The following is a 115343-nucleotide window of genomic DNA, read 5'->3' as shown; positions in this document are numbered from 1 at the left end:
CTTACGGTAAGTTTCAGAAACTTGACTCAAGATATCCATAGAGATACGCACGTCGTTACTTGAGTCTACACTGGTTACCCAGAGACGCAAGATTTCCGCACCAAATTGTTTTTCGACATCGCTTGGAGCAATGGTGTTTCCAAGAGATTTAGACATCTTCTCACCTTTACCGTCCAAAGCAAAACCTTGCGACAAGATTTGTTTGTATGGTGCAACACCATGATTAGCCACAGATGTGATGAGAGATGAGTTGAACCAACCACGATATTGGTCAGAACCTTCTAGGTAGAGGTCTGCTGGATATTTAAGTTCGGGGCGATTAACTACGACACCATTCCACGATGAACCAGAGTCGAACCATACATCCATGATGTCTGTTTCTTTCTTGAACTCACCTTTTGGTGAACCTGGATGGGTAAATCCTTCTGGCAAGAGGTCTTTGGCATCACGTTCCCACCAGATGATGGAACCATGTTCTTCAAAGAGTTGAGCTACATGCTCGATGGTTTCAGCTGTCATGATTGGTGTTCCGTCTTCTGCATAGAAGATTGGAAGTGGCACACCCCAAGCACGTTGACGAGAAATCACCCAGTCACCACGGTCACGGATCATGTTGTAAAGACGAACTTTACCCCACTCTGAGTGGAACTTCACTTTTTCAATTTCGTCCAAGATTTCTTGGCGGAATTTTGAGACAGAGGCAAACCATTGAGGCACTGCACGCCAGATGATTGGTTTTTTCGTACGCCAGTCAAATGGGTAGGAGTGAGAGATTTCTTCTTGAGCAAGAAGTAAATCACCAAGTTTTTCAATAACCGTTGGCACTACCTTGTCGTAGAATTGACCTTCGAACTCTGCACCTGCATTGGCCATCATGATTCCGCGTTCGTTAACAGTCACAGCAACTTCAAGACCATTGGCAACACCGACATTGTAGTCATCCTCACCAAAACCAGGGGCTGTATGGACGATACCAGTACCGGAATCTGTTGTAACGTGGTCGCCAAGGATAACGAGTTCATCTACTGCTGTATCCCATGGGTGCTCTGTCACAATTTGGTTCAATTCTGAACCACGGTAAGTAGCCAAAACTTGAACATCCGCCCAACCAAATTTCTCAGACAAGCTGTTCAACAATTCTGAAGCAACCACAAACTTACGAGATTCGCCAGCTGGTTGCACCAAGACGTAATCAATATCCGCACCAACAGTCAAACCACGAGAAGCCGTGATGGTGAATGGAGTTGTTGTCCAAACGACGATGTAAGTATCTGTATCAAGGACACCTTTTCCGTCCTTAACCTTATTGGCATAGTAAAGGGACGTAGAAACCAAGTCATGGTATTCAATTTCCGCTTCAGCTAGAGCTGACTCAGATGACCAAGACCAGTAAACAGGCTTAGCTCCACGGTAGATATAACCTTTATTAGCCATTTCACCGAAGACACGGATTTGCGCTGCTTCATAGTCAGGCGTCAAGGTTACATATGGATTTTCCCAGTCACCTGAAACACCCAAGCGCTTAAAATCTTCGCGTTGTTTATCTACTTGAGAAAGGGCATAGTCACGGCAAAGTTTCAAGTATTCAACCAAGTCCATTTCTTTGCGTTTAACACCTTGTTTTGCCAAAACTTGCTCAATTGGCAAACCATGAGTATCCCAACCTGGGATGTAAGGTGCATAAAAGCCTGACATAGACTTAGAACGAACAATGATATCTTTTGAGATCTTGTTCATAGCATGTCCTACGTGGATGTTCCCGTTGGCATACGGAGGGCCATCATGCAAGGTGAAATGTGGTTTTCCTTGGTTCAATTCTTGACGACGTTGGTAAAGTTTTGCTTCTTCCCATTCTTTTTGCCAAACTGGCTCTTTTGTAGGTAGACCAGCCCGCATCGGGAACTCTGTCTTACCTAAATTCAGTGTTTCTTTGAGTTTCATGGTGTCTCCTCTAAAAAATAATCATACAAAATAAAAGACCACGACCTCGCCAAAAAGGACGACAAATCGTGGTACCACCTTCATTCAAGAAAGAGAGTACTCTCTTTCTCCTCTTTTGTCGCTAACGCTGACCAGCGTTAGTGGTTACTTATTTCACCACTAAGATTTGTAAAAGGATCAATCTTATCAAAGGAAGTACAGGTCTTCCACCATCACCTGCTCGCTAAAACTATTTGATAAGATCACTGTTTTTACAGATTATAAAATTGAAACAGATTCCCGTTGTTCTTCCCCTTCAGGAGCATCAATATCAGCAACTTCTGGCGCATCGATATCCGCAACTTGAGGAGTATCTAGAACAATTTCATCAATAGAATCTTGATCTACCTGATTTTTTTCTACTTCTTCCAAAGCTTCTTGAACTTTTTCATTCAATCCTTCAAAAGCTTGAGTCGCAGACAATTCACGATTTACAGCTTCAATATGTTTTTGCAATTCTTCAATTTCAGCGCGTGAGAATTGACGAGTCAAATCAATTGATTCATCATCGTAGTTATGATGAACCGTTTCTTCCAAAGCTTTTTCAACTACTTCACGGAAAGCTTCATCACTGGTTTGAATATACATAGCAGTTGGGCGAAGAATTTCATCCCATTCTGGTGTATCAATGATGCTCAATTGGCTTTCGATAGTTGATTTCAAACGTTGGTGGAAGACACGCGTCTTATTCTTCAATTCTTCCGTTTCTACAGCAACTTTCTTAGCATTGTCTGTAGCATGACGGAGAATTTCATTTGCTTTCGCTTTTGCTTCTTCAACTAAATGATGAGCATCTTGCTCCGCTTGACGAACGATTGTTTCTGAGCGTTCATTTGCTGCATGTTTCACACGTTCTGCTGTATCTTGAGCGATTAATACTGATTGACTCAAAGAGTCTTTCATTTCGTCAAAGTAGTTCAAGCGTTCTTCCAACGCACTAATTTTTGTTTCTAATTCATGATTTTCACGAACTAATTTTTCATAGTCTCTGTAGACCATGTCTTGAAACTCTTCAACTTCTTTAGCATCGTAGCCTCTAAATTTTACATAAAAGCGTTTATCTTTGATTTCTAAAGCTGTAAGTGCCATAGTTCCTCCTTATTTTCTACTGGAAAATACTTCAACCGTTAATTTGTATTTTCCACTTTTTGATAGGCCATTTTCTGATAGTATTTTAAATCGGCCATACTTTCGAACACTAATTAAATCTGCTACTTGGATCATCCGACTAGGATTATCAATAGTGGCATAGTTCACCTTTACCTGGCCAGACTGAACTAATTGAACAGCTACAGACCGAGCAAGTTTAAAGGTAGAAGCTACTAGTTTATCAAGTCGAACACTAGTAACCAATAGGTCTTTGAGTTTGGATGGTTCGTCTACGGTGATTCGTTCTCGACAGTCAATCTCACGAATCTTCACAGATGCTTTTGCGATCTTCTTAAGATTCTCTTTGAAATAGGAGGAGAAACGTTCATCCACATAGATATGAATCTTCCCTTGTCCAACTAGAATATCTCCAAAAGACTTTCTTTCTATGCCTAATTGATGGAGAAGCGAGCCCAAAACTTGAGAGTGACTTAACCGATAAAACTTATCCGGATAAAGAACTTCTAACAAGCTAATTTCAAAATCAGATGCCTCTAACTGATAGTAGCTAGGAGCAAGAATCACTCGTGCATATTCTGTAGGATAGATTTCTGCACTTGAAAACACCTGCAAACCGTGGTGGGCACCAATTTGTCGTAAAATATCAACCTGATGTGGATTTAAAAAGGAAGTCAGTTCAAAACTATACTGTTGCTCCACCCGAGCCACTAATTCTAGAACTCGATCGATAAAGACGTGGTCTTCTGGACTATAGTGTTGATAAAATCCCTTGGTCATATAAATTGCACCAAAAATTGAAGGACAAACCGTTCCACTACGGATAGAGCAAGTAAGGCAAACATGACTGTAAAGTCTAACCCACCAAATTGCAAAGGAATCTTTCTAAATAGGCTCAAAAATGGTTCGACGATCCGTTGAACCATTTTAGCTAAATCCGATTCTGATGCATTTGGAAACCAACTAAGCAAAGCATAGATGATTAGTACTAGCTCAAAAACCTGAAAGAAATTTCTAACTAATTGTAGGACAAACATATTAACGATTTCGTTTCATATCAAAGTCATACTCAGCAACTTCGACATCATTTGGAAGGCGAATATCTTCGATATTCACAACCACATTGATTGGTGTTAGTAAGTACATAGTACTTGCAACACGACGTAGATTCCCAGCTAATACATAGCGAGCACCATCCAAATAATCCAAACATCTTCTCGCTTGAACTTCAGTCATATATTGGAAGTCAATGAGAATACTTTCGTTTGCCAACAACAAGTCAACAATTTCAGTTGCTTCTTCGTATTTACGAGGGTAGCGGACATCAATCGTAATCTTCTCATCTGCAGCAGAACGATTTCTTGCCAATTCTTGTTGACGTTGATGAAGTCGAGTAATATTTTCAGAAGATGATTTTTGAGATGAAGCTGATTCAACCACTGCTGTAGAAGCTACTTGTGGACGACTTGCTGCAACAGGAGTAGGTTTCTGCTCCTTGGCAGCTACTACAGCTTTTTGACGTGGTTTTGATGATGGTTGTACTGGTTTAGGGGATGATACAGGTTGGCTAGCACCGACTGCTTGAGCAGGCGCTTCTTGCACATCGTACTCATCTCCATCTTCAGTAAAATAATCAATCAATCGATCAAATCTATCTTTAAATGACATAATTCTTTCCTATTTGAAAAATGAGGTCCCAATTCGCACAAAAGTCGCACCGTTAGCAATTGCTACATCATAATCACGACTCATTCCCATGCTTAACTCTGTAAAGGGCATATTTTTCAACTGTTTCTTTTGTAATTCTTTTTGAAGTTGGTGAGTTGCTGCAAATATGTCTTGCAACTCGTCCTGACTTGCCTCAAAAGGAGCCATCGTCATTAAGCCAACAATTTGTAGGTTATCCAAGGCTTCTATTTCTGGAAGAAGAGCATCGAGCTCTTCAGGAGCAAAGCCATGCTTACTTTCTTCTCCAGAGATATTGACTTGTATAAAACATTTAATTGGGTGACTCGCCCTTTTTTGAATTTCTTGGGCAAGCTTCATAGAATCTAAAGCATGGAAGTAATCTACAAAATTGATAACTTCTTTTACTTTACGACGTTGGAGACTACCGATCAAATGCCAGGTGAGTCCCTCATCTTTTAGAGCTTGGTATTTTTCTAGAAATTTATCAACACGATTTTCACCGATATGACGGACTCCTGTATCAACCAGAGCCTTAGCTTGGTCGATACCAACATACTTAGTAACAGCAATTACATTCACCTGATCAGTGCGGTTTGCTGTTTCCATTGCTTGTGCAACCTGCGAGAATATACGCTCTTTATTTTCAATCAGATTCATTCTTAACGATTACGGAAAAATGGTGGTGTTTCCAACTCATCATCTTCTGAAGAAGAATCCACATAGCGTTCTACTTGACGACCAGTGCTAGCATCAGACTGGCGTACAATGTTTTCACGACGAATGTCCCAATCTCCAAACGCAGATCCACGAGGTGTTTCTTGTTTAGCACGTGATTGAGGAGTAGGCATGTCGATTTCTTCCTTCAAATCGAATTCGCGATCGAATTGTGGAGTTTGTGGACGATGTTCACGTGGTCCAGTTTGATAATAACGTGCTGAACTTGGTGTATGAGATGCAATTCCACTAACTTTTTCAACCTTGTCCTGACGAACACCCGTTGCAACAACCGTTACGCGGATTTCATCTTTCATAGATTCATCAATAGATGTACCGAGCCAAATGTTTACGCCATGGCCAGCTGCTTGGTTAACAATTTCAGAAGCTTCTTCTGCTTCAATCAAGGTCATATCCAAACCACCAGTAACGTTGACGATCACGTCTTCAGCACCGTCAATGGTTGTTTCAAGGAGTGGTGAGTAGATAGCTTTACGAGCTGCTTCAATGACACGCTCTTCACCATTACCAACACCAATACCCATCAAGGCATTTCCTTTGTTTTCCATAACAGTCTTCACGTCAGCGAAGTCAAGGTTAATCAATCCTGGGCTTGTAATCAAGTCAGTGATTCCTTGAACCCCTTGGCGAAGAACATTATCTGCTTCACTCAATGCTTCTAGAAGTGGTGTTTTCTTATCTACAATTTCTAACAAGTTGTTGTTAGAAATAATCAACAAAGTATCCACATGTTCGCGAAGTTCATTGATTCCTTCGATTGCAAAGTTTCCGCGTTTTGTTCCTTCAAATCCGAAAGGACGCGTCACAACGGCTACTGTTAAAGCACCAACAGCTTTAGCAATACGAGCGATGACTGGTGCAGCACCTGTACCAGATCCTCCACCCATCCCTGCAGTGATGAAGACCATGTCTGCACCTTGCAAAGCTTCTGTCAATACTTCTTCACTTTCTTCTGCGGCTTTACGACCAACCTCAGGTTGACCTCCAGCACCCAAACCACGAGTCAACTTAGGACCCAATTGGATAACTGTTTCTGCTTTTGCACTTGAAAGTGCTTGTACGTCTGTGTTTGCTGCGATGAATTCTACACCAGCAACTCCTTCGTCAATCATGCGGTTGATGGCATTGCCGCCACCGCCACCGACACCGATTACTTTAATAACTGCACCTTGTGCCGCTGCTGTGTCAAATGAAAATGTCATAAATACTTACACTCCTTAATCAAACATATTACCGATTAAATTCTTCATTCGGTCTGTAAAGGTAGTTTTTTCTTCTTGTTTTTGTTCTTCAACTGGATGTTGTTGCTCGACGTTAACTACAGGCTCAATTTCTTCCGGTACATATGCTGGAACAACTGGTTGCTGTACGGGACGCTCGAATTGAATTGGTTGCTGACGAAGACGTTGGTCTCCATGTACAGCAGCCTGAGCAAGAATATCTACATCTGTTAGATTTCCTGCATATTCGGACAAACTAATCACGTGGGCAAAAGCTGGATTGCGGATACCAATTTGATTTGGAACATACAATTTCACATTTACACCAAAGACTTCTTGCGCCAATTCTTCAATACCAGGGAGAATAGCGCCACCACCGATGATGACAATTCCTCCAGGCAAATCAAGCAAATGTCTTCTTTCAAGATCTTGTTTGATTTGGTCGAAGATGTGTTTGATTCGTGCTGAAATAATTTCTGCCAAATATTTTTCAGATACTTGAACAGGTTCTACTTCACCGATTACTTCAACATGGAAGACCTCATCTCCCACAGATGGAACATAAGCTTCTCCATAGTTGAATTTCAAACCTTCTGCTAATTTTTGAGAGGTTTTCAATACTTTAGAAATATCTTTTGTAACGTAGTCGCCACCTTCTTGGTAGATATTTGTAAATTGAAGTTCTTGATTACGAACAGAAGCTACTGTCGTTTGTCCTCCACCTAAATCAATGACGGTCGCACCAAACTCTCGTTCTCCTTCGTTCAATACAGACTTAATCATTGCAAGTGGTGAAATAATGATGTTCTCAACTTGCAATCCAGCACGTTCAACTGTTTTCCGTAAATTATGGAGGACAGTTCTAGGACCGGTATACAAGAGTCCACGCATTTCCAAACGGATCCCCATCATTCCACGTGGATCGCGAATTCCTTGGAAACCATCGACTGTAAATTCTTCTGGAATAAAGGTAATGACTTCACGGTCTGGAGTCATACTCTTTGTTAATGCAGATCTGACAACATTTTCAACATCTGCATCCGTAATTTCTTTTGAATCACTGGTTACAGGAATCATTCCTTGAGTTGCTTCAATTTGAAGAAGGTTCGCTGGCAACCCAACGTTAACAAGATTGATTGAAATTCCTGCTTTTTCTTCTGCTTGGCTTACTGCATTTTTAATCGCATTCGAAGCAGCCTCAATATCAACAATAATTCCATCTTTGACGCCAGCACTTTTCGCATTGCTGACTCCAATTACATTCATTTCTCCATTGACATGTTCTGCCACCAATACTTTTATTGAACTAGTACCGATATCTAAACCTGTAAAAAAGCCGTTTCTAGCCATTACACCAGTCCTCTCTCTTTTGTTTTCCTATACGTCAATTAATAGCTCCATTTTAGTTAGAACTATCCAAATTTCATTATAACACAAAAATGCCCATAGTGGGCATATTTTCTTTATTTATTTCAGATAATTTATGAGGGTTTACTCAGCGGGAATTTCTTCGTGTTGCTCGGTTACGACTGCACTTTCTTCAGAATCTGTCGAGTTGGCGTCAGCTTCCTCTGTTTTGTTCCCTTCCCCTTCTTCTTTTTCTTTCTTCTCCTGAGCTAAAGTAGCCATTGTTTCCGCATTATAGCTATATATCCCCGCTTCCATGTCGATGACACTGTCTTCTTCAATCAGCTTGCGAATTTGATTATAATAAGGCAATTTACGCTTGATTTGAGAAACCGGCACTAGAACCTTGGTTCTATCCTTCATGGTTAGCGTTACCAAGTCCTTAGTCACCTTGCTCGGAGTCAAGTCCACTGCCTCAATTTGATTACGAACAGAAGACGGTATTTTCTCCAGCTGTTTGACAAATTGTCGGACCAATTCTCGATCAGAAAAACGAACAGCCAGGTAAGCCTTAGGAAGCTGACCAGTAGCAACTGGTGTCTCTACTACTTCCCCATTTTCTAAAATGGGATAGTGATCTTCCTCCGTCACATAGTAACCAAAGACCTGGTATTCCTCAACCTGAACCTTAAAAGTCGTAGGAAAGGTATAGTTCATCGAAATATCTTTGACCCACGGACTCGCCGCCTTCATATTGGCAAGATAGCGATCCCGATTCAAAAAAGTTGTCAAGGTATAATCCCGATCTTGGATCTGACTCTTTTCAAACAACAAAGTCTGATCCGCATTTTTATTCCCTGAGAATTCGATGATTTTTTGCTTAGCTAAAGGGGTTAAAAGATAGGCAGAAAAGAGAGCAATCAGAGTACTGATCGCCAAAATAGGAATAGCCCGATAGATATGACGTCTCGCAATTTGACCTTCCTTTTTAGCCTTCTTCGCCAGTTCCTCTTCTTCGAGCATAGCTTCTGAAGGTTCTGTTAGGTAGATGATTTTTTCTTCCTCAGCATCTTCTTCTGTTTCTTCAGGAAGAGTTTCTTGCACTTCTTCCTCAGGTAGATCAGCTTCCTTCTCATTTTCATCTGCAGTCTCGGTATCTTGCTCTTCTGCATCTAGATCTTCAGAGGGAGTTTTTTGATTCAGAAGTTCCTGTCTTTCCTTCTCTTCTTGTGCCTTCTTTTCTTTTTCTTCTTGCTCTTCTAATTGTTTTTTCTTTTGATACTCCTGGTTTCGTCTCTGCCATTCAGAGAGCTTAGTGACTTCCTTAGGAGTTTTTTGGTTCTTCTTATCCGTCATTTTTTCCTTTTATTAATTTCTTGATGGACTAGACTGTAAAATTCATCCAAGGAAAGCAATTCATTTGAAGACTTCATCGCTTGATGATAGCTTTCTGCCCCTTGGAACATTTTATCCATCGTTTCTTGCAACCGATCCATACTCAATTCTGGCTCAGCGATGCTTTCTGCATAGCCTTTTTCTACAAAATATTGAGCATTTTCAATCTGATCTCCCCGACTAGCTTCTTTTCCCAGAGGAACGATGATATGGAGCTTATTCATGGCCAAGAGTTCAAAAATCGTATTGGCACCTCCACGAGTCACCACTAAATCTGCCTGGTGAAGCAAAGGAAGATAGTGATCCGTCACGTAATCTACTCGATAAAGATGAGGAGCTTGCTCATTCAAGGAGGAGTCCCCTGTCAAATTAATGACATTGTAGCTTGCCAGCAAGGCTTCTCGATTATTTGTGACAAACTCATTGAACACTCGTGCACCAGCAGAGCCACCCACAAAGAGGAGGGTTGGCAACTGTGGATCAAATTGAGCAAAAACGGCTTCCAATTCAACTGGGATTGGAACTTGTTCCTGATTGACCTTGGTGACAGCTCCTACATGTTGGGCTTTCACTAGGCCTTTCGCTTGCTCAAAGGTTGTGAACATTTTCGTTGCAAACTTATAAGCAATTTTATTGGCCAAGCCCATGGAACGGTCGGATTCATGGACCAATACAGGAACAAAACAAAGTCGCGCAGCCACTACCGGAGGAACTGAAACGAAGCCTCCTTTAGAAAACAAAACCTGTGGCCGTACACGAAGCATGATCCAAATCGATTGGAGGATCCCCCAGAAGACCTTGAAGATATCCAACATGTTTTGCCAAGAGAAATAACGGCGGAGCTTGCCTGTCGCAATCGAATGGAAATGGATATCCAAACCAGACTTCAAAATCTCTTGGTGCTCAATCCCCTTCTTGTCCCCAATATAATGAACTTCCCAACCATCCTCGATAAAGCGAGGGATGAGGAGAAGGTTCAAGGTCACGTGACCAACTGTACCTCCCCCTGTGAATACTATTTTTTTCATATTATTTTTTCAACTCTTCTACTGTTTTTAGGAACTCATCGCCCCGCACTTCAAAATTCGCGTACATGTCCCAACTAGCATTGGCTGGACTAAGCAAGACGATATCGCCCGGCTCGGCTAATTCATAAGCTTTGCGTGTTGCATCTGCCACATCTGTTGCGTCTAGATAGGTCACACCCGCTTGATTCGCCGCCCGTTTCACACGTTCTGCAGACTCCCCAAGGATGACCATCTTTTTAAGACCGGTAATGTCTGGCACCAATTCATCAAATTCATTGCCTCGGTCCAAGCCACCAGCGATTAAGATGACATGAGCGTTATCAAAGCCAGATAAGGCTTTTTGAGTAGCTAAAATGTTGGTGGACTTACTATCATTGTAGAACTTCACCCCTTCAATCTCGGCTACATACTGCAAGCGGTGCTTCACCCCGCCGAAGGCTGATAAGGTTTCCTGGATAGTTTGATTGTCAATGCCACGAAGTTTAGCCACTGCAATAGTAGCTAAAGCATTTTCTACATTGTGACTACCTGGTACTCCGATTTGGTCTGCTCGCATAACGGCTTCACCTCGGAAGTAAAGGACCCCATCCTCTAAATAAGCTCCGTCTACCTTTTCTTGGGTTGAAAATGGTACCACAGTAGCCTGTGTTTGCTGAAACAAGTCTTTGGCTAGATCCTGATTAAAGTTTAGTACCACAAAATCCTTGGCCGTCATATTCTTTTGAATCGCCCATTTTGCAGCTACATAACCTTCGAACGATCCGTGGTAATCCAAATGTGTCGGCATGAGATTGGTGATGACTGCGATTTCTGGATGGAAGGCTTCAATCCCCATTAATTGGAAAGAAGATAATTCCATCACCAATGTGTCTTTAGCTGTCGCTGTTTGAGCGACTTGACTAGCTGGAAACCCAATATTCCCAGACAAGAGACCATTTTGTCCAGCAGCAGTCAATACTTCTCCAATCATGGTAGTGGTAGTTGTTTTCCCATTTGAACCAGTGATTCCGATGATGGGCGCTTCTGAAATGAGGTAGGCCAATTCAACTTCCGTCAAAACAGGGATGCCTTTTTCAAGAGCCCGTTCAACCATAGGATTCGTGTAAGGAATTCCAGGGTTCTTCACCATCACCGCAAAGTCTTCATCCAAGAGTTCTAGAGGGTGTCCTCCTGTTACGACTTTGATCCCTTCTTCCAGCAAGCTTTGAGCTGCAGGATTTTCTTCAAATGTTTTGCCATCATTCACTGTTACGATAGCTCCTAGGCGATCGAGTAGTCGAGCTGCAGATTCTCCAGACTTAGCCAATCCTAAAACAAGGACTTTTTTATTTTTAAATGTTTCAATGACGTTCATAGCTTTTTTCTCTCCAATTTGTTCACCTTCTATTTTACCCTTTTTTAGACAATTTAAAAAGCCTTAAGACAGCAAAAGAAGCAACACATACAAAAATGACCGCTTCATCATCTTTCATAAAAAAAGAGTCGCCATGATTTTATATCACAACAACTCTATTTTTGAAGATACGCTCTCCTGTTTAATCTGATTTATCCAAGCGTTTAGAAGTCTTGGTCGGCAATCGCGAAATATCAATTAGGGCTAGGTACCCCACAAAAGCAAGGAAGGCGCCAACAAAAAATTCTGAAGGCAATTGGAAAATTTGGAAAATCGCTAAGCAAAGCAGGATGACCAAAGAGACCAATAATACGACCAGAGTTACTACATTCAGAGTTCCTCTAATGCTCTTTGGAGCTGCAAAAAGGTAAAAAAGGAGGATCAAAATACCTATAATTAAATAAACCATTTTGTCACTCCTTTCTTATTTCTTATTCAGCTGCAGCTGATTTTTTCTTTTTGTTTGCTTTTTCGCGCTCTGCCTTGTTGAGGATTTGCTTACGCAAACGGATAGATTCAGGCGTTACTTCCATATACTCATCGTCATTCAAGAACTCAAGTGATTCTTCAAGTGTCAAGATACGAGGAGTCTTGATAACCGCTGTTTGGTCTTTAGTAGCGGAACGAACGTTGGTCATTTGTTTTGCTTTCGTAATATTAACAGTCAAGTCATTTTCACGAGAGTTTTCACCGATGATCATTCCTTCGTAAACCTCAGTACCTGGGTTAACAAAGATAGTACCACGTTCTTCGATAGACATGATAGAGTAGGTTGTAGCCTTACCAGCATCGATCGAAACAAGGGCACCACGGTGACGTCCACCAATTTCCCCTGGAATCAATGGCAAGTATTGATCGAAGGTATGGTTCATAATCCCGTAACCACGAGTCATTGACAAGAACTCAGTTGAGTATCCAATCAAACCACGCGCAGGAACTAGGAAGACCAAACGAGTTTGACCATTACCTGTTGCAATCATATCCAACATTTCACCCTTACGTTCAGAAAGGCTTTGGATAACAGATCCTTGGTATTCTTCTGGAGTATCGATTTGCACGCGCTCAAATGGTTCACACTTCACACCATCGATTTCTTTGACGATAACTTCTGGACGAGATACTTGAAGCTCGTAACCTTCACGACGCATAGTCTCGATGAGGATTGACAAGTGCAATTCCCCACGTCCTGAAACTGTCCATTTATCTGGTGAGTCTGTTGGATCTACACGAAGAGATACGTCTGTTTGCAATTCTGCTTGAAGACGCTCTTCAACCTTACGAGAAGTGACCCATTTACCTTCACGACCAGCAAATGGTGAGTTGTTAACCAAGAAGGTCATTTGAAGAGTAGGTTCGTCGATGTGAAGAACTGGAAGAGCTTCGACTGCATCTGTTGGAGTGATTGTTTCCCCAACGAAGATGTCTTCCATACCTGATACGGCAATCAAGTCACCAGCCTTAGCTTCTTGGATTTCACGACGTTCCAAACCAAAGAAACCAAAGAGTTTTGTAACACGGAAGTTCTTGGTTGTACCATCAAGTTTAGAAAGAGTAACTTGGTCTCCGACCTTAACAGTACCACGGAAGACACGTCCGATACCGATACGACCAACGAAATCATTGTAGTCCAAGAGTGACACTTGGAATTGAAGTGGCTCATCTGAGTTATCGATTGGAGCTGGAATGTGGTCAATAATGGTATCAAAGATTGGCGCCATAGTCTTTTCTTGGTCAGCTGGATCATCTGACAATGAAGATGTTCCGTTGATTGCTGAAGCATAGACTACTGGGAAGTCAAGCTGGTCATCATCTGCACCAAGCTCGATGAAGAGTTCCAAAACTTCATCCACTACTTCTGCTGGACGAGCTGATGGTTTGTCAATTTTATTGATAACGACGATTGGGACAAGGTCTTGTTCCAAAGCTTTTTTCAATACGAAACGAGTTTGAGGCATAGTACCTTCGTAAGAATCCACTACCAAGACTACACCGTCAACCATTTTCATGATACGTTCAACTTCTCCACCGAAGTCCGCGTGTCCTGGTGTGTCCATGATATTGATACGAGTTCCGTTGTAGGCAACTGCTGTATTCTTCGCAAGGATAGTGATTCCACGCTCTTTTTCGATATCGTTTGAGTCCATAGCACGCTCTGCCAACTCTGTACGTGCATCAAGAGTTTCAGATTGTTTCAATAATTCGTCAACGAGGGTTGTTTTACCGTGGTCGACGTGGGCGATAATCGCGATATTACGGATATCTTCTCTTAATTTTGTCATGATTTCCTCTGTTATATTCAAAAATTTATTTTCTAACTGAGCAATTATACCACAATTTTAAGCAAATGACTTAACTCAAGTAAGTGTAAATGTTTTCATGCTTTCTTTCGAAAATCTTCTTTCTCATTCCCACTCCTAACCACTCTATTCATGAAAATCTTTCACCTCTTTATCCCTTTTCTTCATCCTTTTTCCGAATACTTGTGAATCTCTCCATTTCATGCTATCCTGTCTTTTATGAGATTAGATCAATTACTGGCCCACTACCAAATTCCCCGCAAGGAAATCAAACAGAGCCTGGCTAAAAGGCAGATTCTGGTCGACGGACTTGCTGCAACAAAATTATCCCAAAATGTCGATACAGGTCTCCAAGAAGTTCGCTGGAAGGATCAGGTCCTTACCGACTGTTCCCATCACTATTTTCTTCTTCATAAACCTCAAGGGCTAGTGACAGCTACCAAGGATGCCCAACATTCTACAGTGTTGGACCTCCTCCGAACAGAAGACCGGCCCCCCAAGATCTATCCTATCGGTCGACTGGATCGGGATACAACTGGCCTCCTCCTACTCACAGACAATGGCCCTCTAGGTTTCCAACTCCTTCATCCCCAATACCATATCGAAAAAGAATACGCGGCAACAGTCAACGGCCCTCTCGAACCCGCTCATATAGAGGAATTTCAAGAAGGAATCACCTTCTTAGATGGGAGAAAATGCAAGCCCGCTAAACTCGAAATCCTTAGCTCCAGCCTTACCGAAAGCCAGGCCCTTGTCACCCTATCTGAAGGGAAATTTCATCAGGTAAAAAAGATGTTTTTAGCTATTGGGGTCAAAGTTACTGCCTTAAAACGAGTTCAGTTCGGGGATTTTACATTAGATTCAGACCTAGCAGAAGGTCAATACCGGCCCTTGAATCAAGAAGAATTGAAAATCATTAAAAACTACTTAGAGAAAAGTGGATAAAACAAAAAAAAGCTTTAGTTTTAAAGCTTTTTTTGTTTTAATTAATTCCCGAAAGTTGTGAGATAAACATGAGACAGAAAATTACAGAAAGCACAATCCCTACAATAGAGAGAATTTTTTCTGTCGTATAGTCTAGTCCAGACTCGTTTTGATTTAAAATAGCCAAGGCCAAACCTAAAATACCAAAAATAATACTTAACAATGGAAATATAAAGGCAACAATAATAGATATGATACCCATAACAAATGAGGAATTGTTCTTTTCTTGCAATTTCTAGATCCCCCTTAACATTAATATCATTATATTATGACACATCAACGTCTTTATCAAAATGTTCCTTAATCTTAGTTCGTCTTGACTTTTCCATCCCATGAATCCAAACCATAGGACAAGATATAGATATCTTTGTAACCCTGTTTTTTCAAGAAGAGGGCCGCATTGGTCACACGGGACCCACGACTGTTCTCATAGAGCAAGACTGGCTTATCTTTGCGAAGGGCAGCCAAACTCACTTTTAATTGGTTAGATGGAATATTTCGAGCTCCCAAAATATGCTTAGCGTGGAATTCATTCGGATCACGCAAGTCCACTAATTGGCCTTTGCGGATCAATTCTTCAAACTCTACATTGTCCACAATTTTTGCAGCCCGACGGATACGGAAGTAATTGTAGCCCATCCAGCCAAACATCCCTAAAACAATCAACCATACTAAAACACTTGTTACATTCACTTTTCTTTTTCCTCTTCTAAATAACGTAATTCCTGTGCGTGTTCTCTACGTAAGACGGCTTCTGCTTCTAGATAATCCAATCTTTCCATCAGCCCAGCGTCATAGATCCTTTTCAATTCAATCTTCATCAATTCGATGTCGTAAAGTCGTTTTCCGACATAAATGATGATTCCAAATTTTTTCAGAAATTGTTGAACATCGTACAGGGTTTTCATGTGCTTATTCTATCAAATCTTTCAAGTATTTTCAAGATGGCCCCTGTTTTTATTTACAGGAAAAATCACTTCCAAACAAAAATGAGCCTCCCAATTAAGGAAGGCTCGTTTGTTTAGTTTCAGATTACAAACCTGGTGCTTGGCCCAATTCAGCAGCAATCATCCAGATATGTTTTTCCAATTCAGCTTTTGCACCAACAAAGATATCGTTGGTCACGTCATCTCCTTCAGCATCTGTGATATCCAAGGCTTTTTGATAAAGACTTACCAAGTAGCGGAAGATAGAAAGGACACGTCCCAAATTTTCTTCCATAGAGCGTTCGAATGAACCTTTTTCTTCTTGGATGTTGCTATGTTCCAAGAACTCAACCATGCTAGCGTATGGGGCACCACCCAAGGTAATCAAGCGTTCACTCACTTCATCAAGAGTCGCATCCAAGCTTTCCATGTACTCATCCATTTTTGGATGCCATACGAGGAAGCCACGACCACGCATATACCAGTGTACTTGGTGCAAGGCAATATGAGCGACATAAAGGTCTGCCACCACTTGATTCAAAACCGCTTTTGTATCGGTTAAGCTCTTGCTTACTTCGCTAATAGTTGCAAATGTTGCTACGTCTTTTGCTGCTTCTTTTTTGATTGTTGTCATAAATGAATTCTCCTTTTTTAGAATTATTCTAATTTAGTTATATTATAATCCTTATAATTAAGAAATGCAAGAGAAAATGCTCAAATAAGAAAAGTTAGAAAATTTTTTCATTTCTAATCCTCATTAGTCATCCTTTTTACGAATACTATAAGTATGATCAACTTCTATTTTTTTACAGTCGGCGCCTGTATGGCCTCCTTTTTAGGTCTCGTCATCGACCGTTTTCCAGAAAGCTCCATCATTCATCCAAGAAGCCATTGCGACCAATGTCAACAGACCTTGGGAGTTCTAGACTTGATTCCTATTCTTTCGCAAGTTCTTTTTCGATTCCGTTGTCGCTACTGCCAGAGTCCTCTGCCTTATTGGTATACCCTTTTTGAAGCCTGGAGTGGTCTCCTCTTTTTGCTGTGCTATCAGGGTCTTCTTCCCATTCCTCATCTCCTGGTTCTTCTTGGCAGTTGCGTTTTAGCCATCTATGATTTGCGATCCATGGAGTACCCGCTCCTCCTCTGGCTAGTGCTCCACGCTCTTTGCCTGTTTTTCACCAGTCCTACCCTCTTGATGGGAGTCTTTCTCTTCTTAGGAGTCCTGTCAGCTGTTTACTCCATCGGCATTGGAGCAGGGGATTTTCTCTTACTGGCTACTTTTTCTTTGACCCTCTCGGCCGTCCAAGTCCTCCTAGTCATGCAAGGGGCTTCCCTCATCGGTCTCCTTACCTTTCTCTTTAAAAAAGAAAAAGACCGGATTCCTTTTGTTCCCTGTCTTTTTCTGAGTTATCATGCTTTACTGTTTTTTACAATTTTAAGCAGATAAGATTTCTTATTTTGTAGCTTTCGCTTCTAGATAATCTGCAATGGCAGCCACGTCCTTATCCCCACGTCCAGAGACATTGATAATAATAATCTTGTCCTTGTCCAATTGTGGAGCACGTTTGACAGCTTCTGCAATCGCGTGTGAGCTTTCAATGGCTGGAAGGATCCCTTCTGTCTTACTGAGAAGAAGAAGAGCTTGAACCGCTTCATCATCTGTCGCCGCCACATATTCGACACGACCAGTATCTTTAAAGAAGGCATGCTCTGGACCAACCCCTGGGTAGTCCAAACCAGCAGAAATCGAGTAAACTGGCGCTACTTTTCCATCTTCGCCAAAGACAGCGTAGGTCTTCATCCCATCGACAATTCCTACAGTCCCCTTGGTCATGGTCGCTGCGTGCTGGTCTGTGTCCAAGCCATGACCAGCTGCTTCAACACCGACCAATTTGACTTCCTCATCGCCTACATATTGGGAGAAGGCACCGATGGCATTGGATCCACCACCGACACAGGCAATCACATAGTCTGGCAAACGGCCTTCTTTTTCCAAGATTTGACGTTTAGACTCTTCACTGATCACTTTTTGGAATTCATGCACAATGGTTGGGTAAGGGTGAGGTCCAACAGCAGAACCCAAGACATAAAAAGCATCGAGGTCTGCCATCCATGCTCCAAAAGCAGCATCAACGGCGTCTTTCAAGGTCTTTGTTCCTGTTTCAACCGCATGAACGGTTGCCCCCATCATTTCCATGCGGAAGACATTGAGACGTTGACGTTCGACGTCTTCTGCTCCCATGTAGACATCACAGGCCATACCAAACTTAGCTGCCGCAGCTGCTGTAGCCACACCATGTTGACCAGCTCCTGTTTCAGCAATCACGCGTGTTTTGCCCATGCGTTTAGCCAAGAGAATTTGCCCCAAGACGTTATTCAATTTATGAGAACCTAGGTGGTTCAAGTCTTCGCGCTTCAAATAAATTTTCGCCCCACCTAAATGATCTGTCAAACTTTCCGCAAAGTAGAGCGGTGTTTCCCGTCCAGAATAGTCTTTCAAATAATGTTTGTATTCTGCAATAAATTCTGGGTCATTTTTATACTGTTCAAAGGTTGCCTCTAATTGATCGAGCAAGTTTTGAATAGGTTCTGGTACGAAAGATCCACCAAATTGTCCGAAATAGCCTTTTGTTTCTGTCATGATTGTATCCTCTTTTCTATATCTTCAATCCTGTTTATGATCTTTTTTCTCTCTCGCTGGTCCTTTGAGCTGCAGTCTCACAGGGTCCTTTTGAGATACAAAAAAACTCACACAGAAAAATCTGTGTGAGGACGATTCGATACCGCGGTGCCACCTCTATTGTAGGAAAATAGTCTTTCTCCTACATCTCTGACCTGTCTAACAACAGGGTGCACGATAAGGTGTGCTCACCGAATTTTTATTGTTTCAAATTCATCATCATAAACGCATCAGCCCATTTCAAGATTCACCACTGCTTGTTCACAATCACCACAAGCTCCCTGGAAGTGAGAAAAATCCCTACTTTTCTGATGTCTTGAAGCTATTATAGCTTCCTGCCTACAGTTTGTCAACCCAAAATTTGAAATCGTCTTCAATCGTTCGGATTTTGTACCAAACTAAGATAGGTTGTCCTTACTTATAGAAGCTTGCAGCCATTTAAAACACAGATAGGCTAAGTAGCCTCCCAGGGTATTGGTCCACAGATCATCTATCTCAAACACCCGATTGAAATCAAATAAAAGGTCTAGGACAATCTGACTGAGCTCAATCCACAAACTCATCCCTAGACTAAAGCAAAGGACGCGTTTCCGAGTGCCTAGCCAAGGCCAGAGCCAAAGCAGTTGAAAGACCAAAGGGGATAAAAGAAAGATGTTGGCTATATTCTGTACAAGCACCTTGATCAGCTGGACCAGACTGGTCACTTGACCTAGATTGATGAGGGAATTAAAGGGGACCAATAAGACGACTACTCGCCCAAAATGTTGGATCCCAGGTATTTCCATCCCTGGTTCAGGCTGTTGAGGGAGAAAACACATTAGGCAGAGCAGGACAAAATAGAAGAAACTGCCACCTAGTAGCAGTTGCCTTCCTTTATTTGTTAATTGTCCTTCTTCTATCAGCCAGTTGTTACGGTTGAGCTTCTTCAACAATGGCTTTCTCCCGATCTCTCTTCATCGTATTGGAACGCAATTGTCCACAAGCGGCATCGATATCCGTACCATGCTCTTGACGAACCACGCAGTTAACTCCGTTTTTCTTCAAGGTGTCATAAAAGGCCATCACGCGCTCTCTTGGACTCCGGCTATATTGGTCATGCTCACTAACTGGGTTGTAAGGAATCAAGTTGACATAAGATAGCTTCTTGATCTTTTTAAGAAGTTCTGCCAATTCCAAGGCTTGTTCGACACCATCATTGACTTCATTGAGCATGATGTACTCGAAGGTTACCCGGCGGTTGGTCGTTTCGATATAGTACTCAATCGCCGCAAACAGTTTCTCGATTGGGAAGGCGCGGTTGATTTTCATGATGCTAGAACGCAAGTCATTGTTTGGAGCATGCAGGGATACTGCCAAATTGACCTGAACCCCTTCATTAGCAAAATCACGAATCTTATGGGCTAAGCCAGACGTTGAAACGGTAATGTGGCGCGCACCGATAGCCAGTCCCTTGTCATCATTGACTGTACGGACAAAGCTCAAGACATTCTTGTAGTTATCAAACGGCTCACCAATTCCCATCACAACGATGTGGCTGACGCGTTCATCTTGTCCACGTTCGTCAAAGTATTTTTGAACCAACATGATTTGGGCAACGATTTCCCCACTGTTCAAATCGCGTTGTTTCTTGATCAAACCAGATGCACAGAAGGTACAGCCGATGTTGCACCCTACCTGAGTGGTGACACAGACTGACAAGCCGTAGTGTTGACGCATCAATACTGTCTCAATCAACATGCCATCTGGCAATTCAAAAAGGTATTTGACGGTTCCATCTGCCGACTCTTGCACGATTCGTTGTTTCAAAGGATTGATCACGAACTGGTCGTTCAAGGTTTCAATCAAGTCCTTCGATAGGTTGGTCATTTCTTCAAATGACTGAACGCGTTTGCGATAGAGCCATTCCCAGATTTGGGTTGCTCGGAACTTCTTTTCACCATTTTCTTCTACCCACTCGATCAGTTCTTGTCGAGTCAGGCCATAAATTGAAGGTTTCATCTTATCTCTTTTCTCTCTTTACTTTTGACGGATGACAAAGTGGCGTTCTTGCTCACCCTGTGCATCTTTTTTTCTAGACCGCTGACGGTTCTTTTTCTTTGGTTGAGAAGTCTTTTGTTTTTGCTCTTGTTCACGTTCTCGTGGCTGATTCTTAGAACGATTTCGGCGATTTTGACGACCGCCACGCTTAGCAGAACGGTTGCCCTCTTCCTGTTGTTTTGGAGAAGATTTTTTGTCAAAGGATGCTCGACGGGGTTCTGCATTTTCTAGGACAAAATAAGCACAACCATAGCTACAGTATTCTAGTAAATAATCTTCCAGACGGCTGATTTTCTCTGCATCTGTGACTGGACGTTCCTCTTTATAGAAGCCACGTAGACGCAACTGTTCATTGCTCCAATCACCGACAATATAATCAAATTTGGTCAAAACCTCTGAAAAACGCTGACCAAAGACCGTCGCATCAAAGGCATCATTTTGGTTCTCAACCAGTTCAAATGTCAATTGTTCTGCTAGCACTTGATTGCCAACCAGACGAAATTCCGGTCCAGGATATTTATTGTAATTAAATAATTCAGGGGATATTTCTTTGCGCATAGCTTTCCTTTATTCATACCTTTAGTTGTAACACTTTATTTTATCATAAATCCCTATCTTTAGATAGAATTTCAACGGAAAAGAGATAATCTGTAAAAAGTCTGACGATTTAATTTACTTCTTCTTCCTGTCACATTATAAAAAGCAGGCTTTTTCAAAGCCTGCTCAGATGGAAGATAAAGTCTTCTGAAAAACTTTCCTTAGGTGAGTACGGACGCCAGCGAACTTCGTAGAAGTTCCATGACTAATTATTGAGCCTAAGGTCTCAATAATTCTGAGTGCCTGAAACAATTACATTTCAGGCACTTTTCTCACAGCGGAAAGTTTTAGACCTGCTTCAATGACTCAAAAAATAACTTTTATTTTTTGAAAATCATCTAGCTATTTTATGTAAAAAATAGTTTATCTATATTTCAACCTTTGATATTTGATAGGAATAACAGCAAGACGCAGTGGTTGATACCTCAAAGCACTGCTTTGAGGTATCAGATTGAACTTGCGAGCAAGTTTCCTAAGTCTTTGTTCGCTTATTAAGTCCCAAAGATAACCTAAAATAAAGGAGACAACGTTTCCGTTGTTTTCAACCTCCAACACGCTCCAGACTATTGGAGCTGTGCGGAGGTGGGAAAATTGAAAAGATTTGGGTAACCTTTTCAACTTTTTTATTTTATGAAGTTCTTTTTCACTCCCATGAATGTTCATCACGTGATGTGAGAGGTAGATGAAGAGTGATTTTCGTATAGCTATTAGGCTTAGAATCAATCTCCATATGATAGCTAGCCCCAAACTGTAACCGCAAGCGTTGATCCACATTTTGCAAACCAACTCCTCCTAGCTGAAGAAGGGTTTGGTCTGTCGACTCAGACAAGGCAAAGCCTCGTCCATTATCGTAAATCGTCAGAACCACTTGTTCTTCTCTGATTTCCGAAGTGACTCGTATCATGCCCGGCCGATCCATCTCCTTGATACCGTGATAGATGGCATTTTCCACTAAGGGTTGTAGAACCAGTTTTGGAAGCTGATAATCTCCCAACGTCCCCTCTTCAAAAATTTCATAATTCAACTTATCTCCATAGCGTTGTTTCTGAATGAAGAGATACTGGCGCACATGGTCTATTTCGTCTTGAAGCCTAATTTGTTCTTGTCCTTGATTGAGAGCAAGGCGGAAATATTTGGCTAGGGACTTAGTCAAGTCAACCACGCGCTGACCATCATTAAACTCAGCCATCCAGACAATGGTATCCAAGGTGTTATAGAGGAAATGAGGGTTGATTTGGGCTGAAAGAGCTCGCAGTTCATAACGTCGTGCGTTTTGTTCCTCTTCTTTAACCAATTGCATAAGGTTTTCAATTTGATCCAACATACGGTTAAAGGCTTGAGCAAGATCTACCAATTCGGGCGATCCCTTGGTAGTTGCCCGCAAGTGGGAATCACCAGCTCCTATTTTCAGAATGACAACCTGTAAGTCTTGTAGGGGTTTAATCCACAAGCGCAGAATGAACCAGATTCCCATCCAACACATGATGAGGACGAGAACTCCTAAACCTATAAAGGAATAGAGCATTTGCGACTGAAGCATCTGGAGACCTTTCAGAGAAGCCACTCCAATTAAGGTCCAATCACTCTCTGGTATAGCAATTTGGTAGACAAAGTTCTGCCCCTTTTGGGCATAGCCATCCTTGACAGCAATATAGGGTTGCATGGCCTGCATTTCCCGACTGGAAGAATAGACTGTCTTTTTAGGATGGTAGACAAATTCATGCTTCTGATTGACGATGAAACTAAAGCCTTTTTTGCCTAGTTGGAGATGATCCAGATAAGCCTCTAGACTCTGATAACCAATATCTAGGCGCAAAACTCCTAGATTTTGACCAGAAGCATCCACCACTTCCTGGGTGATAGAAATCACCCACTTGTCCTTCTCTGAAGACAAGGATTCCTTCCGGGCCGGCGTCAAGACTGGCATGGCCCTCTCCTTGATAGCTTCCTGATACCATCTTTCGTTCATCATATCCGATGAGGTTTGCATGCTAATTTGAGAATCCGTAGCAACGAGGCGTCCATCCTTAGTCACCAAGACAGCCGAAACCAGATCTGGGTCTGTCTCAATAATGGTTCGCATCAGACTTTGAACGGCTTCTGGGCTCACCTCCTTGTCTTGAGCAAACTGACGAACGGTCTCTTCTTTACTAAGGACCGAGGTGGTCTGCTTCAATTTTTTCAGATAGGAGGTGATAAACTGACTACTCTGGTCGATACTATTGCGGGTTGTCCGCTCTGTCAGTTGGCCAATGGTTGCTGAGCTAGTTTGATAGTATAGACTACCGACCAAACCCAAGAGTAAGAGAATGAAGACAAATACATAGACAATCAGCTGAATCAGCAAAGGGTATCGTTTCATTCATGCTCTCCTTTTTTGTATTGTCTTGGGGTTACACCGACTACTTGTTTAAAGCGTTGAGAAAAATAGTTCATATCCTCAAAACCAACCTGATCTGCAATCTCATAAATCTTGAGATCGGTCGTCAAGAGTAAAAGTTTGGCCTTTTTCATCCGTTCTTGGATCAAGTATTCTTGAAAAGGGAGGCCCAATTTTTTCTTGATTAGAACACTCAGATAAGAGGGACTAAAACCCAGTTGAAAAGCCAAGTCCTTGAGGGTCAATTGGGAATCCGCTAAGCGGGAATGAATAGCCTCTTCCAACTCTGTCGAATGACCCTGATCCACCAAGGTTTCAACCTGGGCTTTCTTTCGTTCCTCGTCTAGCTTATTCTTGACTTTCCCCAACATCTCTTCAATATCTACTTTTGAAAAGGGCTTGAGGAGATAGTCATCTGCTCCGAGTCGAATGGCTTTCCGAGCAAACTCAAAATCATCATAGCCTGTTAGAAAGATGATATGGCAGGAAGGAGCCTTCTCTCGGACCAGTTGGGCCAAATCTAAGCCATTCATCTGTGGCATATTGATATCAGTCAATAGAAGATCAGCTGGTTGTGCTTGAAATTTTTCCCAAGCTATTCTCCCATTCTCCGCTTGGTCAATGACCTTCATCCCAAACTGTTCATAATTCACTAAAGAAGTAAGTCCCTGCCGAACTAGCTCTTCGTCTTCTACAATCATGATTGAATACATGTGTTTCACCTACTTACCCTTATTATACTCATTATATCAAAGTAGGTCGCCAAAAGTCTCAGACATAGTCCAACAAATAGCCGTAGCCCTTTTCCACCATCTCTGCTTTAGGGATGAATTTGATTGACAAGCTATTGATGCAGTAACGAAGACCACCTTTTTCCTTAGGTCCATCAGTAAAGACGTGGCCTAGATGGGAATTTCCTACTCGACTCCGAACCTCTGTCCGAGTCATATTGAAACTCTTGTCTTCCTTGTAGGTTGCCACATCCGGACTGATCGGTCGGCTAAAGCTTGGCCAACCACAACCAGAATCAAATTTATCTTTTGAGGAGAAGAGAGGCTCTCCTGTTACGACATCCACATAGATGCCCGCTTCAAACTTATCCCAATAGCGGTTAGAAAAAGCACGCTCTGTATCATTCTCTTGCGTCACTGCATATTCTTCGGGCGATAACTTCTTCTTGATCTCTTCATCGCTCGGTTTTGGATAGCGACTAGCGTCAATAACCGGATAAGAAGCTTGATTCACATCAATGTGACAATAGCCATTCGGATGTTTCTGTAGATAGTCCTGATGATAGTCTTCCGCCTTGATATAATTAGCAAGTTCTTCTTTTTCTACAGCCAAAGGTTTATCATACTTCTTCGCCACCTCTTCAAACACTTGGTTTATGGTTGGCAAATCTGCTTCATCAGTGTAATAAACTCCTGTCCGATATTGACTGCCCTCATCATTTCCCTGACGGTTTTTTGATGTTGGATCAATAATCCGGAAATAGTGTAGAAGCAGTTCTTTCAAGGAAACCTTCTTGACATTATAGGTGATATGTACCGTTTCAGCATGCCCTGTTTGCTTGACCAGTTCATACTTGGTGGTATCGCCTTTTCCATTGGCATAACCCGATTCGGCATCAATGACACCCGGAACACGGGAAAAATACTCTTCCACACCCCAGAAGCAACCACCAGCTAGATAGATTTCTCGTTGGTCTTCTGGATTGACTTTTTCTTCCTTCTTTTTGTTTGCTACTGGTGTCTGACTCATGGACGCTTTTTTGATCTGCTCAGTCGTCGCATCTGATGTATCCAAGGCCATGGATCCTTTGATAAGGAAAAAGATTCCAAAACAAAATAGGCCCACTAAAAGAACGGAAATGAGTTTCCATTTTGTTTCCATTTTATGTCCTCCTTACTTCATTTCCTTTAGAGTCTGGACAATATCTTCCTTGCTCATATAACCGATATGGGTCTTAGCGAGAGTTCCATCGCTCGCAATAAAGAGAGCAGATGGATAAGAGCGAATCCCATACTCTTTGAGCAAGTCGCCCTTACTGTCCATCAAGACTGGGAAATCCTTGTAATCCAAAGACTGGTACCAGTTTTTGAAATCTGCTTCCGATTTTTCACCATTAAAGGTTGGAGCTACAACGGATAAGACCACATAATCCTTACCCTCCTCTGTCTTTGCTAAATCATTTGTGTCGCCTAATGTTGAAAGACAGATTGAGCACCAGGAAGCCCAAAATTTGAGGTAAACTTTCTTTCCCTTGTAATCTGATAAGCGGTATGTCTTACCGTCTACTCCTTGCAGGTTAAACTCTTGAACCTTCTTTCCATCTTGCTCTGAATTTCCCGTTTTGGCTGTCTGCTTAGTCTCACTTTTGTTGGATGATTCCATTCCTTGTCCGGAGCAGGCCCCTAACAATCCTACACACAAAAGTCCTGTCGCTACTAAGGCTATTTTTTTCATGTCTTCCTCCTTTTTAATAAATAGGGAGAAAGTCGCCCAAGCAGACGACTTCCTCTTCCTACTGTCCTTTATTGGTCTGATTTCATGTCAGATGAGTCACTCATGTCGTCTTTCATCTCTGAATCGCTAGATTTCATCTCATCTTCTTTCATATCGTCCTTCATTTCAGAACTGCTGTCAGACATCATAGATGAATCTTTCATGTCTTCTTTTTTCATTTTATCATCGGACATGGATGAATCCTTCATGTCATCCTTCTTCATATCGTCCTTCTTCATCATACTACTATCGTCCGTTTTTTTCATGTCTGAATCTGATTTTTGTCCAGAACAAGCTGCTAAAGTGACGATGCTAAGTGTAGCAATAGAAAGTGCAAGAATTTTTTTCATGATTTTTCTCCTTTAATCATTTAAGATTAGTGAAACAGGGATGCTAGGCTATTAAGATTTCCTAGCATCAGCAAGATGCCCATCAAGATGATGAGGGCACCACCAATTTTTTTCAAGGCTTCCATATGGGGCTTGAGTTTAGCAAAATGTTGTAAAACCCAGCTAGAAGCTAGAGCCAAGACTAAGAAGGGTAGCGCCAAGCCTAATGTATAGACCAGCATCAGGAGAGCGCCTTGTAAAGCCCCATCTCCTCCAGAAGCGGCAATGGCTAAAACAGAGCTCAAAACTGGTCCGACACAAGGGGTCCAACCAAAACTAAAGGTTACCCCTATCAGAAAAGCATTGAAGAATTCATTGCGTTTTTCGTCCTTCTTCAGTTGGATACTCTTTTGTTTTTGGAGTTGCTGAAGATTGATGAGGCCCATCTGATGGATTCCCAATAAGATGACAATCCCTCCTAGTAGGTAACGAAACCAGGGAGCATAGAGTACCTGACCAAGGGCCCCTGCACCATAACCTAGGATGAGAAATACGGTTGATAGACCAGCAATAAAACAGAGGGTCTTGACCAAACCATACCAAGAAATATCTCTTCCAAAAATACGCACCGTTTTTTCATGCTCAGAATCCAATAGAATCCCTACATAGACTGGCATCAGTGGCAAAATACACGGGGAGAAAAAGGATAGAACTCCCGCTAAGAATACTGAAATGGAAAACAAACTGGTTTGAATCATTTCACTACCTCCCTTTCTTTCTGACACTAGTATAAAGAAAAAATCTCTCTAAAAATAGAGAGATTGATATGCAAAAACTTGAATTTGATTGGAAGATGAATATTCCGATCTACCAACATCAGCTCATACTTTCAAGTACAAACTATATCGAGCAAGCTACTTTAATTCTTTTTCAAATAGTCGATGGCATCCTGCAAGGTTTTGACAGGAACAATTTTCATCTTGGTCTTAATTTTCTTAGCTGTTTCTACCGCTTCGTCGTAGTTGCTCTTGGCATTCGGATTGTTCTTTTTAACTTCCTCTGTCACCGGATTATCAGGGGCAAAGAAGATTTCAGCACCAGCGCGATCTGCTGCTACAACTTTTTTATCCACTCCACCGATATCTCCGACAGTCCCATCATGGTTAATGGTCCCTGTCCCCGCGATGTGGCGTCCCTGACGAAGGTCTGGATCCGCTACTTGGGTATAGATGGACAAACTAAACATCATCCCGGCACTTGGACCACCGATGCCAGCTGTCGCAAACTCAATTGGCACGTCACTCTTCACTTCTGTCCGGTCAATCAAGCTAATCCCAATCCCATTCTTGCCATTGACCAACTTAATAATCTTTCCTTCAGCTATCTTGGTCTGACCATCTTCTGTGTAGGTCACTGAGACCTTGTCCCCAATTTTTTGGGAACCAACATACTCGATGAGCTCTTTTGAGCTCTTGAATGTTTTGTCATTCACGGCCGTAACCGTGTCCGCAATATTTAGAACGCCTTTGAAGGTAGAGTCTTCTGCTACTTGCATGACATAAACACCTAAGAATTCCATCTCTGTCTCTTTTCCAGCCGTTTTTAATCCTTGGTATTTGGCAGTATTTTGAGAGGTCTCCATATAAAATTGATTGATCCGGAAAAATTCCTCACTGGAACTGCCACCTGTCATTTCTTGTTCAGAGTGGATATCTGTAAAAGGAGTCACCCAGGCATAGACTATATCCGAGAAGGTCGCTTGCTTGACGGCAACAGTGACAAAATCATACGAACCGGATGCTTCATCATTTTTATGGTTGACGCGCATCACTTGGCGAATATCCTCGGAACTTCCTGGCATTTCCAGATAGTAGGGCAGGGGAACAAAGAAAGCTAGCAAGGCCAAAATCAGAAGCAGGGTCCCAATCATCGGCCAACGATAGGTTCTCCACACACTATCTTTTTTGCGCACAGGTTCAAATGGGCTTTCTGGTAGCTGAGCCCTTGGTTTCTCAAATTCTTTCATTCCTTTTATTTCATCTCCTTTATAACACTCTCTGGGACATAGGCACTGACATCCTGCTGGAAGGTCAGCAACTCGCGGATTCTCGTCGAGCTCAAGGCCTGGTACTGGGGCTGGGCACAGAGATAGATAGTCTCAAGCTCTGGAGCCAGCTGGTGATTGAAGTAGTCCATATTGCTTTCATAGAGGAAGTCCTGGCTATTGCGTAACCCTCGGACCAAACTGGTCACCCCATACCGTCTAGCCACCTCTACTGCCAACTCCGCCTCTGAGGTGATGACTCTTACATTGGGCAAATGAGCCACTGCCTCTGTCACCATGGCTTCCCTTTGCTCAATGGTAAAATAGCCCTTCTTCTCATGATTAAAGAAGATGCCGACATACAAGCGATCAAACAAGCGACTAGCCCGCTCTATCAAATCCAAGTGTCCCAAGGTCATTGGGTCAAATGAACCTGTAAATAATCCGATTTTATCTGACATAAACCGTCACCTTACTAATTCCGTAGATTTTTTCTTTCCAGATTCCTAGACAAGCAATTTCCTCAGGCAAGTCCACTGCCTTGTCTGTCTCACAGACGACCATGACCTCTTCTCCAAGTAAACCACGTTCAGCCAGGGCCTCAATATCGGCTACGATCTGCTCTTTTGCATAGGGAGGATCCAGGAAAATAAGATCAAAGGTCCCCTGCAATTGATTGAGAGCTTGGTGAGCCTCCATCTTCAGCAATTGAAACTTGTGGCTTTCCTTGGTCATTTGGATATTGCTAGCAATAATCCCTTGGGCTCTGCGATCTTTCTCGACCAATACAGCCTGCTCCATCCCCCGAGACACCGCCTCGATAGACAGACCACCTGAGCCAGCATATAAATCCAAGACCCGCCCCCCATCAAAATAAGGACCAATCATATTAAACATGGCCCCTCTCACCTTATCTGAAGTAGGCCTCGTTGTCTTTCCTTCGAGCGTCTTAAGAGGACGCCCTCCATAGGTACCTGATACAATCTTCATAGAGATTATTATATCAAAATTTGGATAAAAGATACAAAAACACCCACCTCTCCCATCTGATATCCGCTGAAGTTAAATCCCTTTCGCTCCTAAAGAAAAATCCTCTCACTTTTCTCTTGAAGTCCGCATTTATTTTTGTTATACTATACGTAACTTTTAAAACGTTACATAGGAGAATGCAGATGTTTGATGCAAAAAAATTAAAAGACCGGCGACTTGACCTGGGCCTGACCCAAGCCCAGGTCTACGAATCCTTAGAGATTAGTCGCAAGACCTACTCTAGTTGGGAGAATGGCTTAGCAGAGCCACACGATAAAAATCTCAGGAGGTTGGCCAAGCGCCTCTCCGTTAAAGAGGACTACTTTGTCGACAAGAGCTCAGCGCTTTTCACCTACCCTTTACTAACTCCACCCCATCAGAAGAAGGTCGATCTCTTGGCTAGCCAACTCTTAGCAGAGCAAGAAAAGGTCGTCTCTTTGGTCCCTTACCGTGTCCTCTCTATCGACTTGGCAGCTGGACATGGTCATACCTTCTATGACAATGAGACCGACTACGAGACCGTCTATTTCGACCAAGAGATCCAACACGACTTTGCCTCTTGGGTGTCTGGAGATTCTATGGAACCAAGCTATCCAAACGGTTCTGTTGCCTTGATGAAACAGACCGGATTTGACTATGATGGAGCAGTCTACGCCCTCATGTGGAATGGGAAGACCTATATCAAAAAAGTATATCGAGAAGACGATGGCCTCCGCCTAGAATCCATCAACCCAGCCTATGATGACCTCTTTGCTCCTTATGAAGATGAACCCAAAATCGTCGGTATCGTGGTCGGCCACTTCCTCCCTCTGGAGGTCTAGAAATGCTTTTTGATTATTCACGTGAGCCTAGGTCTGATATTGCTTTTGTGGATATGAAAAGTTTCTATGCCAGTTGTGAATGCGTCCGCCTTGGCCTCAATCCCTTGACTACTTCTCTTTGTGTCATGAGTCGGAGCGACAATTCTGCTGGCCTCATCTTAGCCAGTTCCCCCGTTTTCAAGCAGGTTTTTGGAAAGAAAAATGTCGGGCGGAGCTATGATCTGCCCTTCGATCTCAAGACGAGGAAATTCAATTACTACCTGGCCCGTAAGCAAGGCCTGCCTACGGATCCAGCCTTTGTCCACTATATCGAAAGTTGGGCCAAGCGCACCTTTATCGTGCCCCCTCGCATGAATGCCTATATCCAGGTCAACATGGAAATCCAGCAAGTCTTTCAAGAATTTGCTGCTCCAGATGACATCTACCCCTATTCCATCGATGAGGGTTTTATCGATTTGACCAGCTCTCTCAACTACTTTATTCCTGATCCTCAGCTAGACCGACGTTCCAAGCTGGATCTTCTTTCTGCTCGGATCCAAAAGCGCATTTGGCAGCAAACTGGGATCTATGCTACTGTCGGGATGAGCAATGCCAATCCGCTCCTGGCCAAACTGGCTCTGGACAACGAAGCCAAGCACCAGAAAACCATGCGGGCTAACTGGTCTTACGAAGACGTCTCCAGTCGTGTCTGGCAGATAAAAAAACTAACTGATTTCTGGGGGATTGGCCATCGAACAGAAAAACGTCTGAACAAGCTAGGCATTCACTCCATCTATGAACTGGCCCAGGCCAATCCAGACCAGCTCAAAAAAGAATTTGGAGTCATGGGCGTCCAACTCTGGTTTCATGCCCATGGGATCGATGAAAGCAATGTCCATCGCCCCTATCGTCCAAAGTCTCACGGTCTAGGAAATTCGCAAATCCTTCCCCGTGACTACGACCGCCAAAGCGATATTGAATTGGTCTTTCGGGAGATGGCTGAGCAGGTCGCTATCCGCTTGCGTCGGGAAAAGAAAAAGACCCAACTGGTCTCCATCCACGCCAGCTACTCCAAACAGGAACAGCTCCCCTCCATCCACTGCCAGCGAAAGATTGAGCCGACCAACTCTACCGCTCAATTAGCCAAGGAAGTCATCCAGCTCTTTCGTTCCCACTACCAGGGAGGAGCCATCCGGCAGATCGGAGTCTTTTATGGAAAGCTCGTAGAGGAGAGTTTCCAACTGATTTCCCTATTTGATGACCCTGGACAAACCCAAAGAGAAGAAGCCCTCCAAGAGACCATTGACCACATCCGTGACCGGTTTGGCTTTGCTTCTCTACAGAAGGGATCTTCCCTATTAGAAAATTCGCGCGCTCTGGCTCGAAGCAAACTGACCGGAGGCCACTCTGCAGGAGGTTTAGATGGCTTAGCATGATTGATCGTTCTTATCTCCCCTATCAGTCGGCACGCGACTTCCAAGACCGGGGAATGGCCAAGTGGGCCGGTTTCTTCCTCTCTGAGCATTCGACGGCCTTACAAACAAACCACCTCTCTCTAGAAGAGCTTCGCCTCCTCTCAAACCAAGAAATCCGTCGCCTCCTCGAGCAGGCTTATCAACAAAAGACTCCCCTCTCCCTATCTACCCTCCAGGACAATCAAGTCGCCGTCTACTACGGTCAGGTCTATACCTTAAGCCCTTCCGAAGTCCTCATTAAAAATGACCAGCACTACCACTCTCTCCTTCTATCGACTATTTTTTCTATTGAACCAGGAGATTCTAGCTATGAAACCAGCTCTGAATAAACACGAACTCCAATTTGATTATTTTTCAGATAATTACCAGCAGTTCGAGCATGATTTTTACCGCCTGGCAACGACTGCGACCCCCTTGGTCTTTTTAGAAGATGACCTGCTCCGTTCCATGTCGACAGGTCAGCGAAACTATTTCAGACTCCACCACACCCAGAGTTGTGACCATCGTGACCACTACTTTCACTTTCGCGTCTCCACCCATCCCAAATCCCCACTGACACGGATTTATACCTACCTAGGGCACAGTTCCACCACAGAATACAAAGCAACCTCCTAGATAAACTAGGAGGTTCTTTTATCATGTTGATGAAGAGGATTTCGCAACCCAACCAATCGCGTCTGCAGGAGGATTGTCCACATCAATCCAGATGAAGTCAATTCCGATTTCACCGTTTTTGAATTTAGAAAGACGGATACCATTGATTTCTAGCTGAGACAATTTCTTACCCGTTAGGATCTCTCTGTCTTTTAATTGAAAGACCCCTCGAAGGATCCAATTCCCAAGGATTTCTTGCTTATCAGTTGATTGAATGGCCTTCCCAGCTTCTTGGTTGATATAGGCAGTAATCACATCACCTGATGATAAAAATCGTAGCTTAAAGGTCCGTTCCTCTTTTGGGAGCGCAAGTTTACTCGTACCTGGCTCAAACCTACCTATCCCTTTACCAAAAAAGTCTGGACGCTCCTCATGGAAATGTTTGGAGTCTGGAAGAGGGATATACACTTCACTGACCGGACGATACACCAGCTGTTCAATTTCTTTAATGAGTTTTTCGTTCCCTGTCTCGTGTACAAAGCAAATCAAGTCCTCACGAATGGATTTCATCTGAGCTTTTTCTTCCTTGCTAGACCATTTTTTCAAGAGGATTTCTTCCAAAGAGAAGGTCACAAAAGCTAGTTCTTCTGGAGCGAGAACGTCTTTAAATTTTTCCTGAATCTTTAAAATCCGTGGCAAGCGATCCTTCTTGGCTAACTTTGAACCACCATTAAAAGCATTAAAGCCAGAATTTTCTTCTACATTTCCATGTTTGTCTGTAATTGCCCACGACACCGTCTCAAGAATCTCCGAATCACTTTTTTCCGAAGTCAACAAATGAAGGTGTTCAAAAAGATAAAAGGGATCTTCGACATAATTTACATCCCAGGTGTCAACTACAATCTCCTTATTCCTAAAGGTCATATGGAGCTGACTATCTGCGGCCGTATATTTGTAATCATGATGGCCGTCCGTAAAACGGAAATTTGTCGGATTGTTCTTGGTCGTTGAACCAAGAATTTTGAGATTGTCTAAATCAACCGGCAAATAAGTTGTCTCTCCCACATGGATCTGAGGTTTATGTCCTTTCGAAGTCGGCATCAAGACATGATAGACGGCTTCTACATGACTAGAATCAGAATGAAATCCCTTAATGAGAGCTTTAGATGATTCAATTCGTTGATTTCGCAAAGACGCAATCTCATGAGCTAGTTTTTCATAGCGAGCACGATTTTCTTTATCAGCGGTTTCCTTGTCCGGTGAAATCTCAGCATGAAATCGGATTTCACTCAACAGCTCGTTCCAAGACTGTGAATCTTTTTTGAACTGAGCAATCTTTTGATCCCCTGAGTCCAAACCAAAGGATTTAATTCCAACCAAATACTTATGTTGCTCATCAACGACAACCGAAGCATCATAAGAGGTATTGGCAATATCCTCCCCAACCGCATGAAAAGCCTTTTGGAAAACAGTCTCTTGAAATTTTGAATTGACAATCGGAGCAACATAGCTTTCTCGATCATCAGAATCTTCACCTTCTGCTTTTTGAGAAAAGGCCTCACTCAGACTAGCAAAGTTGGTAATGAGAGTCTTGTATTTTTCCTTTTGTTCTTGTTTTAGGTGTTCCCACATCTATTCATCCTCACTTCTTATTTAAGTATATCAAAAGAAGACTAGATTTTCACTAGTCCCCTTACTTATATAATTCGTTAAATAATGCTGTAAAATTCAAAATTTCCACGTTTTTTTACCAATCTGAAATAATCTTCATCTGATAAAACAGCAAGACCATCCTCATAAGAGGCAATCTTCTGCTCTGCTTCCTCATAAGTGGAGACAAAGTCTTTCACATAAGACTGGCCTTCAAACTGGCCATTCATCTTGGTATAGATAATCGCGAATTTTCCGGAGCGTTCCAGTTGAGACGGCCCATTGCTCTCATTAAGGGCAAAAGCAATCCGCTCTGCAATGCGTTTAATCACAGGCACAACCACACTATTTCCAGCTTGTTTATAAAGTTGACCATTGGAAACACCCTCAGGTAACTTAAAGGTCTTTGGATAACCTTGTACATTAAAAGTTTCCTTCGGTGTTAACTTACGAATCTCCCCGCTGTCAGTCAGGATCAACGGGACATTGTGCCCGCCTGTTCCCATATTGGCTGTTAGGGTTGGAACAACACCGTTTTTATTCTCACGAACATATTGACGACGCCACTGGTAGACCGTATCTTGACTGGTCACATTAGCCTTGAGGTCAGCGTAGAAATTCTGCTTGCCTTCTCGATAATAGTAGGCCTCATCTGTCTTAGCACCAAAATCAATGACATCGCCCAAAGTCGTAGTCAGCTTGATTTCCTCAGGGAATTCAAACAAATCGTAGGCTTCTTTAGTATCAAAACCAACAATGTAAATCCGCTCACGGTTTTGTGGGATATTTCCGTAGTCTTTCCCGTTGAGAACCTTCCACTTGATGAAGTAGTTGTTCTCCGTCAAGGCTTCACGAATAACCTTGAAGGTATTGCCATGGTCATGACCGACCATATTTTTGACGTTTTCGATGAAGATAGCTCGAGGTTTACGCCCTTCAATCATGCGAAGCAACTCAAAGAAAAGATCCCCACGATCATCATCAAAGCCCTTGCGGTAACCCGCAATACTAAAGGCCTGGCAAGGGAATCCTCCCATAATTACATCCACGTGCTCAGCCGGAATATCTTCCGGTTGCACCGCATGAATATCACGACTATCCAAATGCGTATTTGGATAATTTAAACGATAAGTCTGACGCGCATACTTATCAAATTCATTGGCATACACCACTCTGAACTCGTTGGTCTGTTCAAAACCCAACTCAATTCCCCCAACACCTGAGAAGAAAGCTGCAATGTTGTACTTCTCAGGTCGGTTCGAACTTACAGAATTTGTCATGTAGTAACCTGCTTTCTAAAATATTGACTTTTCTAGTATAACATGAATAATTTATTGAGAACAGAGATTCAGCATTTTTTATTTATTCATCAATTCTTCGATTAGAATTCGCGAGCTACCAAACTCATTTTCAAACATTTGATCAATAATATCTAAACACTTATCAGCAACATCATCGCCTTTGTGTTCATCATAAAGCTGTATCATTAACCTAGAAAGATATTCTTCTATTCGTCTATAATAATATGTTTCCAATTTCAATTTATTGTTTTTGCTCACAATATTAGACACTGTTTCAAAAATGATGGTTGTATAATCTGAAATCGATACTTGTTTTTCAAGAGATTCTAAAAAATAATAATATAACTTATCTTTATATTCTGAAGTTAGTAGTTTAAGTATTAAATCTCTATCTTCTTTAATATCCAACAAACCATCCCTGAATAACTGAGGTAAAATTTTTTCTAAATTTGTAATATTCTCACTTAAATAATGAAGTATAATCTTCTTTGATTTCTCTTCATGGTTCTTTACCTTTAAATAATTTATTGCCATCTGGCAAATACCTTCTGCTTGAAGTGCACTTCCACTATAAACAGATGATTCCATTTCTCCTTTATTTAAGTAAATTTCTGTAATCAGAAATGAGGCATTTTTTACAAGTAATGTATCTTTTGAATCGAAAGCTAATTGCAATAAAGATTGAATTTGTTCTTTTTCATCTTCGTATAGTCTAAACAAAATGTAGTTACTATACCAATGAATTATCATCTTTTCATCCGTAAAAATCCCTCTAAATAACTCTCTAGCAAAATCTTTATCTAAATCTAAAATTATATACAGAAGAAAAATAGTATTTAAGCGTACGTAGTCAGTCTTATCATTAGCAAGTGAAATAATAGTATTTTTGAAGTACGAAATGTTTGTTGGTGAATTTTCTATTAGTTTTGTCAAAGCGTGTATTCCATGACCTCTTAAAGTTGAGTATGACTGTTGTAAATAATTTTCCAGAGTTTGATTCTCGTTAAATTTATCAAGAACATCTAAATCAGTTTTCTTAAGATAATAATTAAGCTTTCCAAAAACTTCATCGGACCATCCCATATTTGCGTGTTCCTCTATGACTCGGAAAAAATAATAAAGATTCTCCCAATTATCTTCATTTACAAAATTTAATAGTATGAATTCAAGGTCACTTAAAACAGGATCTGGAATTTTTTCTAAGTCTACAATTCCACCTAGTAGACCATCTATATAATGTTCATTAATTTTATGATTGGACGATAAGTTTAAAAATAAAGAAACGTATTCTTTAGGATTTTTAGAAACAGCATTTCTAAAATCCCTAGCTAATTCTCTGGGAGAAGACTCAATAAATATGTGCCTCTCACTATCCCATCTACATTTAGTCTCACCTTTTGAACTGATGAGAATATTTCTCCAAGATTTAGCAGAAATATCCTTTCCTTGTAGCGGAGATACTACACTTCCACAATGTGAGCCATAAAAAGAATCAGAAAAACTATTAGATCGTTCTAATACCTTTAGTAATTCGATAGCTTCTTTACTCATTCTGTTTTTCGGTAAAACTGATAGCAATCTATACTGAAAATCTCCCCAAAATGGCCAATAAACCCTATAATCATTTTGAGATTTATTTGTTTCAATTCTCCTTGCTAGTCTTTGTTTAGCCTCAGGTGATACATAATGAATAATTTGTTCTTCAAGTTTATGGTACATTTCTAATGAACATCTTTTTGAGACCTTAGAAATCAATCGTTTGGCTAAAATCAATTTTTCTTCATAACCTTGGGATTTTTCAAAGAGTGTTTTATTAAAATCAATCAATAAGTATTCGATACAATTATCAGAATAACTCTCTGGTAAATTATGCAAAGCATCTAAAATAACTTCATTATAGAGATAATCACCTTTTCCCATATAATTACTATAAGTTTTCAAAAAAATCTCAGGATGTTTCGAAATTAAACATTTATTTGCTTCATTTAATAAATGAAGGTAATATCTTTGTAAGCTATCGCGTTCTTTCAAGGCTAGATTGTATTTAGTTGAATTATTCTCGGAATACTTTCTAAGATAAGGTAATAATATTTGGACGATTTGTATACAATTTTTATCTATGTAATTATGGGAGTTTTCATCGAAATTCTTTGATTCATTATAAAATCTATTGCTATTATCAGAGTCTTGAAATTTATCAAGTAATAAGCAAATCACTTTAATTTTATAATAATTTAAATTTTTATAGTAATCATCATAGAATTCTATATTTTCAATAAAATCACTCCAATAATGTAATCTTAAATTAAAAAAGTTTTCAGAATCATTATTATAGTCACTATAAAAACAACTACGCCATTCGTGCTTATCATCAGAAATTTTTATAGCATTTCTTATAAATTGAGTAGTTTCAGTTGTATAATATGGAGAAATACTGCTTAATAAGTTAATTACTAATGCTTTATTGATATCTAAAAATTTTTGCAACACATTCTTTTTTACTAAAAAATTAACATATGCAGGATGACCACTAATTACCGTTTGGCATAAATAATTTCTATAATTTATATCTTGAATCAGATCTGCTATATAATTTAAAATCTTTTTAGATGGTTCTTGAATACTTCCTAAGATTTCAAAGAAAACATATTTGAAATTAAACCTGACATTATTACTCTTTATTAATTTAGTTCCAAAATCTAAAAAATCTTTTTCTGATTCTTCTAATAATGATTGAAGAAAAATTTGAAATTGATAACGTCTTGTTGGATTCTGTTGAGTTTTATCTCCAATAATTTCATTTATATCGTCATAATTATCGTAGTAATCAAGAATCATTTGCTCTGCAACAAAACAATCTAAGAATGACTGATGAACAAAAGAAACTTTGTTGGAACGCTCTGTTAACATCCCTTGGCTAATTAAATATCGCAGAGCTTTCTCATTACCTATTATTCTTCTCTTACTAAACACGGTTTTACCTGTATCAGCAAATAAATTGACAAGTTTTTCTTTTAATTTATTCAGATCATCTTCACTTAAATCGGCTTCCTGGCATTTTTCTGATAAATCCCTCCACCATTTATCAACTAGGTTATAAGTATTTTTTATTTGATAGTATTCTTCTTTGTAATTAATTTGTTCCCAAATATAAAGATTACTCGGGGTTCTCAACAACTGTCTTAATCTGTTTGGATAATTATGGTATTTACTCCCTAAAATTTCCTCAACCTCATTTTCAAATAATTCATTAACTTCAACTTTATGCCAAGACTCTGCATCATCTTTTGATTTATTTTCAAATAACGCCTTAATTCCGCTATCATTTTCTAAATCATAAGTTCTACAAACAAAAATAATTGAGATTTTATTCTCTCTTTCCAAATTGAGGTTCCGTATCTCTCGAATCAACTCCAAACAAGTCGCAAGTGAAATTTTAGAATTTCTTGCTGTCCATCTTAACGCATCTAGTTGATCTAATATAAGAACAACATTATTCTCTTTAGAAAAAGCGTTCAAACAATAACTAATGCTAGCAGGAAATCCTAATTTCTCCCCCCATCCTTGTGCCGTACCCTCAGGAATATAACAATCTAGTTTTAAATCTAAGTGTAAAATATTACTTTTATTACACCAATCAATAATATTTTCTGTTAAACCGCTTTTACCATTCCCAGCTTTACCGTGAATGATAATTGACTTTCCTTCTTGAATATATTTCTTACATTCATCAAATTGTGTGCGAATTTTTAGACCCGAATCCAATGTTTTAAAGCTATTTTTATACTCATCATTTAAAATATGTATTCTAGGCATTATCCTATCATCACGTGCTAAATTTCTGAATTCAATTTTCTCATTTTTAATAAATTTCTCTAAATCCTGAAATGAAAGCCATCTTCCATAAATTTCACCTTGTAAAATTAAATTAATGAATTTTGACTTTATGCTAGTAGCATCACCAATAAAATATTGACTAACCTTATCTTTAATAAATTCTTCATTTTCTGGAGATGGCTCTTGTCTAATCACCGTTCTACTTAAAAAATTTCTAATTTTTACAATATCATTTTCCTTAGAAAATCCTAAATAATTAATATAATTATTTAATAGGTTGCTAATTACTGAAGATGTTTCAACCTGATATTCAATAAAATACCGAACATCATCATTAGTTTTAGCCCTATAAATCAAATCTGAGAAACTTGTAAACGGCAGTGGACTAACTAGTGCAACCTTTACTTTTGAGTCTCTTTCTAAATGTCTTCTCCAACTATTAAGAATTCCCTTTTGATTTAAATCTGCAAGAGACCAACTTTCTTTACTGGCATTTCTTCCTTTACATTGCTGTGCTTCAGTACTCCCATTTTTATATCGTACCAAAACATCTACACACTCTCCTTCGGGACCAATTGGTTCAATTTTTATAGCATCAATTTTTTCTGAGATAATATCAATAAATTTTAAAATAATCCAATTAAATTCATATTTATTGCCTTGTTTATCCGCTCTCCCTCCTACTTCATAAGGCATAAATTTACCCCTCTTTCAATGTATATTTGATTTCATTATACCAAAAAAACACGGCATTCCGCCGTGTTTCTATGTTTATTTCACGAGTTTCTTCATCTCATCAATACGTGCGACTGTCGCGTCGTATTTGGCTTGGTAGTCGGCTTGTTTGTCGCGTTCTTTTTGGACGACTTCTGGTTTGGCATTGGCTACGAAACGTTCGTTAGAGAGCTTCTTACCAACCATATCCAGTTCTTTTTGCCATTTAGCCAGTTCCTTGTCGAGACGAGCGAGTTCTTCTTCGACATTGAGGAGGTCTGCGAGAGGCAAGTAGATTTCTGCTCCTGTGATGACGCTTGACATAGCGAGTTCAGGTGCAGGGATGTTTGATGCGATCTCCAGGTGTTCTGGATTTGTGAAGCGTTTGATGTAGTTGACATTGCTGTTAAAGAAGGCTTCCAAGTCGCTATCGCTTGTCTTAACAAGGATGGTGATAGGCTTGCTTGGAGCTACGTTCACTTCCGCACGCGCATTACGAACAGCACGGATCAAGTCTTTGAGGCTTTCCACGCCAGTGTGAGCTGCAAGGTCTTCAAAGGCTGGGTTGACAGTTGGGTATTCTGCTGTAACGATAGAACCTTCTGAGATTTGTCCAAAAATTTCCTCTGTTACGAATGGCATGATTGGGTGAAGGAGACGAAGGATCTTGTCCAAGGTGTAAAGGAGAACAGAACGTGTGATGACTTTCTCTTCTTCGTTATCGCTATAAAGGACTTCCTTGGTCAACTCAACGTACCAGTCCGCAAACTCGTCCCAGATGAAGTTGTAGAGGATGTGACCAGCCACACCAAACTCAAATTTATCAAAGTTTTCAGTGACTTTTCCGATTGTTTCGTTGAGGTTGTGAAGAATCCAGCGGTCTGTGACATTTCCAGCTTCCTTGTTGACCACTTTTTCGACATTGGCAGTTGCTTGCTCAAGGGTCAAACCTTCATTGTTCATGAGGATGTAGCGAGAGATGTTCCAGATCTTGTTGATGAAGTTCCATGAAGCATCCATTTTCTCGTAAGAGAAGCGCACGTCTTGACCTGGTGCAGAACCGTTTGAAAGGAACCAGCGAAGGGCATCAGCACCGTATTTCTCAATAACATCCATTGGGTCAATCCCGTTTCCGAGAGATTTAGACATCTTACGTCCTTGCTCGTCACGGATAAGACCGTGGATAAGAACGTTTTGGAATGGCTGACGGCCAGTGAATTCCAAGGATTGGAAGATCATACGAGACACCCAGAAGAAGATGATGTCGTAACCAGTAACCAAGGTTGAAGTTGGGAAGTAACGTTTGAAGTCTTCTGAGTCGACATCCGGCCAGCCCATGGTTGAGAATGGCCAAAGGGCAGAACTGAACCAAGTATCCAAGACATCTTCGTCTTGAGTCCATCCGTCACCTTCAGGAGCTTCTTCGCCGACGTACATTTCACCCTCAGCATTGTACCAAGCAGGGATTTGGTGACCCCACCAGAGCTGGCGAGAGATAACCCAGTCGTGGACATTTTCCATCCATTGGAGGAAGGTATCGTTGAAACGAGGTGGGTAGAATTCTACCTTATCATCTGTATCTTGATTGGCAATGGCATTTTTAGCTAATTGGTCCATCTTCACGAACCACTGCGTAGACAAGCGTGGTTCAACCACTACACCTGTACGCTCTGAGTGACCAACACTGTGGACGCGTTTTTCGATTTTAACAAGGGCACCGATTTCTTCCAACTTAGCAACAACTGCCTTACGAGCTTCAAAACGATCCATGCCTGCAAATTCGAAGGCCAAGTCATTCATGGTTCCGTCGTCGTTCATGACGTTAACTTGTGGCAAGTTATGGCGTTGACCAACCAAGAAGTCGTTTGGATCGTGGGCAGGCGTGATTTTCACGACACCTGTACCAAATTCAGGGTCTGCGTGCTCGTCCCCAACGATTGGAATCAATTTATTAGCGATTGGAAGAACGACATGTTTACCAATCAAGTCCTTGTAGCGTGGGTCTTCTGGATTGACCGCAACGGCAACGTCCCCAAACATAGTCTCCGGACGAGTAGTCGCCACTTCAAGGGCGCGTGAGCCGTCTTCTAGCATGTAGTTCATGTGGTAGAAGGCACCTTCGACGTCCTTGTGGATTACCTCAATATCAGAAAGGGCTGTGCGGGCTGCTGGGTCCCAGTTGATGATAAATTCACCACGGTAGATCCAGCCTTTCTTGTAAAGGTCCACAAAGACCTTGCGAACGGCTTTCGACAAACCTTCGTCAAGAGTGAAACGCTCACGAGAGTAGTCTACAGAGAGGCCCATCTTGCCCCATTGTTCCTTGATAGTAGTGGCATATTCGTCTTTCCATTCCCAGACTTTCTCGAGGAATTTCTCACGACCGAGGTCATAACGCGTAATGCCCTCACCACGCAAGCGTTCCTCAACCTTAGCCTGAGTCGCAATCCCAGCGTGGTCCATCCCTGGAAGCCAGAGCGTGTCGAAACCTTGCATGCGTTTTTGACGGATAATGATATCTTGCAAAGTTGTATCCCAAGCGTGACCAAGGTGAAGTTTACCTGTAACGTTTGGAGGTGGAATCACGATTGAATAAGGCTTAGCCTTTTGATCGCCTGAAGGCTTGAAAACATCCGCATCAAGCCATTTTTGGTAACGACCAGCCTCAACCTCGGCTGGATTGTATTTAGGTGAAAGTTCTTTAGACATGTGTGTGTCCTTTCTTTATTTACGTTATATGATTATAATTGTTTAAAAATTAGCAACTAAATTTTTTTGAACGGTCATGTAAATTGATAACTTTAGATTTAAAGTAATCCTAAACAGTTAAAAACTTTTTGAAAATGATATGAAATCTCTTCTAAAACTATAATTTCAAAAATTACTTTTTATCTTTTAAGTATTTCTCTAAATAAGTAATCTCCTTTTTGTACAAGCTCTTTTTCCATAAGTTTTCCTTTTGTATATCTCTTATAATATCTTCCCATTTCTCTTCGAGTATCATTTCCTCCAGTTTTATTGGATCTTTTTTAGCTAAAGACTTTTGAAAGCAACTAATATAGTAATTTCCCCAAATACTAGATGAATCATCTTTATTATCAATTGCATTATTAATTTTCACCAGATTCTCAAAAATATCAGCGTTTTCCACAGCTCTAATTTCCTCTATGTATTGGCTTTTTTCATCGTCTATACTAAATATCAAGAATAATATTTCTAAAATAAATAACGCTCCACGAATAATAAAGATAAACTTATCCTTATTAATATTTTCTAGGAAATATATATTAGAGAGTGCTTCGATAGCATTCTCATTATAGCGTTGAATAATTCCAAAAAATGGTAGTAAATAAAAGATTATAAATAAGATTATAAGAAATGAATTTCCATTTCTAAAAGACAATCTCACAGAATCTCTTAAAAAATAGAATATGAAAAATGAAGTTAAACACAAGCCTATACATATTAACGGTATCCAATGTGAAACAATATTTCCATTCACATCGCTCCAATTGGGTTTAATAAACCAAATTACTGATAGCACAGTACCCAACACTAAAGATATAAAAACAAACGTTTCAAAGACTTTATATCTTACTTTTTTTCTACTGGAACTCAATTCATAATCTAATAGTAATTCCGAATAAGAAATTAATTTATTAATTAACTCCTTAGGCACTTTGCCATTATTCTTTAGTTCACTCTCAATCTTATTGATCAGTATCTAAATATGACCATCTTTTAAATAAGTTGAATAATCACCAACCTTTCTTACTCGCTTTCCTTTTGCATCCAATAACAACTTTAGTTCATTCAATGGTTTTTGAAGATCATTAAACGAATACAACTCTTTTATAATTGTCCTTAAGTTGTTTCGATAATAAAGGTGTTCCTCGCTCATATAGTCTAAACTTCGTGACTTATTATTAGAGACAAAAACTAAAATTGCACTCAAGACAGCTCCTATACCAGCTCCACTGAGTAGAGTAATAACCTGACTTGTCCCCAATTTTTTCTCACCTCACTTTCAAAATTCTTCAATAAATCCCAACTATTCATAAATTCTAAACAGTTCAACTAGCAACTTCTACCTTCCCACTCACTCTTCAGCAAGCCATATCTCAAATCGTCACAGCGGTTTCCTTGGGCATCCTTGCGGTCTCTTATGCGAGCTTCAAGGGTGAAACCAAGCTTCTCAGCGACTCGTTGACTTTGGAGATTGTAGCCAAAGCAAGACAATTCTATCTTATGAAGCTCCAGTTCTTTAAAAGCTAAACCAATCAAAACACGCGCTGCTTCAGGCACATAACCTCGGCCCCAATAGTCTGGGTGCAAGGTATATCCAATCTCCAACACATCGTCTTCGTGGCGATGGTTGAAATCAACAGAGCCAATGACTTTATCCGTCCCTTTGACCACAATGCCGTAGCCTGCTGGGAGATTTTCCTTTTGATTGCGTTCAGGAAGAATATGTTCTAGGTAATAAATCTCATCTTCCAAGGTCTTGACGGGTGGAAAACCTGCGGGGTAAGAGACTTCTGGAAGACTAGCATAAGCATGGATATCCTCGGCATCCGCAACGGTACGGACTCGTAAGATCAAGCGCTCCGTTTCGATTCGTTCTGGCAGTTCAGCTCTTGTCATTCTTTTTCCTCGCTTTCTTGATAAAGCTCCCCATGGGATCGACTCGGTTATCTAGATAACGGTAAACGCGCTGATGGCCGTCCCCCATAAAGTAAGTCGGCGCAAAACGGTCATTTATAAAATGCCCTTTGTCATCCAAGAGTTCTGGGTCAGCCAGTCGCTCGAGAATCTTGGCAAAGATATGACAGATGCCATCTTCCTCGATAATCCGATCTACCTGGCAATCCAATGCGACTGGACAGGCCTCCAAAATCGGTGCCTGGGTCAGTTCAGAAATCTCATAGTCAAGCCCCAGGTGTTTCAATTTCTCCCGATGGCTGATAAAGCCAGCCTGCTCCATCTCAAGCATAAAGTTTTCATCAGGGATGTTCACGCTGAACTGTTGATAATGCTTAATCTGGTCAGCTGCATTTTCCTCAGCACCAACTCCGATGACGAGCCAATCTCCAAGGCTATAAGAGGAACTACAGGTCGTGATATTGTGCCCAAAGTTCAGGTCCTGATACCCCAAGATGAAAATCGGAAAACCATAGTAGAGTTTGCTGGTTTTAAAAGATTGTTTCATGACAAGCTCCTTCAGCTAGGGCTAGGGGGGTAAAAGAAAAATCGCCCCTGTCATCAATCTGACAGGGACGAATGTGTTTATCCGCGGTACCACCCAATTTCGGGCTGTTGCCCGCAACTTTAATCTTCTTGTTTCTCTTTTACGACGTCGTTAGCTCGTTTTGGCGTACTTAAGTACAGCCTGCAACTCGCTGCCTAGCCCTAAAAGGAAACAAAAACATTTATATTTCATTTTTTAATTTCATCCATTAGCTACCAGTTTTGACACATTTGTGGACTTCTCAGCACCGCCACTTTCTGTAAAATGTGGGATTCAAAACACCTCTAACAAGTTCATTTTATCAAGTTTTCCTGGAAATAGCAAGAAATCACAAAAGCAATTATTTGAACTTGACTCCAAGCTCTTGCAATTTTTTGATGGTTGCTGGGCCGATTCCTTTAAGGGCCAACAACTCTTTTTCTGTCCAGTTTGCGAAGTCCGCAACAGAGCGAATACCTTCATCATAGAATGTTTGCGCACGATCAAGGGCTACACCTTCCAAGCTTGCAGCAAATTCTTCCACTGAAGAAGCTGCTTGTTTCACTTCTTTCGCCACTGCTTTTGCTACTTTCTCAACCTTCTTAGGTGCTTCTTTAACAGCTGCTGCTACAGTTGCGACAGCTTTTTTCAAAAGATGTCTATTTTGATGTTTGTATTGTTTCGCACGGTTAACGTTCTTCTTTGCCATTTTTCCTCCTACGTATCCAGTGATCAATCCCTAAGGCAACAAGGTTTCATCACCAATATTACTTTCGATAATTCGTTGACGTCTGTTCAACTTTTTTATTGTAACACAATCCCTCGAAAAATCAAGTCATTGCACTATTTTCAGCCAAATCCAGCCAGTCAAAGGCCTTCACAGAGAGCCTTTAATAGGTTCTCTCTCCAAACAAGCCATCTGGAAGATCGTGGAAACCTTTCCCCTCGTGGTAGTTAGCAAACTTCCCTTGAAGGAATTGATAGGCATCCAAGCGACTCTCATAGCGGATCATAGCCTCCTTGGCCCTCTTGTCCTGATCCTCTTCATAGACCTTCTTGCTTTCTGTCAGGGCCATCTCATTGATCATGACCTGGGTCTTGATCCAAGCCTCAAATTCTTTCATAAATTCTTTTTCGTAGCTCATTCTTACTCCAATCCTCTATAAAATTCACTATCGATCTCCCGATAGGGTTGGATATCCTGGACATATTCCAAGACACCTTGAAATTCTCCCGCTTCATCGCGCACTGCTGCATAGGTCACATGGACAAATTTCCCACGTGATTCTGATTTGAACCACATTTCGTACTTTTCTTTTTTCCCTTCTCGAAGCCCCTGCATGATGGCTTTGACCTTCTCCAAGTATTTCGGAGGGTGACACAATTCGACATTGCGTCCTACCTGCGACGGCGTCCGTTTGAAGATCATCTCCTCAAAAGGCGCTGCATCATTGTAATATTGGAAAATATCATCCTTATTGACAAAGGTGATCTCCATCGGTAGATGGTTCAAGATCAAGTTGGCCTGCTCCACAGAGAGAAAGCCATGCCCAAAAGCTTGTTGCTGTTGGCGATCGAAACTCTCTTCCTTTTTCTTAGGCCTGAAGGTAATGGTCAGTTGTCCCTCAGGAGTCTCAATGACCTGACGTTGCTCGCTTCCATTTGAAGAAGGAAGGGCTTCACCTGAACCTTCTGTCTCTATTGGTCCTTCTTCCTTGAAGTCCACACGTTTCGGCACCCATTTCTCACTCGGAATGATAATGGCATAACCATAGGCATCACTTTCTTCTGCGATAGATAGCCAATCATCCTGAGTAAAGGCCTCCAGTAAAATCATCAAGAGGATGGACTCTTCCTTGAAGATCATAGCCTCAAACTCTTGCGCAAAGGCTTCAAAGCGCTCTTTGACTTCAGAAATACTAGAATCTGGTAATTCCTTGGCTGCATCCAAAGCTCTCGCAAAGAGTTCTCGAATCTGGTCATCCACTCCCCACATGACTTTAGGAGGAGAATCATGCCCATAGCGCTCCATAATGGGAAACATCAACTCTTCCTTGCGACGGTAATGCCGATCAAACTGACCCACCAAGCCTAGCTGACGTAACAAGCCTTTCTGAATCTCCTGGATCATCTCAGGATCCTCCGTCGTCTCATAATTATCCAGCAAGCGACGGACCCGCATCATAGCAGCCCGAAGGGCCAGGTTCTCCTGTTTAAATATTTGAACCGGGTGACCTGGATGGTCTGTATCTGCCACTTCGACTCCTTGTACAGCGTTCTTAAAGAGATTAGCATGGACATCGCACAGCTCCATGACATCCTCAAAGGTGATGCCTGCATCGGAGTTCATCAGTTCATGCTCCATGAGGGAAATCTCAATCGCAGACACCCCGCTAAAGGTCGCATCAAAGCGCTCTTGGACCGACTCAGGAGAAGCTCCATGATGTAGCTCTAATAAGATGTCTCTCAAAACATGAATTCGTTCATCACTCATTAGTCTAGCCCCACTACTTCATAGCCATTGGCCTCTATCGTTCGCACAATCTTCTCCATAGGCGTGCCTTCTAATTTTGATCCTTGTTTTAAGGAAACCTTGCGCCCAACTGTATTGCGCATGATTGGATTGGCTAAGGGTTTAAAGCCCAATTCCACCAACAAATCCAATACTTCCGGATGTTGATCAATGACTTGAGCAACTGGAATCGATACATCAATTTTATTATCCATTTCTCACTCTCACATTTCTTCTCTCATCTGAGCTCCTGGGAAACTAAGACTCCTCCTGGGAGAGATTCTCAGTCCTCTGATTGGCCTTTTCATACATGATTTGCCAAATATCCATTGTTAATCCCTGTTCTATTAAGCTTTCTTGACCAATTTCACCACAGCCTCTGTCCGAGCTGTATGGGGAAACATATCCACAGACTGGATGTAGACGACATCATAGACCTTGGTCAAATCCACGAGGTCTCGCGCTAGGGTGGAAACATTACAAGAAACGTAGACCATCTTTTGAGGGGCATAGCGCAACAAGGTGTCAATCAATTGAACTCCCAACCCTGTCCGAGGTGGATCCACAATGACTGCATCTGCTCGATAACCTTCTTTGTACCAACGAGGGATGATTTCCTCAGCCGTCCCAGCTTCATAATGGGTATTATCAAATCCCATCTGCTTCGCATTGTATTTGGCATCCTCAATCGCTTCAGGGATAATGTCCATTCCCCGGACACTCTTGACCTTGTCCGCAAAGGCAAAACCAATGGTCCCAACCCCGCAGTAGGCATCAATCAAATGGTCCTCTGGTGACACATCCAAGGCCTTGACAGCTTCACTATAGAGGACTTCGGTCTGCTCAGGATTTAACTGGTAAAAGGCCCGAGGAGACAAGGAAAATTCATAATCCAAGACCCCTTCTCGGATAGTCTCCTGCCCCCAAATAATCTGCGTCTTCTCTCCATAGATCTCGCTAGATTTGGAGGTATTCAGATTGACTGCCACCGTCACAATTTCAGGGTGTTTTTCTACCAAATCCGCGACTAAGTCTGTTAAATTGAGTTGCCGACTCGTCACCACAATCATTTGGACCTGTCCAGTCTTACGAGCCCGACGCACCATGATGGTTCGAACTCCCAATTGCTTCCGATCATCTGAAATCGGAATCTGGTAGTAGGTCAATAACTCCGCTACATGATTGGCGATTTCCTGAATGACCGGATCCTGGACCAGACAGTCCCTTAATTCCACCAAATAATGGGAATTTTGGGCGTATAAACCAGCCTTGACCTTCCCCTTAAATTTACGCGTCTGAAATTGGAGTTTAGCCCGATAATACTGAGATTTTTCCATCCCAAGCGTCGGATGGATTAGATAATTTTCATAGCCGGTAGGAGCATATTTCTTCAAGGCCTGCTGCATCAAGTCCGTTTTGAACTCCAACTGCTTACTATACTTCAGATGCATGATCTGGCAGCCCCCACAGGTCTCGTAAATATCACAGGTTGGCGTTACCCGATACTTGGAAGCCTTGTTGACGGACAAGAGCTTGGCTTCTGCAAAGTTCTTCCGAATCGCAGTAATTTGGCAAAAGACATCTTCACCCTTTAAGGCCCCAGGCACAAAGACCAAGGTCTTCTTGTAAAAACCAATCCCTTCTCCATTAATTCCCATTCGCTTGATTTTTAAGGGAATTCTTTGTTTAACTTTTAGATTCATATGTCTATTATACCATGTAGTTTCTCATTCGTTTAGAATATGATAAAATTGAAAAGAAAAACAAGGAATTACAGGCCATTTCTCAATAAGAATACGAATAATATAGAGAGAAAGACTGATTATATACTGCAATAAAACTCAAACGAAACAGGAATCCTATGAAAATCACCAAATTAGAAAAGAAAAAACGTCTCTACCTTCTAGAGCTGGATCAAGCCCAATCCCTCTACATTACAGAAGACACCATCGTCCGTTTCATGCTCTCACGAGACAAGGAAATTAGCCAGGAAGAACTCAAGGAAATTCAAACCTATGCCCAGCTCTCCCATGCTAAAAATTTAGCTCTCTACCACCTTTCCTTTAAAGCCCGTACAGGCTGCGAAGTTCGCGACTACTTAGCCAAGCATGAAATTGACGAATCTACCATTGAAACCGTCATGAACACCCTAAAAGAAGACAAATGGATCGATGACTTGGCCTATACTCGTGCCATCTTTCAATCCAATCACCTCTCAGGTGACAAGGGACCCTATCTCCTCAAACAAAAGCTCATTCAAAAAGGTGTCTCTTCCCACTATATTGATCAGGTCACCTCAGAATTTGATTTTTCCGAAGTAGCTCAACGAACTTCCCAAAAACTAGCTAAGCAATACGTTAAAAAACTTCCACCAAGAGCCTTAAAAGATAAAATCACACAAACTCTCATCAATAAAGGCTTTAGTTATGAAGTTGCTAAGCACGCCTATCACCAATTAGACATCGAGCAAGATGAAGAACAAACTCTCGACCTGATTATGAAGGAACTAGAAAAACAGCATCAGAAATACTCACGCAAATATGAGGGCTACGAACTCAAACAACGCCTCACCCAAGCTCTTGCTCGCAAAGGGTATGACTACTCAGACATTTCTACAGCTCTTCGAGAATTCCTTTAAATAAAAATACATAAAAATCCCTTATTTTCATGAAAATATGATACAATATAGAGGATGTACTTAGATTGTAGAAAGTTGGTAAGTTATGAAACTACCTAAAGAAGGCGACTTTATTACAATTCAAAGTTATAAACATGATGGAAGTCTCCACCGAACTTGGCGGGACACCATGGTACTAAAAACTACGGAAAACGCACTTATCGGCGTCAATGATCATACTCTCGTCACAGAGAGCGATGGTAGAAGATGGATTACAAGAGAGCCAGCGATTGTCTACTTTCATAAGAAGTACTGGTTCAATATCATCGCTATGATACGAGATAATGAAGTATCCTATTATTGTAATCTTGCCAGTCCATATTATATGGACCAAGAAGCACTAAAGTATATAGATTATGATCTTGATGTCAAAGTCTTCCCAGATGGTGATAAGAAACTGCTGGACGTAGAAGAATATGAACAGCACAAACGCAAAATGAACTATTCAGATGACATTGACTTTATCCTAAAAGAAAATGTCAAAATCCTTGTAGACTGGATTAACAACCAGTTAGGTCCATTCTCTGAGGAATACATTAAAATTTGGTACAACCGTTATGTTGAACTGCGAAATAAATAAAGTTGGAAAGAGCGAAAGCTCTTTTTTTCGAACTTAATACTTGCAATATCCAAGTAAAACAAGTACTATGTACTTAATAAAAATAGGAAGGGAGACACTATGGCGTTTACAAATACAAGAGGTCGCTATGCAAGTTTTGGAGTCATGACCAGCTTACCAGATGATATTATCGATAGTTTCTGGTATGTCATTGATAACTATCTCAAACATGTTTACCCCTTAAATTCTGTTTTAAAATTTGAACTGATCAATCGCAAAGGAAAAACAACCCTGCGCTTCAGTCAAAAAGACTTCCCCTTAGAAATCGCTGTTGATTTCCTTATTCCTTTCGACCCTTACTACCCGAGACAAGTCAGAATCGTTGATAACAAAGGACGAGAAACCATCATGCTAATTGACGAATACCAACTATTATAATGAAAAAAGGCCTGATGGCCTTTTTTTGTTATAACAAAATAAAAAAGGTCACACGACCTTTCTACAGTATCGGGAAGACAGGATTCGAACCTGCGACACCTTGGTCCCAAACCAAGTACTCTACCAAGCTGAGCTACTTCCCGAACTAAAGCTTACGCTTTATGCACCCTAGAGGAGTCGAACCTCTAACCGCCTGATTCGTAGTCAGGTACTCTATCCAGTTGAGCTAAGGGTGCTCGTTCTTATTCAATTCTTACATAGTCTTGCGACCATGCACCCTAGAGGAGTCGAACCTCTAACCGCCTGATTCGTAGTCAGGTACTCTATCCAGTTGAGCTAAGGGTGCTTCTTCTCCAACCTAAGTCTATGCCGAGGACCGGAATCGAACCGGTACGATCGTTACCAATCGCAGGATTTTAAGTCCTGTGCGTCTGCCAGTTCCGCCACCCCGGCCTCCTCAAGCGAACGACGGGATTCGAACCCGCGACCCCCACCTTGGCAAGGTGGTGTTCTACCACTGAACTACGTTCGCATCTGTTTCTTTATATAAAAAAATGCCGGCTACATGACTTGAACACGCGACCCTCTGATTACAAATCAGATGCTCTACCAACTGAGCTAAGCCGGCTCATTATTATTCTTTTATGCGGGTTAAGGGACTTGAACCCCCACGCCGTAAAGCGCCAGATCCTAAATCTGGTGCGTCTGCCAATTCCGCCAAACCCGCTATAATGACCCGTACTGGGCTCGAACCAGTGACCCATTGATTAAAAGTCAATTGCTCTACCAACTGAGCTAACGAGTCGTATCATTATCTGCTAGAAACTACGTTTCTACGGTCCCGACGGGAATCGAACCCGCGATCTTCGCCGTGACAGGGCGACGTGATAACCGCTACACTACGGGACCTATGGGAGTTAACGGGATCGAACCGCTGACCCTCTGCTTGTAAGGCAGATGCTCTCCCAGCTGAGCTAAACTCCCATATGGTCGTTTAACTCAGCCAACGGTGAGAAACTGCGTTTCTCTTATCCGCCGATTGGAATTTCGATTTCCTCTCAATTCCAACTAAGCTAAACTCCCAAATGAGCCTAGATTCCTCTAGACTCAACCTTGCTAAGCGACTACCATATCTCACAGGGGGCAACCCCCAACTACTTCCGGCGTTCTAGGGCTTAACTTCTGTGTTCGGCATGGGTACAGGTGTATCTCCTAGGCTATCGTCACTTAACTCTGAATGATGAACATTCAAAATTGAATACCTATATTCTAACAAAAATCTAACCAGCTGTAAATATCCTCAGTTACTTTTTGGATAAGTCCTCGAGCTATTAGTATTAGTCCGCTCCATTGCTCACACAACTTCCACTCCTAACCTATCTACCTGATCTTCTCTCAGGGCTCTTACTAACATATTGTTATGGGAAATCTCATCTTGAGGTGGGTTTCACACTTAGATGCTTTCAGCGTTTATCCCTTCCCTACATAGCTACCCAGCGATGCCTCTGGCGAGACAACTGGTACACCAGCGGTAAGTCCACTCTGGTCCTCTCGTACTAGGAGCAGATCCTCTCAAATTTCCTACGCCCGCGACGGATAGGGACCGAACTGTCTCACGACGTTCTGAACCCAGCTCGCGTGCCGCTTTAATGGGCGAACAGCCCAACCCTTGGGACCGACTACAGCCCCAGGATGCGACGAGCCGACATCGAGGTGCCAAACCTCCCCGTCGATGTGAACTCTTGGGGGAGATAAGCCTGTTATCCCCAGGGTAGCTTTTATCCGTTGAGCGATGGCCCTTCCATACGGAACCACCGGATCACTAAGCCCGACTTTCGTCCCTGCTCGAGTTGTAGCTCTCGCAGTCAAGCTCCCTTATACCTTTACACTCTGCGAATGATTTCCAACCATTCTGAGGGAACCTTTGGGCGCCTCCGTTACCTTTTAGGAGGCGACCGCCCCAGTCAAACTGCCCGTCAGACACTGTCTCCGATAGGGATCACCTATCCGGGTTAGAGTGGCCATAACACAAGGGTAGTATCCCAACATCGCCTCCATCGAAACTGGCGTCCCGATCTCTATGGCTCCTACCTATCCTGTACATGTGGCACAGACACTCAATATCAAACTGCAGTAAAGCTCCATGGGGTCTTTCCGTCCTGTCGCGGGTAACCTGCATCTTCACAGGTACTAAAATTTCACCGAGTCTCTCGTTGAGACAGTGCCCAAATCATTACGCCTTTCGTGCGGGTCGGAACTTACCCGACAAGGAATTTCGCTACCTTAGGACCGTTATAGTTACGGCCGCCGTTTACTGGGGCTTCAATTCATACCTTCGCTTACGCTAAGCACTCCTCTTAACCTTCCAGCACCGGGCAGGCGTCACCCCCTATACATCATCTTACGATTTAGCAGAGAGCTGTGTTTTTGATAAACAGTTGCTTGGGCCTATTCACTGCGGCTGACCTAAGTCAGCACCCCTTCTCCCGAAGTTACGGGGTCATTTTGCCGAGTTCCTTAACGAGAGTTCTCTCGCTCACCTGAGGCTACTCGCCTCGACTACCTGTGTCGGTTTGCGGTACGGGTAGAGTATGTTTAAACGCTAGAAGCTTTTCTTGGCAGTGTGACATCACTAACTTCGCTACTAAACTTCGCTCCCCATCACAGCTCAATGTTATAGAACTAAGCATTTAACTCAATTCACACCTCACTGCTTAGACGTGCACTTCCAATCGCACGCTTTAGTTAGCCTACTGCGTCCCTCCATCACTACATACTCTAGTACAGGAATATCAACCTGTTGTCCATCGGATACACCTTTCGGTCTCTCCTTAGGTCCCGACTAACCCAGGGCGGACGAGCCTTCCCCTGGAAACCTTAGTCTTACGGTGGACAGGATTCTCACCTGTCTTTCGCTACTCATACCGGCATTCTCACTTCTATGCGTTCCAGCACTCCTCACGGTATACCTTCTTCACACATAGAACGCTCTCCTACCATACCATTAAAGGTATCCACAGCTTCGGTAAATTGTTTTAGCCCCGGTACATTTTCGGCGCAGGGTCACTCGACTAGTGAGCTATTACGCACTCTTTGAATGAATAGCTGCTTCTAAGCTAACATCCTAGTTGTCTGTGCAACCCCACATCCTTTTCCACTTAACAATTATTTTGGGACCTTAGCTGGTGGTCTGGGCTGTTTCCCTTTCGACTACGGATCTTAGCACTCGCAGTCTGACTGCCGACCATAATTCATTGGCATTCGGAGTTTATCTGAGATTGGTAATCCGGGATGGACCCCTCACCCAAACAGTGCTCTACCTCCAAGAATCTTAATGTCGACGCTAGCCCTAAAGCTATTTCGGAGAGAACCAGCTATCTCCAAGTTCGTTTGGAATTTCTCCGCTACCCACAAGTCATCCAAGCACTTTTCAACGTGCCCTGGTTCGGTCCTCCAGTGCGTTTTACCGCACCTTCAACCTGCTCATGGGTAGGTCACATGGTTTCGGGTCTACGACATAATACTAAAGCGCCCTATTCAGACTCGGTTTCCCTGCGGCTCCGTCTCTTCAACTTAACCTCGCATCATATCGTAACTCGCCGGTTCATTCTACAAAAGGCACGCTCTCACCCATTAACGGGCTCGAACTTGTTGTAGGCACACGGTTTCAGGTTCTATTTCACTCCCCTCCCGGGGTGCTTTTCACCTTTCCCTCACGGTACTGGTTCACTATCGGTCACTAGGGAGTATTTAGGGTTGGGAGATGGTCCTCCCAGATTCCGACGAGATTCCACGTGTCTCGCCGTACTCAGGATACTGCTAGGTATAAAGACTATTTTAAATACGAGGCTGTTACTCTCTTTGGCCTACCTTCCCAGGTAGTTCTTCTATAATCTTTAAGTCCACATCGCAGTCCTACAACCCCGAAGAGTAAACTCTTCGGTTTGCCCTCCTGCCGTTTCGCTCGCCGCTACTAAGGCAATCGCTTTTGCTTTCTCTTCCTGCAGCTACTTAGATGTTTCAGTTCACTGCGTCTTCCTCCTCATATCCTTAACAGATATGGGTAACAGGTATCACCTGCTGGGTTCCCCCATTCGGACACCCCCGGATCTAAGCTTACTTACAGCTCCCCGAGGCATTTCGTCGTTTGTCACGTCCTTCTTCGGCTCCTAGTGCCAAGGCATCCACCGTGCGCCCTTATTAACTTAACCTTATTAACCTAATTTTTTCAAAATTAGAAAACTCATTAAATATTCACAGCGTTTTCGGTTTATTTTCTTGTTACTATTTGATATAGATATTCAATTTTCAATGTTCATCCTTGGTGATCTCTCACCAATGGAGCCTAGCGGGATCGAACCGCTGACCTCCTGCGTGCAAAGCAGGCGCTCTCCCAGCTGAGCTAAGGCCCCACAAGACCTCTCAAAACTAAACAAGACGAACGTGCAGGTTTCCTTATCCTTAGAAAGGAGGTGATCCAGCCGCACCTTCCGATACGGCTACCTTGTTACGACTTCACCCCAATCATCTATCCCACCTTAGGCGGCTGGCTCCTAAAAGGTTACCTCACCGACTTCGGGTGTTACAAACTCTCGTGGTGTGACGGGCGGTGTGTACAAGGCCCGGGAACGTATTCACCGCGGCGTGCTGATCCGCGATTACTAGCGATTCCGACTTCATGTAGGCGAGTTGCAGCCTACAATCCGAACTGAGACTGGCTTTAAGAGATTAGCTTGCCGTCACCGACTTGCGACTCGTTGTACCAGCCATTGTAGCACGTGTGTAGCCCAGGTCATAAGGGGCATGATGATTTGACGTCATCCCCACCTTCCTCCGGTTTATTACCGGCAGTCTCGCTAGAGTGCCCAACTGAATGATGGCAACTAACAATAGGGGTTGCGCTCGTTGCGGGACTTAACCCAACATCTCACGACACGAGCTGACGACAACCATGCACCACCTGTCACCTCTGTCCCGAAGGAAAGCTCTATCTCTAGAGCGGTCAGAGGGATGTCAAGACCTGGTAAGGTTCTTCGCGTTGCTTCGAATTAAACCACATGCTCCACCGCTTGTGCGGGCCCCCGTCAATTCCTTTGAGTTTCAACCTTGCGGTCGTACTCCCCAGGCGGAGTGCTTAATGCGTTAGCTGCGGCACTGAGTCCCGGAAAGGACCCAACACCTAGCACTCATCGTTTACGGCGTGGACTACCAGGGTATCTAATCCTGTTTGCTCCCCACGCTTTCGAGCCTCAGCGTCAGTTACAGACCAGAGAGCCGCTTTCGCCACCGGTGTTCCTCCATATATCTACGCATTTCACCGCTACACATGGAATTCCACTCTCCCCTTCTGCACTCAAGTTAAACAGTTTCCAAAGCGTACTATGGTTAAGCCACAGCCTTTAACTTCAGACTTATCTAACCGCCTGCGCTCGCTTTACGCCCAATAAATCCGGATAACGCTCGGGACCTACGTATTACCGCGGCTGCTGGCACGTAGTTAGCCGTCCCTTTCTGGTAAGATACCGTCACAGTGTGAACTTTCCACTCTCACACTCGTTCTTCTCTTACAACAGAGCTTTACGATCCGAAAACCTTCTTCACTCACGCGGCGTTGCTCGGTCAGACTTCCGTCCATTGCCGAAGATTCCCTACTGCTGCCTCCCGTAGGAGTCTGGGCCGTGTCTCAGTCCCAGTGTGGCCGATCACCCTCTCAGGTCGGCTATGTATCGTCGCCTTGGTGAGCCGTTACCTCACCAACTAGCTAATACAACGCAGGTCCATCTGGTAGTGGAGCAATTGCCCCTTTCAAGTAAATGTCATGCAACATCTACTGTTATGCGGTATTAGCTATCGTTTCCAATAGTTATCCCCCGCTACCAGGCAGGTTACCTACGCGTTACTCACCCGTTCGCAACTCATCCGCTCGGTGCAAGCACCAAGCTTCAGCGTTCTACTTGCATGTATTAGGCACGCCGCCAGCGTTCATCCTGAGCCAGGATCAAACTCTCATTAAAATAATTGTTTGTCTTAAACTCATTCTGTCACTGACAGATTTATTGTTTTTTTATTGTTCAGTTACTATAACTTCCGTTATAGCGCCCTGCACATTGGTTCGTCTTGTTCAGTTTTCAAAGGTCTTTGTCGCTCTCGCGCGACAACTATATTAGTATATCACGACCAAAACTACTTGTCAATATCTTTTTTCTATTTTTTTAAATTTTTTATGTTTTTTTGTTTTTAGAAACTTTATCTTCTATAACATTGGAAAGCTCCTGTATATTCTACAGGAGCTTTCTTATTGTATTAGCTTATTTTTCTTTGACTTCAAGAAGTCCTACATCTCCATCTTCACGACGATAGATGACATTTGTTGTGTTATCTTCCACATCTTTGTAGATGAAGAAGTCATGTCCCAATAGTTCCATTTGTAGAATAGCTTCATCTAGTTCCATTGGTTCAATGTCAATCGTTTTTGTGCGGACAACTTTTTCAAGAGCAACACTTTCCTCAACCAGAGCGTCTGTAAAGATTTTGCTGGTTGCAGATTTGCTACGATTTTTCTTTTCAATTTTTGTTTTATTCTTTCGAATTTGACGTTCAATCTTATCAACCACCAAGTCAATAGATCCATACATATCTTGAGAAACATCTTCTGCACGAAGTGTAATAGAACCAAGTGGAATCGTTACCTCAACTTTAGCAGTTTTTTCACGATAAACTTTTAGGTTTACACGTGCATCCAATTCTTGCTCTGCTTGAAAATATTTTTCAATTTTTTCGAGTTTAGAAACGACATAGTCGTGAATGGCTTCTGTTACTTCTAGGTTTTCACCACGGATACTATATTTAATCATATAAGTACCTTCTTTCTAAACGTTTTTTCTTTTTATATCTATATTATAACGCTTTCATTTTATTTTTGCAAATATATTTTTGAATATTCTATCTTGCTAATGAAAAAGATGTTATTTCTTTCACCCCATTTACATTCAATATTTCTTTAGCTCTTTCTATTGTTGCTCCTGTTGTGTAGATATCATCCACTATCATTATTTTCTCTGGCCAGTCTTTGTTTTCAAACTCTTTTCGTCTAAAAGCTTGTTCTGTTTTTAATCTTTCCTTTTTATTTTTCTGTGATTGAGCTTTTGTATTCTTTTTTATCAATAGGTTTTGATAAGGAATCCCAGCATTGTCTAATATGGCTGTCACCTGATTAAACCCTCTCTTCTCATTTCTCTCGTCACTTAAAGGAATTGGTACAATGGTATATCCTTTATACTTTTTAAGCGCTACCTTTATTTCCTCAGCAAAGAGACATGCTAACAGTTGGTCTCCCTGGAATTTGTATTTTTGAAAATATTCCTTCATTTCTTCATTATAACAGTAAAGTGCTTTATGGTTTACGCTTTTCCCTTTTCGTTCCCACTCTTTGCAATCTTCACAAGAAGTCTCTGAACTTCTTTTACAACAAGTCTTGCAACTAGCTTCACTAACTGGTTCAAACTTATTTTTACAGTTGTCACACATAGTGAGATTCTCTTTTTTCATTAGGATGAGATCTCTTAAGGATTGCTGATTAGTCAGCTCTTCATCACATAGCAAACAATTACTCAAAACCCTGCCTCCCGATTCATTTCTTTTATTTCTTTAATGGCTTGTGTCATTTCTTTGCTGGTTCCTTCTGCTAGAAAAAGCAATTCGCCTGTGGGTCTTTCCATACTTCTTCCCACACGACCAGCAATTTGGACCAGGGCGCTCTTAGTGAACAGCCGATGATTGGCCTCAATTACAAACACATCGACTTTCGGGAAGGTGACTCCTCGTTCCAGGATTGTCGTTGAAACAAGGATGGTAATTTCTTGGTTGCGAAATTTTTCTACCAGTTCCAACCTATTATCCGTTTTTGAGGTTACTAGTTCAATGATCTCATTCTTGAAGTCCCTTCTTAATAGACTGAGGATTTTGTCTCCTAATTCAATTTCTGATACAAATAGGATTAGGGGGAAGGAGGTTTTCCGTTGTTCTTTTATTAGCTTAAGCAACTTCGTTGGCACTTGTTTCTTTTCTATTTTTTTACGTAGATCTTTTAACCATACTTTCTTAGGGACCACAAGGGGGTTGCCATGAAAGCGTCTAGGTAAGCTAACGCGTTTTATCTCCTGTTTTTTTACTTTTTTATCCAATTCTTCTGTAGAAGTAGCTGTCAAATAGATGAGCTTCCCGTTTTTGGTTACGGCATTTGAAACGGCATGATAGAGAACAGGGTTGTTAACAAAAGGAAAGGCATCGACTTCATCGATTATGAGGAGATCGAAAGCTTGATAAAATTTGAGTAGTTGATGAGTAGTAGATATGACAAGAGGCGTTCGGAAATAAGGGTCTGAGTCACCGTGCAACAAGGAGATGGGACAGGAAAAGTCCAGCGTCATCCGTTTATACAATTCAATACACACGTCAATCCTTGGTGTAGCAATGCACACACATCTCCCTTTTTTAATCATTTCCGCCACCACTTGGTACATCATTTCCGTTTTACCTGCTCCTGTTACCGCGTGTACCATCATTGGCTTGCTTTCTGTTAAGGATTGAACCAACTCCTGGGAAACCCGACTCTGAAAGGGCGTTAAGGTCCCCTGCCATCTTAAGACTTCTTCTTGCGGAAAGGCTTGTTGGGGAAAGTAGTAGAGTGCTTGGTCGCTTCTAACTCTTCCTAATTGAATGCATGCTCTACAATAGTAGCTTCCTATCTGTAGTTTCCATCTAGCCTTATCAATCTGGGTTCCGCACCGATTACAAATCAACGCCGTCTTTTCCTTCACCATAGCTGGTAGTTGCTGAGCCTGCTCAAGCAGGTCATCCTCCAGTTGGTCTTGGGTGAACAAACGTCCATAACAATCTTCAAGTTTCATACTTATATATTCGTAAAAGCTCGCAGTTTTAAGAGTTTTTTTGTAAAATAAATGTATGGAATACAAGACTTTTAAAGAGGACGGTCTCGTCCAAGAAGAAATTAAAAAATCCCGCTTTCTTTGCCATGTTAAACGAGTTTATTCTGAAGAGGAAGCTCGCGACTTTATAGCCGCTATCAAAAAGGAACATTATAAGGCAACTCACAATTGTTCTGCTTTTGTCATCGGAGAACAATTTGAAATTAAACGGACCAGTGACGATGGCGAACCGAGTGGAACTGCTGGAGTTCCCATGCTTGGTGTTTTAGAGAATCATGGACTGACCAATGTCTGTTGCGTTGTCACTCGTTATTTTGGTGGGATCAAGCTAGGTGCAGGCGGTCTTATCCGCGCTTATGCTGGTAGCGTCGCTCAGGCTGTGAAAGAAATTGGTCTCGTTGAAATCAAGGAGCAGGTTGGTTTAGGGATTACCTTGACTTATCCCCAATACCAAGAGTTTGCGAACTTTCTATCTGCTCACCAATTAGCAGAATTCCAGACAGACTTCACCGATGCTGTCTTTAGTCTTGTCTACGTAGATAAGGAGCATAAAGAAGATGTGATTGCGGACCTGATTGATTTTTACCATGGAAAAATTGAGATTAGTGACCAGGGATTAAAGGAAGTGGAAATCCCCATTCAGCTATAAAAAAAGGCTATCACTTCGATAGCTTTTTTATATTTTACAAACCTTCTTACTGACGGTATACTGAATACACTAACAAAGGAGTGTATATCGTATGCCAATCTATCAAAATATTACAGAATTAATCGGAAAAACACCTATTGTAAAATTGAACCACTTAGTACCTGAAGGGGCTGCTGATGTCTATGTTAAATTAGAAGCCTTCAACCCTGGTTCATCTGTTAAAGACCGGATTGCTCTTAGCATGATTGAAAAAGCAGAACGAGATGGTCTTCTTCAACCCGGTTCTACTATCGTTGAAGCAACCAGCGGAAATACAGGAATTGGTTTGTCATGGGTCGGGGCTGCCAAAGGGTATAAAGTCGTCATCGTCATGCCTGAAACCATGAGTGTTGAACGTCGAAAAATCATTCAAGCTTATGGAGCAGAACTTGTCTTAACTCCAGGTAGTGAAGGAATGAAAGGAGCTATCGCTAAAGCAGAAGAAATCGCTGCAGAACGAAACGGTTTCCTTCCCCTCCAATTTAACAATAGCGCCAACCCAGAAGTCCATGAAGCAACAACAGGTCAAGAAATTTTAGAAGCTTTTGGACCAAATGGATTGGATGCTTACGTCAGTGGTGTTGGAACTGGTGGAACTATTTCAGGTGTTTCTCATGCCTTGAAAAAAGTTAACCCAGCTGTCCAAGTCTATGCAGTCGAAGCAGATGAATCAGCGATTCTTTCTGGTGAAAAACCTGGGCCACACAAAATCCAAGGATTGTCAGCAGGTTTCATTCCTGAAACGCTGGATACCAATTCTTATGATGGCGTAATCCGTGTCACTTCTGATCAAGCCTTGGAATTAGGTCGCTACATTGGTGGAAAAGAAGGATTCTTAGTTGGAATTTCATCTGCTGCCGCTATCTATGCAGCAATTGAAGTCGCTAAAGAGCTTGGAGCTGGTAAAAAAGTCTTGGCTTTAGCACCGGATAATGGAGAACGTTACCTTTCAACTACCCTTTACGATTTTGATCAAGAATAAGAAAGAGGCTACGATGTAGCCTCTTTTTCTTCTATCTGTAGAAACAAATTTTTATTTTCCTTGACTAGTGTCACTCAAAAATTCTTTACTTTCTTTAATCCAAATAGGTAATTGCTTGGCTAAAGGAGTAAAACCGATCTTATGGCGATCATTTGAAAAACGATGGTGGCGAAACTGCTTTCTGTTCCCAGCTTCTAAGGTTCGAAGGGACAAGCTAGCCTTCTCAGAGTATTCATCTATATCAATAACCTGGGTACAAACTTGATCCCCAATTTTTAAGATATCATGAATGTTGTCGATATATCCACTGCGGATTTCAGAAATATGGATCAAACCGGTTACCCCTGTCTCTAATTCAACAAAGGCTCCATAAGGTTGCAAGCCTGTCACAACACCCTTCAGTTTATCCCCGATTCTCATGCTTTTCCCTCAATGTCAATCGATTCCATGACCACATCTTCTTTAGGTTTGTCCATGGCACCTGTCTCTACTGCCGCAATTGTATCCAATACTTGATAAGAAGCTTCATCCATCAACTGACCGAACACTGTGTGACGACGGTCCAAATGAGGTGTTCCTCCTTCTTCCGCATAAATTTCTGCGATAGCTTCAGGCCAACCACCGCGGGCAATTTCCTTTTTAGAATAAGGAAGGTGTTGGTTTTGAACAATGAAGAATTGACTACCGTTGGTATTTGGTCCAGCATTGGCCATGGATAGGGCTCCACGGATGTTGTACAATTCTTCAGAAAATTCATCTTCAAAAGATTCTCCATAAATGGATTCCCCACCCATACCTGTTCCAGTTGGATCCCCACCTTGGATCATGAAATCTTTAATGATGCGATGGAAAATCACTCCGTTGTAGTAGCCATCTTTTGCAAGCGCAATAAAGTTTGCTACTGTTTTTGGTGCTTGATCAGGAAAGAGACGAATCTTCAGATCTCCATAGTTGGTATGAATCGTCGCAATTGGTCCTGTTTCTTGATCCATTTTTGTTTGTGGTAAATGCAATTCTTTTTCAACCATTTTTAACTCCTCTAAGGCATGTAAAATGCCATCTTCTTCTAAGGTTTTTGTGACATAATCTGCTTTAGCTTTTAATGCATCTTGAGCGTTTCCCATGGCAATCGCTAAACCAGCATAGTCAAATAATTCTATGTCATTCAATCCATCCCCAAACGTTAAGACATTTTCTGGTTTGAGACCCAGTTTTTCGACTACTTTTGAGACACCGTGAGCTTTGGATTGCTGATCCAAGACAACATCTGATGAGATTGGGTGCCAGCGAACCAAACGCAATTCCTGCCCTAAAGCTTCTGGGAGGATGTCGAATGTTTTACCAGTCTCGAAGGTCCACATTTGATAAATGGGATGCTTGGTAGCAAAGTCAGGATCTACTGGTAAATTTGGATAGATGGGATCAATGGCCCGGCTCATTTCTTCTGTCCGAGCTGAAAGAGTTGCTTGATGACTCCCAACCAAACCATAATGAATCCCTACCTGCTTGGCCCATGCAATAAAGTCCTGAACAAGTGGATTTGGTAATCTTTCTTCATAAATGACATTCTCCTTACGATCAATCACGTAGGAACCATTCAGAGTGACGTAGAAATCAGGTTGGAGAGCCTTGATTTCTTCTGGTACTCCAAAAATCCCTCGACCACTGGCAATGGCTGTGTAAATTCCTTTTTCTCGTAATTGTGAAAACACTCTGGTAACTGAAGCTGGAACATAGCCTGTCTCAACATTTCGTAAGGTATCGTCAATATCAAAAAATACTATTTTTATCTTTTTCGCTTTGTAGCGTGTTTTTGCATCCATGTTGTCTCCATTCAGTATGCTGTCTATTATAGCATGTTTTTGACTAAAAATCTTCCTGAGAGACCAAGTGATGTTGGAAGGCATAAACTACTGCTTGGGTACGATCGCTCACGTCTAATTTTGATAAAATATTCGACACGTGCGTCTTGACCGTCTTTAATGAAATGAATAATTCATCAGCTATCCGTTGATTTTCATATCCCTTGGTTAGCAAAGCCAAGATATCTCGTTCACGCGCGGTCAAGTCATCATGGAGTTCCACGTGATTTTTTCGATACTCAACTTTTTGGCTGACCTCTGTCTCAATCGCCAACTCTCCTTGTTCCACCTTACGAATGGCCCGTAAAATTTCCTCTGCACTAGAGGTTTTGAGCATATATCCCTTGGCTCCTGCATCCAAGACAGGGTAGATTTTTTCATTGTCCAGATAAGACGTTAGGATCAATATTTTTGCATCTGACCACTCCTTCAGGATGGCGAGTGTCGCTTCAATCCCGGTCATATGTGGCATGACAATATCCATAATGATGACATCTGGTCGTTCTTGTAAGGCTATCTCTACACCCTCTTGACCATCGCTAGCCTCTATGACTTGATCAATCCCATCTTGCATACTTAAATAGCTTTTCAATCCTAAACGGACCATCTCATGATCATCTACTAGTAATAATTTCATCATCTTCTCCTTCTACTAATGGCACTTTAATATCAATGGCTACTCCCTTTTTAGGACTGGTCAAAATCTTAATTCTTCCTGCCATGTCATCTACTCGATCTTGAATATTTTTCATACCATAACTTAGTTCACCCAAAGATTCTGGATCAAACCCCACTCCATCATCTGCTAATTTTAGATGGAGAGATTGTTCAGTTTGCAACAGATAAACATCTAAGCGCTTCGCATGGGCATGTTTCAATGTATTGCTCACCACTTCTTGCACAATCCGGAAAATATGCTCTTCTATTGTTTTAGGGAGTCTTTGAACATCGTGTTCAAAATGAACTTCTAAATTACTCTTTTCTTGTAGTTCTCTAAAAATCACCTGGAGACCTTCTACCAAGTTTCGACCTTCTAGTTCTGTCGGCCGCAGGTGTAATAAGAGAATCCGCAAATCGTTTTGAGCAGTGTTTAGAATTTCTGTAACTCCCTTCAACTGTTGCCCGACTTTAGGCAGTTGAAGAACCTGATCCTGACTGGCTACACCGGACAAAATCATATTAGCTGCAAATAACTCTTGGCTCACCGTATCATGGAGATCTCGAGCAATTCGCCTGCGTTCTCTTTCCACAATCTCTTCTTCATTTTGCATGACTCGATTTTCTGTACGTTGCAAATTTTCTGTCAGGCGTTTGAGCTTGCGATCCAAGCGTTGAAAATCTTCATTAATTTCTTTGTTTTCTCCAAATTTTAGCTTCTTGCCTTCGAGCAAGTTTCTCAGATTTTTTTGGACGGTGTTCATGATTGTAAATTGAATCAATTTGATCAATAAGATCATCAAAATAGTAAGAGCAAGCGTCAAGCCAAAGCCAATAAAAAGAAATGCACGAAGCTTTGATAAATCTTCCAATAGATAAGACCACTGAAAGTCAAAGAGACCAAAGATCGAATGGATAATTACAGCTAGAATTAAGACCGTATAAAGGAAGATTAAAAGATAGTCTGTTCGTTTCATCCTCTGACGACCTCCACATCTCCTACAATCCCCGCAATAACAAGCTTCACTGTTCGATGGGAACTTCGATAATTTGGGGTCTCCATGCTTACTGTCTCATTTCTCAATTTCCTAGGTTTTTGAGAGAAGAGTCGCAATTCTCCATATAAGGTATTCACCTGCAAACTAAGCTCCACATCCACCGGCAAAATAATCTTCGTATTACCAAACATCTTTCTCATGATGATGACATTGTCATGATTCACTACAATCACTTCGTCTAAGTGGATCGTATCCTTCCCGAATAAACGTGTAATCGTCAAATCACGAAAATGGCAGTTTACCTTTGAAAAATGATGTAAATCCCCAATCCAAGGCGTTTTCTCTTGTCGGATTTCTACATCTTCCTCATAATCTATCTTCACTTCTTCGTTTTCACGGTAAAAATAGGGATAAGCCACCAGCATGGCATAGACGACGGCAAACAAAAGTGCAGCGATGACATAAGGATTTAACATGACAATAAAAAACAGCAGAATGCTGGATGCCACTAAAAGAAAATTGCTCCGCTGTTTTCCAATGTAATAATACAATAGAAGCAAGCACAGAACCACGATTAGGACGATACGAGATATATTTCCCGCCAAAATAGTGATTGCAGCCATGGTGAGTAACAAAGCTTCAACAAACACAAACAATTGAATCTTCCACATAATTGAACCTCTCCAGTCTATTTTATCAAAATTCTATGGGATTCGCTTCCGCCTCTAGAAGGATTCGTTCCAACTCTCTCTTTACTAAAAAACCCAGACCGATTGGGTCTGGGTTTATAAGGTCATCATGTTAAGATTCTGGTTCAGTAGAAGCCGAAGGTTCCGTATTGGAATGGGATTCCACTGTTGTCGAGCTTGAACTTTCTGATGAACTGCTTGAAGCTTTCGTGCTACTTGATGGTTCCGTCTTCGGTTCGTATACAGTCAAGACAATGCGAGTCTTTTTAATATCGATGCTCGATTGAGCTTCTGGAGTCTGACTCACAATTTGACCTGGTAGGACTTCTACACCATCCGGAAGATGCGATGTGGTCTTCCGTTCAATATTTGCTTCCTTCACCCCGTAGATCTGAACGAGATTAGAGACAGCAAATTCATAATATGAACCGACATAACTTGGTAACTCGATAGAATTACTCTCCTTAGATACTTTCAGAACAACTTTCGTATTAGAAGTCAAATCATATTTTTGACCAGCAGCAGGAGATTGCTCCATAACGATTCCTGGTTCCACTTCATTGGTCTCGACTTCTTCAATCGAAATGAGCTTGCTAGAAAGCTTATAGGTGGTTTTTAGGTCGTTTTCCGCATCTTCTCTAGACATACCAGTATAGTCCGGCATTTCAAAGGTGCTTGGCCCTTTCGAGACAACCAAATCAACCTTGCTGTTTTCCTTTTTCTGAGCTCCAGCATTTGGATTGGTTCGAATGACATAGCCCTCAAGTACAGAATCACTGTATTCTTCTTTTTCGTCTCCAACTTGAAGATCCTGATCTTCAATGATAGCCCGAGCTTCTGCGACAGTTTTTCCAGATACATCCGGAACTGTTTTGTTGGCTGGACTCATATAAAGAAGAAAGGCAAAGGCAGCTAGTACCAAAGCTAAAGCAACAAACAAGACTTTATAGCGTGTCCTCAAACGACGACGTGGCTTATTTTTTGGAGAAACTGGAACTGTTCTATCCTCTGAAGTCCCTGGTAGGTCCTCATGAACAGCCGGACGAACATCTGATGTTGGAAGTGGAGCTGGTTTTGGAACCACGTTTACCTTTGGTAGGGTCTTGGTATCCGCTTTTGAAGCGTCATCAAAGACTAATTTTTTCTCGTTACGGCGTTCATAAGATAGGCAACTAGACAAGTCGACATACATTTCAGCTACCGACTTATAGCGATCGGATAGTTTCTTTGCCGTTGCCTTAATCACCACATTTTCCAAGGCCTGCGGAACATTTTTGTTCTCTTCGATGATGGACGGCAGTGGTTTTTGGAAATGTTGCAACGCGATGGTCACTGCACTATCCCCATCATAAGGGATATGTCCCGTCAGCATTTCATAGAAAATGATCCCCATCGCATAGATGTCACTTTGAACAGAAGCTTTCGATCCTCTGGCTTGTTCAGGTGACAAATAATGAACCGATCCCAACATGGAGTTGGTCTGAGTGAGGCTTGTTTCTGCAAATGCTACCGCAATCCCAAAGTCAGAAACCTTGGCATTTCCGTCCGATGTTAAAAGGACATTTTGAGGTTTCAAATCACGGTGAATAATGCCTTGCGTGTGCGCCAAACGCATAGCAAGAAGGATTTGCCCCATCAAGCGAACAGCTTCTTCATTTGAGAGAGGAGCATTTTCTTTGATATAGCGTTTCAAGTCCAAACCAGCGACATATTCCATCGCCAAGTATTGTTGGCCATCTTCTTCACCGATATCCGTGATCCGAACGATATTTGGATGATCCAAATCTGCCATCGCTTTGGCCTCTCGTTGGAAGCGAGCAACTGCAATTGGATCTGTTTGGTAATTGGTCCTCAGTACTTTAACTGCAACTTCTTCACCATCTAAGATTAAATCCCGAGCGAGGTAGACATCTGCCATTCCTCCACGCCCGATTTGGCGGATTATCTTATATCGTCCGGCAAAAATTTTGCCGATTTGAATCATGCCATATCCTCCTCAGCAAAGCGAATCAGTACAACTGTAATATTGTCCAAACCGCCAGCATTATTCGCAAAGCGAATCAAGGTTTTTGCCTTTTCTTCAATCGATAAATCGCTGACAACGATATCACGGATTTCATCGCCAGAGATCATATTGGTTAATCCATCACTATTGATAACAATGAAATCTCCCGCTTCAACCGTAACCATACCAAAATCCGGCTGCAATTCATCTTTTTGTCCAATGGATTGGGTGATGATATTGCGTTGGGGATGATGAGCTGCCTCTTCTTCCGTAATCTGTCCTGCCTTGAGCAAGGCGTTTACTAAAGAATGGTCACTGGTCAATTGATGGTATTCCCCATTACGCACGAGTCCAATTCGGGAATCCCCTACATGCGCAAATAAGACTTGGTCATCAATAACGGCAACAGCTTCGAGAGTTGTTCCCATTCCTTTATGTTCTTCATCTTGACCAATGCGATGGATCTGCTGGTTTTCTTTTTCCAGATACTCCGCAAACCACTCTCTGACTTCGTTAATGGTGCTGATTTCAGTCGCTACCCAAGCAGCGCCGAGATCGGTAACAGCCATCTCGCTAGCAATATTACCAGCACGATGCCCCCCCATCCCGTCAGCTAGAAAAACCATGGATTTTCCCGCTTTATTTTTATATTGATTTGCATAGTCTTGGTTATTTGTCCGTCTTTGACCTACATCGGTTAAGATAGAAATTTCCATACTGTCCGTATCCTCCTGAGATTACGATATTCTTCGAAAACGACTAATAAAGAAACCATCGCTTCCATACAATTCTGGTGTAATTAAAATACAGCCATCTTTCAGAATATCTTTTCGTTCATGATCTAATGGCACGAGTTCAAAATTTGGATGGGTTTTTAAAAACTGGTCAACCACATCAAAATTCTCTTCTCCTATAATTGTGCATGTACTGTAGACTATTATACCATCTTTCCGCACACTTTGACAAACTCCATCCAATATTTCCAATTGAATCGCCTGTAGAGACGCAAAGTCAGCATTGTCTTTATTGTACTTGATGTCTGGCTTGCGGCGGATCAAACCAATCCCAGAGCAAGGGGCGTCTACCAAGATTTTATCAAAGGCATCTGCTCCAAAAGCTTCAAAGACCTGGCTGGCATCCAGTTTTTTTGTCTGGATTTTATCTGCAACTCCCAGACGTTCCGCGTTTTCCTGAATTAATTGGAGCTTATGATCGTACAAGTCCAAGGCTATGATCTTCCCATCTACTAGATAAGAAGCTAGATGGGTGGTCTTGCCCCCAGGTGCTGCACAAGCATCCAATACCTGGTCTGATGGTTGGACCTCTAAAGCCGGAGCGACCAATTGACTGGTCTCATCTTGAATGGTTAATTTCCCTTGTTTGAAGTAATCAGAGCCCGCAAAATAGCCATTCTCCTTTACGAGGGCAGTTGAAGCCAATAAAGAATCCGAAGCCTGCAATTGCTCCTTGATGTCTTCTTTTTGATCCAGATCGACAACACGAACACTAGCCTTGTTGCGAACATAGAGACTCTCAAAAATCGCAATGGCCCGCTGTTCACCATACTCGTCCATCAACTTTTTCACCAACCAAACCGGAAGAGAATAGCGGATTGAAAGTCGTTTGTTGATTCGTTTAATCTGGTCAATTGATGGAAGCTCCTCTCGTAGCATTTTCCGTAAGAGAGCATTGACATATTTTTCGCTCCCCTTCTTCCGTTGCTTGGCAAGCTCTACTGCTTCATGGACAACAGCATGGGGAGGAATCTTCTCCAAATAGACGAACTGATAGAGGCTCATCAATAAAAGATGATAGATCCATGGATCTACCTGGTCCCGATCAGCGACAAAGTGCGATAGATACCATTCCAAGGTCAATTTGCGTGAAACTGTCCCATAGACGATTTCAGTTACTAGACTTTTATCCACTTCTGATAAGGTCGCCTTACCCAAGGATTTTTTGAGGGCAATATTTGAAAAAGCACCGTCCTGGAAAATCTCTCCTAAGATAGATAAGGCCAACCCTCGTGCAGTCTGCATCTTATTTACCAAATTGATCACCTACTTGCAGTTGTCGCCCTAAGCCATTTAAGAAATCTCCAACAGCCATTTTGGGTTTACCGGATGGCTGAATAAGTGTCAAGGCCAGGGCACCCTCACCCGTCGCAACAACGATTTCATTTTTATGAAGAGCCAAAATTTCCCCTGGTTCTCCTTGACCTTTACACGGTTTTGCTTGGTAAATCTTGAAGCGTTCACCCTTCCATAGAGTATGGGCGACTGGCCAAGGATACATACCCCGAACTTGGTTAAAGAGTTCACGGTTGGTTCGTGTCCAATCCAGGCGTTCTTCTTCCGGCTTGATATTTGGAGAGAATGTGACTTGTTGGGGGTCCTGCGGTTGTGGCTTAAGTTCTCCCGCAAGGTAAGTCGGTAGAGTTTCTAAGAGAAGATCCCGACCGACAAGAGCCAATTTTTCAAACATGGTCCCCACATTGTCTTCCTCTAAAATAGGGATGGCGCGAGAGGAAATCATATCTCCAGCATCCATCTCTTTGACCATTTCCATGATGGTCACACCAGCTTCTTTATCCCCATTCATGATGGCATAATGAATAGGAGCTCCACCACGGTATTTTGGAAGAAGGGAAGCGTGCACGTTGACAGAAAACTTCATCGCCTCTAACAAACGACTCGGCAAGAATTGTCCAAAGGCTGCTGTGACAATCCCGTCTGCTCCCAAAGCCAATAAGTCTTCTAGTTCTTGACTTCCAGATAGTTTCTCCGGCTGATAAATTGGCAAGCCTGCTTCTAAAGCCACTTCTTTTACTGGCGTCATTCGGATTTCTTTTTTCCGGCCAACTGCCCGATCTGGTTGGGTCACAACGGCTAGAATTTCATAGCGTTCATCAGAAATCAAGCCTTTTAAGACTGTAGCTGAGAAATCAGGCGTTCCCATAAATAGTATTTTTGTCATTTTTTCTCCTTCTACATAAAACTTTGCGGTTCATTGTCAATGCTGACTCGAAGATCTTGATTCTCCCGCTCTTGAGTATAGTCCAAAATCTGATTTAAAACCTGTGGCAATTGGTCTTCAAACCGGTACTTCAACAGGATTTGATAATGGAACAAATTATGCGTGCGAGCAATCGGTTTTGGCGTTGGTCCCAAGATTTGGACCTGATCGGACAGACCTGCTTTCAACAGGTCCATCACCTGATAAGCTTTTTTAACCACGACCTCTTCTTGTTTGTGAGAGAGGGTTAAACCTACCGTGTAATAATAAGGTGGATAGCCTAATTGGTGCCGCACCTTCATTTCATAGGCATAAAACCCTTCATAATCTTGGCGTTTCGCATATTCAATGGCATAATGATGAGGATTATAGGTCTGAATCAGAACCTGGCCCTCTTTATCCGCACGACCGGCCCGTCCTGCCACCTGGGTTAACAGTTGGAAGGTCCGCTCTGACGAGCGAAAATCAGGCAAATTTAGGGCTGTATCAGCATTGAGGACACCGACTAGCGTTACATTAGGGAAATCCAAGCCCTTGGCAATCATCTGGGTCCCAAGCAAAATATCGGCTTGCCCTTGACCAAACTGGTCCAACAAGGCCTCGTGACTCCCTTTTTTCCGAGTAGTATCAACGTCCATCCGCAGAATACGAGCCTCTGGGAAAATTTCTTGTAACTCATCGTAGGCCTTCTGGGTCCCCGTCCCGTAATAACGAATGGATCGACTTTGGCAATTGGGACAGACAGTTGGGATGGCCTTATGGTAATTACAATAATGGCAGTCCATCGTCTTGGTATCCATGTGGAGGGTCAAGGAGATATCACAGTTAGGACAGGTATCTACCTGACCACATTCCCGACACATAACAAAGCTGGAATAACCCCGGCGATTGAGCATAAGGACGACTTGCTCTTTTCGTTGCAGACGTTCTGCTATCGCTTCTAGCAACTTAGGTGTATAGGTTCCGGATTCTTGTTGGCCAATATAATCCCTGAAATCGATCACTTCTACCTCTGGAATGCGGGCAAGCGGATTAGCCCGTTGGGTCAATTGAAGAAATTCATAGACCCCTTTTCCTGCACGGGCTCGTGTTTCTAGACTAGGTGTCGCCGACCCCAAGACCAAAACAGCCTGGTGATACTGAGCTCGTAGCAAAGCCACTTCACGCGCATGGTAGCGAGGATTGCTATCTTGTTTATAGGTAGCCTCATGTTCTTCATCGATAATGATAGCTCCTAGGTTCTTCAGAGGTGCAAAGATAGCAGACCGCGCTCCAACAACTACTTGGGCCTCCCCTCGCTCAACACGTCTCCACTCGTCGTATTTTTCACCGTTGGATAGGCCCGAATGGAGGATGGCCACTCGATCCCCAAAGCGAGAAATAAAGCGATCCGTCACTTGAGGCGTCAAGGAAATTTCGGGAACCAACATAATAGCTGTTTTTCCCTTTTCTAGCACCTCTTGGATGATTTGAAGATAAACCTCCGTCTTCCCACTCCCCGTCACCCCTTCAAGTAAGAAAGGTTTGGAGTCCTGGCCGATTTGACGAGTGACTGCTTGGACTGCTCGTTCTTGTTCAGCATTTAAAACCAAGGCCTCCGTCGATTCCTTGTCCTTAAAGTAGGCTGCCGCACGATTGACTTCTTTTTCAAAAATAATCAAGGCTCCCTGGTCAATGAAATAGTTCACAACAGGACGAGAGAATTCCGCTAATAAGTCACTCAAAGGTGCTTCCACTTCTTGACCTTGGACGAACTCACGCAGGGCCAAGCGCTTTTTGGCATTCTTGGCGATTTCCAAATTTTCAAGTAGGTGATGATTTACCCGATACCATTTTTCTGTTTTGATATGTTTGCGATCTACTGCTTGGTATTCTACTTCCAACTCTCCCTTACGAGTCAGTCGCATCATTCGTGCTTGAGCATCAATATCCAAAGAAGAAAAGGCCAAACTGGTCGCTGTTCCAAAAATGTCCTCTCTATCTTCTGGCGGTAGCAGTTCTGTCGGATGGAGAATTTTGTCATAGGAAGAATTTAAAACACTCGGTAACATGGCTTTCAAGAGGGTGATCTTGTAGGCAAAAACAGTCTTTCGCAACTGATCTGCCAACCAAAATTGCTCCTCTCCTAGAACCGGTTGGTAGTCTAAGACCTCTACAATACTTTTCAATTCTTGGTCTTGAGTTGCTAGAGTGGTCTCTTCAAGGTCAACCACAATCCCTTGAATGAGCCGATTTCCCTTTCCAAAGGGAACATGTACCCGCATTCCTTTTTCCAAGAAAGGAGAAAACTCTTCTGGTACTCGGTAACTATAGGGCTTGTCTGTTTGCATCAAGGGAACATCAACAATGACTTGTGCGAACATGCTTTCACCTCCTTCCTGTCCTACCGCTAAATAGCAAAAAATAAGATTGAGCGAACCCAACCTTAAATTTTTTCACCATCTTCTTTTTCTTTCGCGATTTGTTCTTTAATTTTACGCTCTTCTTCTTCTTTACGCAAGCGTTCTGCTTCGATTCGACGACGAACTGCTTCACGCTTGGCTTCTGGATCTGGGTGAATCACCACATTTCCTGCTTCAATCTCTTCCAAAGCACGCAAGGTAGATTTTACTGATTGAAATTCTTGAGTGGGACTTGCACCACTCTCTAACTCATGAGCTCGTTTGGCTTCAAGAATAACCAAAGAGTATTTTGACGGTACTTTATCCAACAATGTATCAATGGATGGTTTTAACATCATAATCTTTTTACCTAATTCCTATTCTAAATTATCGTACCACTTGAGTGGCTTTGGGAAGCATTTCTTGGTAGTGGCCAATCACCCGATCAACACGGAAATGTTCCGCCTCAATCACACGCTTGACCCGTTCCGCAGCTAAAGGCACTTGGTCATTGACGATGGCATAGTCATACTCCCGCATCAAGGCAATTTCTTCTTTGGCCTTTTCGATCCGCTGGGCAATCACTTCCGCACTATCCGTGCCACGTCCAACCAAACGATCTTGCAACTCATCCAAATCGGGAGGAGTCAAGAAAATGAAGACGGCATCTGGTACCTTTTTCTTTACCTGTAAGGCCCCTTGAACCTCAATCTCTAGAAATACATCAATTCCTTTGTCTAAGGTTTCATTTACATAGGTCAATGGAGTCCCATAATAATTACCTACATATTCAGCATATTCGAGCATTTGACCTTGACGAATCAATTCCTCAAACTCTTCACGTGTCCGGAAGAAATAGTCTACCCCGTCCACTTCACCTGGACGTTGTGCACGCGTTGTCATCGATACTGAGTATTGAAACTGATTATCCGAGCTTTCAAAAATCTCACGTCTAACCGTACCTTTCCCAACACCTGAGGGCCCTGAGAAAACGATTAATAATCCTCGATCCGCCATTTTGTCTCCTTCGCTATCTTTCTATCTAGTGTAACAAAAATAGAAAGATTTTTCAACAGATTTTTCCTAGAGACAAGGCTTCCAACCCCTTCTAGACGAAATAATGATTTTCTTTTTTTATCATGGAACAAAATAAAAAATAGCCAACCAAGACCTTGTCGTCCTTGCTGACTATCTTTTTATCTTTTAGCAAGCTTTATTTTGCATAATCAATGGCACGCAATTCACGAATAACGGTTACCTTGATATTACCAGGATACTCCAAGTTAGACTCGATCTTCTCACGGATATCATGAGCTAAGATGGTCAACTTATCATCCTTCACTTCTTCAGGGCTTACCATAATTCGGATTTCACGACCTGCTTGCAAGGCAAAGCTAGTCTTGACTCCCTTAAAGCCATTTGCAATTTCTTCAAGATCTTGAAGACGTTTGATATAGCTTTCAAGAGACTCGCTCCGGGCACCTGGACGAGCCGCACTTAAAGCATCCGCTGCTGCTACAATAACAGCAATGACACTTTCTGGTTCAACGTCTCCATGGTGACTGGCAATGGTATTAACAACAACAGGGTGCTCTTTGTATTTACGAGCCAACTCTGTTCCAATTTCTACGTGACTACCTTCTACCTCACGGTCGATGGCTTTTCCAATATCATGGAGGAAACCAGCTCGACGAGCCAAGGTAGCATTTTCACCAAGTTCACTCGCAATAATACCAGATAACTTAGCAACCTCAATCGAGTGACGCAAAACATTTTGACCATAAGAGGTTCTAAATTGCAAGCGTCCCATAATCTTCATCAAGTCAGGATGTAGATTTGGAGCCCCAATTTCATAAGCAGCTGCTTCACCGTATTCACGGATTCGTTGATCAATTTCCAAACGGTTCTTCTCTACCAACTCTTCAATACGAGCTGGATGAATTCGACCATCTTTCAAGAGACTTTCCATGGTCATTCGTGCGATTTCCCGACGAATCGGATCAAATCCTGACAAGGTGACTACTTCTGGTGTGTCGTCGATAATCACATCCACACCTGTCAAGCTTTCGAAGGTTCGGATATTTCGCCCTTCGCGACCAATAATCCGGCCCTTCATTCCATCATCTGGCAAATGAACCGTTGAGTTGGTCTGTTCTGCCACAAAATCCCCGGCCATCCGTTGCATGGCTTGAACCAGGATATCTTTTGCAACTTTATCTGAACGTTCTTTCACTTCCACTTCTGCTTCTCGAATTCGAGTCGCAATCTCTTTGGAGAGTCGTTCTTCTGTTTGCGTTAAGATAATATCACGTGCTTCTGACTGACTAAGAGAAGCAATTTTTTCTAATTCTTCTTCTTTTTTCTTTTCTAGCTCCTGTAATTGTTCTTCACGCGCATCAATGTGTTTAGTTCTATCTGAAAGACTTTGCTCTTTTTGTTCAAGAGTCTGTTCTTTGCTCGTAAGATTATCATCTTTGCGATCAAGATTATTTGAACGTTCCGCCAAGCGGGTCTCTAATTGTTTTAATTCTTGACGCTCTGATTTAAACTCAGCATCGACTTCTTCTCGATATTTTCTGGCTTCTTCCTTTGCCTCCAAAAGTGCTTCTTTTTTAAGTGAACTAGACTCGTGCTTGGCTTCTTTCAATATCAAATCAGCTTCGCGTTCTGCCTGTCCACGTAAATTCGTTGCTTCTTGTTCAGCATTTAAAAGAGTAAGTTCTGCAGCTTCTTTCGATGCTTTCATCTTCACTGAGATCCCTACATATCCAATGACTAAACCAATGATTGCGGCAAAAACAATTGCAATTCCAAATTCCATGTTTTTACCTCTAATCTAATGAATAGTTGAATTAAAAATTCTTTATCATTTTATCATATTTTCCAAAAATTAACAAACAAATTTTCGAGCGAAAACCAATCTATTTCTCCTATTATTTTAACGCTTCTTCCTTTGATACTTATGGAAAAAAACTCCCTAGAATACAAGTTTCTATGCCCCATTTCAATAGCCACTTGTCTCCCTCCTCTCTTGTATTTTCTTCCACCGACAATTGTGCTATAATCAAGAAAAAAGAAATTGAGGAAGATACATGACGAAAGAAGTTATTGTGGAAAGTTTCGAACTAGATCACACTGCTGTAAAAGCCCCATACGTCCGCCTAATCGGAGAGGAATTCGGACCAAAAGGAGATGTCATCTCAAACTACGATATCCGCTTGGTTCAACCAAATGAAGACTCTATCCCGACTGCTGGCTTGCATACGATTGAACACCTATTAGCGATGTTAATCCGCAAGCGCATAGATGGAATGATTGATTGTTCGCCATTTGGATGTCGTACTGGATTTCACATGATTATGTGGGGACAGCACGATCCAAACACCATTGCACAAGTGATTAAATCTTCCTTGGAGGAAATTGCTGAAACGACTAGCTGGGAAGACGTTCCAGGAACGACGATTGAGTCTTGTGGAAACTATAAAGATCACAGCCTCTTTTCTGCTAAAGAATGGTGTAAATTGATTCTCGAACAAGGTATTTCTGACGATCCATTCACACGCCATATCGTATAAAAAACAAAGGACTTCTCTTTCAAAGAGAAGTCTTAAAATGTTGTCAAAACAATTTTTTACATAAAATAGTTAGATGATTTTTCGAAAAAATGATTTCTATTATGAGTCATTTAAGCGTAGCTAAAACTTTCCGCCGTGAGAAAAGTGCTAGAAACACGATTGTTTCTAGCACTCGGAATTATTGAGACCCTAGGCTCAATAATTAGTCATGGAACTTCTTCGAAGTTCGCTGACGTCCGTACTCACCTAAGAAAAGTTTTCAGAAGACGCTATCTTTAATCTTGGACTTCTCTTTCAAAGAGAAGTCTTTTTTAATTCTTAATAATCCAATGCATCGGAATGGCCTTTTCCGTTTCCGACAAAGTAGCCCGTTTTAGCATTGATACTAAACAAATACGTTCCATCTGGCTTGAAGAGGTTATAATAACCATTGCCGTTGATAATATTCACGCGTTCCAAGATGTATTGATCCCCTACGATATGGCCACGTTCCCGAGCGATTTTCAGAATCTTCTCCAAGATACCAGGGTTAAAGGTCCATGCAGGATTGTTTACATCGTCAAGCGCTGCTTGGTTGTATGGCACCCGGCTCAAGTTTCGTTGAAGAGGCACACCAGTGCTTTGAAGACCGAAGCCAGAATAACCTGGATTCACTCCGCCTGTCGTGTTGCCTTCAGTAGCTGGGGTTGGAGTAGGAGCTGGACTGGTTACCGTTCCAGAAGAAGCTGCGCTTCCTCCCGCAGCACTGCCACCACCATCTGTCACAGGCGCTGGAGTCGCAACTTGCTGCGAGCGTCCTTGAGAAGCAGCATCCTTCAACAATTGATTCAATTGTGTATTAGATGTCGACACATCTGAAAAAACTGCATTACTCTTTACCTGCGCATTGGCATCGATGGCCCCATCCTTAATAACTGGGCTGGTAAACTGAGAGTTTACTGTTTGAATAGCAGAAACCTGCTTCACCAATTCATCGTATTTACTCTTTGCTGCATCGTATTCCTTGGTATCTTTCAATTTTTCTAAACTTACTTTCAGTTTTTCCAAATTACCAAAAGAATCATTTTTCAACTTCGTCTGCGTGTCATCTGTAAAGAAGGCTGCATACTGATCATTAAAGTCCTTCAGCAAAGCCTCTGTATTCGCACTAGTTGAGGCAGAAGAACTAGACGATTTCTTGCTAGATGAGCTGGTAGAAGAGACGACAGTCGTCTCCCCTTTAGACTGGTTTCGGATCCATTGATAAGACAACCAACTAGCTGTAGCAACTGCTGTCAGAGCTAAAACTGAAAACAAAATTGGTTTTACCCGGCTTTTTTTCGGTTCTTGAGGAATCTCAATTTCATCATCCACATATGGTTCTGTTGGCTCTGGACCAAACTTAATTTTGGCAGGAAGTTCCCCAGGAATTGGATCTGGAATACGAGTAGACGTACCTTCTTTTTGAGCTGCTTCAGACGGTGCTGCTTCTTTTACAGGTTCTTCGTTTGGAATTGGCTCCGTTGCTTCCACAACGGCTGCTTCCTCTGCATCTGCCAGCATTTCCTTCTTCATGACGATTGTATCAAACTTGTGAGCTTCGATTTCGTCACGGTGCTGTTTGATGTATTTATCGAGGACATTGTCTGTTTCCTTGACACCTGCTTCGATTTCTTCAGCTTTGCGATTTGCTTGACCAATCGTCATCTCTTTTGCGTCCTTAAAATCAAGAACGGACTCTGCCTCTTGGCCTAACTGCTGTTTATCTTCTTTTGTCATATGTTTCCTTTCTCACTAGTCGCTTGTCGGCGTACCCGTTCCCCAAAGAACTGATACAAGTCCACCTTTAAGGTTCCGTTATATAATTTTCGTTTTTTATCTGCTTGTCGCCCAAATTTCTTTTCAAAATCTTCATCACTGGTCAAGATAAATTTACTCCAAGTCTTCAAGGGCTCAAAGACCTCTCCCATTTCAGCGTACAATTTTGTCACTCCTACATCATCGGATAAACGTTCACCATACGGTGGATTGGAGATGATGACCCCATTGATCTTATCCGAGCGCAAATCTTGAACCCGCATTTGCTTAAAGGTGATATCACTTGCAACACCTGCTTTTTGAGCATTTTCTTTGGCAATCTCAACCATCCGCGCATCGATATCCGTTCCCATGATGTCTAGAACAAGATCACGATTTATCTTTTTAGTGGCTTCTTTGCGCACTTCTTGAATCAGACGATCGTCAACCCAATTCCAATCTTCAAATGAGAAGGTCCGTCTCAAGCCAGGTGCTATCTGACGAGCCATCATCGCAGCCTCGATACAGAAGGTCCCTGATCCACAGGTCGGATCAACCAGGGGCTTATCTGGATACCAATTGGAAAGTTGAAGAATGGCTGCCGCCATATTTTCCTTGATGGGTGCCCCACCCTTTTCAGTCCGATAACCGCGCTTGAACAGGCTACTACCAGTGGTGTCGATTAAAATAGTCGCTTGGTCCTTCAAGATAGAAACTTCAATTTTAAATTCTGCTCCATTTTCGATCAATGGAACGCCTTCCGGACGAGCATAGTGTTTTTGCAACTTTTTAACAACGGCCTTTTTCGAAATCGCTTGTACACTCGGTTCGTTATGCAGTTTGGATTTAACACATTTTGCTTTGGAAATGGGGAAACGTGCTCCTAAAGGGAGATATTGCTCCCAATCCAAGGTAAAAACTCCTTGAAAGAGTTCTTCAAAGGTGCGGGCAGGAAAAGATCCTACGACGATCTTGATTCGGTCAGCGGCACGCAACCAAAGATTGGTTTCGATGATCGCACGAACATCACCTTTGAAGCGAACCCGTCCATTTTCCACTTGGCATTCGTAGCCTAGATCACGCAATTCACGCCCAACTACTGCTTCTAATCCAGCAGCAGCTGTTGCAATTAATTCAAATTGTTTTTTCATTTATTCCTCATTGTTTAAAAAAGGAGGTTGAGATTTCTCTCCCCCTCACCACCTATATGCAATTTTCTATAAGCCATGTTTTGTTCCAGAAATGACTAGGTACCATTTCCTTCGATAATCATCTGTCTACTGTTTCCAGTCAGAATGCTATGTTCGTTTCCATGCACTCCATGCCCCGACCAAAGTTTGGGTTGCTAGCTTGAGGGGTTTACCGCGTTCCACTTTTTAGGTTTCCCTAAAAACTACGTCACTGTGGCACTTTCAGAGCTAGTAGAACTTATCCTAAGACTTAGCCCGTTCGCTCGCCGTAACTTGAAGATCAAGTCCCTAGGCTTATGGATTCACCTAGCACAAACACTACAGGCATCACAGCCTGTGCTAGCATGGACTTTCCTCATGAGAGAAAGCTCTCACGCGATTATCCAAAAATTGCACGTTCATATTTTATGTCTTAAAAATCACGATCTACAACTTGTTTCCCGAATACTTCTTTTTCTAGACGATTTAAGCGTTTCAAAATATCGAAGTTTGTCGTAGTAGTGACCTGAGGAAACTCATGCTTTGGAGCAGACTCAGGAACTGATGGACTCGGAGTTGCTTGGCTCGTTTTCTTCGCTAATTCTTCACGGAGCCGAGCATTTTCTTCTTTCAATTCCTTCACTAAGGCAGCATAGGTTTCATAGTCTTTGATGACATCATCCAAAAACTCATTTACCTCAACTTTACTAAATCCACGAACTTCTTTTTTGAAATCTTGATCAAAAATATCTTTCGCAGTAAAAATAATACTTGCCATCATTCTCTCCGTTCTAGTTAATCATAATCATTATATAAAAAATGAGGAGCAAAAATCAAGGTAAATCACTTATTTTTCGTAAATTTTTTCCGCTACTTCATTTAAGTCATCAAAGTTTAATCTTTTGACATGATACTGATCCTTTTCTAGCATCATTTTGTAAAGATATTTGAGATTTGTTTCATGTTCTGGATCGTAAAATAAATAGGCACCATCTGTATTTTCTAACAAAAACGTATTGTATTCTTTGAATTGACCTGGCTGGCTATAAGAGGGATAGGCATATTTGACAAAATTAACCTGTTTAAAGCGACTGAGGACTTCTTGATTGGCCTCATTCCAGTTCTCTCCTTGATTTTCAAACATAAAAATTGTGGCCAACTGTATCTCGTATTCTTTTTTTAATTCCTGAGCAACCTCTAAAACCCAAGCTTCAAAACCTAGATTACCCGTAAAAATCAGCCACTTGACGCCCTCTTCCAAAAAACGGACTAAATCCCTGCGAATCGCCTCTTTTATAATGGGAAGTCTAGGGTCCTTTGCTGTCAGAATTCCCAATTCAAATGCCTTGTAACCTGTAATCAGTAAACTATTCATTATTTCCCCTCCCTTCTTCATTTTGTGATATAATAGAGTGATGTAATTGTACCAATAAGGAGAATGATGGTCAACTATCCTCACAAACTTAGCAAGAAATCTTCTTCGCCCATCCAGAGGAAGCAAAGTGTGAACTTTGCCAATCGGGGGATGACATTTGAAAAAATGATTAATGAGAGCAATCAGTACTACCTTTCTAGAGGGCTAGCGGTTATTCATAAAAAGCCGACACCCATCCAGATTGTAAAGGTGGACTATCCTCATCGCAGTCGGGCAAAGATCGTGGAAGCTTATTTTCGCCAAGCGTCTACCACAGACTATTCTGGTGTTTATAAAGGACACTACATTGATTTTGAAGCAAAAGAGACCCAGCAAAAACAAGCCATGCCGATGAAAAACTTTCATCAGCACCAGATTGATCACATGTCTGCGGTCGTCCAACAGGGGGGAATTTGTTTTGTACTCTTGCATTTTGCAAAGCTCAATGAGACCTATCTACTGCCCGCTCCTTCCTTAATCGACTTTTACAACATCGATCACGGCAGTAAATCTATGCCATTGCCCTATATACAGAAAAATGGTTATCGTATCGAGACAGATCGCCTTCCAAGCGTCCCTTATCTCGATATTATCGAACAGAATCTACTAGGCGGTAATTAAATGAACAAACAAACAGTTATCCAGTGGTTAAAATATGCAGCGATTGCGGCTATTTCCTTATTTTTCCTTTTACTTATCCTGGGTGGATTGGTATTTGGATACTATGCCTCAAAAGCACCGACTCTTTCTGAGAAAGACCTCATTGCAACGACATCCAGTAAAATTTATGACAATCAAAACAATCTGATTGCCGACTTGGGTGCTGAGAAACGAATCAACGTAAAAACAAATGAAATCCCAACTGACTTGGTCAATGCGATTGTGGCGATTGAAGACCACCGCTTTTTCAACCACAGAGGGGTCGACTTTATTCGTATTGGAGGGGCCTTCTTCAGTAACCTCCGAGGAGGTCGCCAAGGGGGATCTACTCTTACACAGCAGTTAATCAAACTCACTTACTTCTCTACTTCGTCGTCCGACCAAACCCTATCTCGGAAAATCCAAGAAGCTTGGCTTGCTACTCAATTAGAGCAAAAAGCAACCAAACAAGAGATTTTGACCTACTACATCAACAAAGTCTACATGTCTAACGGAAACTACGGAATGCAAACAGCTGCTCGTAGCTACTATGCAAAAGACTTGAAGGACCTTTCTCTGCCACAAGTGGCCCTATTGGCCGGAATGCCTCAAGCACCGAACCAATACGATCCTTATACCAATCCGGAAGCTGCTCTCCAACGCCGTAATCTGGTTCTTAAAGAAATGTTGGATATGAAGTCCATTACAAACGAGCAGTACGAAAGTGCCGTCAATACACCTGTTACCGATGGCTTGCAAAGTCTAACCGGCTCAAGCAACTATCCTGCTTATATGGATAACTACCTCAAAGAAGTCATCCAACAAGTCGAAGAAGAGACAGGCTACAATGTCTTGACAACTGGTATGGATGTCTACACCAACGTCGATACCGCAGCTCAAAAACGTCTGTGGGATATATACAACTCTGACGAATATGTCAATTATCCAGATAATGAGTTGCAAGTTGCTTCTACTATCATCGACGTGACAAACGGAAAAGTCATTGCTCAGTTGGGATCCCGTCATCAATCATCTAATGTATCCTTCGGTACCAACCAAGCTGTCGAAACGAACCGAGATTGGGGATCTACAATGAAACCTATCTCAGATTATGCTCCCGCAATTGAATATGAAGAGTATAACTCCACTGGAGTAACCATTCCTGATACACCTTACAACTTCCCTGGTACAAATACGCAAATTTATAACTGGGATAGACAGTACTACGGCAATATCAGCATGGTCTATGCTCTCCAACAATCCCGTAACGTTCCTGCGGTCCGGGCTCTTGAAAAAGTTGGTTTGAAGAAGGCTCAGAAATTCTTGAGCAGCATGGGGATTGATTATCCAGAAATGGTATATGCAAATGCCATCTCAAGTAATACCAGTGACTCTAGCAACAAATACGGGGCTAGCAGTGAGAAAATGGCCGCTGCTTATGCAACCTTCGCAAATGGCGGTACCTATTACAAGCCTCAATATGTGAATCGGGTTGTCTTTAGCGATGGTACAACGAAGAACTTTGAAACCTCTGGAACACGAGTGATGAAAGAAGCCACAGCTTACATGATGACAGATATGTTGAAGTCAGTTATCACAGCTGGTACAGGATACAATGCAAATATCTCTGGTCTTTATCACGCTGGTAAAACAGGTACCTCTAACTATGCCGACAACGAATTAAAAAAACTGACCAAGGACTACAATTACTCAAGTATTGTGACACCTGATGAATTGTTTGTTGGGTACACCACACAATATTCTATGGCTGTATGGACAGGATATACCAATCGCTTGACTCCAGTCCTAGATGATGGAATCAAAGTCGCGACGGATGTCTACAAACAAATGATGCTGTATTTGTATGAGCAAAACGGATCAGGTAGCGAAGACTGGACCCAACCAAGTGGCGTATACCGTAGCGGTTCCTACCTCTATCTCAATAATGGTAAGAACAACTACAATTACTACTATTATGAGCCAAGCTATACAGTTGAAGAAACGAGCGAATCAACAGAAGAAAGCTCAAGTTCATCTAGCTCAGAAGAGAATTCTGAACACACAGAATCATCTTCTAAAGAGAATGAGCAAAATCACTAATTAGACCACACTATATGAATAAAACACGATTGTTCTTAAACAATCGTGTTTTTTATGTATCTTATTTAGAAGCCAAAGCCCCCATTGGATCCCAAGGAGCTAGGACAATCGGTTCTCCCTCATAAGCAGCCAATTCTTCTGCCGTCAACAGTTCCTTACGAACGACGATTTGGTAGGTGTATTCGTCCATCCAGGCGTCCGAAGCTACAAAGTAGCCATCTGTTCCGACTTTCTCTCCCCAAGAATTCTCAACCTTCCATTTGAGAGAACGTCCAGCTTCGTCCAAATCCACACCAGTCAAGACCATAGCATGGGTCATGAGACTTTCTGCATAATCCAAACGTCCTGCCTTATCTTGAGTCAGCTGGATATCCATTCCCGATTCAAAGTCATAGACATCTGTTGCCAGGATTCCAGCTTTGCGGTTGCTAACTTGGCCGACATCTGATCCAAACCAAACAGTTTCCCCAGCTTTCATTTGGGCAATGGCCAATTCTTTCAAGCGCTCCATCGGAACGTTGAGGTATCGGACTTCACGGCTACCGACCACATTCCCCAGCATCTCTACTGTATAAGACTGGCCATAAGGCTTGTCTGCCGTAGGCGCATTGATAACAGAAACGTAGTCCTCCAACTGAAGATCTACATATTTTTTGTAAAAGCTTTGAGGTGTCAAACCAGACTCTGTGTGGAAATTATTGTCCTTACCGCGATAAGAGAAACTAAATGTACGAGGGGGTAAGCCAAGTGACATGGCCAAGAAATTAAAGATTTCTTGGAGGAGTTCTTCTTTCTTGCTTTGAACCGTTGCTTGATCTGCTTCACTCGCAAGTAATTCGCGAAGGATCTGAGCATCTTGGCGCAATAATTTATTTAAGTAGGTATTGAGCTCTCGGCTATTGCTAGATGAGATGGATTCTGGATAGACAGACTTGGGTACGACCCCATATTTTTCAAAGAGGGAAACGACCATATCCCATTGACCACCATCTTGTTGAGGAGTTTGAAGGAGGAAGGCCACCTTGCGGCTGGTTAAATCCTGATCCGCTGTCGCAATGATTTGTTCCAAGAACCAGTTGGATTTTTCGTACTTGTCCCAAAAGAAAGTGTGTGCTTGAGACAACTCAAAATCCTCTAATTGGAAGCTCGAAATCATTTTATGACGAAAGGTATTCAGAGCCGCAAACATCCAGCAACGACCAGAAGCTTTCTGGTCCGTCACCTTGTCCTTGGTTAAATCAAGAGAAAAGACGGGTGTGTTTTCTACTGCACTTTTGCGAGTCTCCAAAGCTGCATGAATCCCATTGTGGGTGATGGCATTTTCGATAGCCGCAAATTTCACATTTGCTTGGTAATTTGTATAAAGTTGATCTGTAAATTCTTGTGTTAATTCTGACATAAGATTCTCCTTTGTAAAGCTACTTACCATTATAGACCATTGTCTAAAATCTTCAAGTAAAAATTGTTTTAAAGGTCAGAAGAACGGATCGTGTAGATGATTTGATTTCCAACATAGCCTTTTCTAGCGACAGCATTTGGGATAGTTTCAAGATATTGCATTCCAGCTTTTGCCATTACCCGTCCCGAAGCAGGGTTCAAGCTGACATACTTGGCCTGAACTTCCTTGAATCCCACCTCTACCAACAAAAAGCGTAAAACAGCCTGGAGGGCTTCTGTCATCAGACCTTGACCCCAAAACTTTTTCCCTAGAATATAGCCAACTTCACACATTTCTTTTTGCGAATCCTGAGAAACGATACTGATATCACCTATCACTTGTGCGGGATCATCTTTCTTACAAATCGCCCATTTGTAGGTATTTTCTCCTTGGTAATGAAGGAGCCACCTTTCGATCGAAGCCCGAGTTACTTGAGGATTTGGATGCGGATTCCAAGTCACATATTTAAGATTATCTGTATCAGATGCCCAATTTTCAAACATAGCTGTTGCATCCTCTACAACAAAGCGTCTTAATAATAAACGGTTGGTCTCCAGTTCAATCGTACCTAATTTCCTCACCCTCTTTTCTCCTATTCTGTTTTAAAAAAGTCGGCTCAACCGACTTTTCTTTCCTATCAACGCCAGAAGGTATCAAATACCGTAATCGGTAGATGACGTTTGTGTTGGCCTTTGTGCCACCAATTTTCAATGGTTGCTTGAGCTTCTGGGCTAACTGATTTCCCTTCCAGGTAGTCATCAATTTCTGCATAGGTCACCCCAAGAGCTACTTCGTCAGCGATACCCGGCTTCTCCTCTTCCAAATCTGCAATCGGTACCTTCTCATACAAGGCTGGATCAGCTCCTAGCACCTGAAGTAACTGCTTGCCTTGGCGCTTGTTGAGGCGGTAAAGCGGAAGGATATCGGCTCCACCATCTCCAAACTTGGTAAAGAATCCAGTGATATTTTCAGCCGCATGGTCCGTCCCAATGACGGCTCCGCTATAGGCACCTGCCAAGGCATACTGAGCAATCATCCGACTCCGTGCCTTGATATTTCCCTTATTAAAGTCTGAGACATCCGTTCCTGTCGCTTCGACAGCACGCTCCATGGCATCGACCGATTCCTTGATGTTCACGACTAGGCTGACATCTGGCTGGATGAAGGCCAAGGCCTTTTGGGCATCTGCTTCATCCGCTTGGACACCGTAGGGCAAGCGGACTGCAACAAACTGATAACTGGCATCTCCAGTCTCTGCCCGCATTTCCTCCATGGCCAATTGAGCTAGGCGACCCGCTAAAGTCGAGTCCTGTCCTCCCGAAATTCCTAAGACAAAGGTCTTTAGAAAAGGATGTTTTTGCAAGTAGTCCTTCAAAAAATCAATCGACCGGCGAATCTCTTCTTGAGGATCAATGACCGGCTTGACCCCTAATTGGGCAATAATGTCTTCTTGTAGGCTCATTCTTCTTCACCTCCCAAGGCTTTCTGACGCATCTGATCAATCAGGTCCATCTTATCTTGCCATACATCCTTGGCTAAGTCCACTGGGTAATGTTGTGGATTGAGAACACGTTTGTACTCATCCCAGAGCTTATCGAATTCCTTCCGAGCATAGGCTTGGATATCCATCAAAGCTGGCAATTCGTAGACTTGTTTTCCATCTTTGAAAATATCAACCAAGAGCGGGATGGCGTCAAAATCACGAACCGTCTTCTTGATATAGGTATAGGTCGGATGGAACATCTTGATTTCTGTCAGTTCATTGACATCTACTCCATCGTAAGTGATGTAATCCCCTTCAGATTTGCCCTTTTCCCGACTGGTAATGCGCCAAACTTGCTTCTTCCCTGGAGTTGAGACCTTCTCAGCATTGTTAGACAGCTTGATGGTGTTTCTCATTTGACCATTTTCGTCTTCGATAGCAACAATCTTATAGACTGCTCCAAGGGCTGGTTGGTCATAGGCCGTGATCAACTTGGTTCCGACACCCCAGACATCAATTTTAGCCTTTTGCATCTTCAAGTTGAGGATGGTGTTTTCATCCAAATCATTTGAGGCATAGATCTTCGCTTTTGTGAAACCAGCTTCATCCAACTGCTGGCGAACTTTTTTCGAGATGTAGGCAATATCTCCAGAGTCAATCCGCACGCCTAGGAAGTTGATACGATCGCCCATCTCACGCGCCACCTGAATCGCAGCTGGAACTCCGATACGTAACGTATCATAGGTATCCACTAGGAAGACACAGTTGCGGTGGGTCTCAGCATAGGCCTTAAAAGCTTGATAATCATCGCCATAGACCTGCACCAAGGCATGGGCATGGGTTCCAAGTACTGGAATATCAAAGAGTTTTCCTGCACGAACGTTACTAGTCCCGCTAGCACCTCCAATAACGGCTGCACGGGTTCCCCAAATAGCCGCATCCATTTCTTGTGCTCTACGAGTCCCGAACTCCATCAAAGGTTCGTCTTCGATCACAGACTTGATCCGAGCTGCTTTTGTGGCAATCAAGGTTTGGAAGTTGACAATATTGAGGAGGGCCGTTTCGACCAACTGACACTGGGCAAGTGGTCCTTCTACTTGAACAATCGGCTCATTGGCAAAGACCAGATCCCCTTCTTTGGCAGAACGAACGGTCAATTCCATTTTAAAATTTTTCAGGTAATCTAGGAAGGCTCCTTCGTAGCCTAAGGATTCTAAGTAGGCAATATCTGACTCAGAAAAACGTAGATTCTTCAAATAGTTGACAATGCGCTCAAGACCCGCAAAGACGGCATAGCCATTTTTAAAGGGCTGCTGACGGAAATAGGCTTCGAAGACTGCCTTTTTATTGTGAATACCTTGTTCAAAGTAAACTTGCATCATATTGATTTGGTACAAATCTGTATGGAGAGTTAAACTATCATCTGGGTACATATATGATCCCTCTTCTTCTTTCTTACTTCATGGCACCAGTCGCACTCCGTCAACTGGCACAGTCCAAAATAATTTTAAACACATTATAGCACATTTTAAGCAGGTCCACATGAGTTTAATCTGGGTTAAACCTCATTTTTCATCGTAAAAAAGAAGGGATATTCGCCTCTTTCCATCAGACGAACATCCCTTCCTTCTTTCTTATTCTTCGTGTTCAGTAATATATTTATAAGCTTCTTGACCAGCAACAGCTCCGTCTCCAACAGCTGTGGTAACCTGACGAAGATCTTTTTGGCGAACATCCCCAACCGCAAAAACACCTGGGACTGAAGTTCTCATATGATCATCCGTCACTACCCAACCATTCTCATCCAAAATACCAAGTTCAGTCGCAAAATCACTGACAGGATCCAAGCCTACATAGATGAAGACACCACCTGCTAGTTGCTCACGGACTTGACCAGTTTGAACATCTTTTAAAAGCAGACTGGTCACACGGTTGTCCCCTTTGATTTCTTCGACCACTGTATTCCAAGCAAAGTGAATCTTTTCATTGGCAAAAGCTCGGTCTTGAAGAACTTTTTGGGCACGTAGGGCATCGCGTCGGTGAACGATGGTAACAGACTTAGCAAACTGAGTCAGGAAAATTGCCTCTTCAACCGCTGAATCTCCTCCACCAACGACCATAAGGTCTTCATCTCGGAAGAAGGCTCCATCACAGACGGCACAATAAGAAACCCCACGACTATTCAATTCTTCTTCACCTGGAACTCCCAATAAACGATGGTTGGAACCTGTCGCAATAATAACGGTCTTAGCTTGTAGGTGACCATCATCTGTCGTAATTTCCTTGTAGCTTCCTTGATCAACAATGTTTTCGGCTCTGCCAAACAAGTGTTCCACTCCTAAAGCTTCTAGAGGTTCGAACATCTTTTCAGCCAATTCAGGACCACTGATGTTGGCATAGCCTGGATAATTTTCAATGTCAGACGTGTTGTTCATCTGTCCGCCAGGAATTCCTGCTTCTAACAAGGCAACCTTGAGATTGCTGCGGGCTGCATACAAGGCTGCGGTCATTCCCGCAGGTCCTGCGCCGATAATCAGTGTATCATACATAAGCTTCTCCTTTTGTTGTAACTATCTTGATTCTAACTCCAATTCAATCATTTTGCAATTATCTTGCTCGAAGAATAAACAGAACTCCAATGACTGCAAAGGTAAGGACTGGAATTGTCATAATATCAATTAATAAAATATCATAGAGGTTTAACTGGCGTTCCTTAGCTGTTTTATCCGTCTTACGAGCTGCTCGCAAGCCTATCCAAACAGCTGAAGCAACTAACACCCCAACTGAAGTGATGATTAAGCTCTCGATATAGAGAGATAGCAATTGGTTTAACATAAGATCTCCTTAGTATCCAAACTTGGAATGAGGGGACGAGATGCCGCTTCGTTTCGTTAACCGTTGGTCAACTTGACACACCTATCTATGCGGAAAAGTAGACTACTAATCATCATCTTCTCCTGAGGCACCTACTCAAAGAAAAATCCGAGTCTGAAACATCGCGTTCCAGACTCGAGCTCTTATATATTATATCAAACAAATGTTCGTTTGTAACTAGCAAAGAATTCTTTTGTCCGCTCTTCTTTAGGAGCATTCATAATCTCTTCTGGAGTCCCAGATTCAATAATTTTTCCCTTATCAAGGAACAAGACCTTGTCCGCCACCTGGGAAACAAAGCTCATGTCATGACTGACCAAAATCATGGTTTGCCCTGCTTGTGCTGCTGCTGCAATAGCTTTTTCTACCTCTCCGACCAATTCCGGATCGAGGGCTGAAGTTGGCTCATCCAACAAGAGGACTTCCGGCTTCATGGCTAGGGCACGCGCCAAGGCTACCCGTTGCTTCTGCCCTCCAGACAAATGACGAGGGTAATGGGTTTCGCGGTCCGACAGACCGACTTTTGCGAGTTCTTCTTTGGCAATCTTGGTCGCTTCTTGGTCGGATAAGCCTTTGACGATGATCAGTCCTTCCTTGACATTGTCCAAAGCAGTCTTGCGACTGAAAAGATTGAACTGTTGAAAGACCATAGCTAGCTTTCTTCGAAGGGTCAGGATCTCGTCCTTACTGATCGTTTCAAAGTTCACCATCTCCCCATTGATCTCAATACTCCCACTATCTGGAGCTTCCAAATAGTTCAAGCTTCTCAAGAAGGTTGATTTCCCAGCTCCAGAAGAACCGATCAAGGCAACAACTTCCCCTTTTTGAACTTCCAAATCGAGATGGTCTAGGACCACTTGACCTGAAAAGGATTTTGATAATTGTGAAATCCGAATCATGCTGCTCTTTCCTCCTCTTGCAAGGTTTGGGTAACAACTTTTGGATCTTTGATAGCGAGTACTTGTTCGATCCAGCGACCCAATTGTTCAATCAAAATATTAATGGCCCAGTAAATCAATGAAACAGAGATAAAGCGCTCAAAGTAGCGGCTATCATTCCCCGACATAATTTTGGCTTGGGCAAAGATTTCCAAAACACCTGCATAGAAGGCCAGAGAAGTCCCCTTGGTTAAACCGATCAAAGAGTTAATCAAGGTCGGAGTCGCCACCACTGCTGCATTTGGAATGATAATTCGACGATAAACTTGGGCATTGGTCATGCCGAGACTCTTCGCCGCTTCGATTTCACCCGCATCAACAGACAAAATCGCTGCCCGAATGGTCTCACTGGCATAGGCTGCCTCATTAAAGGCAAAGGCCACAATAACAAATAAATGAGCCGGTACATCGTTGATATTAAAGGTCGTTCCATATTGTTGGTTAATGGCCTTCAATAGGAGCGGGATTCCATAATAGGTCAGCATCAACTGGACCAAAATTGGTGTCCCTCTTAAAAAACTCACAAACAAGGCTTGAATAGGATAAAGGATTTTTACTCGATTGATTTTGACAATGGCAAACAATAGGGCTAGTAACAAACCAAAAAAGGCCCCTGCCAAGGTTAACAAAATCGTATTTGGAAGCTCTTTTAAAATTCCTGGAATAGCTTCAAAAACGACGCGTAGGTTAAAGATTTCTCCTTCTGGTATCCATTTTAAAAACTCTTCGTACCAGCCAGATGCCAGATAAGTAGTTGTAAACATCTTCGTTACTTCCTCCCTCGATAATGAATCATTCTATCATATTTACAGTTAAAATGCTGAGTTTTGCTACTGATCGTTCGTAAATCATGCTTCAGGTCTGATGTGATCTCAAGCAAGCGTCTCCCCTAAGAGCAAAAAAATAGACTATCTATAGATAGTCTATCACAAAATAAATCAGCGACCAAATAGTTAATTTTTATGGAAATCTTTAAATTTCTTTATCACTAAAAGGTTTGGCGTTTTGCCTTTCTTTCCGCCCGACCGCGAGCACGATTCTCAGCTCGCTTGGCTTTGCGACGTTTCTCGTCCACAGCCCATTTGATTTTTTTCTTGTAGCCTGGTTTAATTTTTTTCTTTTTCTTCTTGACCAAGCCGATCATCTCAATGTCAAGTTTTTCTTGGCGTTTTTCACGATTAGCCCGGCGATCCCGGTCGTAGGTATCTTCGATAGCTCCAGCCTTCAAGACCTTAGGGACAAACTGGATGCCCAATTTTTCAAGCTCCCGAATGTCTGAGTCATCACTCGGTTGATAGAGGGTGATGGCTGTACCAGGAAGACCATTCCGACCAGTCCGGCCAACGCGGTGGACAAAGAAGGATAAGTCTTGTGGAATAGCATCATTGATGACATGGCTAACCCCTTCAATATCAATCCCACGCGCTGCCAAGTCTGTCGCCACGATATATTCAAAATCCAGGTTTTTGACTTGGTTCATGATTCGCTTGCGCTCCCGTGGAGGAACCCCTCCATGGATTTTAGCGACTTTAAGGCCCTTTTCTACCAAATAAGCATGCAAGTCATCTGCTCTGTCCTTGGTGTTCACAAAAATCATAGCCAGATAAGGTTGAAGAGCCTGCGTTAGTTGATAGACTTGCTCATTCTTATCTCGCCCCTTTGTCGATACCAACCAGTTATCAATGGTGTCCGAGATTACCGTTTTGGTTTTGATCTGCTCCATGACAGGGTTAGACAAATATTTCTTCAAGAAGGGTTGTAACTTTTGTGGAATCGTTGCTGAGAAGACTAAAAACTGAAGCTTCTTGGGAAGACTGGATGCAATCTTGTCTACCGTCGTCAAAAAGCCCATATCGAGAGTCATATCCGCCTCATCAACCACAAAAGTGTGTGCCTTATGAATAGCCAAGTCTCCAGAAGCGACCAAATCATAGATCCGTCCAGGTGTCCCAATGACAATATGGGGTTGGGCTACTTGGAGCTTATCGATCTGGCGAGCCTTATCAGTTCCTCCAACGTAGTTGGCAATCCGAATTTCTTTTTCACAGTGGCTAGCAATCTGACGAGCGGCTTGGTAAATCTGTGTGGCCAATTCCCGACTAGGCGCAGTAATGACCACTTCGACATTGCTACTTTCCTCATTTAAGGTTTGAAAAATTGGCAAGAGGAAAGTATGGGTCTTCCCTGATCCTGTTTTAGATTCACCGACCAGATCACGGCCTGCTAAAACAATCGGGATCAGCTTTTCTTGAACTTCTGTTGCTTCGATAAAATTAATCTCTTTTAAGGCCTCTTGGATATAGTCCTTAAACTTAAAATCTGTAAATTTCATTCTCTTATCCTTTCATCATCTCCACTATTATATCAAAAAACTCCTCTTCCCGCTCTTCTTTTGGACAGCAATTCCTAGCCAGCGAAAAAGGCTGAGATAGCAATCCCAACCTTTTATGATTCATGGCTTATGAATTGATCAAATAGTAGATCAAGAGGGTCAAGGCGCTCATTCCTGCACCGACACTCCAGAGAAAGGCATCAACCTTCCACTCAGACCATTTAGGTCCATTACCAGACAGACCACCTAATTCTAAATGGTGATGGAAAGGCGTCATGCGGAAAATCCGGCGTCCTTCCCCTGTCCGTTTCTTGGTCCATTTGAAATAGGACACTTGGAGCATGACAGAGCTAGTCTCAAAGACGTAGACAATCCCAATCAAGAGCAAAGTCCACTCTACGTGGAGAGCCATGGATAGAGTCGCAAGCATCCCACCTAGGGCTAAGCTTCCAACATCTCCCATGAAAATCTTGGCCGGCTTGTGGTTGTAGACGAAGAAACCTAATAGAGCTCCAATCATACTGATGGTCACAAAAAGGATATCGATTCGTCTTTGCCAAATAGCTATAATGGAATAAGCGATCAAGCTGATGGTTACCGAAATGCTTGCCAACCCATCAATCCCGTCTGTTAAGTTGACTGCATTTGAAAAACCAACTAACCAGAACAAGGCAAAGACAATATAGAAATGTCCCAAATAGATATCCCAACCAAAGACATTGAGAAGACTACCAGCTCCATGGCGTTCAGAAAAGAGATAGAAAATGATCCCTCCCAACAATTGCAAGGCTAATTTTTGCTTGGGATTTAACCCTTCATTGATCTTACGAAAGACCTTCAAGAAGTCATCCAAGAAACCGACGATTCCATACAAGACCAAAATAAAGAGGATCAATTGAACAGGGCGCGTAAAGTTCCCAGTTAGGAAGCTAAAGACAAGGGTGACAAAGACTGAAGTGATCAAGAAAACCACTCCCCCCATAGTTGGAGTGCCTGCTTTGGCTTTGTGTTGCTTCACATCTTCGTGCATTTGTTGCCCCGAAATATGGGCCCGTTGATAGAAACGGATAAAGGCTGGAATGCCAATAACCGTCAGTATAAAGGATACTACTAGGGTAGCAAGTAACATATCAATCTCCTAATGTAATTGTTATTTTCTTCGTCTTCTTTAAAGCAGTTTCTACTTTGACGTTTTGTTTGCTCACACGAGAACCGTCCCCTTTATAGGTGATCTCAATGCCCGTCCATTCCGCAAATTTATCAACATTTTCCTTGGTCCAGCCATACATATCCGGAACTGAATCCAAGTCATCTGTTAATAATAACACTTGCTCATTTGCTTTTAATTTCGTTCCTGCTGATACAGACATCTTTTTAATATTCTTTCCAGTTCCTAGGACGACAGGCTGGATCAGATTGCGACGCAGTTCATCTGCGAAGCCACCTGGGCTGATGGTCTGCTTCAAGTTCAATTCTTTCGACAAGGATTCTGCCGACGGCATCTTATAGGTGTCCTCTTTCGTGACCCCATCCAAGGCCTTGGTTTCCGTTACTAGATTCAACTCATCCTTCAACGCAACCGCATCTTCCAAGACTGGATTGACCAATTCTTGCCAGCTCTTTGGACTAAAGCTGACTTCAGGCTGTTGAACTGTCACATACATAATGAAATCTGGGTCTTCAGCAGGTGTCATGACAACAATCGAGTTGATATTATCATTTTCGCCTTCCAGGTAGCCATTAGCCGTTGCAATTTGGGCTGTCCCTGATTTAACAGCAACATTTTGTCCAGCTACTTGGATAATGGGACCATCCGATGAATAGAGGGTACCAAATTGAGGATCAGTCCCTACCGTAATCATGTAATTACGGGTCTGTTGGGCAGCCGAAGCGGATACTGGATTGCCGACAATCTCTCTTTGTGATTTACGAGCAGTTTCATGCTTGCCGTCGTAAATCGCACTGATAAATTTAGGCTCCAACATTTCCCCATCATTTGCAATGGCAGAAAATGCACGCAACATCTGCGTTTGGGTCACCGAAATCCCTTGACCGAAAGAAGACATGGCTTGAGTGACATAGTTATCACCTGGTAGACCTCCAAAACTTTCGTCTCCCATTCCAAAACGTGTAGGAAGTCCGAATTTAAAGAGAGTGAGGTAATTCATCCAGACATCATTGCCCATCTTCTGTTCAAGCTTGGTCATCCCAATGTTACTTGAATAGGCGAAACCTTGGGCAATATTCATATAGCGACCTTCTGTCAAGCCCATATTGATTTCCCAGTCTTTGATGGTCGCGTCTTTTACTTGCAACTCGTTATTGTAATATACCTCGTTATAGGCTGGGAAAGTCCCATGATCAATCGCTGCGGCCAAGGTCATGACCTTCATAGTCGAACCTGGTTCGTACTGATCCTGGTAAAGAATCGTGTTCCAAGTTCTCAGATTCTTGATATCCAGACCTTCTTTGGTATCTGCATTATAGGTTGGCCGTTGCGTTGTTGCAAGGATTTCCCCTGTTTTGGCACTCACTAGGGTCGCACTAACAAATTTGCCTTTTACCTTTTCTTGGAATACATCCATTCTGGTTTCGAGATAGGTTTGAAGTTCCGCAGAAATGGTTGTATAAACATCCTTTCCATCTTCGGTCTTCACGGCAACCTTGTCTGATCCCGGTACAATATTTCCGTTACGATCCTTTTCATAGGTCACCACCCCATCTTGACCACCCAGGATTCGATCCAAGGATTTTTCTATTCCCGTTGTTCCCTGCAGGGTTTTATTTCCTTCTTTATCTTCTATCAATTGAGCTTGACCGATAAATTGAGAGGCAAAGGTCCCATTTTTATAACTCCGGTTTGGACTCGTCGTAAAATCAACACCTTTAATGTTGGCAGCTTCTAGTTCACTCCGGATAGCATCCATGTTGCTATAACTAATATCGTTCCCCGCTGCACCAAAAGAAACTTGGTTGAGCTTCTTTTGAGACAGTTGTTGGACGACATAATCTTTTTCCATCCCCAAATAACGATTAAAAACGTCCGCTACTTGGTTGTATTGGCTTTCTTCAACGTATAAAACTTCACCTTTTGCTGATTTATAAGTTTTATCGATAATAGCATAAACATTATAAGTCGTCGCATCTTCAGCAATGACAGCTCCATTTCGATCATAAATTGTTCCTCGTTTGGCTGGAACAATCTCGGTTTTCTGATGGACTTGATGCGATAACTCAGATAAATTTTTTCCAAATTTGCTATCTGTGCCTATAATAACTGCAAAATTAATGAGAAAAATGAAGAAAACAAGAATGGAAAGCAAACTTAAATTCTTAGCTACTTGCCGACGATTTTGGTCTGGAAGTTTCCTTTTTTTAAGGGAATAACGAATGATTTTCTTTTTTAATTTACTCATCGCTACTTGAACTCACCACTTTTCGATTTTCTTTTTGGAGGGTCATCCCCTGAGAACTAGCTAACTTAGACAAGCGTTCATAGCGAGTCAACTCATTGACTTCTTGTCGGATATCTTCTAGTTCAGTCTCTTTTGTTTTTAGTTCTGTATTGAGGTTTGTCAAATCACTTTGCACTTGTAGAATCCGCGTCTGCATAAAAATAATACTGACAGCAAGAATAATCCCTGTTAGGACAATCGAGCCATAAAAAGCTTTCTCTACTCTGGTAAAGCGACGAATACGATCTTGCAATTGACTGCCCCTAGATCGTAATGGTTGATCTGCCATGTTCATTTCCTCTTACTTATGAATTTTTCGAGCAACTCGCAATTTTGCAGAATGAGCTCGGTTATTATTTTCTAACTCTTCTTGGCTTGGAAGAATCGGTTTTCGAGAAACTAATTCCATTTTTGGTTTTAAATCCTCTGGGATAAAGGGCAAGCCCTTCGGTACTTCTACTGTAGAAGCCTCTTTAAACAATTGCTTGGTCAAACGATCTTCCAAGGAATGAAAGGTAATGACTGAAATACGACCACCAACTGCCAACAAATCCATAGCCTGCTGGATTGATTCATCAGCCGCTCCCAATTCATCATTAACTTCAATTCGAATAGCCTGAAAAATTTGTTTGGCTGGATGCCCCTTTTTCTTTAGTTCCTTAGCTGGTTTTGCAGACTTAATAATCTCTGCTAACTCTGTTGTCGTTTCAATCGGTTTGACAGCACGCGCCTGTTCAATCTTCCTGGCAATTTGTTTAGAGAATTTATCTTCTCCATACTTGAAAAAGATTCGGACTAGATCGTGATAATCATAATTGTTGACCACGTCATAAGCCGTCAAAGAAGCTTCTTGATTCATCCGCATGTCCAAGGGAGCATCTTTTTTATAAGAAAAACCACGAGACCGCTCATCTAACTGAGGACTAGAGACTCCCAAGTCATAACAAATGCCATCAATTTCACTGACTCCCAATTCTTGGAGACGCTCTTGAAGATTCCGGAAATTGTCTTTGATGAAGGTTACCATGCCTTTTTCAACGTAAGGAGCCAATCGTTTCTCCGCATTATCAATCGCATGCTGATCCTGGTCAAAGGCATATAAATGTCCTTTTTCACTTAATTGACTTAATAAATATTCGCTATGGCCAGCTCCACCTAGAGTGGCATCCACATAGATTCCATCTGGCTTTACATCCAGCATATCAATCGTTTCATGGAGCAAGACCGTTACATGATGAAATTCTTTACTCATATCCTATCTATTTTACCACAAATCTGACCAGGATGCACTTGAGATTCTCTCCTCTATCCACTTATCATTTTCGGATAAAAAGTTCCTATTCTTTAAAAGCTCATCCTATCAACCAATAGACCTAGAGAAGCAAATTATGATACAATAATTCCATGAAAAATAAGAAACACCTACTCCTTGGTCTGCTATTGGCCGACCTAATTGCTGTCTACTTTTTCCTACGCACCCCTGTTCCTTGGATTTTTTGGACAGCAACATTCGTTCTTGCCGTCTCCATTTGGATATTTAAAAATCAATGGAAAAACTACAAAAATAAAGATAAGGATTCAGAGTAGCCCATATAGAACAAGAAAACTCGATCAGTTCAACATCTGATCGAGTTTTCTATTGTCTATTTATGAATTAGGATCATCAAGGCTACGGCCATGCAAGCCTTTTTCTCGTTGGACTTGACGTAGTTTTTCAGGTGTCACATCGTTACCTTCTTCGTCAACCACTTTAATTCCTTCGATGTGGTGACGAACAGAACGACGATAACCCTCAATGTATTCTTCACGAAGTTTTGCTTGTTCCACTTCTTCTTCTGGCGTCAAACCTTCTGTTTTTTTCTTTTTAGCAAGCTCATTGATCCGAGCAATTTTTTCAGGTGTCATAATAAGACCTACTTTCTACCTGTCACCAGGTACTTATTTTGTGTTCAATTGGTTGAAGGCTGCGACAGCATTAGCTTTCGCTACAAGGCCTACAAGAAGGGCCAAACGGTTATTTTTGACAGCTTCATCTTCAGCCATCACCATGGTATTGTCAAAGAAGGCATCGATGACTGGGCTAAGAGCGAAGAGTTGAGCCAATTTGTCGCTAGCTGAACCTGTCAATTCAAGCTCTTCAATTGCTTTAGCAAGAGCTTTTTCTTGATCATTTTCAAAGAGACTAGCATCGACCACGACTGAAGCATCTGCTTTTTCTGCCAAGTTGAAAGCACGTGAGAGGGATTCAACAGCTGCCTTGTAACCATCTGTCTTCGCAGCTTCTGAAAGAGCTTCAGCTGCTTCCAACATATCTGCCACGACAAAGTTTGAACCAGCAAGAACAGCGTCTTTGATATCTTTTGGTGTGCGTCCCATCATCTTGTCCACACGCGCCTTGATGAAGTTGAGCACTTCTGCTTGATTGTCATAAGAAAGACTATCAAATGAAAGAGCGTAAAGGCTGTCAATCAACTCATCCATCGGGATATACCAACCAAAGGCATCCAAGATCCGAACAATCCCTTGTGTTGCACGGCGAAGCGCATAAGGGTCATTGGAACCAGACGGAATCAAACCGACTGAGAAGAAGGAAAGAAGGGTATCCAATTTATCTGCAAGAGCTAGCACTGCACCAACCTTGGTTTCAGGAAGAGCTCCGTCTGCTGCATCAGGAAGGTAGTGCTCACGGATAGCTGTCGCTACTGCAGGATCCTCACCAGCAAGGAGGGCATATTTTTCACCCATGATTCCTTGCAATTCATCGAACTCTCCGACCATACCCGTCAAGAGGTCAAATTTATAGATTTCAGCTGCACGCGCTACCGCTGCCCTTTCTTCGGCAGTCAAACCAGCTTGCTCAGCCAAGGAAGCTGCAATGACACCAGCACGGGCCATGTGTTCTGAGAGAGAACCGATTTTTTCATGGAAGGTCACGTGGGCCAATTTAGCAACGAGGTCTTCAATCTTAAGTTTTTGGTCTTCACGCCAGAAGAATTCACCATCTTCGAGACGTGCCACCAAGACTTTTTCATTTCCTCGAACAACATTTTCCAAGTGCTCAGCGTTCCCATTCCGGACGGAAATGAAGTTTGGTTTCAGCTGACCATCAAGGTCACGTACGACAAAGTAACGTTGGTGCGTTTCCATTGAGGTCACCAATACTTCCTCTGGAACGTCCAAATATTTGGTGTCAAAACTTCCCATAAAGGCAGTTGGGTATTCCACCAAGTTCAAGACTTCATTTAGAAGTCCTTCTTCGATTTGGACTTGAACACCTTGTTCTGCTTCGATAGCCTTGATTTGCTCACGAATCATGTTTTCACGCTCTTTGCTGTCGGCAATCACGTAAACCGTACGAAGGTCTTCTTCATAAGAGTCTGCATTGGTGATTTCCACTTCGTGACCGAGGAAACGGTGGCCACGGCTCACACGGCCTGACTTGATATCCAAGAAATCAAGATCAAGCGCTTCATCTCCCAAAAGGACGGTCAAAGTGTGAACAGGGCGAATGTATTCAAAGCTATTGTTAGCCCAGTGCATGCTGACAGGGAACGTCAATGAAGCAAGCACTTCTGGAATGCCAGCCAAAACTTCTTTGGCAGGTTTTCCAGCTTCGTGTTTCGTCACGTAAACGTACTCTTCCCCTTTGACTTCACGGAATTCGATATCGTCAACGGTCAAGCCCTTCCCACGAACAAATCCTTGGGCTGCTTTTGAGAAGTTTCCATCAGCATCCAAGGCGATTTTCTTAGAAGGTCCTTTAAAATCTTCTGTCAAATCCGTTTGTTGATCAGCCAAGCCAAGTACACGGACGGCCAAACGACGGGGAGTTGAGAAGGTTTGAATACTTTCGTATGAAAGACGGTTGTCATCCAAAAAGGCTGCCATTTTCTCACCAAGTTGTTTTTCGCTTGGCGTGACAACGTAGGCTGGCAACTCTTCAAGTCCAAGTTCTACTAATAAGTTTTTTGTCATGTTTTTTCTCCGAAAAATATCTTTTTTTCCAGTTTGCCTTATGTGATTGGCACGCAAGCAACCGACTTCGTCGTTTCATTGCTAAAATTGGAGCCTAAGGTCTCCAATTTTGCCTGGTATCGTTAGTTTCTCTAACGATACCTTTATCACTGCGGCAACTGGTTCTGTAGGATTACTCTATTAGCAAATCCCATCTAATACTCTTTTTATTCTTCCTCTTCAGCTAGGAGTTGAGCGCGTGTGGCTTCGTCTAGCAGTGGGTAACCGAGTTTCTTACGTTCTGCAACGAAGGTCTTAGCTACGACACGGGCCAAGTTACGGATGCGAGCAATGTAACCGGCACGTTCTGTAACGGATACTGCTCCACGAGCATCTAGCAAGTTAAAAGTATGTGAACATTTCAAAACATAGTCATAGGCAGGGTGAACCAGACCCAATTCCAAAGCACGTCCTGCTTCTTTTTCAAATTTTTCGAAGTTTTCAAGAAGCATATCTTGGTCAGAAACTTCAAAGCTGTATTTTGAGTGTTCGTATTCTGGTTGAAGGAAGATTTCTCCGTATTTAACTCCTGGAGCCCATTCGATGTCATAAACTGAGTCTACTTCTTGGATGTAGGAAGCCAAACGTTCCAATCCATAAGTGACCTCGGCTGTAACAGGACCAGTTGACAATCCACCAACTTGTTGGAAATAGGTGAACTGAGTGATTTCCATACCGTCAAGCCAAACTTCCCAACCAAGACCTGCTGAACCAGTTGATGGGTTTTCCCAGTTATCTTCAACGAAACGGATATCGTGTTCCAATGGGTTGATGCCCAATTTTTCCAATGACTCAAGGTAGAGTTCTTGAATGTTTGATGGTGATGGTTTCATGACCACTTGGAATTGGTGGTGTTGATAAAGACGGTTTGGGTTTTCCCCGTAACGACCATCTGCTGGACGACGAGATGGCTCTACATAGGCTGCGTTCCATGGCTCCGGACCGATGGCACGAAGGAAGGTGTAAGGACTCATGGTTCCCGCACCCTTTTCGTTATCATAAGCCTGCATCAGCATACAACCCTGGTCATTCCAGTATTGTTGCAAAGTAAGGATGATTTCCTGGAAAGTCAATTTTTTAGACATGTTTTACTCCTTTTTTCTATAATTTCTTGCGACACGAGTCTGCCTCGTCGATTATACGAGGCAAGACGAGTTAGTACTGCGTCTAGCTCAGGCGCCCTAGTGCTGAGCGTGGGGCAGTCCGACTGTAAGGAGGTCTCTGCCACTAACGCAGTGGAAGGTTAGTTTTTTAGACATCTTCTTCTCCTTTTTATAATTTCTTGCGACACGAGTCTGCCTCGTCGATCATATGAGGCAAGACGAGTTAGTACTGCGTCTAGCTCAGGCAGCCTAGTGCTGAGCGTGGGGCAGTCCGACTGTAAGGAGGTCTCTTCCACTGACACAGTGAAATGTTAATTTCTTAGACATGATTACTCCTTTTTTAATTCTTGCGACTTTGGATACAAAAAAACCGTGTCTTTGCTCCTAAGTCAAGTGACCTAGGGGCGTCAAAAACGCGGTTCCACCCTAATTTATTACTTCATTTTATTCTACTGTACTCAGCTATCTACTGAGAGAAAGCGCCACTTGCTTATCTTGTTCTGCTTGGCTTTCACTATCCCAAGCTCGCTAAAAAAACGCCATAAGCCTTTCTTTCTTGACTAGTATTATAGCAGATTTCTACTCTAGTGTAAACAAAAAACAAGTCTGAAACAGGTGTTTCAGACTTGTCGCAATTTCTTTCAAAGAAAGGGGAAGGTTATGGGCGTTTTGCAACCTTTGGTTTCTTCCCATTTAATTTTTTCTTAGCAGCTTTAACCTCTGCTAAGGCCGCCTTAACTTCCTGTTGACTAGCAGCAGGATTAGCCAGTACAGCTTGAGCTCGGATAAATGCTTGAAGGTAGTCTACCTTCACCTTATCTGCTGCATAGATAAACTTAGCGTTCTTAGCTTGGAACTGAAGTTCTGCCGCAATCAATTTCTTAAGACTTGAGAAATCGGTTGTTTTTCCATTTAGCTGTTGATCAGCTACTTGGTAGCTCGCAAGTGCTTGGTTGATTTGCTCTTGTGTCACACCTTCACGAACGAGCAAGAGGGCCAATTCCTTAAAGCTTTGATCAAAAGCACGTCGAGCGGAATCCTTAGCGTTGGCATAACGACCTGTTTTTGAGGTTACATCATAGGCAGCAATGGCTGATTTAAGCGCTGTAAAATCAGACTCTTTCCCATCTAATTGACTTGTAACCAATCCAAGATTTGAAAAGATTTGGTTAACCTCTGCTTGTGATAACTTAGCTGCAAGAGCCTTCTGAGCTTCTTGATAAGCTGCATCATAGGCTAAACGTTTTTCACTCGTTGCATTGAAGTACTGAGGAGTGCTAGTCAAGTTAGCTTGTTGAGCCAACAATTGCAACAATTGGGTCTTAATGACAACAGAAAGTTTTGCGAGATTGTTTTGGTCCGCTAGAACGGTCACCGTTGGTGCATTCTCAAGCAACTCATAGCCTGTTGGTAGACTGACTGAAATCGTATAGGTTCCAACTGGGACATCTTTTCCAAACGCATTCTTGCCGTAGCGTTGAACTGGAAGAACAAAGGTTTCACCAGCTTGATTTTTCAAGACAACTGGTGTTGTTCTTGGTACTGCTTGATCAAAGACCAGGCTCAAAGGTGCAGTGACAATCTCTTTGGCCAAGAATTCAATGGTCTTAAAGCTATCCTCTGCTGTGATTTCAAATTTCTGAGTTCGTTCGCTGACAAGTTTCAGATCTGATTTGTCATAGGCAAAGAGTTCTGCCACGTAGCTACCAAACTTAAGGAAATTGATTTCTTTCCCTTTGTCTAAGTTGACATACTGTCCTTGATCATCCTTGATACGGTAGACAAAATCAGTATCTAATTCTTGATGTGTATCGGCATTTAGGACAGACACCTTAATCCGGCCACTATCTTCAGTACCAGCAAAATTAGCAAGAGAGGCAAAGTCGCGGTTTCCAGCGTAGTCTTCTACCACATAGTAAAGTAAGTCTTTACTGATTCCTTCTGGAAGAGTATAGCCACCTTCCTCATTTGCCGTTAAATAGACACGGTTTTCAAAGCGGCTAGTCTTCCCTAGGGCGTCTTTCCCCTCCTTAACCAGGGTCCCCTCTTCATCAAAGGTCTTGACATAGAAGACTTGCTCTCGTAAGATTCCACCATTGCCAACATCTTTTGTTTTACGAGCATAGAAGGTTTCTACCCCATCCTTCTTGGTTGTGTAACCTGAAGTCAAGATAGGTTTTTGGGTATCAATTTGGAGGTTAAAGCGAACAACTTGCTCCTCTGCTCCTGGAACTGCTGGAGTATAACGAACCTCATAGACATAGTGACCATCCGCCACCTTTTCACCCTTGGCATCCGTCCCTTCCCAAGCCGTGTTGTCGACTAGATAAGATTGTTTCCCACGTCCGTCAAAATAATTCTTACGAGCAGAGAAAGCTCCTGTACTTGTCCAAACTGGCTGAGCAAATGCTTGATCATCTGCCTTGTAGACAGCTGCTTTCATATTTTTTAGATTTCGCAAGACTACTGCCCGATACTGCACGTAATCTTTGTTTCCATCTCCATCTGGAGAAATAGCCAGACGGACATTGCCGTCAGCATCCAAATGAAGGACATTCAAACCTTCCGGAGTTTCTACTGTCCCGAGAACGATTGGGCTTCGTTCTGCTGTTTCCTTCTTAGCAGTTGAATAGAGCACATCGTTAGCGTTAGAGACTAAGGATGTAACATTCGCTTTTGACGGCACGTGTTTGCTTTCTGGAACATCATAGTAGAATCCTGATTTCCCTTCTCGTACCAAGTTGTAGATTGGTTTTTCAACCGCAGGGATATCTTGGAAAGAACCACGGAAGCCCATAAATGGAATGCTAACCACATCACCGTCATCTGCTGGATCCACAAAGCGAGCAAAACCTTCTAAGAAGTAGCCGTTCGGCATCAATTTAGTCAATTCTTCAGCAAACTTAGACGCATCGACAGTCACCGTCACAGTCTGACTACTATGGGCTTTTACGGTGACATTTGGCCATACCGTCTCTGTCAATTTCCGTGGCTTCAAAGTAAAATGATCGTCTTTTACATCGTCGGTAGTGGTATTCACAATCATCTTCAACTCTCTATCTCTATCAGAAATATTATGAACGGTCACATCAAAGCTGAATCGATCTTCCACATTGCCAAGAGTTACGCTTGGGTAAGCATCTTCATTCGTTACATATAAGTCCGTTGAAACCGCTGCAGCAGTATCCACAATCCCTGCACCTTGTTGACGCACCGAAGTGTAGGCGCCCGTTTCTTTGTTGAAGTGTGGTTTTGCAGTTGACATGATCAAGGCCTTGACCGTTGCAGATAACTCCTCTGGTGAAAGTTCCGGATGGTGAGCTTGGAGGTATTCCTTCACCAAAGCCGATACCCCAGCCACATGAGGAGAGGCCATACTGGTTCCACTCATACTGCCATAGCTATTGTCATTTAGTGAAGAGAAGATCGATCCACCAGGTGCAGTAACATCTGGTTTCAATTGTCCATCCGTTGACACTCCCCAACTAGAGAATTCAGACATCTTCCCTGCATCAGGGTTTGGACGGTTATCCAGACTACCATCAAAGACTATCTTGTAGTCTTTGTCTTTGATGGCTTCTCCATACCGCTTAGAAATAAATACCGCAGGAATTTTTTTCGCATCGCCTTCGAGGCCCATTTTGATATTCGCGCCTTCGACACTGTTGTAAATAAGAGCGCCAATCGCTCCTTTTTTATAGACATTAGCGACCTTATTTGAGAAGGTGATTTCGCCACGTTTGATGAGGGCGACTTTACCAGTCAAATCGAGACTTTCTAAATCACTCTCACGCCCCAAGCCAGCATCCACATAGTCATATTCTTTCCCATTTTCGAAATTGGCATCTGTTTCAGCTGCTGTATAGGTGAACTTCCCTTTATCCAAGTCGGCATTTTCTTCCAAACCACGAACTGTAAAGACTTCTTCTGTTACGAATGAATCATTTACTGATGCAACTGAAATAGACTCTTCTACGGTTGAAGGGCTACCCACGACACCGTAATCAGGGTTTTCAGCGCTTGGGTTGTCATAACCGTATCCATAGGTATTGCTATTACCCGCTGCGATAACAACACTAACCCCTTTTGCGCGTGCTCGTTGGATTGCTTCTCGGACAGCAGGACTAGCATTCACTGTAGATCCTGTCCCAGATCCTAGACTCATGTTAATGACATCAGCTCCCAATGCCACTGCGTCATCAATCGCTTTCACATAGACAACATCACTGGTTGATCCACTACGATCAGAGAAAACCCGCATAAACATCACTTGGGCTTCTGGAGCAACCCCGTATACGTAGTTGCCATCCCCAGCTTTCTTGTCAGGGTTTCCAGTCGCGATTCCTGTTACGTGCATACCGTGTGAATCATGGTCTTTTTCTTTGATATTGTCATCTCCATCCATATAATCATAGGCAAAGACGACCTTATCGTTGTACCATTTTCCGTAGTCAATTCCCGCTGCTTTTTTAGCAGCTTCTAACTCTGTTTGATTTTTGAATTTCCCTTTTGTAGGGTCTGAAATCCGCAATACTTCATGGTAGACATCTAAACCAGAGTCAATGACTGCAACAACAGTCCCTTCACCTTTGTAGCCTTTTTCCCAAGTTTGTGGCACATTAATAATCGTATTGCTGCTGATACTTAATGGTTTATCTTCAGTTTTCTTTTCAGCTCTTGCTTCCGTTACAGGTTTAGCCTCACTCTTCTCCTCTGTTGAAGAAGGTTTTGCTTCTGTTTTTTCCTGTCCTTCGGATGCTTTTTCTGCAGTTTTATCCTCTGTTTTAGTTACGACTTCCGCTTGCTTTTCGGTCGCTTGAGCCTCTGTTTTTGCTTCCGGCGCAAGGACTTGGCTGTCTGATTCCACAGATGGAGTTGCCACCCCTTTATCTGAGGAAGCTGGCTCGTCAATAACTTTACCATTTTCAACTACTGAGTCTGTGGGCTGCTCACTTGCCTGATTCGTTACAGGCGAGGCAGACTCACTTGGCGATGCTGGATTTGCTTCTACAGATGCAACGACTGCCGTCTCTGGTTGTTTCGCTTCATCAGCACTGACATTCCCTGCTCCAAAGACAAGGACAGATCCTAACAGCACCGATGCAACACCAAACTTATATTTTCTCAATGAGAAACGCTGTTTACTCATAAAATTCCCCCTATATACTAAATTATTCTTATTATACTCCTAATTTTTCAGAAAATTCACTCAACATTAACTTTGTTATCAAATTGTAATATTTCCGTACAATATCTTTAATTAGTTATTTTTTGTTTGCTTTTTGGTGATTTTAACGTTCAAACAATAAGATAACTAAAACAAATTATTCGTTTTTCATCTCATTACACAAAAAAGACAGCGAGAGCAACCTCTCACTGTCTATAAATAAACGATCTTAAAAGTCTTTGGTATCTGGATTCGGCGCTCCCGCCTCTACTGGGATCTTCCGGAGGAGCTCACAGTCTTCTGGGGATAATGCAATCGCAGTGCATTGCAGGTTACTTGCAATCCGCTCAGGAGTCACTGACTTGGGCAAAGGCAAAAATCCTTCTGCTAAACTCCAAGCTAAGAGAAGCTGGGCTGGAGTTACATCATACTGTTTAGCCAATGTGAGGACTGTCTCATTTTGAAAAAGCTCTCCTTGGCCAAATGGACCCCAAGCTTCCAATAAAATTCCTTTATCACGGCAATAACGGACTACTTCCTCTTGATAGACTCCAGGGGCCAAGCGGATCTGATTAACTGCTGGAAGAACTTTGGCACTCTCCAACAAAGCATCCAGGTGATGGGGCAGGAAGTTACTCACACCAATAGAACGAATCTTTCCTTCTGCCTGCATATCTTCCATGGCTCTCCAAACCTCACGATTCCGTGCTTTCCAGGCCTCATTTTCTCGGTGAGTCACAGGATTTGGCCAGTGGATGAGGTACAAATCGATATATTCTAGTCCCAATTTGTGCAAAGATTCTTCTAGACCATTAACAGCATCCTCATAGGTGTGACGATTATTCCACAACTTGGTCGTTACAAAAAGCTCTTCTCTTGGAATACCACTATCTTTGATAGCCTTTCCGACGCTTTCTTCATTTTGATAGATGGCTGCCGTATCAATATGACGATAGCCCGCTTCTAAGGCTGCTTTTACTGCTTGATAAGCTTCCTCGCCATCCTTCGCCTTCCAAGTACCAAAACCTAGTACAGGAATGTGGCGTCCGTCATTTAGTTTGTAGCTCTTCATCTTATTTCCCGTCACTTTCCTTTGTTTTTTCACCAGACTTAGAAGTCTTCGCATTCAAGCGCAACTTTGGCTTAAAGATATTTTCCTTCGGCTGCACCATCGATTTACTAAAAAAGGCATAGAGTAAAAAAGCACTGCCTGCCACTAGGATGACGGGACTACGGCGCAACATACCGTAGATAAAGAAAAACAAGCCCATCAATAAAAAACGTACATTTATCTTATTCATAAAACTACCTCGCGATTCAATTACTTTCATTATACCATGTATCGGAGCAAAGAGACAAATAGCTAGGTCAAGGAATCCGATTTAAATAAGCTGAGACTTTCATCTCAGCTTATAGAAGAAATTCAATATTTAGTCTGGCGAAAGCAAGCGATTCGTACTTCAACCTCTCTTTCACCATTAAGCTTCAAATCGTTTTTGGCCATCCAAGAAGGTTGCTACCAACTCTAAATCTTTATCCAGTACAATAAAGTCAGCGTCATAACCCTCACGGATTTGACCACAGACATCCTCAATATGGACGGATTTAGCAGGATTGAGACTCGCCATCATGACCGCTTCATGAGGATTGGCAATGCCCCACTCAACAACATTCTTCAATCCATCTTTAAGCTTCAAGATTGAACCAGCCAGGTTCCCTGTTGATTTCAAACGGGCTGTTCCATTTTCTACGACAACAGGGAATTCACCCAACATGTAGTCGCCATCTTCCAAGCCACCAGCTGTCATACAGTCGGTGATCAAGGCGATATTTTCCACTCCTTTTTGTTTGAGAAGGATGTCGCAGGCTTTTGGATCAACGTGATGGCCATCACAGATTAACTCTGCATAAGTATGAGGAAGTTGGTACATAGCCCCAACCATTCCAAGTTCCCGATGGGTCAAGCCGCGCATTCCGTTATAGGCATGCACCCAGACACTAGCCCCAGCATCCACTGCTTTTTTGGCTTCATCAAAGGTTGCATTGGAGTGCCCAAGCGCAACCGTTACCCCTTCTCCTGTCACTGTGCGGACAAAGTCTTCTACACCATCTCGCTCAGGAGCAAGGGCAATTTTATTAAGCAAGCCGTTAGCTGCTTTTTGCCATGCACGGAATTCGTCCATCCGAGGATCTTTCATGTAGGCTGGATTTTGAGCTCCCTTGTATTTCTCTGTAAAGTAAGGTCCTTCAAAGTAAATCCCACGAATCTTAGCACCAGAAGCTTCTTGGTATCGTGCCCCAATGTTTTCAGTTACTGCTAGTAACTGTTCATAAGAAGAGGTCAAGGTTGTTGGTAAAAAGCTAGTGACCCCTGTGCTCAAGAGCCCCTCACTCATAGTATGAAGGGTTCCCTCAATGTTGTTGTCCATAACGTCAACTCCACCAAATCCATGGATGTGCGTATCGACCAAACCCGGAGCAATACTATAGCCTGTATAATCCAAAACTGTAGCTCCCTCTGGCAGCTGATCCACATGTTTCCCGAATTTGCCATCGACAATTTCTAGATATCCTCCCTTACGAATGCCATGGGGATAAAAGAATTGATCTGCTTGTATATAGGTTGTCATGGTGATTTCCTTTCTTTTTCTACTGATATATTCATACACATTATAATCCTTTGTCGTGTATTTGTAAATGGTATAGACCTATTTTATTTAAATATATTAATATTCTCTATAAATACGATAAAAAACCCAGTTCTTTAGAGCTGGATTTTAGATTGAATATAAAGTCTTCTTTAAAACTTTCCTTAGGTGAGTACGGACGTTAGGTGAAATTATCCAGTGGATGATTTCAGCAATCCAGGAAGTTCCATGACTTAGTTTTGAACCTACAGTTTCAAAACTCCCGAGTGGCTGAAACTTTAGCGTTTCAGCCACTTTTCTCACAGCGGAAAGTTATAAATTTTCTTAATTAATTAAAAATACAAATTATTTTTTTGAAAAAATTATCTAGCTTTTTTTAAAAAAGTTTGTCTACATTCTAAAATCCAGTCCTAAAGAACTGGATTTTTGCTTTGTCTAGATTTGCTCCAATTGTACCTTCTCTGCTAAATTCATGGCATGGTCGGCAACACGTGTATAGTGAGAGATGATATCAATAAAGTTAACACCCGCTTGAGGCGTACACTCGCCCTTGTTCAGACGAGAAATATGGGTCTTCCGCAATTTCTTTTCGAGCTTCTCAATTGCCTGATGGCGCTGTTCCAACTCTGCCGCCAACTCTTGGCTATCTTCTTCTACACTTCGAAGTGCATCTTTAACAAAAGTCGCAGTTTGTTGGTAGATATCTTCTAATTCAGCCAAGGCATTATCAGAAAACACAACTTTCTTCCGAATGAGGTAATCCGTCAGGTTGATTAAGGCTTCTGCGTGGTCTCCAATCCGCTCTAAATCTCGAGAAGAATCCAAAATATTGGTCAAGGATTCGCTTTCTTTTGGACTCAAAGCTTCACTGGACAAGCGGATCAAGTATTTGGTCAACTGATCATCGATGGTATTAATCGCTTCTTCCGTTTTATGGCCTTTTTCAGCTAGCTTTTCTTCTTGATTCAAAATGTAGCGATAGGCCAAGTCGAAACTCTTTTCAGCATAAGTTCCTAAATGCAAAAGTTCTTTTTTAGCATTTCCCAAGGCAATCGAAGGAGCTTGGGTAATCAGATTTTCATCCAAGTAAAGTGGCTCGTATTTGACCACTTCATCTTCACCAGGAATCAATTTGGTCACAAAGTAAGCCAAAGCACCGATGAACGGGAATTGAACGATGGTGTTGGTCACATTAAAAGCACCGTGTGAAAAGGCAATCGTCATCTCAGGTGAGAGATGCAACTGCGCTTGAAAGAATTCAATCATGCTCGTAAATGGTCCCAACAGGATAATACAAAGAACAGTCCCGATGACATTAAATAAGACGTGGGTCGCTGCAACTCGCTTAGCTGAAACATTAGCTCCCATGGCAGCGATGATAACAGTGAGGGTTGTTCCGATATTATCTCCAAATAAGACCGGTAGGGCTCCCTTCAGATCCAAAAATCCTCCTGAGTAGAGACCTTGCAGAATTCCAATGGTTGCTGAAGAAGCCTGGATCAAAACAGTAATAATAGCTCCAGCCAGCACTCCGAGGATTGGATTCTTCCCAAGGGTTACCATGTATTGGCTAAATTCTGGCAACTCCTTCAAAGGACTCATCCCTGCGCTGATGAGGTTTAAGGCATAAAAGATCCCCCCAACCCCAAATAAGATTCGACCGATGTTATTCGCCATCCGATTCTTGGTAAAGAAGAGACAGACTGTACCGACAAACATAATCGGTAAGGCATAAGTTCCCAACTTGAAACCAATGATGAAGGAAGTGACCGTCGTCCCGATATTGGCCCCCATGATGATCCCAATTGCTTGGCGTAGCGTTAAGAGGCCTGCACTTACTAATCCAACCGTAATAACAGTTACCCCTGTACTAGACTGGATAAGAGCAGTCACGACAATCCCTACGAGCACTCCTAGAAATGGATTACTGGTATATTTGTCGATATAGTAACGAAGACGATCCCCTGCAGCCTGTTGCAAGCCATCCCCCATGGTTTTGATACTATATAAAAATAGTCCCAAACCACCTAAGAAGTTAAATAAAATGTTCTGCCAATCAATGGACATTCCTTTTCCTCCATCATCATTCGATAAAAGTTTACTCACTCTATTTTAAAACATCCACCCCTTCGGCACAAGGTTTTTTTGAAATTTCTTCTGAATTTTGCCATAAAAAAACGATAGACTCTACAGAATCTATCGTTTTGTTCATTATTTTTTATCAAGATCGCGTAACATTTGATCAATTTTGTTTCCATATTCAATGGATTCATCTTTAACAAAGATTAAATCTGGAATTTTGTACAATTTTAAATTCCGACCTAATTCGCGCTTGATGGTTCCTGTTGCTTTTTCCAGCCCTGTCTGAGCCTTTTGATTATCTGAAGCCAGGTCACTCATAATCGAATAGTAAACCTTGGCCATCGATAAATCGCCTAGCATTTGAACATCCGTAATAGTGACGCCTTGGACACGCGGATCACGAACTTTCTTTTGCAAAATTTCGTTGACTTCCCGCTTGATTTCCATACCGACTCGGTCTGTCCGAAAATGACTTGCCATAGGAACTCCTTTCTGCTCTGTCTTTAAAAACTAGGAAATAGGAGATTTCTTCCCTTCCTTCCTAGTTAACAGTTTATTTTTTAATTTCTTCCATGATGTAAGCTTCGATGGTATCATCAGTCTTGATATCATTATAGCCTTCGATCATCAATCCACCTTCGCGACCGTTGGTCACTTCTTTGACATCATCTTTATAATGTTTCAAGCTAGCAAGAGCTCCATCATAAATCACGACACCGTCACGAATGACACGAACTTTGGAGTCACGAGTGACCTTACCACTGAGGACCATAAATCCACCGATAGTACCCACTTTAGAGACCTTAAAGGTTTCACGGATAACTGCTTCCCCGATGACCTTCTCTTCGAATTCAGGATCCAACATTCCCTTCATGGCATCTTCCATTTCTTCAATCACTTTGTAGATGATTGAGTGAAGACGGATTTCTACCTCATCAGCTTCTGCTTGCTGACGTGCTTGAGGCGTAGGGCGGACGTTAAATCCAATGATGAAGGCATTTGAAGCTTCTGCAAGGGTGACGTCTGATTCGTTGATGGCACCAACTGCTGAGTGAACGATGGTCACTTTCACACCTTCCACTTCAATCTTTTGAAGGGAAGCAGCAAGGGCTTCAACCGATCCTTGAACATCGGCCTTGATGATGACATTAACGGATTTCACTTCGCCAGCCTTCAAGGTATCAAAGAGATTTTCAAGGCTGACACGGTTGGTTGCTTGACGTTGTTTCATCAGCGCACGTTTCGCACGTTCTTCACCGGCTGCACGCGCAGATTTTTCATCTTCATAAACCGCAAAATGGTCACCCGCCATTGGTGCTTCATTCAAACCAGTGATAGAAACTGGAGTAGATGGTCCAGCTACTTTCACACGACGGCCAAGGTCATTGGTCATGGCACGGACACGTCCGAAAGTATTACCAACAACGATTGGGTCTTGGACATTCAAGGTACCTTGTTGAACCAGAAGAGTTGCAACCGCACCTTTACCTTTATCCAAACGCGCTTCGATAACGGTACCAATGGCACGGACTGTTGGGTCTGCCTTGAGTTCTTGGATTTCAGCTACAAGAAGGACAGTTTCCAACAACTCATCGATGTTTTGGTTGAACTTGGCTGAGATTTCTACAAACTCAGAATCTCCACCCCAAGCAGTTGACATGACTCCATGCTCTGCCAATTCACCGATGACACGTTCGGGGTTTGCCCCTGGTTTATCAATCTTGTTAATGGCAACGATAATTGGAACGTTAGCCGCTTTTGAGTGGTTGATGGCCTCGATGGTCTGTGGCATCACCCCGTCATCTGCTGCTACAACCAAGATGGTAATATCCGTAACAGATGCACCACGCGCCCGCATAGAAGTAAAGGCCGCGTGTCCTGGTGTATCCAAGAAGGTAATCTTCTTGCCATTTTCCACGATTTGGTAAGCCCCGATATGCTGGGTGATTCCACCAGCTTCTCCTGTCGCAACCCGTGAGTTACGAAGGGTATCCAAAAGGGTTGTTTTACCATGGTCAACGTGTCCCATGATGGTTACAACTGGTGGACGCTCCACTAGCTCATCTTCGTTCAGATAACCATCTTCCACGAAGAAACGCTCAATATCGGCATTGTCCACTTCAACCTTTTTCTTGGCTTCAATTCCATAATCTACCAAAAGGAGTTCAATGGTATCGCCATCCAAGGATTGGTTTTGCGTCGCCATCACTCCCATCATGAAGAGTTTCTTAACGATTTCCGCTGGCTCACGCTTAATCCGTTTTGCGATTTCCGCAACTGTCATTCCATCTGTGTACTCAAGTTCACTTGGTAACTCATGGAATTTACGCTCTGTTACTGGTTTTGGAGCCTCATTGCGGTTATTCTTTCCTTTTTTATTCTTTTTGTTATTATTCCAGTTACTATTTCTTTGATTTCTCACTTGGTTTTGACTACTTCGATTCTTTTGTTGTTTTCTTGGACCATCTTCTTCACGATCAAAATCTTCACGTTTTTTGTCTGGTCTAACTTGTTTCTTCCGACGTGTATCAACTGTTGCAGGACTTGGAGTCGCTACTGGAGTTGCTTTCACTGGTTCCGCCTTTGGTTGTGGAGCGACAACTTCAGTTGCAACCACCTCTTCGCGCTTACGACGTTGCTGACGTTCTTGCTCGACCTTGGCTGCTTGATGTTGCTTGTAACGTTCTTCACTACCACGGGCATATTCCGCATTTTGCTCTGCCTTTAATGCTGCGGCACGGGCTTTGAAATCAATCTTCGGTGCACCGTTTAGAGGATTTGGACGTCCTTGACCATTTCCAGCTTGATCGCGACGACGATCATTCCCTTGATTTCGTCGGTCATTACCTTGGTTTTTGCGATCATTTCTGTTTTGGAAACGATCACCATCCCGACGGTCATTTTGTTGTTTTTTAGGTCGATTTCCTTGTTGTTGACGACGTTCCGCCTGCTCTTTCGCACGGGCTTCACGTTCCGCCTTGAAATTACGACTCTTTGGCTTCACAACAGATGCTTCAGCTGTTTCAGTTGTTTTATCTGAATTGTTTGCAACGGATTCTTTTGCAACCGACGCAACTTTAACTTGTTTTTCTTCCGTCACTTTAGGAGTTTGAGGAGCCTTCGATGCAAAACTCTTCACCAAACGCTCAACAGCTTCACCTTCAATACTAGAAGCGTGACTCTTTACCTCCAACCCTAATTCTTTCGCACGTGTGACGACTTCTTTACTTTCCTTGCCTAGTTCTTTGGCAATCTCATACAATCTTTTCTTAGACAATTGCTGTCCTCCTCTTCTATTCCATAAGAGACCTCATTTTCTTTGAAAATCCAGCATCCGTCACGGCTACCACCTTACGTGAGCGACCAATGGCAGTGCTTAATTCTAGTGTTGAAAACACGGTTAATACCGGAACGCCATAATAGTG

At 42.4% G+C, this 115343-nt stretch carries 99 protein-coding genes, 11 tRNA genes, 3 rRNA genes, 1 other RNA gene, 2 pseudogenes and 2 other annotated features (2 of these 118 only partly in view); of the genes and pseudogenes, 14 read left to right on the top strand and 102 right to left on the bottom strand.

The window, feature by feature from the left end; genetic code table 11:
• From ileS to typA, 13 genes are all read right to left on the bottom strand, one after another.
• Positions 1-1941 carry the 5' portion of an isoleucine--tRNA ligase gene (gene ileS / locus EL081_RS02955; RefSeq protein WP_126403907.1) on the bottom strand. 852 nt of this gene lie to the left of the window's left edge, so the window shows 1941 of its 2793 coding nt (coding positions 1-1941); the start codon lies at positions 1939-1941; its stop codon lies beyond the left edge, outside the window.
• Between the two features lie 51 nt (positions 1942-1992).
• Positions 1993-2209 (bottom strand) — a binding site (T-box leader).
• Positions 2200-3069, bottom strand: coding sequence for a DivIVA domain-containing protein (locus EL081_RS02950; RefSeq protein WP_126403906.1), 870 nt, complete (start codon positions 3067-3069; stop codon positions 2200-2202). It overlaps the preceding feature by 10 nt.
• A gap of 9 nt (positions 3070-3078) precedes the next feature.
• Complete coding sequence (locus tag EL081_RS02945) at positions 3079-3867, bottom strand: RNA-binding protein (RefSeq protein WP_126403905.1); 789 nt, start codon at positions 3865-3867, stop codon at positions 3079-3081.
• Positions 3864-4124 (bottom strand): YggT family protein, encoded by a 261-nt coding sequence (locus tag EL081_RS02940; RefSeq protein ID WP_126403904.1) that lies wholly within the window; start codon positions 4122-4124, stop codon positions 3864-3866. Before EL081_RS02940 ends, EL081_RS02945 begins: the two co-directional genes overlap by 4 nt.
• Before the next feature lies 1 nt (position 4125).
• Positions 4126-4755, bottom strand: coding sequence for a cell division protein SepF (gene sepF, locus EL081_RS02935; RefSeq protein ID WP_126403903.1), 630 nt, complete (start codon positions 4753-4755; stop codon positions 4126-4128).
• A gap of 9 nt (positions 4756-4764) precedes the next feature.
• Positions 4765-5433: a YggS family pyridoxal phosphate-dependent enzyme gene (locus EL081_RS02930; RefSeq protein WP_126403902.1), complete on the bottom strand. Its 669-nt coding sequence runs from the start codon at positions 5431-5433 to the stop codon at positions 4765-4767.
• 2 nt (positions 5434-5435) lie between these two features.
• Positions 5436-6713, bottom strand: a complete 1278-nt coding sequence (gene ftsZ, locus EL081_RS02925) for a cell division protein FtsZ (RefSeq protein WP_126403901.1) — start codon at positions 6711-6713, stop codon at positions 5436-5438.
• A gap of 15 nt (positions 6714-6728) precedes the next feature.
• Positions 6729-8081, bottom strand: coding sequence for a cell division protein FtsA (gene ftsA, locus EL081_RS02920; RefSeq protein WP_126403900.1), 1353 nt, complete (start codon positions 8079-8081; stop codon positions 6729-6731).
• Between the two features lie 141 nt (positions 8082-8222).
• On the bottom strand, positions 8223-9434 hold the full coding sequence (locus EL081_RS02915) for a cell division protein FtsQ/DivIB (RefSeq protein WP_126403899.1): 1212 nt from the start codon (positions 9432-9434) through the stop codon (positions 8223-8225).
• Entirely contained in the window at positions 9431-10501 is a 1071-nt protein-coding gene (locus EL081_RS02910) for a UDP-N-acetylglucosamine--N-acetylmuramyl-(pentapeptide) pyrophosphoryl-undecaprenol N-acetylglucosamine transferase (RefSeq protein ID WP_126403898.1), read from the bottom strand. Before EL081_RS02910 ends, EL081_RS02915 begins: the two co-directional genes overlap by 4 nt.
• A 1-nt stretch (position 10502) precedes the next feature.
• A complete protein-coding gene (gene murD, locus EL081_RS02905) occupies positions 10503-11855 on the bottom strand; it encodes a UDP-N-acetylmuramoyl-L-alanine--D-glutamate ligase (RefSeq protein ID WP_126403897.1) in 1353 nt (450 codons plus the stop codon).
• Between the two features lie 181 nt (positions 11856-12036).
• A complete protein-coding gene (locus EL081_RS02900; RefSeq protein ID WP_126403896.1) occupies positions 12037-12303 on the bottom strand; it encodes a DUF3165 family protein in 267 nt (88 codons plus the stop codon).
• Between the two features lie 22 nt (positions 12304-12325).
• Positions 12326-14173 carry a translational GTPase TypA gene (gene typA / locus EL081_RS02895; RefSeq protein WP_126403895.1) on the bottom strand — a complete coding sequence of 616 codons (1848 nt, stop codon included), beginning with the start codon at positions 14171-14173 and terminating at the stop codon, positions 12326-12328.
• Positions 14174-14410: 237 nt separating this feature from the next.
• On the opposite strand from typA, the gene EL081_RS02890 reads away from it, so the two are divergent.
• Positions 14411-15136, top strand: a complete 726-nt coding sequence (locus EL081_RS02890; protein ID WP_126403894.1) for a 16S rRNA pseudouridine(516) synthase — start codon at positions 14411-14413, stop codon at positions 15134-15136.
• Positions 15137-15173: 37 nt separating this feature from the next.
• Here the strand turns inward: EL081_RS02890 and EL081_RS02885 are convergent, their stop codons facing one another.
• The 4 genes from EL081_RS02885 to EL081_RS02870 all read right to left on the bottom strand — a co-directional run bounded on the left by EL081_RS02885 (position 15174) and on the right by EL081_RS02870 (position 16735).
• Positions 15174-15407 carry a hypothetical protein gene (locus EL081_RS02885; protein WP_006597131.1) on the bottom strand — a complete coding sequence of 78 codons (234 nt, stop codon included), beginning with the start codon at positions 15405-15407 and terminating at the stop codon, positions 15174-15176.
• A gap of 74 nt (positions 15408-15481) precedes the next feature.
• A complete protein-coding gene (locus EL081_RS02880; protein WP_048687808.1) occupies positions 15482-15826 on the bottom strand; it encodes a rhodanese-like domain-containing protein in 345 nt (114 codons plus the stop codon).
• A gap of 38 nt (positions 15827-15864) precedes the next feature.
• A complete protein-coding gene (locus tag EL081_RS02875) occupies positions 15865-16083 on the bottom strand; it encodes a YqgQ family protein (protein WP_126403893.1) in 219 nt (72 codons plus the stop codon).
• A 124-nt stretch (positions 16084-16207) separates the two neighbouring features.
• Positions 16208-16735: a Dps family protein gene (locus EL081_RS02870; protein ID WP_006596795.1), complete on the bottom strand. Its 528-nt coding sequence runs from the start codon at positions 16733-16735 to the stop codon at positions 16208-16210.
• A 153-nt stretch (positions 16736-16888) separates the two neighbouring features.
• Here EL081_RS02870 and EL081_RS02865 point away from each other — a divergent pair, with 153 nt between their 5' ends.
• Entirely contained in the window at positions 16889-17548 is a 660-nt protein-coding gene (locus EL081_RS02865; RefSeq protein ID WP_126403892.1) for a prepilin peptidase, read from the top strand.
• A gap of 6 nt (positions 17549-17554) precedes the next feature.
• Here the strand turns inward: EL081_RS02865 and trpB are convergent, their stop codons facing one another.
• The 13 genes from trpB to rsmD all read right to left on the bottom strand — a co-directional run bounded on the left by trpB (position 17555) and on the right by rsmD (position 29663).
• Positions 17555-18742 (bottom strand): tryptophan synthase subunit beta, encoded by a 1188-nt coding sequence (trpB, locus tag EL081_RS02860; protein WP_126403891.1) that lies wholly within the window; start codon positions 18740-18742, stop codon positions 17555-17557.
• 124 nt (positions 18743-18866) lie between these two features.
• Positions 18867-19102: a binding site (T-box leader), on the bottom strand.
• A gap of 77 nt (positions 19103-19179) precedes the next feature.
• Complete coding sequence (locus EL081_RS02855; protein WP_185946464.1) at positions 19180-19713, bottom strand: VanZ family protein; 534 nt, start codon at positions 19711-19713, stop codon at positions 19180-19182.
• A complete protein-coding gene (gene rlmN / locus EL081_RS02850; protein WP_126403890.1) occupies positions 19691-20779 on the bottom strand; it encodes a 23S rRNA (adenine(2503)-C(2))-methyltransferase RlmN in 1089 nt (362 codons plus the stop codon). Before rlmN ends, EL081_RS02855 begins: the two co-directional genes overlap by 23 nt.
• Before the next feature lie 18 nt (positions 20780-20797).
• Complete coding sequence (locus EL081_RS02845; protein ID WP_126403889.1) at positions 20798-21376, bottom strand: YutD family protein; 579 nt, start codon at positions 21374-21376, stop codon at positions 20798-20800.
• A gap of 682 nt (positions 21377-22058) precedes the next feature.
• The gene (locus tag EL081_RS02840) at positions 22059-23777 is read right to left on the bottom strand and encodes a cache domain-containing sensor histidine kinase (protein ID WP_126403888.1); all 1719 of its coding nucleotides are present in this window, start codon (positions 23775-23777) and stop codon (positions 22059-22061) included.
• Positions 23774-24508, bottom strand: coding sequence for a response regulator transcription factor (locus tag EL081_RS02835; protein ID WP_126403887.1), 735 nt, complete (start codon positions 24506-24508; stop codon positions 23774-23776). Before EL081_RS02835 ends, EL081_RS02840 begins: the two co-directional genes overlap by 4 nt.
• Positions 24509-24566: 58 nt before the next feature.
• Entirely contained in the window at positions 24567-25688 is a 1122-nt protein-coding gene (gene msrB / locus EL081_RS02830) for a peptide-methionine (R)-S-oxide reductase MsrB (RefSeq protein WP_126403886.1), read from the bottom strand.
• Positions 25689-25700: 12 nt separating this feature from the next.
• Positions 25701-26261 (bottom strand): redoxin domain-containing protein, encoded by a 561-nt coding sequence (locus tag EL081_RS02825; protein ID WP_126403885.1) that lies wholly within the window; start codon positions 26259-26261, stop codon positions 25701-25703.
• 68 nt (positions 26262-26329) lie between these two features.
• Complete coding sequence (locus EL081_RS02820) at positions 26330-26650, bottom strand: hypothetical protein (RefSeq protein ID WP_126403884.1); 321 nt, start codon at positions 26648-26650, stop codon at positions 26330-26332.
• Between the two features lie 26 nt (positions 26651-26676).
• On the bottom strand, positions 26677-27387 hold the full coding sequence (ccdA2, locus tag EL081_RS02815) for a thiol-disulfide oxidoreductase-associated membrane protein CcdA2 (protein WP_126403883.1): 711 nt from the start codon (positions 27385-27387) through the stop codon (positions 26677-26679).
• Between the two features lie 161 nt (positions 27388-27548).
• The gene (locus EL081_RS02810; protein ID WP_232011422.1) at positions 27549-28559 is read right to left on the bottom strand and encodes a SepM family pheromone-processing serine protease; all 1011 of its coding nucleotides are present in this window, start codon (positions 28557-28559) and stop codon (positions 27549-27551) included.
• Between the two features lie 101 nt (positions 28560-28660).
• Positions 28661-29134, bottom strand: coding sequence for a pantetheine-phosphate adenylyltransferase (gene coaD / locus EL081_RS02805; protein WP_126403881.1), 474 nt, complete (start codon positions 29132-29134; stop codon positions 28661-28663).
• Entirely contained in the window at positions 29124-29663 is a 540-nt protein-coding gene (rsmD, locus tag EL081_RS02800) for a 16S rRNA (guanine(966)-N(2))-methyltransferase RsmD (RefSeq protein ID WP_048715851.1), read from the bottom strand. The genes coaD and rsmD overlap by 11 nt, the downstream gene beginning before the upstream one ends.
• Before the next feature lie 182 nt (positions 29664-29845).
• Between rsmD and EL081_RS02795 the strand changes: the two genes are divergently transcribed.
• Genes EL081_RS02795 through EL081_RS02780 form a run of 4 tightly spaced genes read left to right on the top strand, consistent with a single transcriptional unit; the run spans position 29846 to position 32592 of the window.
• Positions 29846-30523 carry a helix-turn-helix domain-containing protein gene (locus EL081_RS02795; RefSeq protein ID WP_126403880.1) on the top strand — a complete coding sequence of 226 codons (678 nt, stop codon included), beginning with the start codon at positions 29846-29848 and terminating at the stop codon, positions 30521-30523.
• Positions 30524-30525: 2 nt separating this feature from the next.
• On the top strand, positions 30526-31938 hold the full coding sequence (locus EL081_RS02790) for a Y-family DNA polymerase (RefSeq protein WP_126403879.1): 1413 nt from the start codon (positions 30526-30528) through the stop codon (positions 31936-31938).
• On the top strand, positions 31935-32306 hold the full coding sequence (locus tag EL081_RS02785; protein ID WP_126403878.1) for a hypothetical protein: 372 nt from the start codon (positions 31935-31937) through the stop codon (positions 32304-32306). The genes EL081_RS02790 and EL081_RS02785 overlap by 4 nt, the downstream gene beginning before the upstream one ends.
• Entirely contained in the window at positions 32287-32592 is a 306-nt protein-coding gene (locus tag EL081_RS02780) for a DUF5960 family protein (protein WP_126403877.1), read from the top strand. Before EL081_RS02785 ends, EL081_RS02780 begins: the two co-directional genes overlap by 20 nt.
• A gap of 21 nt (positions 32593-32613) precedes the next feature.
• Here the strand turns inward: EL081_RS02780 and EL081_RS02775 are convergent, their stop codons facing one another.
• The 12 genes from EL081_RS02775 to rlmD form a co-directional block, all read right to left on the bottom strand.
• Positions 32614-34203 (bottom strand): hypothetical protein, encoded by a 1590-nt coding sequence (locus tag EL081_RS02775; RefSeq protein ID WP_126403876.1) that lies wholly within the window; start codon positions 34201-34203, stop codon positions 32614-32616.
• A 77-nt stretch (positions 34204-34280) separates the two neighbouring features.
• Positions 34281-35501, bottom strand: coding sequence for a DNA cytosine methyltransferase (locus EL081_RS02770; RefSeq protein WP_126403875.1), 1221 nt, complete (start codon positions 35499-35501; stop codon positions 34281-34283).
• Between the two features lie 78 nt (positions 35502-35579).
• The gene (locus EL081_RS02765) at positions 35580-40055 is read right to left on the bottom strand and encodes a hypothetical protein (protein ID WP_126403874.1); all 4476 of its coding nucleotides are present in this window, start codon (positions 40053-40055) and stop codon (positions 35580-35582) included.
• Between the two features lie 75 nt (positions 40056-40130).
• On the bottom strand, positions 40131-42782 hold the full coding sequence (locus EL081_RS02760) for a valine--tRNA ligase (protein ID WP_126403873.1): 2652 nt from the start codon (positions 42780-42782) through the stop codon (positions 40131-40133).
• Positions 42783-42954: 172 nt separating this feature from the next.
• A complete protein-coding gene (locus tag EL081_RS02755) occupies positions 42955-43482 on the bottom strand; it encodes a hypothetical protein (RefSeq protein WP_126403872.1) in 528 nt (175 codons plus the stop codon).
• Positions 43483-44150: 668 nt separating this feature from the next.
• Entirely contained in the window at positions 44151-44717 is a 567-nt protein-coding gene (locus tag EL081_RS02750) for a GNAT family N-acetyltransferase (RefSeq protein ID WP_126403871.1), read from the bottom strand.
• Positions 44704-45282, bottom strand: a complete 579-nt coding sequence (locus EL081_RS02745) for a flavin reductase family protein (RefSeq protein WP_126403870.1) — start codon at positions 45280-45282, stop codon at positions 44704-44706. The genes EL081_RS02750 and EL081_RS02745 overlap by 14 nt, the downstream gene beginning before the upstream one ends.
• Before the next feature lie 379 nt (positions 45283-45661).
• Complete coding sequence (locus EL081_RS02740; RefSeq protein WP_126403869.1) at positions 45662-46009, bottom strand: helix-hairpin-helix domain-containing protein; 348 nt, start codon at positions 46007-46009, stop codon at positions 45662-45664.
• Positions 46010-46190: 181 nt separating this feature from the next.
• Positions 46191-46445 carry a DUF1912 family protein gene (locus tag EL081_RS02735; protein WP_126403868.1) on the bottom strand — a complete coding sequence of 85 codons (255 nt, stop codon included), beginning with the start codon at positions 46443-46445 and terminating at the stop codon, positions 46191-46193.
• Positions 46446-46447: 2 nt separating this feature from the next.
• Positions 46448-47794, bottom strand: coding sequence for a DUF438 domain-containing protein (locus tag EL081_RS02730; protein WP_126403867.1), 1347 nt, complete (start codon positions 47792-47794; stop codon positions 46448-46450).
• Positions 47794-48027 carry a DUF1858 domain-containing protein gene (locus tag EL081_RS02725; RefSeq protein WP_126403866.1) on the bottom strand — a complete coding sequence of 78 codons (234 nt, stop codon included), beginning with the start codon at positions 48025-48027 and terminating at the stop codon, positions 47794-47796. The genes EL081_RS02730 and EL081_RS02725 overlap by 1 nt, the downstream gene beginning before the upstream one ends.
• A gap of 132 nt (positions 48028-48159) precedes the next feature.
• A complete protein-coding gene (rlmD, locus tag EL081_RS02720) occupies positions 48160-49515 on the bottom strand; it encodes a 23S rRNA (uracil(1939)-C(5))-methyltransferase RlmD (RefSeq protein WP_126403865.1) in 1356 nt (451 codons plus the stop codon).
• Between the two features lie 158 nt (positions 49516-49673).
• On the opposite strand from rlmD, the gene recX reads away from it, so the two are divergent.
• The 3 genes from recX (at position 49674) to EL081_RS02705 (ending at position 51486) form a co-directional block, all read left to right on the top strand.
• A complete protein-coding gene (gene recX / locus EL081_RS02715) occupies positions 49674-50450 on the top strand; it encodes a recombination regulator RecX (RefSeq protein WP_126403864.1) in 777 nt (258 codons plus the stop codon).
• Between the two features lie 85 nt (positions 50451-50535).
• Positions 50536-51069: a nucleoside tri-diphosphate phosphatase gene (ntdP, locus tag EL081_RS02710; protein ID WP_006596828.1), complete on the top strand. Its 534-nt coding sequence runs from the start codon at positions 50536-50538 to the stop codon at positions 51067-51069.
• A gap of 99 nt (positions 51070-51168) precedes the next feature.
• Positions 51169-51486, top strand: a complete 318-nt coding sequence (locus EL081_RS02705; protein WP_048690403.1) for a DUF960 domain-containing protein — start codon at positions 51169-51171, stop codon at positions 51484-51486.
• 69 nt (positions 51487-51555) lie between these two features.
• On the opposite strand, the gene EL081_RS02700 is transcribed toward EL081_RS02705, so the two are convergent.
• From EL081_RS02700 to EL081_RS02615, 17 genes are all read right to left on the bottom strand, one after another.
• Positions 51556-51629: transfer RNA gene (locus EL081_RS02700), tRNA-Pro, on the bottom strand.
• A gap of 19 nt (positions 51630-51648) precedes the next feature.
• Positions 51649-51722, bottom strand: a tRNA-Arg gene (locus EL081_RS02695).
• A gap of 36 nt (positions 51723-51758) precedes the next feature.
• Positions 51759-51832 (bottom strand) — tRNA-Arg (locus tag EL081_RS02690).
• A 21-nt stretch (positions 51833-51853) separates the two neighbouring features.
• Positions 51854-51939: transfer RNA gene (locus tag EL081_RS02685), tRNA-Leu, on the bottom strand.
• A 7-nt stretch (positions 51940-51946) separates the two neighbouring features.
• Positions 51947-52018 (bottom strand) — tRNA-Gly (locus EL081_RS02680).
• A gap of 23 nt (positions 52019-52041) precedes the next feature.
• A tRNA-Thr gene (locus EL081_RS02675) sits at positions 52042-52114 on the bottom strand.
• Between the two features lie 17 nt (positions 52115-52131).
• Positions 52132-52213 (bottom strand) — tRNA-Leu (locus EL081_RS02670).
• A gap of 5 nt (positions 52214-52218) precedes the next feature.
• Positions 52219-52291 (bottom strand) — tRNA-Lys (locus EL081_RS02665).
• A 31-nt stretch (positions 52292-52322) separates the two neighbouring features.
• Positions 52323-52395: transfer RNA gene (locus tag EL081_RS02660), tRNA-Asp, on the bottom strand.
• Positions 52396-52397: 2 nt separating this feature from the next.
• Positions 52398-52470 (bottom strand) — tRNA-Val (locus tag EL081_RS02655).
• Positions 52471-52601: 131 nt separating this feature from the next.
• Positions 52602-52717, bottom strand: a 5S ribosomal RNA gene (rrf, locus tag EL081_RS02650).
• Positions 52718-52797: 80 nt separating this feature from the next.
• Positions 52798-55697 (bottom strand): 23S ribosomal RNA (locus tag EL081_RS02645).
• Between the two features lie 128 nt (positions 55698-55825).
• Positions 55826-55898 (bottom strand) — tRNA-Ala (locus EL081_RS02640).
• A gap of 53 nt (positions 55899-55951) precedes the next feature.
• Positions 55952-57500, bottom strand: a 16S ribosomal RNA gene (locus EL081_RS02635).
• The 16S, 23S and 5S rRNA genes sit together here with 11 tRNA genes alongside, the layout of an rRNA operon.
• A gap of 294 nt (positions 57501-57794) precedes the next feature.
• Positions 57795-58340: a ribosome hibernation-promoting factor, HPF/YfiA family gene (hpf, locus tag EL081_RS02625; protein ID WP_006596830.1), complete on the bottom strand. Its 546-nt coding sequence runs from the start codon at positions 58338-58340 to the stop codon at positions 57795-57797.
• An 88-nt stretch (positions 58341-58428) separates the two neighbouring features.
• A complete protein-coding gene (locus EL081_RS02620) occupies positions 58429-59034 on the bottom strand; it encodes a ComF family protein (RefSeq protein ID WP_232011414.1) in 606 nt (201 codons plus the stop codon).
• Between the two features lie 62 nt (positions 59035-59096).
• On the bottom strand, positions 59097-60395 hold the full coding sequence (locus EL081_RS02615; RefSeq protein ID WP_126403862.1) for a DEAD/DEAH box helicase: 1299 nt from the start codon (positions 60393-60395) through the stop codon (positions 59097-59099).
• A 55-nt stretch (positions 60396-60450) separates the two neighbouring features.
• Here EL081_RS02615 and EL081_RS02610 point away from each other — a divergent pair, with 55 nt between their 5' ends.
• Together EL081_RS02610 and cysK are read left to right on the top strand one after the other, a co-directional pair.
• Positions 60451-61083, top strand: coding sequence for a YigZ family protein (locus tag EL081_RS02610; RefSeq protein WP_126403861.1), 633 nt, complete (start codon positions 60451-60453; stop codon positions 61081-61083).
• Between the two features lie 91 nt (positions 61084-61174).
• On the top strand, positions 61175-62104 hold the full coding sequence (gene cysK / locus EL081_RS02605; protein WP_126403860.1) for a cysteine synthase A: 930 nt from the start codon (positions 61175-61177) through the stop codon (positions 62102-62104).
• A 51-nt stretch (positions 62105-62155) separates the two neighbouring features.
• Here the strand turns inward: cysK and EL081_RS02600 are convergent, their stop codons facing one another.
• From EL081_RS02600 to EL081_RS02540, 13 genes are all read right to left on the bottom strand, one after another.
• Positions 62156-62524 (bottom strand): S1 RNA-binding domain-containing protein, encoded by a 369-nt coding sequence (locus EL081_RS02600; RefSeq protein WP_126403859.1) that lies wholly within the window; start codon positions 62522-62524, stop codon positions 62156-62158.
• Complete coding sequence (locus tag EL081_RS02595) at positions 62521-63927, bottom strand: bifunctional Cof-type HAD-IIB family hydrolase/peptidylprolyl isomerase (RefSeq protein ID WP_126403858.1); 1407 nt, start codon at positions 63925-63927, stop codon at positions 62521-62523. The genes EL081_RS02600 and EL081_RS02595 overlap by 4 nt, the downstream gene beginning before the upstream one ends.
• A gap of 43 nt (positions 63928-63970) precedes the next feature.
• The gene (locus EL081_RS02590) at positions 63971-64603 is read right to left on the bottom strand and encodes a response regulator transcription factor (protein ID WP_126403857.1); all 633 of its coding nucleotides are present in this window, start codon (positions 64601-64603) and stop codon (positions 63971-63973) included.
• Complete coding sequence (locus EL081_RS02585) at positions 64581-65600, bottom strand: sensor histidine kinase (protein ID WP_126403856.1); 1020 nt, start codon at positions 65598-65600, stop codon at positions 64581-64583. The genes EL081_RS02590 and EL081_RS02585 overlap by 23 nt, the downstream gene beginning before the upstream one ends.
• Positions 65597-66292, bottom strand: a complete 696-nt coding sequence (gene liaF / locus EL081_RS02580; RefSeq protein WP_126403855.1) for a cell wall-active antibiotics response protein LiaF — start codon at positions 66290-66292, stop codon at positions 65597-65599. Before liaF ends, EL081_RS02585 begins: the two co-directional genes overlap by 4 nt.
• 130 nt (positions 66293-66422) lie before the next feature.
• Complete coding sequence (pknB, locus tag EL081_RS02575; RefSeq protein WP_126403854.1) at positions 66423-68294, bottom strand: Stk1 family PASTA domain-containing Ser/Thr kinase; 1872 nt, start codon at positions 68292-68294, stop codon at positions 66423-66425.
• Positions 68291-69031 (bottom strand): Stp1/IreP family PP2C-type Ser/Thr phosphatase, encoded by a 741-nt coding sequence (locus EL081_RS02570; RefSeq protein ID WP_048691932.1) that lies wholly within the window; start codon positions 69029-69031, stop codon positions 68291-68293. Before EL081_RS02570 ends, pknB begins: the two co-directional genes overlap by 4 nt.
• Before the next feature lie 21 nt (positions 69032-69052).
• Complete coding sequence (rsmB, locus tag EL081_RS02565) at positions 69053-70366, bottom strand: 16S rRNA (cytosine(967)-C(5))-methyltransferase RsmB (RefSeq protein ID WP_126403853.1); 1314 nt, start codon at positions 70364-70366, stop codon at positions 69053-69055.
• Positions 70356-71291, bottom strand: a complete 936-nt coding sequence (gene fmt / locus EL081_RS02560; protein ID WP_126403852.1) for a methionyl-tRNA formyltransferase — start codon at positions 71289-71291, stop codon at positions 70356-70358. Before fmt ends, rsmB begins: the two co-directional genes overlap by 11 nt.
• Before the next feature lie 11 nt (positions 71292-71302).
• Positions 71303-73693 (bottom strand): primosomal protein N', encoded by a 2391-nt coding sequence (locus tag EL081_RS02555; protein WP_126403851.1) that lies wholly within the window; start codon positions 73691-73693, stop codon positions 71303-71305.
• A gap of 62 nt (positions 73694-73755) precedes the next feature.
• Complete coding sequence (gene rpoZ / locus EL081_RS02550; protein WP_126403850.1) at positions 73756-74070, bottom strand: DNA-directed RNA polymerase subunit omega; 315 nt, start codon at positions 74068-74070, stop codon at positions 73756-73758.
• 28 nt (positions 74071-74098) lie between these two features.
• Positions 74099-74728: a guanylate kinase gene (gene gmk, locus EL081_RS02545; RefSeq protein WP_006596846.1), complete on the bottom strand. Its 630-nt coding sequence runs from the start codon at positions 74726-74728 to the stop codon at positions 74099-74101.
• Between the two features lie 196 nt (positions 74729-74924).
• The gene (locus EL081_RS02540) at positions 74925-76532 is read right to left on the bottom strand and encodes a ribonuclease Y (protein ID WP_126403849.1); all 1608 of its coding nucleotides are present in this window, start codon (positions 76530-76532) and stop codon (positions 74925-74927) included.
• Between the two features lie 271 nt (positions 76533-76803).
• On the opposite strand from EL081_RS02540, the gene EL081_RS02535 reads away from it, so the two are divergent.
• Complete coding sequence (locus tag EL081_RS02535; protein ID WP_126403848.1) at positions 76804-77286, top strand: S-ribosylhomocysteine lyase; 483 nt, start codon at positions 76804-76806, stop codon at positions 77284-77286.
• A gap of 318 nt (positions 77287-77604) precedes the next feature.
• Here EL081_RS02535 and EL081_RS02530 read toward each other — a convergent pair whose 3' ends face one another.
• From EL081_RS02530 to EL081_RS02510, 5 genes are all read right to left on the bottom strand, one after another.
• Entirely contained in the window at positions 77605-79044 is a 1440-nt protein-coding gene (locus tag EL081_RS02530; RefSeq protein WP_126403847.1) for a cell division site-positioning protein MapZ family protein, read from the bottom strand.
• Positions 79041-80213, bottom strand: coding sequence for a THUMP domain-containing class I SAM-dependent RNA methyltransferase (locus tag EL081_RS02525; RefSeq protein WP_126403846.1), 1173 nt, complete (start codon positions 80211-80213; stop codon positions 79041-79043). Before EL081_RS02525 ends, EL081_RS02530 begins: the two co-directional genes overlap by 4 nt.
• Before the next feature lie 64 nt (positions 80214-80277).
• An RNA gene (rnpB, locus tag EL081_RS02520) (RNase P RNA component class B) lies at positions 80278-80643 on the bottom strand.
• A gap of 21 nt (positions 80644-80664) precedes the next feature.
• Entirely contained in the window at positions 80665-81009 is a 345-nt protein-coding gene (gpsB, locus tag EL081_RS02515) for a cell division regulator GpsB (protein WP_006597079.1), read from the bottom strand.
• Positions 81010-81078: 69 nt separating this feature from the next.
• Positions 81079-81606, bottom strand: coding sequence for a DUF1273 domain-containing protein (locus EL081_RS02510; RefSeq protein WP_006597078.1), 528 nt, complete (start codon positions 81604-81606; stop codon positions 81079-81081).
• A gap of 66 nt (positions 81607-81672) precedes the next feature.
• On the opposite strand from EL081_RS02510, the gene recU reads away from it, so the two are divergent.
• Entirely contained in the window at positions 81673-82266 is a 594-nt protein-coding gene (gene recU, locus EL081_RS02505; RefSeq protein ID WP_126405027.1) for a Holliday junction resolvase RecU, read from the top strand.
• Positions 82267-84384 carry a penicillin-binding protein PBP1A gene (gene pbp1a / locus EL081_RS02500; RefSeq protein WP_126403845.1) on the top strand — a complete coding sequence of 706 codons (2118 nt, stop codon included), beginning with the start codon at positions 82267-82269 and terminating at the stop codon, positions 84382-84384.
• 61 nt (positions 84385-84445) lie between these two features.
• On the opposite strand, the gene pepC is transcribed toward pbp1a, so the two are convergent.
• The 25 genes and pseudogenes from pepC to EL081_RS02375 all read right to left on the bottom strand — a co-directional run.
• Entirely contained in the window at positions 84446-85783 is a 1338-nt protein-coding gene (pepC, locus tag EL081_RS02495; protein WP_126403844.1) for an aminopeptidase C, read from the bottom strand.
• Positions 85784-85851: 68 nt separating this feature from the next.
• On the bottom strand, positions 85852-86403 hold the full coding sequence (locus EL081_RS02490; protein WP_126403843.1) for a GNAT family N-acetyltransferase: 552 nt from the start codon (positions 86401-86403) through the stop codon (positions 85852-85854).
• 56 nt (positions 86404-86459) lie between these two features.
• Entirely contained in the window at positions 86460-87284 is an 825-nt protein-coding gene (nadE, locus tag EL081_RS02485; RefSeq protein ID WP_126403842.1) for an ammonia-dependent NAD(+) synthetase, read from the bottom strand.
• Entirely contained in the window at positions 87281-88738 is a 1458-nt protein-coding gene (locus EL081_RS02480; protein WP_126403841.1) for a nicotinate phosphoribosyltransferase, read from the bottom strand. The genes nadE and EL081_RS02480 overlap by 4 nt, the downstream gene beginning before the upstream one ends.
• A gap of 201 nt (positions 88739-88939) precedes the next feature.
• Positions 88940-89854, bottom strand: a complete 915-nt coding sequence (gene trxB, locus EL081_RS02475; protein ID WP_126403840.1) for a thioredoxin-disulfide reductase — start codon at positions 89852-89854, stop codon at positions 88940-88942.
• Between the two features lie 58 nt (positions 89855-89912).
• On the bottom strand, positions 89913-90140 hold the full coding sequence (locus tag EL081_RS02470) for a DUF4059 family protein (protein ID WP_126403839.1): 228 nt from the start codon (positions 90138-90140) through the stop codon (positions 89913-89915).
• Between the two features lie 194 nt (positions 90141-90334).
• A complete protein-coding gene (locus EL081_RS02465) occupies positions 90335-91078 on the bottom strand; it encodes an amino acid ABC transporter ATP-binding protein (RefSeq protein ID WP_126403838.1) in 744 nt (247 codons plus the stop codon).
• The gene (locus EL081_RS02460) at positions 91075-91881 is read right to left on the bottom strand and encodes an amino acid ABC transporter permease (protein WP_048715261.1); all 807 of its coding nucleotides are present in this window, start codon (positions 91879-91881) and stop codon (positions 91075-91077) included. Before EL081_RS02460 ends, EL081_RS02465 begins: the two co-directional genes overlap by 4 nt.
• 224 nt (positions 91882-92105) lie before the next feature.
• On the bottom strand, positions 92106-93449 hold the full coding sequence (locus tag EL081_RS02455) for a DEAD/DEAH box helicase (protein ID WP_126403837.1): 1344 nt from the start codon (positions 93447-93449) through the stop codon (positions 92106-92108).
• 127 nt (positions 93450-93576) lie between these two features.
• Positions 93577-94578, bottom strand: coding sequence for a phospho-N-acetylmuramoyl-pentapeptide-transferase (gene mraY, locus EL081_RS02450; RefSeq protein WP_126403836.1), 1002 nt, complete (start codon positions 94576-94578; stop codon positions 93577-93579).
• A gap of 1 nt (position 94579) precedes the next feature.
• Positions 94580-96865 (bottom strand): penicillin-binding protein PBP2X, encoded by a 2286-nt coding sequence (gene pbp2X / locus EL081_RS02445; RefSeq protein ID WP_126403835.1) that lies wholly within the window; start codon positions 96863-96865, stop codon positions 94580-94582.
• On the bottom strand, positions 96858-97193 hold the full coding sequence (ftsL, locus tag EL081_RS02440) for a cell division protein FtsL (protein WP_006596866.1): 336 nt from the start codon (positions 97191-97193) through the stop codon (positions 96858-96860). The genes pbp2X and ftsL overlap by 8 nt, the downstream gene beginning before the upstream one ends.
• A 12-nt stretch (positions 97194-97205) precedes the next feature.
• Positions 97206-98156, bottom strand: a complete 951-nt coding sequence (rsmH, locus tag EL081_RS02435) for a 16S rRNA (cytosine(1402)-N(4))-methyltransferase RsmH (RefSeq protein ID WP_126403834.1) — start codon at positions 98154-98156, stop codon at positions 97206-97208.
• A gap of 395 nt (positions 98157-98551) precedes the next feature.
• Positions 98552-98809: a DUF896 family protein gene (locus EL081_RS02425; protein ID WP_023920274.1), complete on the bottom strand. Its 258-nt coding sequence runs from the start codon at positions 98807-98809 to the stop codon at positions 98552-98554.
• A gap of 33 nt (positions 98810-98842) precedes the next feature.
• Positions 98843-100879, bottom strand: a complete 2037-nt coding sequence (glyS, locus tag EL081_RS02420) for a glycine--tRNA ligase subunit beta (RefSeq protein ID WP_126403832.1) — start codon at positions 100877-100879, stop codon at positions 98843-98845.
• A 206-nt stretch (positions 100880-101085) separates the two neighbouring features.
• The gene (gene glyQ, locus EL081_RS02415) at positions 101086-102003 is read right to left on the bottom strand and encodes a glycine--tRNA ligase subunit alpha (protein ID WP_126403831.1); all 918 of its coding nucleotides are present in this window, start codon (positions 102001-102003) and stop codon (positions 101086-101088) included.
• 676 nt (positions 102004-102679) lie between these two features.
• The gene (locus tag EL081_RS02410; RefSeq protein WP_126403830.1) at positions 102680-107170 is read right to left on the bottom strand and encodes a S8 family serine peptidase; all 4491 of its coding nucleotides are present in this window, start codon (positions 107168-107170) and stop codon (positions 102680-102682) included.
• Between the two features lie 247 nt (positions 107171-107417).
• Positions 107418-108260, bottom strand: a complete 843-nt coding sequence (locus EL081_RS02405) for an aldo/keto reductase (protein ID WP_126403829.1) — start codon at positions 108258-108260, stop codon at positions 107418-107420.
• A 1-nt stretch (position 108261) separates the two neighbouring features.
• Positions 108262-108489 carry a hypothetical protein gene (locus EL081_RS02400; protein ID WP_006597076.1) on the bottom strand — a complete coding sequence of 76 codons (228 nt, stop codon included), beginning with the start codon at positions 108487-108489 and terminating at the stop codon, positions 108262-108264.
• Positions 108490-108666: 177 nt separating this feature from the next.
• Positions 108667-109818, bottom strand: coding sequence for an N-acetylglucosamine-6-phosphate deacetylase (gene nagA / locus EL081_RS02395; protein ID WP_126403828.1), 1152 nt, complete (start codon positions 109816-109818; stop codon positions 108667-108669).
• A 453-nt stretch (positions 109819-110271) separates the two neighbouring features.
• Complete coding sequence (locus EL081_RS02390; protein ID WP_126403827.1) at positions 110272-111903, bottom strand: Na/Pi cotransporter family protein; 1632 nt, start codon at positions 111901-111903, stop codon at positions 110272-110274.
• A 144-nt stretch (positions 111904-112047) separates the two neighbouring features.
• On the bottom strand, positions 112048-112398 hold the full coding sequence (gene rbfA / locus EL081_RS02385) for a 30S ribosome-binding factor RbfA (protein ID WP_126403826.1): 351 nt from the start codon (positions 112396-112398) through the stop codon (positions 112048-112050).
• Positions 112399-112471: 73 nt separating this feature from the next.
• A pseudogene (gene infB, locus EL081_RS02380) lies at positions 112472-114469 on the bottom strand (translation initiation factor IF-2); the annotation flags it as partial.
• A 71-nt stretch (positions 114470-114540) separates the two neighbouring features.
• A pseudogene (locus EL081_RS10250) lies at positions 114541-115195 on the bottom strand (translation initiation factor IF-2 N-terminal domain-containing protein); the annotation flags it as partial.
• A gap of 16 nt (positions 115196-115211) precedes the next feature.
• A protein-coding gene (locus EL081_RS02375; protein ID WP_126403824.1) for a YlxQ-related RNA-binding protein crosses the window boundary here: on the bottom strand, positions 115212-115343 show its end. Its footprint extends 168 nt past the window's final position; 132 of the gene's 300 nt are visible here — the last part of the coding sequence; its start codon lies beyond the right edge, outside the window — the gene reads right to left on this strand; the stop codon is at positions 115212-115214.

This window comes from Streptococcus viridans, from assembly GCF_900636365.1.
Classification (GTDB): Bacteria; Bacillota; Bacilli; order Lactobacillales; family Streptococcaceae; genus Streptococcus; species Streptococcus viridans_A.
The sequence above is the reverse complement of the archived record's forward strand: the minus strand, read 5'-3'. Positions and strand labels throughout refer to the sequence as shown.

Bases quoted from the DNA above. Each gene is read 5' to 3' on its own strand.
- EL081_RS02950 (WP_126403906.1), bottom strand. From the start codon at position 3,069: ATGGCACTTACAGCTTTAGAAATCAAAGATAAACGCTTTTATGTAAAA.
- EL081_RS02945 (WP_126403905.1), bottom strand. From the start codon at position 3,867: ATGACCAAGGGATTTTATCAACACTATAGTCCAGAAGACCACGTCTTT.
- EL081_RS02940 (WP_126403904.1), bottom strand. From the start codon at position 4,124: ATGTTTGTCCTACAATTAGTTAGAAATTTCTTTCAGGTTTTTGAGCTA.
- sepF (WP_126403903.1), bottom strand. From the start codon at position 4,755: ATGTCATTTAAAGATAGATTTGATCGATTGATTGATTATTTTACTGAA.
- EL081_RS02930 (WP_126403902.1), bottom strand. From the start codon at position 5,433: ATGAATCTGATTGAAAATAAAGAGCGTATATTCTCGCAGGTTGCACAA.
- ftsZ (WP_126403901.1), bottom strand. From the start codon at position 6,713: ATGACATTTTCATTTGACACAGCAGCGGCACAAGGTGCAGTTATTAAA.
- ftsA (WP_126403900.1), bottom strand. From the start codon at position 8,081: ATGGCTAGAAACGGCTTTTTTACAGGTTTAGATATCGGTACTAGTTCA.
- EL081_RS02915 (WP_126403899.1), bottom strand. From the start codon at position 9,434: ATGACGGATAAGAAGAACCAAAAAACTCCTAAGGAAGTCACTAAGCTC.
- EL081_RS02910 (WP_126403898.1), bottom strand. From the start codon at position 10,501: ATGAAAAAAATAGTATTCACAGGGGGAGGTACAGTTGGTCACGTGACC.
- murD (WP_126403897.1), bottom strand. From the start codon at position 11,855: ATGAACGTCATTGAAACATTTAAAAATAAAAAAGTCCTTGTTTTAGGA.
- EL081_RS02900 (WP_126403896.1), bottom strand. From the start codon at position 12,303: ATGGTTTATTTAATTATAGGTATTTTGATCCTCCTTTTTTACCTTTTT.
- typA (WP_126403895.1), bottom strand. From the start codon at position 14,173: ATGACAAAATTAAGAGAAGATATCCGTAATATCGCGATTATCGCCCAC.
- EL081_RS02890 (WP_126403894.1), top strand. From the start codon at position 14,411: ATGAGATTAGATCAATTACTGGCCCACTACCAAATTCCCCGCAAGGAA.
- EL081_RS02880 (WP_048687808.1), bottom strand. From the start codon at position 15,826: ATGTTTGGCTGGATGGGCTACAATTACTTCCGTATCCGTCGGGCTGCA.
- EL081_RS02875 (WP_126403893.1), bottom strand. From the start codon at position 16,083: ATGAAAACCCTGTACGATGTTCAACAATTTCTGAAAAAATTTGGAATC.
- EL081_RS02870 (WP_006596795.1), bottom strand. From the start codon at position 16,735: ATGACAACAATCAAAAAAGAAGCAGCAAAAGACGTAGCAACATTTGCA.
- EL081_RS02865 (WP_126403892.1), top strand. From the start codon at position 16,889: ATGATCAACTTCTATTTTTTTACAGTCGGCGCCTGTATGGCCTCCTTT.
- trpB (WP_126403891.1), bottom strand. From the start codon at position 18,742: ATGACAGAAACAAAAGGCTATTTCGGACAATTTGGTGGATCTTTCGTA.
- rlmN (WP_126403890.1), bottom strand. From the start codon at position 20,779: ATGAAACCTTCAATTTATGGCCTGACTCGACAAGAACTGATCGAGTGG.
- EL081_RS02845 (WP_126403889.1), bottom strand. From the start codon at position 21,376: ATGCGCAAAGAAATATCCCCTGAATTATTTAATTACAATAAATATCCT.
- EL081_RS02840 (WP_126403888.1), bottom strand. From the start codon at position 23,777: ATGAAACGATACCCTTTGCTGATTCAGCTGATTGTCTATGTATTTGTC.
- EL081_RS02835 (WP_126403887.1), bottom strand. From the start codon at position 24,508: ATGTATTCAATCATGATTGTAGAAGACGAAGAGCTAGTTCGGCAGGGA.
- msrB (WP_126403886.1), bottom strand. From the start codon at position 25,688: ATGGAAACAAAATGGAAACTCATTTCCGTTCTTTTAGTGGGCCTATTT.
- EL081_RS02825 (WP_126403885.1), bottom strand. From the start codon at position 26,261: ATGAAAAAAATAGCCTTAGTAGCGACAGGACTTTTGTGTGTAGGATTG.
- EL081_RS02820 (WP_126403884.1), bottom strand. From the start codon at position 26,650: ATGAAAAAAATTCTTGCACTTTCTATTGCTACACTTAGCATCGTCACT.
- ccdA2 (WP_126403883.1), bottom strand. From the start codon at position 27,387: ATGATTCAAACCAGTTTGTTTTCCATTTCAGTATTCTTAGCGGGAGTT.
- EL081_RS02810 (WP_232011422.1), bottom strand. From the start codon at position 28,559: ATGATTGGGACCCTGCTTCTGATTTTGGCCTTGCTAGCTTTCTTTGTT.
- coaD (WP_126403881.1), bottom strand. From the start codon at position 29,134: ATGTCAGATAAAATCGGATTATTTACAGGTTCATTTGACCCAATGACC.
- rsmD (WP_048715851.1), bottom strand. From the start codon at position 29,663: ATGAAGATTGTATCAGGTACCTATGGAGGGCGTCCTCTTAAGACGCTC.
- EL081_RS02795 (WP_126403880.1), top strand. From the start codon at position 29,846: ATGTTTGATGCAAAAAAATTAAAAGACCGGCGACTTGACCTGGGCCTG.
- EL081_RS02790 (WP_126403879.1), top strand. From the start codon at position 30,526: ATGCTTTTTGATTATTCACGTGAGCCTAGGTCTGATATTGCTTTTGTG.
- EL081_RS02785 (WP_126403878.1), top strand. From the start codon at position 31,935: ATGATTGATCGTTCTTATCTCCCCTATCAGTCGGCACGCGACTTCCAA.
- EL081_RS02780 (WP_126403877.1), top strand. From the start codon at position 32,287: ATGAAACCAGCTCTGAATAAACACGAACTCCAATTTGATTATTTTTCA.
- EL081_RS02775 (WP_126403876.1), bottom strand. From the start codon at position 34,203: ATGTGGGAACACCTAAAACAAGAACAAAAGGAAAAATACAAGACTCTC.
- EL081_RS02770 (WP_126403875.1), bottom strand. From the start codon at position 35,501: ATGACAAATTCTGTAAGTTCGAACCGACCTGAGAAGTACAACATTGCA.
- EL081_RS02765 (WP_126403874.1), bottom strand. From the start codon at position 40,055: ATGCCTTATGAAGTAGGAGGGAGAGCGGATAAACAAGGCAATAAATAT.
- EL081_RS02760 (WP_126403873.1), bottom strand. From the start codon at position 42,782: ATGTCTAAAGAACTTTCACCTAAATACAATCCAGCCGAGGTTGAGGCT.
- EL081_RS02750 (WP_126403871.1), bottom strand. From the start codon at position 44,717: ATGACAAGAGCTGAACTGCCAGAACGAATCGAAACGGAGCGCTTGATC.
- EL081_RS02745 (WP_126403870.1), bottom strand. From the start codon at position 45,282: ATGAAACAATCTTTTAAAACCAGCAAACTCTACTATGGTTTTCCGATT.
- EL081_RS02740 (WP_126403869.1), bottom strand. From the start codon at position 46,009: ATGGCAAAGAAGAACGTTAACCGTGCGAAACAATACAAACATCAAAAT.
- EL081_RS02735 (WP_126403868.1), bottom strand. From the start codon at position 46,445: ATGAGCTACGAAAAAGAATTTATGAAAGAATTTGAGGCTTGGATCAAG.
- EL081_RS02730 (WP_126403867.1), bottom strand. From the start codon at position 47,794: ATGAGTGATGAACGAATTCATGTTTTGAGAGACATCTTATTAGAGCTA.
- EL081_RS02725 (WP_126403866.1), bottom strand. From the start codon at position 48,027: ATGGATAATAAAATTGATGTATCGATTCCAGTTGCTCAAGTCATTGAT.
- rlmD (WP_126403865.1), bottom strand. From the start codon at position 49,515: ATGAATCTAAAAGTTAAACAAAGAATTCCCTTAAAAATCAAGCGAATG.
- recX (WP_126403864.1), top strand. From the start codon at position 49,674: ATGAAAATCACCAAATTAGAAAAGAAAAAACGTCTCTACCTTCTAGAG.
- ntdP (WP_006596828.1), top strand. From the start codon at position 50,536: ATGAAACTACCTAAAGAAGGCGACTTTATTACAATTCAAAGTTATAAA.
- EL081_RS02705 (WP_048690403.1), top strand. From the start codon at position 51,169: ATGGCGTTTACAAATACAAGAGGTCGCTATGCAAGTTTTGGAGTCATG.
- hpf (WP_006596830.1), bottom strand. From the start codon at position 58,340: ATGATTAAATATAGTATCCGTGGTGAAAACCTAGAAGTAACAGAAGCC.
- EL081_RS02620 (WP_232011414.1), bottom strand. From the start codon at position 59,034: ATGAAAAAAGAGAATCTCACTATGTGTGACAACTGTAAAAATAAGTTT.
- EL081_RS02615 (WP_126403862.1), bottom strand. From the start codon at position 60,395: ATGAAACTTGAAGATTGTTATGGACGTTTGTTCACCCAAGACCAACTG.
- EL081_RS02610 (WP_126403861.1), top strand. From the start codon at position 60,451: ATGGAATACAAGACTTTTAAAGAGGACGGTCTCGTCCAAGAAGAAATT.
- cysK (WP_126403860.1), top strand. From the start codon at position 61,175: ATGCCAATCTATCAAAATATTACAGAATTAATCGGAAAAACACCTATT.
- EL081_RS02600 (WP_126403859.1), bottom strand. From the start codon at position 62,524: ATGAGAATCGGGGATAAACTGAAGGGTGTTGTGACAGGCTTGCAACCT.
- EL081_RS02595 (WP_126403858.1), bottom strand. From the start codon at position 63,927: ATGGATGCAAAAACACGCTACAAAGCGAAAAAGATAAAAATAGTATTT.
- EL081_RS02590 (WP_126403857.1), bottom strand. From the start codon at position 64,603: ATGAAATTATTACTAGTAGATGATCATGAGATGGTCCGTTTAGGATTG.
- EL081_RS02585 (WP_126403856.1), bottom strand. From the start codon at position 65,600: ATGAAACGAACAGACTATCTTTTAATCTTCCTTTATACGGTCTTAATT.
- liaF (WP_126403855.1), bottom strand. From the start codon at position 66,292: ATGTGGAAGATTCAATTGTTTGTGTTTGTTGAAGCTTTGTTACTCACC.
- pknB (WP_126403854.1), bottom strand. From the start codon at position 68,294: ATGATTCAAATCGGCAAAATTTTTGCCGGACGATATAAGATAATCCGC.
- EL081_RS02570 (WP_048691932.1), bottom strand. From the start codon at position 69,031: ATGGAAATTTCTATCTTAACCGATGTAGGTCAAAGACGGACAAATAAC.
- fmt (WP_126403852.1), bottom strand. From the start codon at position 71,291: ATGACAAAAATACTATTTATGGGAACGCCTGATTTCTCAGCTACAGTC.
- EL081_RS02555 (WP_126403851.1), bottom strand. From the start codon at position 73,693: ATGTTCGCACAAGTCATTGTTGATGTTCCCTTGATGCAAACAGACAAG.
- rpoZ (WP_126403850.1), bottom strand. From the start codon at position 74,070: ATGATGTTAAAACCATCCATTGATACATTGTTGGATAAAGTACCGTCA.
- gmk (WP_006596846.1), bottom strand. From the start codon at position 74,728: ATGGCGGATCGAGGATTATTAATCGTTTTCTCAGGGCCCTCAGGTGTT.
- EL081_RS02540 (WP_126403849.1), bottom strand. From the start codon at position 76,532: ATGGAATTTGGAATTGCAATTGTTTTTGCCGCAATCATTGGTTTAGTC.
- EL081_RS02535 (WP_126403848.1), top strand. From the start codon at position 76,804: ATGACGAAAGAAGTTATTGTGGAAAGTTTCGAACTAGATCACACTGCT.
- EL081_RS02530 (WP_126403847.1), bottom strand. From the start codon at position 79,044: ATGACAAAAGAAGATAAACAGCAGTTAGGCCAAGAGGCAGAGTCCGTT.
- EL081_RS02525 (WP_126403846.1), bottom strand. From the start codon at position 80,213: ATGAAAAAACAATTTGAATTAATTGCAACAGCTGCTGCTGGATTAGAA.
- gpsB (WP_006597079.1), bottom strand. From the start codon at position 81,009: ATGGCAAGTATTATTTTTACTGCGAAAGATATTTTTGATCAAGATTTC.
- EL081_RS02510 (WP_006597078.1), bottom strand. From the start codon at position 81,606: ATGAATAGTTTACTGATTACAGGTTACAAGGCATTTGAATTGGGAATT.
- recU (WP_126405027.1), top strand. From the start codon at position 81,673: ATGGTCAACTATCCTCACAAACTTAGCAAGAAATCTTCTTCGCCCATC.
- pbp1a (WP_126403845.1), top strand. From the start codon at position 82,267: ATGAACAAACAAACAGTTATCCAGTGGTTAAAATATGCAGCGATTGCG.
- pepC (WP_126403844.1), bottom strand. From the start codon at position 85,783: ATGTCAGAATTAACACAAGAATTTACAGATCAACTTTATACAAATTAC.
- nadE (WP_126403842.1), bottom strand. From the start codon at position 87,284: ATGAGCCTACAAGAAGACATTATTGCCCAATTAGGGGTCAAGCCGGTC.
- EL081_RS02480 (WP_126403841.1), bottom strand. From the start codon at position 88,738: ATGTACCCAGATGATAGTTTAACTCTCCATACAGATTTGTACCAAATC.
- trxB (WP_126403840.1), bottom strand. From the start codon at position 89,854: ATGTATGATACACTGATTATCGGCGCAGGACCTGCGGGAATGACCGCA.
- EL081_RS02470 (WP_126403839.1), bottom strand. From the start codon at position 90,140: ATGTTAAACCAATTGCTATCTCTCTATATCGAGAGCTTAATCATCACT.
- EL081_RS02465 (WP_126403838.1), bottom strand. From the start codon at position 91,078: ATGATTCGGATTTCACAATTATCAAAATCCTTTTCAGGTCAAGTGGTC.
- EL081_RS02460 (WP_048715261.1), bottom strand. From the start codon at position 91,881: ATGTTTACAACTACTTATCTGGCATCTGGCTGGTACGAAGAGTTTTTA.
- EL081_RS02455 (WP_126403837.1), bottom strand. From the start codon at position 93,449: ATGAAATTTACAGATTTTAAGTTTAAGGACTATATCCAAGAGGCCTTA.
- mraY (WP_126403836.1), bottom strand. From the start codon at position 94,578: ATGTTACTTGCTACCCTAGTAGTATCCTTTATACTGACGGTTATTGGC.
- pbp2X (WP_126403835.1), bottom strand. From the start codon at position 96,865: ATGAGTAAATTAAAAAAGAAAATCATTCGTTATTCCCTTAAAAAAAGG.
- ftsL (WP_006596866.1), bottom strand. From the start codon at position 97,193: ATGGCAGATCAACCATTACGATCTAGGGGCAGTCAATTGCAAGATCGT.
- rsmH (WP_126403834.1), bottom strand. From the start codon at position 98,156: ATGAGTAAAGAATTTCATCATGTAACGGTCTTGCTCCATGAAACGATT.
- EL081_RS02425 (WP_023920274.1), bottom strand. From the start codon at position 98,809: ATGACACCTGAAAAAATTGCTCGGATCAATGAGCTTGCTAAAAAGAAA.
- glyS (WP_126403832.1), bottom strand. From the start codon at position 100,879: ATGACAAAAAACTTATTAGTAGAACTTGGACTTGAAGAGTTGCCAGCC.
- glyQ (WP_126403831.1), bottom strand. From the start codon at position 102,003: ATGTCTAAAAAATTGACTTTCCAGGAAATCATCCTTACTTTGCAACAA.
- EL081_RS02410 (WP_126403830.1), bottom strand. From the start codon at position 107,170: ATGAGTAAACAGCGTTTCTCATTGAGAAAATATAAGTTTGGTGTTGCA.
- EL081_RS02405 (WP_126403829.1), bottom strand. From the start codon at position 108,260: ATGAAGAGCTACAAACTAAATGACGGACGCCACATTCCTGTACTAGGT.
- EL081_RS02400 (WP_006597076.1), bottom strand. From the start codon at position 108,489: ATGAATAAGATAAATGTACGTTTTTTATTGATGGGCTTGTTTTTCTTT.
- nagA (WP_126403828.1), bottom strand. From the start codon at position 109,818: ATGACAACCTATATACAAGCAGATCAATTCTTTTATCCCCATGGCATT.
- EL081_RS02390 (WP_126403827.1), bottom strand. From the start codon at position 111,903: ATGTCCATTGATTGGCAGAACATTTTATTTAACTTCTTAGGTGGTTTG.
- rbfA (WP_126403826.1), bottom strand. From the start codon at position 112,398: ATGGCAAGTCATTTTCGGACAGACCGAGTCGGTATGGAAATCAAGCGG.